This is a genomic window from Telluria antibiotica, from assembly GCF_011682055.1.
Taxonomy (GTDB): Bacteria; Pseudomonadota; Gammaproteobacteria; order Burkholderiales; family Burkholderiaceae_D; genus Telluria; species Telluria antibiotica.
Genome location: NZ_JAAQOM010000012.1, coordinates 55,713 through 171,055, shown reverse-complemented (window position 1 = coordinate 171,055; position 115,343 = coordinate 55,713). Strand labels below are relative to the sequence as shown.

93 protein-coding genes and 1 pseudogene (2 of these 94 cut by a window edge) are annotated in these 115,343 nt (G+C 66.4%); 32 read left to right on the top strand and 62 right to left on the bottom strand.

Features of this window, described 5'->3' with window-relative positions; translation table 11 throughout:
* A protein-coding gene (locus HAV22_RS19920; protein ID WP_166861505.1) for a hypothetical protein crosses the window boundary here: on the bottom strand, window positions 1-118 show its start. The gene continues 791 nt to the left of window position 1, outside the view; 118 of the gene's 909 nt are visible here — the first part of the coding sequence; its start codon is at window positions 116-118; the stop codon falls past the left edge of the window.
* Between the two features lie 168 nt (window positions 119-286).
* On the opposite strand from HAV22_RS19920, the gene HAV22_RS19915 reads away from it, so the two are divergent.
* Both HAV22_RS19915 and HAV22_RS19910 read left to right on the top strand, forming a co-directional pair.
* A complete protein-coding gene (locus tag HAV22_RS19915; protein ID WP_166861594.1) occupies window positions 287-1,213 on the top strand; it encodes a LysR substrate-binding domain-containing protein in 927 nt (308 codons plus the stop codon).
* A 121-nt stretch (window positions 1,214-1,334) separates the two neighbouring features.
* The gene (locus tag HAV22_RS19910; RefSeq protein WP_166861504.1) at window positions 1,335-2,618 is read left to right on the top strand and encodes a Glu/Leu/Phe/Val family dehydrogenase; all 1,284 of its coding nucleotides are present in this window, start codon (window positions 1,335-1,337) and stop codon (window positions 2,616-2,618) included.
* 65 nt (window positions 2,619-2,683) lie between these two features.
* On the opposite strand, the gene HAV22_RS19905 is transcribed toward HAV22_RS19910, so the two are convergent.
* Both HAV22_RS19905 and HAV22_RS19900 read right to left on the bottom strand, forming a co-directional pair.
* Window positions 2,684-4,300, bottom strand: coding sequence for an endo-1,4-beta-xylanase (locus tag HAV22_RS19905; RefSeq protein ID WP_166861503.1), 1,617 nt, complete (start codon window positions 4,298-4,300; stop codon window positions 2,684-2,686).
* Window positions 4,301-4,410: 110 nt separating this feature from the next.
* Window positions 4,411-4,887, bottom strand: coding sequence for a cupin domain-containing protein (locus HAV22_RS19900; RefSeq protein ID WP_166861502.1), 477 nt, complete (start codon window positions 4,885-4,887; stop codon window positions 4,411-4,413).
* Window positions 4,888-5,084: 197 nt separating this feature from the next.
* Between HAV22_RS19900 and HAV22_RS19895 the strand changes: the two genes are divergently transcribed.
* Window positions 5,085-5,402 (top strand): hypothetical protein, encoded by a 318-nt coding sequence (locus tag HAV22_RS19895; RefSeq protein ID WP_166861501.1) that lies wholly within the window; start codon window positions 5,085-5,087, stop codon window positions 5,400-5,402.
* Window positions 5,403-5,404: 2 nt separating this feature from the next.
* Window positions 5,405-6,094: a Shedu immune nuclease family protein gene (locus tag HAV22_RS19890; protein WP_166861500.1), complete on the top strand. Its 690-nt coding sequence runs from the start codon at window positions 5,405-5,407 to the stop codon at window positions 6,092-6,094.
* A gap of 90 nt (window positions 6,095-6,184) precedes the next feature.
* Here the strand turns inward: HAV22_RS19890 and HAV22_RS19885 are convergent, their stop codons facing one another.
* Window positions 6,185-7,504: a homoserine dehydrogenase gene (locus tag HAV22_RS19885; protein ID WP_166861499.1), complete on the bottom strand. Its 1,320-nt coding sequence runs from the start codon at window positions 7,502-7,504 to the stop codon at window positions 6,185-6,187.
* A 28-nt stretch (window positions 7,505-7,532) separates the two neighbouring features.
* On the bottom strand, window positions 7,533-8,759 hold the full coding sequence (locus HAV22_RS19880) for a pyridoxal phosphate-dependent aminotransferase (protein ID WP_166861498.1): 1,227 nt from the start codon (window positions 8,757-8,759) through the stop codon (window positions 7,533-7,535).
* A 187-nt stretch (window positions 8,760-8,946) separates the two neighbouring features.
* Between HAV22_RS19880 and HAV22_RS19875 the strand changes: the two genes are divergently transcribed.
* The 10 genes from HAV22_RS19875 to HAV22_RS19830 all read left to right on the top strand — a co-directional run bounded on the left by HAV22_RS19875 (window position 8,947) and on the right by HAV22_RS19830 (window position 19,245).
* Complete coding sequence (locus HAV22_RS19875; protein WP_166861497.1) at window positions 8,947-9,345, top strand: Mth938-like domain-containing protein; 399 nt, start codon at window positions 8,947-8,949, stop codon at window positions 9,343-9,345.
* Window positions 9,342-11,009, top strand: coding sequence for a glycosyltransferase family 39 protein (locus HAV22_RS19870; protein ID WP_166861496.1), 1,668 nt, complete (start codon window positions 9,342-9,344; stop codon window positions 11,007-11,009). The genes HAV22_RS19875 and HAV22_RS19870 overlap by 4 nt, the downstream gene beginning before the upstream one ends.
* Window positions 11,010-11,018: 9 nt before the next feature.
* Entirely contained in the window at window positions 11,019-11,393 is a 375-nt protein-coding gene (locus HAV22_RS19865; protein WP_166861495.1) for a DMT family transporter, read from the top strand.
* 124 nt (window positions 11,394-11,517) lie between these two features.
* Complete coding sequence (locus tag HAV22_RS19860; protein WP_166861494.1) at window positions 11,518-12,657, top strand: DegT/DnrJ/EryC1/StrS family aminotransferase; 1,140 nt, start codon at window positions 11,518-11,520, stop codon at window positions 12,655-12,657.
* 14 nt (window positions 12,658-12,671) lie between these two features.
* Window positions 12,672-13,655, top strand: a complete 984-nt coding sequence (locus tag HAV22_RS19855; protein ID WP_166861593.1) for a glycosyltransferase — start codon at window positions 12,672-12,674, stop codon at window positions 13,653-13,655.
* A 70-nt stretch (window positions 13,656-13,725) separates the two neighbouring features.
* Window positions 13,726-14,643 (top strand): formyltransferase, encoded by a 918-nt coding sequence (locus tag HAV22_RS19850; RefSeq protein ID WP_166861493.1) that lies wholly within the window; start codon window positions 13,726-13,728, stop codon window positions 14,641-14,643.
* Entirely contained in the window at window positions 14,640-15,680 is a 1,041-nt protein-coding gene (locus HAV22_RS19845; RefSeq protein ID WP_166861492.1) for a bifunctional UDP-4-keto-pentose/UDP-xylose synthase, read from the top strand. Before HAV22_RS19850 ends, HAV22_RS19845 begins: the two co-directional genes overlap by 4 nt.
* 13 nt (window positions 15,681-15,693) lie before the next feature.
* Window positions 15,694-16,641 carry a polysaccharide deacetylase family protein gene (locus tag HAV22_RS19840; RefSeq protein ID WP_229421325.1) on the top strand — a complete coding sequence of 316 codons (948 nt, stop codon included), beginning with the start codon at window positions 15,694-15,696 and terminating at the stop codon, window positions 16,639-16,641.
* Window positions 16,642-16,744: 103 nt separating this feature from the next.
* A complete protein-coding gene (locus tag HAV22_RS19835; RefSeq protein WP_166861591.1) occupies window positions 16,745-17,188 on the top strand; it encodes a peroxiredoxin in 444 nt (147 codons plus the stop codon).
* A 221-nt stretch (window positions 17,189-17,409) separates the two neighbouring features.
* Window positions 17,410-19,245, top strand: coding sequence for a PhoH family protein (locus HAV22_RS19830; RefSeq protein ID WP_166861491.1), 1,836 nt, complete (start codon window positions 17,410-17,412; stop codon window positions 19,243-19,245).
* A gap of 87 nt (window positions 19,246-19,332) precedes the next feature.
* Here HAV22_RS19830 and HAV22_RS19825 read toward each other — a convergent pair whose 3' ends face one another.
* From HAV22_RS19825 to HAV22_RS19805, 5 genes are all read right to left on the bottom strand, one after another.
* Complete coding sequence (locus tag HAV22_RS19825; RefSeq protein WP_166861490.1) at window positions 19,333-20,133, bottom strand: FecR family protein; 801 nt, start codon at window positions 20,131-20,133, stop codon at window positions 19,333-19,335.
* The gene (locus HAV22_RS19820; RefSeq protein WP_166861489.1) at window positions 20,099-24,088 is read right to left on the bottom strand and encodes a two-partner secretion domain-containing protein; all 3,990 of its coding nucleotides are present in this window, start codon (window positions 24,086-24,088) and stop codon (window positions 20,099-20,101) included. The genes HAV22_RS19825 and HAV22_RS19820 overlap by 35 nt, the downstream gene beginning before the upstream one ends.
* 10 nt (window positions 24,089-24,098) lie before the next feature.
* Complete coding sequence (locus tag HAV22_RS19815) at window positions 24,099-25,703, bottom strand: ShlB/FhaC/HecB family hemolysin secretion/activation protein (protein WP_166861488.1); 1,605 nt, start codon at window positions 25,701-25,703, stop codon at window positions 24,099-24,101.
* A gap of 169 nt (window positions 25,704-25,872) precedes the next feature.
* Complete coding sequence (locus tag HAV22_RS19810; protein WP_166861487.1) at window positions 25,873-28,128, bottom strand: CHASE2 domain-containing protein; 2,256 nt, start codon at window positions 28,126-28,128, stop codon at window positions 25,873-25,875.
* Window positions 28,129-28,131: 3 nt separating this feature from the next.
* Window positions 28,132-29,754, bottom strand: a complete 1,623-nt coding sequence (locus HAV22_RS19805; RefSeq protein ID WP_166861486.1) for an HD domain-containing phosphohydrolase — start codon at window positions 29,752-29,754, stop codon at window positions 28,132-28,134.
* 230 nt (window positions 29,755-29,984) lie between these two features.
* On the opposite strand from HAV22_RS19805, the gene HAV22_RS19800 reads away from it, so the two are divergent.
* From HAV22_RS19800 to HAV22_RS19790, 3 genes are read left to right on the top strand one after another with little or no spacing between them, the layout of a single operon-like run.
* Window positions 29,985-30,890, top strand: coding sequence for an MBL fold metallo-hydrolase (locus HAV22_RS19800; RefSeq protein ID WP_166861485.1), 906 nt, complete (start codon window positions 29,985-29,987; stop codon window positions 30,888-30,890).
* Window positions 30,887-33,268, top strand: coding sequence for a GspE/PulE family protein (locus HAV22_RS19795; RefSeq protein ID WP_166861484.1), 2,382 nt, complete (start codon window positions 30,887-30,889; stop codon window positions 33,266-33,268). The genes HAV22_RS19800 and HAV22_RS19795 overlap by 4 nt, the downstream gene beginning before the upstream one ends.
* A gap of 34 nt (window positions 33,269-33,302) precedes the next feature.
* Window positions 33,303-33,557 (top strand): hypothetical protein, encoded by a 255-nt coding sequence (locus HAV22_RS19790; RefSeq protein WP_166861483.1) that lies wholly within the window; start codon window positions 33,303-33,305, stop codon window positions 33,555-33,557.
* Window positions 33,558-33,629: 72 nt separating this feature from the next.
* Here HAV22_RS19790 and pulA read toward each other — a convergent pair whose 3' ends face one another.
* The 8 genes from pulA to rpsF form a co-directional block, all read right to left on the bottom strand.
* On the bottom strand, window positions 33,630-36,728 hold the full coding sequence (gene pulA, locus HAV22_RS19785; RefSeq protein ID WP_229421324.1) for a pullulanase-type alpha-1,6-glucosidase: 3,099 nt from the start codon (window positions 36,726-36,728) through the stop codon (window positions 33,630-33,632).
* A gap of 1,087 nt (window positions 36,729-37,815) precedes the next feature.
* Window positions 37,816-38,826 (bottom strand): inorganic phosphate transporter, encoded by a 1,011-nt coding sequence (locus HAV22_RS19780; RefSeq protein WP_166861481.1) that lies wholly within the window; start codon window positions 38,824-38,826, stop codon window positions 37,816-37,818.
* 21 nt (window positions 38,827-38,847) lie between these two features.
* Window positions 38,848-39,474 carry a DUF47 domain-containing protein gene (locus HAV22_RS19775; RefSeq protein ID WP_056440441.1) on the bottom strand — a complete coding sequence of 209 codons (627 nt, stop codon included), beginning with the start codon at window positions 39,472-39,474 and terminating at the stop codon, window positions 38,848-38,850.
* Between the two features lie 93 nt (window positions 39,475-39,567).
* Window positions 39,568-40,953, bottom strand: coding sequence for a replicative DNA helicase (locus HAV22_RS19770; RefSeq protein WP_166861480.1), 1,386 nt, complete (start codon window positions 40,951-40,953; stop codon window positions 39,568-39,570).
* A gap of 110 nt (window positions 40,954-41,063) precedes the next feature.
* Entirely contained in the window at window positions 41,064-41,516 is a 453-nt protein-coding gene (rplI, locus tag HAV22_RS19765) for a 50S ribosomal protein L9 (RefSeq protein ID WP_091656281.1), read from the bottom strand.
* Between the two features lie 46 nt (window positions 41,517-41,562).
* Window positions 41,563-41,853, bottom strand: a complete 291-nt coding sequence (gene rpsR / locus HAV22_RS19760; protein WP_020656854.1) for a 30S ribosomal protein S18 — start codon at window positions 41,851-41,853, stop codon at window positions 41,563-41,565.
* A gap of 57 nt (window positions 41,854-41,910) precedes the next feature.
* Window positions 41,911-42,201: a primosomal replication protein N gene (gene priB, locus HAV22_RS19755; RefSeq protein WP_166861479.1), complete on the bottom strand. Its 291-nt coding sequence runs from the start codon at window positions 42,199-42,201 to the stop codon at window positions 41,911-41,913.
* 27 nt (window positions 42,202-42,228) lie between these two features.
* On the bottom strand, window positions 42,229-42,612 hold the full coding sequence (gene rpsF, locus HAV22_RS19750; protein ID WP_105378247.1) for a 30S ribosomal protein S6: 384 nt from the start codon (window positions 42,610-42,612) through the stop codon (window positions 42,229-42,231).
* A gap of 248 nt (window positions 42,613-42,860) precedes the next feature.
* On the opposite strand from rpsF, the gene lexA reads away from it, so the two are divergent.
* Together lexA and HAV22_RS19740 are read left to right on the top strand one after the other, a co-directional pair.
* Window positions 42,861-43,517: a transcriptional repressor LexA gene (gene lexA / locus HAV22_RS19745; protein WP_166861478.1), complete on the top strand. Its 657-nt coding sequence runs from the start codon at window positions 42,861-42,863 to the stop codon at window positions 43,515-43,517.
* Between the two features lie 554 nt (window positions 43,518-44,071).
* A complete protein-coding gene (locus HAV22_RS19740) occupies window positions 44,072-44,389 on the top strand; it encodes a hypothetical protein (RefSeq protein ID WP_166861477.1) in 318 nt (105 codons plus the stop codon).
* A 16-nt stretch (window positions 44,390-44,405) separates the two neighbouring features.
* Here the strand turns inward: HAV22_RS19740 and HAV22_RS19735 are convergent, their stop codons facing one another.
* From HAV22_RS19735 to HAV22_RS19645, 19 genes are all read right to left on the bottom strand, one after another.
* Window positions 44,406-45,206 carry a tetratricopeptide repeat protein gene (locus HAV22_RS19735; protein WP_208296283.1) on the bottom strand — a complete coding sequence of 267 codons (801 nt, stop codon included), beginning with the start codon at window positions 45,204-45,206 and terminating at the stop codon, window positions 44,406-44,408.
* Between the two features lie 120 nt (window positions 45,207-45,326).
* Window positions 45,327-46,565, bottom strand: coding sequence for a cystathionine gamma-synthase family protein (locus HAV22_RS19730; RefSeq protein ID WP_166861476.1), 1,239 nt, complete (start codon window positions 46,563-46,565; stop codon window positions 45,327-45,329).
* 134 nt (window positions 46,566-46,699) lie between these two features.
* A complete protein-coding gene (purF, locus tag HAV22_RS19725) occupies window positions 46,700-48,223 on the bottom strand; it encodes an amidophosphoribosyltransferase (RefSeq protein ID WP_166861475.1) in 1,524 nt (507 codons plus the stop codon).
* A 29-nt stretch (window positions 48,224-48,252) separates the two neighbouring features.
* Window positions 48,253-48,741, bottom strand: a complete 489-nt coding sequence (locus HAV22_RS19720) for a CvpA family protein (protein ID WP_166861474.1) — start codon at window positions 48,739-48,741, stop codon at window positions 48,253-48,255.
* Window positions 48,742-48,784: 43 nt separating this feature from the next.
* Window positions 48,785-49,729, bottom strand: a complete 945-nt coding sequence (locus HAV22_RS19715; protein WP_166861473.1) for an SPOR domain-containing protein — start codon at window positions 49,727-49,729, stop codon at window positions 48,785-48,787.
* An 11-nt stretch (window positions 49,730-49,740) separates the two neighbouring features.
* On the bottom strand, window positions 49,741-51,039 hold the full coding sequence (gene folC, locus HAV22_RS19710) for a bifunctional tetrahydrofolate synthase/dihydrofolate synthase (RefSeq protein ID WP_166861472.1): 1,299 nt from the start codon (window positions 51,037-51,039) through the stop codon (window positions 49,741-49,743).
* Between the two features lie 64 nt (window positions 51,040-51,103).
* Window positions 51,104-51,976: an acetyl-CoA carboxylase, carboxyltransferase subunit beta gene (gene accD / locus HAV22_RS19705; protein ID WP_166861471.1), complete on the bottom strand. Its 873-nt coding sequence runs from the start codon at window positions 51,974-51,976 to the stop codon at window positions 51,104-51,106.
* A gap of 308 nt (window positions 51,977-52,284) precedes the next feature.
* Window positions 52,285-53,085, bottom strand: a complete 801-nt coding sequence (gene trpA, locus HAV22_RS19700; RefSeq protein ID WP_166861470.1) for a tryptophan synthase subunit alpha — start codon at window positions 53,083-53,085, stop codon at window positions 52,285-52,287.
* 43 nt (window positions 53,086-53,128) lie between these two features.
* Window positions 53,129-54,373 (bottom strand): tryptophan synthase subunit beta, encoded by a 1,245-nt coding sequence (gene trpB, locus HAV22_RS19695; RefSeq protein WP_166861469.1) that lies wholly within the window; start codon window positions 54,371-54,373, stop codon window positions 53,129-53,131.
* On the bottom strand, window positions 54,354-55,049 hold the full coding sequence (locus tag HAV22_RS19690) for a phosphoribosylanthranilate isomerase (protein WP_166861468.1): 696 nt from the start codon (window positions 55,047-55,049) through the stop codon (window positions 54,354-54,356). The genes trpB and HAV22_RS19690 overlap by 20 nt, the downstream gene beginning before the upstream one ends.
* Window positions 55,050-55,185: 136 nt before the next feature.
* Window positions 55,186-55,986 (bottom strand): tRNA pseudouridine(38-40) synthase TruA, encoded by an 801-nt coding sequence (truA, locus tag HAV22_RS19685; protein ID WP_166861467.1) that lies wholly within the window; start codon window positions 55,984-55,986, stop codon window positions 55,186-55,188.
* Window positions 55,987-55,998: 12 nt separating this feature from the next.
* Complete coding sequence (locus tag HAV22_RS19680; RefSeq protein WP_166861466.1) at window positions 55,999-59,034, bottom strand: motility hub landmark protein FimV; 3,036 nt, start codon at window positions 59,032-59,034, stop codon at window positions 55,999-56,001.
* Between the two features lie 269 nt (window positions 59,035-59,303).
* Window positions 59,304-60,428, bottom strand: a complete 1,125-nt coding sequence (asd, locus tag HAV22_RS19675; RefSeq protein ID WP_166861465.1) for an aspartate-semialdehyde dehydrogenase — start codon at window positions 60,426-60,428, stop codon at window positions 59,304-59,306.
* Between the two features lie 100 nt (window positions 60,429-60,528).
* Window positions 60,529-61,599, bottom strand: coding sequence for a 3-isopropylmalate dehydrogenase (gene leuB / locus HAV22_RS19670; protein ID WP_166861464.1), 1,071 nt, complete (start codon window positions 61,597-61,599; stop codon window positions 60,529-60,531).
* A gap of 13 nt (window positions 61,600-61,612) precedes the next feature.
* A complete protein-coding gene (leuD, locus tag HAV22_RS19665) occupies window positions 61,613-62,260 on the bottom strand; it encodes a 3-isopropylmalate dehydratase small subunit (protein ID WP_166861463.1) in 648 nt (215 codons plus the stop codon).
* 12 nt (window positions 62,261-62,272) lie between these two features.
* Complete coding sequence (locus HAV22_RS19660) at window positions 62,273-62,395, bottom strand: entericidin A/B family lipoprotein (protein ID WP_081983893.1); 123 nt, start codon at window positions 62,393-62,395, stop codon at window positions 62,273-62,275.
* Between the two features lie 86 nt (window positions 62,396-62,481).
* Window positions 62,482-63,882 carry a 3-isopropylmalate dehydratase large subunit gene (gene leuC, locus HAV22_RS19655; protein WP_166861462.1) on the bottom strand — a complete coding sequence of 467 codons (1,401 nt, stop codon included), beginning with the start codon at window positions 63,880-63,882 and terminating at the stop codon, window positions 62,482-62,484.
* A gap of 241 nt (window positions 63,883-64,123) precedes the next feature.
* Window positions 64,124-66,016: a chemotaxis protein CheA gene (locus tag HAV22_RS19650; RefSeq protein ID WP_166861461.1), complete on the bottom strand. Its 1,893-nt coding sequence runs from the start codon at window positions 66,014-66,016 to the stop codon at window positions 64,124-64,126.
* On the bottom strand, window positions 66,016-66,876 hold the full coding sequence (locus HAV22_RS19645; RefSeq protein WP_166861460.1) for a protein phosphatase CheZ: 861 nt from the start codon (window positions 66,874-66,876) through the stop codon (window positions 66,016-66,018). Before HAV22_RS19645 ends, HAV22_RS19650 begins: the two co-directional genes overlap by 1 nt.
* A 368-nt stretch (window positions 66,877-67,244) precedes the next feature.
* On the opposite strand from HAV22_RS19645, the gene HAV22_RS19640 reads away from it, so the two are divergent.
* The 3 genes from HAV22_RS19640 to HAV22_RS19630 all read left to right on the top strand — a co-directional run bounded on the left by HAV22_RS19640 (window position 67,245) and on the right by HAV22_RS19630 (window position 69,680).
* Window positions 67,245-67,709, top strand: coding sequence for a universal stress protein (locus tag HAV22_RS19640; protein ID WP_166861459.1), 465 nt, complete (start codon window positions 67,245-67,247; stop codon window positions 67,707-67,709).
* 104 nt (window positions 67,710-67,813) lie between these two features.
* Window positions 67,814-68,458, top strand: coding sequence for a response regulator (locus HAV22_RS19635; RefSeq protein ID WP_166861458.1), 645 nt, complete (start codon window positions 67,814-67,816; stop codon window positions 68,456-68,458).
* A 427-nt stretch (window positions 68,459-68,885) separates the two neighbouring features.
* On the top strand, window positions 68,886-69,680 hold the full coding sequence (locus HAV22_RS19630) for a Crp/Fnr family transcriptional regulator (protein WP_166861590.1): 795 nt from the start codon (window positions 68,886-68,888) through the stop codon (window positions 69,678-69,680).
* A gap of 89 nt (window positions 69,681-69,769) precedes the next feature.
* On the opposite strand, the gene HAV22_RS19625 is transcribed toward HAV22_RS19630, so the two are convergent.
* The 6 genes from HAV22_RS19625 to HAV22_RS19600 are packed head-to-tail and all read right to left on the bottom strand — an operon-like array spanning window position 69,770 to window position 78,493.
* The gene (locus HAV22_RS19625) at window positions 69,770-70,873 is read right to left on the bottom strand and encodes a glycine zipper 2TM domain-containing protein (protein WP_166861457.1); all 1,104 of its coding nucleotides are present in this window, start codon (window positions 70,871-70,873) and stop codon (window positions 69,770-69,772) included.
* Between the two features lie 38 nt (window positions 70,874-70,911).
* Window positions 70,912-71,601 (bottom strand): ligase-associated DNA damage response endonuclease PdeM, encoded by a 690-nt coding sequence (gene pdeM, locus HAV22_RS19620; RefSeq protein WP_166861456.1) that lies wholly within the window; start codon window positions 71,599-71,601, stop codon window positions 70,912-70,914.
* Window positions 71,598-74,084 (bottom strand): ligase-associated DNA damage response DEXH box helicase, encoded by a 2,487-nt coding sequence (locus HAV22_RS19615; RefSeq protein ID WP_166861455.1) that lies wholly within the window; start codon window positions 74,082-74,084, stop codon window positions 71,598-71,600. Before HAV22_RS19615 ends, pdeM begins: the two co-directional genes overlap by 4 nt.
* Window positions 74,081-75,712 (bottom strand): ATP-dependent DNA ligase, encoded by a 1,632-nt coding sequence (locus tag HAV22_RS19610; protein ID WP_166861454.1) that lies wholly within the window; start codon window positions 75,710-75,712, stop codon window positions 74,081-74,083. Before HAV22_RS19610 ends, HAV22_RS19615 begins: the two co-directional genes overlap by 4 nt.
* Entirely contained in the window at window positions 75,705-76,763 is a 1,059-nt protein-coding gene (locus tag HAV22_RS19605) for a ligase-associated DNA damage response exonuclease (protein ID WP_166861453.1), read from the bottom strand. The genes HAV22_RS19610 and HAV22_RS19605 overlap by 8 nt, the downstream gene beginning before the upstream one ends.
* A 17-nt stretch (window positions 76,764-76,780) precedes the next feature.
* Window positions 76,781-78,493 (bottom strand): RecQ family ATP-dependent DNA helicase, encoded by a 1,713-nt coding sequence (locus HAV22_RS19600; RefSeq protein ID WP_166861452.1) that lies wholly within the window; start codon window positions 78,491-78,493, stop codon window positions 76,781-76,783.
* 527 nt (window positions 78,494-79,020) lie between these two features.
* Between HAV22_RS19600 and HAV22_RS19595 the strand changes: the two genes are divergently transcribed.
* Entirely contained in the window at window positions 79,021-79,464 is a 444-nt protein-coding gene (locus HAV22_RS19595) for a response regulator (RefSeq protein ID WP_166861451.1), read from the top strand.
* 68 nt (window positions 79,465-79,532) lie between these two features.
* On the opposite strand, the gene ahpF is transcribed toward HAV22_RS19595, so the two are convergent.
* From ahpF to HAV22_RS19545, 10 genes and pseudogenes are all read right to left on the bottom strand, one after another.
* Window positions 79,533-81,110 carry an alkyl hydroperoxide reductase subunit F gene (gene ahpF / locus HAV22_RS19590; RefSeq protein ID WP_166861450.1) on the bottom strand — a complete coding sequence of 526 codons (1,578 nt, stop codon included), beginning with the start codon at window positions 81,108-81,110 and terminating at the stop codon, window positions 79,533-79,535.
* Window positions 81,111-81,366: 256 nt separating this feature from the next.
* On the bottom strand, window positions 81,367-81,930 hold the full coding sequence (ahpC, locus tag HAV22_RS19585) for an alkyl hydroperoxide reductase subunit C (protein ID WP_166861448.1): 564 nt from the start codon (window positions 81,928-81,930) through the stop codon (window positions 81,367-81,369).
* A gap of 184 nt (window positions 81,931-82,114) precedes the next feature.
* The gene (locus HAV22_RS19580; RefSeq protein ID WP_166861447.1) at window positions 82,115-83,329 is read right to left on the bottom strand and encodes a hybrid sensor histidine kinase/response regulator; all 1,215 of its coding nucleotides are present in this window, start codon (window positions 83,327-83,329) and stop codon (window positions 82,115-82,117) included.
* Window positions 83,326-83,955 (bottom strand): chemotaxis protein CheB, encoded by a 630-nt coding sequence (locus HAV22_RS19575; protein ID WP_166861446.1) that lies wholly within the window; start codon window positions 83,953-83,955, stop codon window positions 83,326-83,328. The genes HAV22_RS19580 and HAV22_RS19575 overlap by 4 nt, the downstream gene beginning before the upstream one ends.
* Window positions 83,952-84,782 (bottom strand): CheR family methyltransferase, encoded by an 831-nt coding sequence (locus tag HAV22_RS19570; protein ID WP_166861444.1) that lies wholly within the window; start codon window positions 84,780-84,782, stop codon window positions 83,952-83,954. Before HAV22_RS19570 ends, HAV22_RS19575 begins: the two co-directional genes overlap by 4 nt.
* 8 nt (window positions 84,783-84,790) lie before the next feature.
* Complete coding sequence (locus tag HAV22_RS19565) at window positions 84,791-88,264, bottom strand: response regulator (protein ID WP_166861442.1); 3,474 nt, start codon at window positions 88,262-88,264, stop codon at window positions 84,791-84,793.
* 236 nt (window positions 88,265-88,500) lie between these two features.
* Window positions 88,501-91,032, bottom strand: a pseudogene (locus HAV22_RS19560) (excinuclease ABC subunit UvrA).
* An 84-nt stretch (window positions 91,033-91,116) separates the two neighbouring features.
* Window positions 91,117-92,040, bottom strand: a complete 924-nt coding sequence (locus tag HAV22_RS19555) for an ABC transporter permease (RefSeq protein ID WP_166861440.1) — start codon at window positions 92,038-92,040, stop codon at window positions 91,117-91,119.
* Entirely contained in the window at window positions 92,037-93,134 is a 1,098-nt protein-coding gene (locus HAV22_RS19550; protein WP_166861438.1) for an ABC transporter permease, read from the bottom strand. The genes HAV22_RS19555 and HAV22_RS19550 overlap by 4 nt, the downstream gene beginning before the upstream one ends.
* Window positions 93,121-94,674, bottom strand: coding sequence for an ABC transporter ATP-binding protein (locus HAV22_RS19545; RefSeq protein WP_166861436.1), 1,554 nt, complete (start codon window positions 94,672-94,674; stop codon window positions 93,121-93,123). The genes HAV22_RS19550 and HAV22_RS19545 overlap by 14 nt, the downstream gene beginning before the upstream one ends.
* A 229-nt stretch (window positions 94,675-94,903) precedes the next feature.
* Here HAV22_RS19545 and HAV22_RS19540 point away from each other — a divergent pair, with 229 nt between their 5' ends.
* From HAV22_RS19540 to HAV22_RS19525, 4 genes are all read left to right on the top strand, one after another.
* A complete protein-coding gene (locus HAV22_RS19540; protein WP_166861435.1) occupies window positions 94,904-95,617 on the top strand; it encodes a GntR family transcriptional regulator in 714 nt (237 codons plus the stop codon).
* Between the two features lie 105 nt (window positions 95,618-95,722).
* Complete coding sequence (locus HAV22_RS19535) at window positions 95,723-96,568, top strand: outer envelope protein (RefSeq protein WP_166861433.1); 846 nt, start codon at window positions 95,723-95,725, stop codon at window positions 96,566-96,568.
* Between the two features lie 31 nt (window positions 96,569-96,599).
* Window positions 96,600-97,670 carry a BMP family ABC transporter substrate-binding protein gene (locus HAV22_RS19530; protein WP_166861431.1) on the top strand — a complete coding sequence of 357 codons (1,071 nt, stop codon included), beginning with the start codon at window positions 96,600-96,602 and terminating at the stop codon, window positions 97,668-97,670.
* On the top strand, window positions 97,667-98,149 hold the full coding sequence (locus HAV22_RS19525; RefSeq protein WP_166861429.1) for a nucleoside deaminase: 483 nt from the start codon (window positions 97,667-97,669) through the stop codon (window positions 98,147-98,149). Before HAV22_RS19530 ends, HAV22_RS19525 begins: the two co-directional genes overlap by 4 nt.
* On the opposite strand, the gene HAV22_RS31835 is transcribed toward HAV22_RS19525, so the two are convergent.
* From HAV22_RS31835 to HAV22_RS19510, 3 genes are all read right to left on the bottom strand, one after another.
* Window positions 98,097-99,350, bottom strand: coding sequence for a glycosyltransferase (locus tag HAV22_RS31835; RefSeq protein WP_371869694.1), 1,254 nt, complete (start codon window positions 99,348-99,350; stop codon window positions 98,097-98,099). The two genes, HAV22_RS19525 and HAV22_RS31835, sit on opposite strands and share 53 nt — an antisense overlap.
* A 78-nt stretch (window positions 99,351-99,428) precedes the next feature.
* Window positions 99,429-99,893: a cyanophycin metabolism-associated DUF1854 family protein gene (locus HAV22_RS19515; protein ID WP_166861427.1), complete on the bottom strand. Its 465-nt coding sequence runs from the start codon at window positions 99,891-99,893 to the stop codon at window positions 99,429-99,431.
* A 3-nt stretch (window positions 99,894-99,896) separates the two neighbouring features.
* Window positions 99,897-102,185: a cyanophycin metabolism-associated ABC transporter gene (locus HAV22_RS19510; RefSeq protein WP_166861424.1), complete on the bottom strand. Its 2,289-nt coding sequence runs from the start codon at window positions 102,183-102,185 to the stop codon at window positions 99,897-99,899.
* A 320-nt stretch (window positions 102,186-102,505) separates the two neighbouring features.
* Between HAV22_RS19510 and HAV22_RS19505 the strand changes: the two genes are divergently transcribed.
* From HAV22_RS19505 to HAV22_RS19485, 5 genes are all read left to right on the top strand, one after another.
* Window positions 102,506-104,683: a cyanophycin synthetase gene (locus tag HAV22_RS19505; RefSeq protein WP_166861422.1), complete on the top strand. Its 2,178-nt coding sequence runs from the start codon at window positions 102,506-102,508 to the stop codon at window positions 104,681-104,683.
* Between the two features lie 80 nt (window positions 104,684-104,763).
* On the top strand, window positions 104,764-107,334 hold the full coding sequence (gene cphA, locus HAV22_RS19500; protein ID WP_166861420.1) for a cyanophycin synthetase: 2,571 nt from the start codon (window positions 104,764-104,766) through the stop codon (window positions 107,332-107,334).
* Between the two features lie 223 nt (window positions 107,335-107,557).
* Window positions 107,558-107,932 (top strand): hypothetical protein, encoded by a 375-nt coding sequence (locus HAV22_RS19495; RefSeq protein ID WP_166861418.1) that lies wholly within the window; start codon window positions 107,558-107,560, stop codon window positions 107,930-107,932.
* Between the two features lie 80 nt (window positions 107,933-108,012).
* A complete protein-coding gene (locus HAV22_RS19490; protein WP_166861416.1) occupies window positions 108,013-108,228 on the top strand; it encodes a hypothetical protein in 216 nt (71 codons plus the stop codon).
* Between the two features lie 138 nt (window positions 108,229-108,366).
* Window positions 108,367-108,513, top strand: a complete 147-nt coding sequence (locus HAV22_RS19485) for a hypothetical protein (RefSeq protein ID WP_166861414.1) — start codon at window positions 108,367-108,369, stop codon at window positions 108,511-108,513.
* 72 nt (window positions 108,514-108,585) lie between these two features.
* On the opposite strand, the gene HAV22_RS19480 is transcribed toward HAV22_RS19485, so the two are convergent.
* The 6 genes from HAV22_RS19480 to HAV22_RS19455 all read right to left on the bottom strand — a co-directional run.
* Entirely contained in the window at window positions 108,586-108,954 is a 369-nt protein-coding gene (locus HAV22_RS19480) for a hypothetical protein (protein WP_166861412.1), read from the bottom strand.
* A complete protein-coding gene (locus HAV22_RS19475) occupies window positions 108,951-109,796 on the bottom strand; it encodes a hypothetical protein (RefSeq protein ID WP_166861410.1) in 846 nt (281 codons plus the stop codon). Before HAV22_RS19475 ends, HAV22_RS19480 begins: the two co-directional genes overlap by 4 nt.
* Before the next feature lie 78 nt (window positions 109,797-109,874).
* Window positions 109,875-110,507 (bottom strand): response regulator, encoded by a 633-nt coding sequence (locus HAV22_RS19470; protein ID WP_166861408.1) that lies wholly within the window; start codon window positions 110,505-110,507, stop codon window positions 109,875-109,877.
* A gap of 43 nt (window positions 110,508-110,550) precedes the next feature.
* Window positions 110,551-112,185 carry a methyl-accepting chemotaxis protein gene (locus tag HAV22_RS31695; RefSeq protein WP_166861406.1) on the bottom strand — a complete coding sequence of 545 codons (1,635 nt, stop codon included), beginning with the start codon at window positions 112,183-112,185 and terminating at the stop codon, window positions 110,551-110,553.
* 40 nt (window positions 112,186-112,225) lie between these two features.
* Window positions 112,226-114,400: a putative bifunctional diguanylate cyclase/phosphodiesterase gene (locus tag HAV22_RS19460; RefSeq protein ID WP_166861405.1), complete on the bottom strand. Its 2,175-nt coding sequence runs from the start codon at window positions 114,398-114,400 to the stop codon at window positions 112,226-112,228.
* Between the two features lie 138 nt (window positions 114,401-114,538).
* A protein-coding gene (locus HAV22_RS19455; protein ID WP_166861403.1) for a response regulator crosses the window boundary here: on the bottom strand, window positions 114,539-115,343 show its 3' portion. The gene runs 797 nt beyond the window's last position; the window shows 805 of its 1,602 coding nt (coding positions 798-1,602); its start codon lies beyond the right edge, outside the window — the gene reads right to left on this strand; its stop codon occupies window positions 114,539-114,541.

The window sequence follows — 115,343 nt, the reverse complement described above, 5'->3', positions numbered from 1 at the left end:
CCCAGTCGCTGACGTGGACGGCGGCCGCGTCGTCGCAGCCGATGCGCCAGGTGCCGGGCGCCAGCTGCAGCGACGCGCCGCGATGGCGTCCGCTCAGAATACGAATGTGCTTGTTCATGGTTCCACTCCTGGCTCGGTGCCGAAGCAAAGTGCGTCGGTCCATGAGTCGTACTGTATCGGCCGGGGACCCGCGGCCCGCGCCGCAAACCGAACTTGTATCGCGCTTTCCGAACGGCGCCCCGGCGGCGTTACAATGCCGCGACGATTCAACCGCACGGGGCTCGACATGGAAACCAAATGGCTGGAAGACTTCATTTCACTGGTCGAGACCAAGAACTTCAGCCGCTCGGCCCAGCTGCGGCACGTGACGCAGCCGGCGTTCTCGCGTCGCATCCGCTCGCTGGAAAACTGGCTCGGCACAGACCTGATCGACCGCACCACGTTCCCCACGCGCGTCACGCCGGCCGGCATGGTGTTCTACGAGCAGGCGCTGGAAATGCTCGCGCAGATCAACGGCGTGCGCGACCTGCTGCGCCACAACCGCGCGGCCGCCGAACAGACGCTGGACCTCGCGGTGCCGCATACCTTGTCGCTGACGTTCGTGCCGAAGTGGCTGGCCGCGCTGGAACGCGACTTCGCGTCGATCAACAGCCGCCTCATCGCCCTCAACGTCCATGACGCCGTGCTGCAACTGGTCGAAGGCGGCTGCGACCTGCTGCTGTGCTACCACCACCCGCGCCAGCCGGTGCAGCTCGACCCCGGCCGCTACGACATGCTGCTGATGGGCCGCGAAGCGCTGTGCGCCTATGCCCGCTGCGGCGCCGACGGGCAACCGGCCTACCGCCTGCCCGGCCGCAAGGATGCCCCGCTGCCGTTCCTGTCGTACACGGCGAACGCGTACCTGGGACGGATGGTCGACCTGATCCTCGCCGACGCGCACCCGGGGCCGCACCTCGAAAAACGCTACGAGACCGACATGGCGGAAGGCCTCAAGATGATGGCGCTGGACGGCCACGGCGTCGCGTTCCTGCCCGAGTCGGCGGTCGTGCGCGAGGTCGAGCAGGGGCAGCTCGCGCGCGCCAGCGACGCGGGCACGTGGGAAATCGAGATGGAAATCCGGCTGTATCGCGAGCGTCCTTCCGACGCACGTCCCGGCAAGCCACTCGTCGCCAACTTGTGGGAATTCCTCGCCGCGCACCCTGCGGTGGCGTGATGCTTTTTGCGCATACCTGCATGCGCAAGCAGCATTGGCAATGATCCCGTAGCCCATCCTATGATTCGTTCGCCGCGCATCAGCCTGCGCCCGAACCATCACCGACTATCGGAGACATTGCATGACCAGCCACGCCCTCCCCTCCTACCTGAATCCCGACGACCTCGGCCCGTGGGGCCAGTACCTGCAGCAGGTCGACCGCGTCACGCCGCACCTGGGCAACCTGGCGCGCTGGGTCGAAACGCTGAAGCGTCCGAAGCGCATCCTCACCGTCGACGTCCCCATCGAGCGCGACGACGGCACCGTCGCCCACTACGAGGGCTATCGCGTCCAGCACAACCTGTCGCGCGGCCCCGGCAAGGGTGGCGTCCGTTTCCACCAGGACGTCACGCTGTCAGAAGTGATGGCGCTGTCCGCGTGGATGTCGGTCAAGAACGCGGCCGTCAACGTGCCGTACGGCGGTGCCAAGGGCGGCATCCGCGTCGATCCGTCCACCCTGTCGAAAGGCGAGCTGCAGCGCCTCACGCGCCGCTACACGAGCGAGATCAGCATGCTGATCGGCCCGACGAAGGACATTCCGGCGCCGGACGTCAATACCAACGAGCAGGTCATGGCCTGGATGATGGATTCGTACGCCATGATCGAAGGGAATCTGTCGACGGGCGTCGTGACGGGCAAGCCGATCTCGCTCGGCGGCTCGCTGGGCCGCCGTGAAGCGACGGGCCGCGGCGTGTTCGTCGTCGGCCAGGAAGCGGCACAGCGGCGCGGCGTCGCGATCGCCGGGGCCAAGGTCGCAATCCAGGGCTTCGGCAACGTGGGCGGCATCGCGGCCACGATCTTCGCCGATGCGGGCGCCAGGATCGTCGCCGTGCAGGACCACACGGGCACTGTCGTGCGCGAAGGCGGCCTCGATGTCGCGCAACTGCATGCGCACGTCGCCGAAGCGGGCGGCGTGAAAGGCTTCCCCGGCGCCGACGCGACGCTGGAACGCGACGTGTTCTGGGACATCGAATCGGACATCCTGATCCCGGCCGCGCTCGAGCGCCAGATCACGGCGGACGTCGCGCAGCGCCTGCGTACGAAGATCATCCTGGAAGGCGCGAACGGCCCGACGACGCCGGAAGCGGACGACATCCTCGTCGACAAGGACGTGCTGGTCGTACCGGACGTGCTGGCCAACGCGGGCGGCGTGACGGTGTCGTACTTCGAATGGGTGCAGGATTTCTCGAGCTTCTTCTGGACCGAGGACGAGATCAACGCGCGCCTCACGCGCATCATGCAGAACGCGTTCGACGCCGTGTGGACGGTCGCGCAGGAGAAGAAGGTGTCGCTGCGCACGGCCACGTTCATCGTCGCGTGCACGCGCATCCTGCAGGCGCGCGAGGTGCGCGGCCTGTATCCGTAAGGCCGGATGACGGCGCCCCGGGATCGCATCTCGTGCGCTCCCGCGGGCTGCCGCATTGTTGACGCTCAGTTCCCCACCAGGGCGTCCTTGAAGCCCTGCAGCGCGGGCTTCGGCGCGAAATTCCCGTCGAACAGCAGCGGCCAGTCGGGCGATCCGGGCTGGTTGATCCAGCTGTCCGTATCCCACACGCCCCACACGGTGATGCCGGCCCGCTGCGCCGCCGGCACCGCGCGCAGGTAGGCGGCGACGATGTCGTGATAGCGCTGCTGCTGGCGCAGCGCGGCATCCGCCGTGAAGCTCGTGTAGGCGCTCTTCATGCTCACGTCCAGTTCCGAAATCTTGACCTTCAGGCCGCGGTCCGCCACGGCCTTCAGCGACGACTCGATGGCGGTGATGGTCGGCCAGTCGATCGTCACGTGCATCTGGAAGCCGACGCCCGTGATGGGCACGCCGCGCGAGCGCATGCCGTCGATCAGCGCGAGCAGGTTCGTCGTCTTCTGCCCGCCCGCTTCGATGTTGTAGTCGTTGTAGAACAGGTCGACCTGCGGATCGACGGCGCGGGCGTTGACGAACGCCTGGTCGATGAACGCCTGGCCCATCTTCTGGCTGAACAGGCTGCTGCGCAGGATGTTGTCCACCGTCGGCTGGCCATCGTCAGCGAGCGCCTCGTTGACGACGTCCCAGCTTACCACCTGGCCCTTGAAGTGCGACACGATGGTCTGCACGTGGGTCTTCAGCATGGCGGCGAAGTCGCCGGTGTAGTTCGTCATGAAGCTCGGCACCTGGTAATCGGCGTGCCAGATGAGCGTGTGCCCGTGCACGTCGATGCCGTTGGTGTGGGCGAACGCGACGAATGCGTCGGCCTGGTCGAACGTGAACGTGGTCTCCTGTGGATGCAGGTAACCCATCTTCATGATGTTCCCCGCCGTCATCTGGTTAAAGTTGGGGAAGACGACGGCCTGCTGCTGCGCGCTCGTGCCGCTGTTGATGATGCTGTTGTTCTCGAAGCCCGCGTTCACGGCGACGCCGATCGGGAAGGCCGCCAGCGATTTAAGCCCCATGCCGGCCGTCTGCGTGGCGAAGTTCGCCGTCAGCGACTTGTTGCCGTCCATGGTGATCGTCAGCGGATTCGTGCTGCCGGTAGTGGCGCCGCTCCAGCCGGTAAAGCTGGAACCCTGGGCCGGCGTCGCCGTGATGGTGACGGTGCTGCCCGCCTGGTAGCTGTAGCTGCCCGGCGCCGGGCTCGTCGTGCCACCGATCCCCGCATCGATCGCGAGCGTGTAGTTGGCGGCGCCGGTCGTGTTGGTACCGTTGACCTGCAGCTGCGCCCCGCCCTGCTTCGCCACGTAGCGGATATAGTAGTTGCCGTTGATGCGCGCGGGCATGATGTTCGACGCCACGTTGGCGTACGACACGCCGTTGATCGTGAACGTGTCCGCGAGCCTCGACGAGACGCTGTCGATGGTGCCGGAGGTGACCAGGCAGACGTTCGCGGGGCCGCTCAGGACGGTCGGCAATGCCACCGGCTTCGGGTTGTTGCACGTCGCGCCCGACGTGCCGCCGCCCGCCGTCTTCTGCGCCGCGGCTGCCGCGTCGGCACCGCCGCAGGCGGCGATCAGGCCCAACAGGCCAACCAGAACCAGATATTGCAACCACTTCCCGATGCTTCGTACCGTTTCCATACACTCCCCTTCGCTGGACGCGCTCGGCCATGCCGACGGCGCGAGCGAATGCTACGCGCCCGCGTCGCCGCGTACGTTATGAAAATCGTCAGGCAGTTTTTCGAAATTGATCAGCGAGCGTTCTCGGACGGCACGGACGTCGATTGGACCGGCGCAGGCGACGTGAATTCCGGATGGGCGAGCGTGAGCGGCTGGTTCACGGTGCCCGTGTAAAGCACGAACAGCTTGACCGGTTTGTCGCCCAGGGCGCGGCCGTTGTGCAGGGTCTGCACGACTTCCGGCAGCGTGTCGCCCACATGCAGCTGGCGCGTCGCGCCATTGCCCTGGGTGACTTCCAGCGTCCCCTCCAGCACATAGGCAAACGACGGCACGGAATGCTCGTGCCAGCCCGTCTGGCCGCCCGCCGCGATCTCGACGATCAGCGCCGTGACCTCGGCCTGCCCCGCCGGATAGACGAGCGGCTTGCCGTCCCAGCTGGTCGAGGTTTTCAATAACGGCGTCACTTTGACGGAAGCGGAATTGTCGAGCGCGCAGGCCGGATGTGCCCACGCCAGCATCGCGGCCAGGGCAAGAAGTCGATGTTTCATGGATGAGGATGGAGGTGGCGTATTTACTCGCGGAGTTTATCAAATAACCACGGTTGCCTCCAAGCATTCCCTCAGCCAGGTGTTTGCGCTACGGCGGTAGTCAGCGTTGGTTTCGAGCAATGGTAAGCAGTGAGGCCACAAAAATGAGCATATAATCGTCGTTACTGACGCAGCACGAGCAGCCACCGGAGTGAACCATGGCAACGAAATTGACCAGGCAACCTGCCGAACTTCAAGGGCCAAGGGAAACCTGTATCAAAAACACGTCCATCGCCGATCAGGCCATGCAAGCGTGGAGCCGGATTCCGTCCAATACGAAAGTTGAAATCCTCCAGGCTGTCGAGCAGCCGTGCACTGTACGCGACGCCAGCCTGAAGACCGTAAAAGTTGGCGAGCAAACTTTGATAGTAAAAAAGATGTCCTCCGGGTTCAGGGTGTTATACGAGCCAGGTATCGATAGCAATACGATCGTGTCCGTGTTGACGCCTCGTGAAGTGGGTCTGCTGAAAGGTTGATCTTGGCGAGCAGCGGATCGACGAAGACGAACACTGTCGCGGCCAACACCTTCCACACGTTTAATTTTGACGCTACAACACTTCCGCAATGGAAGGCCGATCTTGCGGCGTTCAGCACGCTGATCTCGGCAGGGGCCGCGCCCGATGGCGTCGGCGAAACTGCGTTACTGAAATGGTTTGGTGCGTCGGCAGAGCGGATTGCCCTGCTGGCGTATGTCATCCACGGCATCGTTCCCACCCACGTCGCGCGTGAGCTCACCATCGGCGACTTCCGCGCCGACTTCGGCTGGGCCGAGGTCGACCCGGCGGTCGATGCCACCGTCGGGTTGATCGAACTGGAAAACTGCGAGCCCCACACGCTGTTCGAGAAGAAGAAACGCAAGGCGCCGTACCTCGGGGCGCGCTTCCTGGGCGGGTTTGGCCAGCTTGTCGATTGGTGCGCATTCGGGCAGGCACAGGCCAGGGCGGATGCGGCCATCTCCCTGATCCTCGGGCCTCAGCACGCAAACGCATCGTACGTGTTCGCACTCGTGGCCGGTGACCGGCGCTTCGCCAATGACGCGTTATCGCAGACCCGGTTGCAGTGGTGGCGCGAGAACATGCAAGTCGGTCATGGCACGACGACCATGACGTTCGATCTGCTGCTGCAGTCCGGGCAGCGCAAACTGCAAATCCTGAGCAGCGCCAAATAGCGGTAAATGACAAAGAGACGAAGCCGCCCACCGTTCGCACGATGGGCGGCTTCGTCACGGGCTGCCGGGCGCGCTGGCCCGGCTTGAGGATCAGCCCAGGCTCTCCAGGCGGATGCGCACCACCTTGCCCACGGTCGTCGCGAGGCTCTCGATCTTGGCGATCGCCGCGTTGACGTATTTTTCGCGGGTCTGGTGCGTGATGATGACGATGTCCGTGCGCGCCTTCTCGCCCGGCTCCTTCTGCAGCACGGCGTCGATCGAGATGCCGGCGTCCGCGAGGATGCGGGTCAGGTCGGCCATCACGCCCAGCTGGTCCTGCACGGTCACGCGCAGGTAGTAGCTGGTGCGGATCTCTTCCATCGGCAGGATCGGCACGTCGGCCAGTTCCGTCGGCTGGAACGCCAGATGCGGCACGCGCGAGTACGGGTCGGCCGTCGCCAGGCGCGTCACGTCGACGAGGTCGGCGATGACGGCGGACGCGGTCGGCTCGGCGCCGGCACCCTTGCCGTAATACAGCGTCGCGCCGACGGCGTCGGCCTGCACCAGGACGGCGTTCATCGCGCCTTCGACGTTGGCGATCAGGCGCGCGCCCGGCACGAGGGTCGGGTGCACGCGCAGCTCGATGCCGTCCTTGCCGTCGACCGTCGTGCGGCGCGTGATGCCCAGGAGCTTGATGCGATAGCCCAGCTGCTCGGCATAGCGCAGGTCGACGGCCTGCAGCTGGCTGATGCCCTCGATGTGGGCGCTGCCGAACTGCATCGGGATGCCGAACGCGATGGCGGACATGATCGTCAGCTTGTGCGCCGCGTCCACGCCTTCGATGTCGAACGTGGGGTCGGCTTCCGCGTAGCCCAGTTCCTGCGCCTGCTTCAGGACGGTGCCGAAGTCGAGGCCCTTGTCGCGCATCTCGGACAGGATGAAGTTCGTCGTGCCGTTGATGATGCCGGCCACCGACTCGATGCGGTTCGCGGACAGGCCTTCGCGCAGCGCCTTGATGATGGGGATGCCACCGGCGACGGCCGCTTCGAACGCGACCATCACGCCCTTGGCCTGCGCGGCTTCGAAGATCTCGTTGCCGTGCAGCGCCAGCAGCGCCTTGTTCGCGGTGACGACGTGCTTGCCGTTGGCGATCGCCTGCAGCACCAGTTCGCGCGCCAGGTCGTAGCCGCCGATCAGTTCGACGACGATGTCGATGTCCGGGTTGTTCACGACGGCGAACGGGTCGGCCACGACTTCGACGTCGCTGCCGACGATACGCCTGGCGCGTTCGAGGTTGCGCACGGAAACCATGGCGACTTCGATGCCGCGGCCTGCGCGGCGGCGGATTTCTTCCTGGTTGCGTTCGAGGACGTGGTAGGTGCCTGCACCGACGGTGCCGAGGCCGAGCAAGCCTGCTTTGATGGGTTTCATATGATTTACTGTCTGCTGTCTGTCGTTCTCAGCGCGCGTGGCGGCGCCGGTAGCCGTCGAGGAAGCGCGCGATACGGGTGCACGCGTCCGTCAGGTCGTCGGAATTGGGGAGGAAGACCAGGCGGAAATGGTCCGGCGTCTTCCAGTTGAAGCCGGTGCCTTGCACCAGCAGGACTTTTTCCTCGGACAGCAGCTCACAGATAAATTGCTGGTCATCGGCGATCGGGTAGATCTTCGGGTCGAGGCGCGGGAACATGTACAGCGCAGCTTTTGGCTTGACGCAGGTAACGCCCGGGATATCGGTCAGGAGTTGGTGAGCCAGGTCGCGCTGGCGTGCGAGGCGGCCGCCGGGGGCCACGAGGTGCGCAATGCTCTGGTGGCCGCCGAGGGCAGTCTGGATCGCGAACTGGCCCGGCGCATTCGCGCACAGGCGCATCGACGCGAGCATGTTCAGGCCTTCGATATAGTCCTTCGCATGGCGTTTTTCGCCCGAGAGGACCATCCAGCCGGCACGGTAGCCGCACGAGCGGTAGTTCTTCGACAGGCCGTTCAGCGTGACGAACAGGACGTCGTCGGCCAGCGAGGCGATCGACGTGTGCTCTTCGCCGTCGTACAAGGTCTTGTCGTAGATTTCGTCGGCGTAGATGATCAGCTGGTGCTGGCGCGCCAGTTCGACGATTTCCAGCAGCACGTCGCGCGAATACAGCGCGCCAGTCGGGTTGTTCGGGTTGATGACGACGATCGCGCGCGTGTTCGGCGTGATCTTCTTGCGCATGTCGTCGATGTCGGGCAGCCAGCCGGCCTGTTCGTCGCAGACATAGTGCACCGGGTTGCCGCCGGCCAGGCTGACGGCCGCCGTCCACAGCGGATAGTCGGGCGCGGGCACGAGCACTTCGTCGCCGCTGTTCAAGAGGCCCTGCATGCCCATCACGATCAGTTCGGAGGCGCCGTTGCCCAGGTAGATGTCGTCGATGGTGACGCCGCGGATGTTCTTTTCCTGGGTGTAGTGCATGATCGCTTTGCGCGGTGCAAACATGCCCTTGGAATCCGTGTAGCCGGCCGAGCCGTGCATATTGCGGATCATGTCCTGAACGATCTCGTCCGGCGGATCGAAGCCGAACACGGCCAGGTTGCCGATGTTCAGCTTGATGATCTTGTGGCCATCTTCTTCCATCTGGCGCGCGATCTGCAGCGCCGGACCACGGATCTCGTAGCAGACGTCGTCGAGCTTGTTGGATTTCAGAATCGGTCGCAAAATATCACCTTGGAAATAATGGCTGCGGAAAAATGCCTGTTATGCAGCCTGAGCGGTAGCGCGTTGTTGCAATGCGAAAAACTTCATTCTGCCCAAACGGCCCGGATTAAGCAACCCGCCATTGCTGGCATGTCATGGAAAACAGTTACAATACGCGCCCTGTGCCTGTCACTCCCGGCTCTCCATCATGAAGCTCCATTCCAGCAGCACCGAAAAATACCAGACGGTCACCGGCTACGACCGGTCCGGCGTCGAGATCAACGCGCAGCGCTTCGACTACAGCGTGCTCGTGATGCCCGAAGTGACGCCGCGCGCATGGCCCGTCTCGCGCTTCGAAGACTTGAAAACGGAACATTTCGAAGCCATCGCCGCGGACAAGCCCGACGTCGTCATCCTCGGCACGGGCGAGCGCCAGCGTTTCGTCCATCCGCGCCTCGTGGCGAGCCTGTCGGCCTTGCGCATCGGCGTCGAGAGCATGGACAGCCATGCCGCCTGCCGCACCTACAACATCCTGATGGGCGAAGGCCGCAAGGTCACGCTCGCCCTGATCATCGACACCCAAGACGAGGGCGCGAAGGCCGAATGAACGACCTGCACCGCAACAAGACCTTCACCTGGACCCTGCTGATCGCGTTTGCCATCGTCCTGCTGTACGTACTGGGCGCGCGCACGCTCGTGCCGCCCGACGAAGGCCGCTACGCCGAGATGGCGCGCGAGATGTTCGCCAGCGGCGACTGGGTCACGACGCGCCTGAACGGCATCAAGTATTTCGAAAAACCCCCGCTGCAGACGTGGATGAACGCCCTGTCGTTCACCCTGTTCGGCCTCGGCGACTGGCAGGCGCGCCTGTGGACGGGCCTGTGCGGCCTGTTCGGCGTCGTGCTGACCGGCTACGCGGGCACGCGCGTGTTCGGCGCGCGCATCGGCTTCTACGCCGCGCTCGTGCTGGGTTCCTCGTTCTACTGGGTCGCGTGCAGCCAGATCGATTCGCTCGACATGGGCCTGTCCGGCATGATGACCCTCGCGCTGTGCGCCCTCCTCGTCGCCCAGCGCGACGGCGCGTCGGACGCGGAGCGGCGCAACTGGATGCTTGCGTGCTGGGCCGGCATGGCGCTGTCGGTGCTGGCCAAGGGCCTCATCGGCCTGATGCTGCCGGGCGGCGTGCTCGTCGTCTACACGCTCGTCTCGCGCGACTGGGCCATCTGGAAGCGCCTGCACCTCGTCAAGGGGCTGATCCTGTTCTTCGCCATCGCGACGCCGTGGTTCGTGCTGGTCGGGATGAAGAATCCGGAACAGCCGCACTTCTTCTTCATCCACGAACACTTCGACCGCTTCCTGAAAAAGGAACACCACCGCGAAGCGGCATGGTGGGTCTTCTTCGCCCTGCTGGCCGCCGGCAGCGTGCCGTGGCTCGGCGTGCTCGTGCAAAGCCTGGTCGCGGGCGCGCGCCGCAACGGCGAGACGGGTACCTTCCGTCCGCGCCTGATGCTGCTCGTGTGGGTCGCGTTCATCGTCCTGTTCTTCACGAAGTCGAATTCCAAGCTGCCCGGCTACATCCTGCCCGTGTTCCCCGGCGTCGCGCTGCTCGTCGCGCACTACCTGGACGGCGGCACGCGCCGCGGCCGCATGGTCACGGCCGGCATCACGGCGCTGATGGGCATCGCGCTGCTCGTCACCGTCCCGTTCATGCAGAAGCTGGCCAAGCATGCGGGCGAGAACGTGCTGTACGCGGCGTACCAGCCGTGGGTGCTGGCGGCCGGCCTCGTGCTGCTGATCGGCGGCTGCCTCGCCACGCTGTACGCGCGCCAGATGCTGCGCGACCTGTTCGTCGTCGTGCTGGCCGTCGCCGGGTTCGCCGGCACGGAGCTGATGCTCGTCGGCTTCGAGCCGATCGGCCAGGTGCGCGCCGGCGTCAACCTGCTGCCGGCGTTGAAGGCCGCGGGTGCCGCCAATCCGGCCGTGAACGTCTATTCGGTCGGCATCTACGAACAGTCGCTGACGTTCTACCTGCGCCGCCCCGTCGTCCTCGTCGACTACCGCGACGAATTCGACTTCGGCCTGCAGCAGCAGCCGGAACTCGCGATCGCGGACATTCCCGCGTTCGTCGCGAAGTGGCGCGCCGACGCGGCGGCCGGCCGCCGCGCGGTGGCGATCACCCGCCCCGAGATCGCGGCCGAGCTGAAACGCCAGGGCGTCCCCCTGCGCATCGTCGCGGCGGATGCGCGCCGCACCGTCATCGCGACTCTTTGATCACGTCCCATGAACCTGACCACGTTTGCCTTCATCATTTCCGGCGTCCTGCTGAACGCCTGTGCCCAGATCCTGCTGAAAGCGGGCACGAACGCCCTCGGCGGCGCCATCCATCTCACCATGTCCACATGGTTCCAGACCCTCGTCAAGGTCTTCACCACCTTGCCCGTGCTGGGCGGCCTCGCGTGCTACGGCATCTCGCTCATCGTGTGGATCATCGGCCTGTCGCGCACGGACGTGACGATCGCGTACCCGATGTTGTCGCTGGGCTATGTCGTGTCGGCGTTCGGCGCGTGGATGTTCCTGGGCGAGGCCGTATCGCCGCAGCGCCTCGCCGCCATCGGCGTCATCATCGTCGGCGTCGTGTTGCTGGCGAGAACGTAATACGGCGGCGCGCAATGCGCTGCTACAATGCGGGCTTTGCCCGCGTTAACAATTGAACACGCTGGCAGGCCGCACGACGGCTTGTCGCGAACGACGTCCTTACCGAGAGAATAACGAGCCTCCCATGACTGCCGAGCTGCCCTTCCTGCCCTTTTCCCGGCCCACCATCGACGAAGACACCATCACCGCCGTCGGCGAGGTGCTGCGCTCCGGCTGGATCACGACCGGACCGAAGAACCAGGCATTCGAGGCGCTGCTGTCCGAGTATTTCGGCGGCCGTCCCGTGCGCACCTTCAATTCGGGTACCTGCACGATGGAGATCGCACTGCGCATCGCGGGCGTGGGCGCCGGCGACGAAGTGATCACGACGCCGATCTCGTGGCCCGCCACCGCCAACGTGATCATCGAAGTGGGCGCGACCCCGGTCTTCGCCGACATCGATCCCGTCACGCGCAACATGGACCTGGACAAGCTGGAAGCCGCGATCACGCCGCGTACGAAGGCGATCATCCCCGTCTACCTGTCCGGCCTCCCGATGGACATGGACCGGCTGTACGCCATCGCCGACAAGCACAAGCTGCGCGTCGTCGAGGACGCCGCGCAAGCCATCGGCTCGCAGTGGAACGGCAAGCGCATCGGCTCGTTCGGCGACTTCGCCTCGTTCAGCTTCCAGGCCAACAAGAACATCACGACGGGCGAAGGCGGCTGCCTCGTGCTGAACAACCTCGAAGAGGCGCGCCTGGCCGAGAAATACCGGCTGCAGGGCGTGACGCGCAGCGGCGTGGACGGCATCGACGTCGACGTCCTGGGCGGCAAATACAATATGAGCGACATCATGGCCACCATCGGCCTGGGCCAGATGAAGAACCTGGAGAAGCTCACGGCGCACCGCGCCGCGCTGGCGCGCCACTACTTCGACTGCTTCGGTCCCGCCTTCGAAGCGCAGACCGGCGCGCAGTTGCCGATCCAGGCCTTCGGCACGAGCAACTGGCACCTGTTCCAGATCATCCTGCCGGACAACGGCCCCGGCACCCGCGCCGACTTCATGACGCGCATGCAGAAGGAACACAACGTCGGCACCGGCTACCACTACGCGCCGATCCACCTGTTCACCCTCTACCGCGAGCGCGGCTTCAAGGAGGGGATGTTCCCCGTCGCCGAAAAGATCGGCCGCCTGACCGTCACGCTGCCGATGTTCAATGCGATGACCATCGCGGACGTCGAGCGGGCCGTGGGCGCAGTCAAAGCGGTGCTGGCCAAATGACGGGGGTATCGATGATGAAGCCGGAAATCTCCGTCGTCATTCCGGTCTATAACGAGGAAGCGGGCCTCGCGAACCTGTTCGCGCGCCTGTACCCGGCGATGGACGAACTGGGCCTGCCGTACGAAGTCATCTTCGTCAACGACGGCAGCCGCGACAACTCCGTCGCGATCCTCGCGGAACAGTACCGCAAGCGTCCGGACGTGACGCGCGTCGTCCTCTTCAACGGCAACTACGGCCAGCACATGGCGATCCTCGCGGGCTTCGAGCAGACGCACGGCCAGATCGTGATCACCCTGGACGCCGACCTGCAGAACCCGCCGGAAGAGATCCACAAGCTGATCGCCAAGATGCGCGAGGGCTACGACTACGTGGGCTCGATCCGCCGCAAGCGCCAGGATTCCGCGTGGCGCACGGTGGCGTCGAAGGCGATGAACCGCGTGCGCGAGCGCATCACGAACATCCACATCACGGACCAGGGCAACATGCTGCGCGCCTACGGCCGCAACGTGATCGACCTCGTGAACCAGTGCGGCGAAGTGAACACCTTCGTGCCGGCGCTCGCGTACAAGTTCGCGCGCAAGCCGACGGAGATCGTCGTCGAACACGAGGAACGCGCGGCCGGCGAATCGAAGTATTCGCTGTACAGCCTCATTCGCCTGAACTTCGACCTGATGACCGGCTTCTCGCTCGTGCCGCTGCAGATGTTCTCGCTGCTGGGCATGACCTTGGCGCTGCTGTCCGCGCTGCTGGTGATCGTGCTCGTCGTGCGCAGATTCCTGCTCGGCGCCGAGGCCGAGGGCGTGTTCACCTTGTTCGCGATCGCGTTCTTCTTCATGGGCGTGATCCTGTTCGGCATCGGCCTCGTGGGCGAGTACGTGGGCCGCATCTACCAGCAGGTGCGCGCGCGGCCGCGCTACGTCGTCGCCACGATCCTGCAAGGCGTGCCGCCCGACATGGCGGAAGTGAACGCGCTCGAGAAGCGCCAGGTCGGTCGCTGATTTCCCCATGCCGCCGGGCCTTGCCGGCCCAGGCGGCGCAACACCATCACGCCGTCACGGCCCAAAGAACATGACCCAACCCCGCAAACGCGCAGTCGTCTTCGCCTACCACAACGTGGGCGTGCGCTGCCTGAAGGTGCTGCTGGCCGGCGGCGTCGACGTCGCCCTCGTCATCACGCACCAGGACAGCGCCACGGAAAACATCTGGTTCGAATCCGTCCTCTCGCTGTGCGAGACGGAAGGCATCCCGTACCTCACGCCCGACGACGCGAAAGGCGCCGACCTGCTGGCCGCCATCCAGGCCGTCCAGCCGGACCTGATGTTCAGCTTTTATTTCCGCCACATGCTGCCGCAGGCGATCCTCGACGTCGCGCCCGCGTACAACATGCACGGCTCGCTGCTGCCCGCCTACCGCGGTCGCGCCCCCACCAACTGGGCCGTGCTGCACGGCGCGAAGGAAACGGGTGCCACGCTGCACGAGATGACGGTGAAGCCGGACGCCGGCGCCATCGTCGCGCAGCAGGCCGTCCCGATCCTGCCGGACGACACGGCGTTCGAAGTGTTCGGCAAGGTGACGGTCGCGGCGGAGCTGGCGCTGTACAACGTGCTGCCAGGCCTGCTCGCGGGCACGGCGCCGCGCATCCCGAACGACCTGACGCAGGGCGGCTACTTCGGCGGCCGCAAGCCGGAAGACGGCCGCATCGACTGGAGCAAGCCCGCGCAAGACGTCTACAACCTGCACCGCGCCGTCGCGCCGCCGTACCCCGGCGCCTTCACGGACGTGGGCCCGCGCCGCTACGTGATCGAACGCGCCCGCCTCTTCAACGGTAATGTGCATGGCCTCCCGCCGGGACTGGCCGTCGTGGATAATGCCATCCTCGGCGTCTGCGGCGACGGCCGCGCGCTCGTCATCCACAGCCTGCTGGCCGACGGCCTGCACATCTCCCCTGCCGAACTGCGGGCACAACTCCAGGAAAACCCAACATGAAAAAAGTCCTCATCCTCGGCGTCAACGGTTTCATCGGCCACCACCTGTCCAAGCGCATCCTCGAGACGACCGATTGGGAAGTGTATGGCATGGACATGTCGTCCGACCGCATCGCGCACCTGCTGGACAATTCGCGGATGCACTTCTTCGAAGGCGACATCACGATCAACACGGAATGGGTCGAGTACCACGTCAAGAAGTGCGACGTGATCCTGCCGCTGGTCGCCATCGCGACGCCGTCGACGTACGTGAAGGAGCCGCTGCGCGTCTTCGAACTGGACTTCGAGGCGAACCTGCCGATCGTCCGTTCGGCCGCCAAGTACAAGAAGCACCTGATCTTCCCGTCGACGTCGGAAGTCTACGGCATGAGCCGCGACGCGGAATTCGATCCGGAGAACTCGGAACTGGTCTACGGCCCGATCAACAAGCCGCGCTGGATCTACGCCTGCGCCAAGCAGCTGATGGACCGCGTGATCTGGGGCTACGGCATGGAAGGCCTGAATTTCACCTTGTTCCGCCCGTTCAACTGGATCGGCGCCGGCCTCGACTCCATCCACACGCCGAAGGAAGGCAGCTCGCGCGTGCTGACGCAATTCTTCGGCCACATCGTGCGCGGCGAGACGATCCAGCTCGTCGACGGCGGCCACCAGAAGCGCGCGTTCACGTACGTCGACGACGGCATCTCGGCGCTGATGAAGATCATCGAGAACAAGGACGGCAAAGCGACCGGCCAGATCTACAACATCGGCAACCCGGTCAACAACTACTCGATCCGCGAACTGGCCGACATGATGATGAAGCTCGCGGCGGAATACCCCGAATACGCGGCCGGCGCGCAGAAGGTGAAGATCGTCGAGACCAGCTCGGGCGCCTACTACGGCACCGGCTACCAGGACGTGCAGAACCGCGTGCCGAAGATCGAGAACACGAAGAACGACCTGGGCTGGGCGCCGACCGTGTCGATGGCGGACGCACTGCGCCACATCTTCGACGCCTACCGCGGCCAGGTCGCGGCTGCGCAAGCCCTCGTCGATTAAAGAAGGACACGCCTTGGCACCGCTGCTCGTCCTCAAGATCGACGTCGACACCTACCGCGGCACGCGCGAAGGCGTGCCGAACCTCGTGCGCATGCTGACCGCGCACGGGGCCGGCGCGACGTTCCTGTTTTCGCTGGGGCCCGACCACACGGGATGGGCGATGCGGCGCGCGCTGCGCCCGGGCTTCTTCCAGAAAGTGTCGCGCACCTCGGTCGTGGAGCACTACGGCTTCAAGACGCTGATGTACGGCGTGCTGCTGCCCGGCCCCGACATCGGCGCGAAAGGGGCGGCCGAGATGCGCGCCGCGCGCGACGCCGGCTTCGAATGCGGCATCCACACGTGGGACCACGTCTGGTGGCAGGACAACGTGCGCGGCCGCGACGCCGCGTGGACCGACCGCATCATGCAGAAGAGCGAGCAGCGCTACGCGCAAGTGTTCGGCGAGGCGCCGCACACGTTCGGCGCGGCCGGCTGGCAGATGAACGCGCACGCGTTCGCCCGTCACGATGCCGTCGGCTACCGCTACGCGTCGGACAGCCGCGCGCAACTGCGCGACGACGGCTCGCTGGCCGACCCGCACGCGGGCCCGTACCGCTACCGGGGCCTGGCGCACATCCAGATGCCGACCACGCTGCCGACGCTGGACGAACTGCTGGGCCGCGAGATCGACGGCACCGTCATCGACGAACACAATATCGCCGCGCACATCCTGAAGCTGACGGCGAATCCGCAGCGCGACCACGTGTACACCTTGCACGCGGAGCTTGAAGGACAGAAACTCGCCCCCATATTCGAGCAGCTATTGTCAGGTTGGAAAGCCCAAGGTTACCAACTTGCCTCGATGGCGGACTATTATGAGAAGATAAAACAGGAAGCGCAGCCGCTGCCCGAGCATCCGGTCCAGTGGGGCGAATTGCCGGGGCGATCAGGCGAGCTGGTCATCCTCGATACGCTGAAGTAAGACGCGGCGCCAGGCCGCGAGACAGGAGAAAACCGTGGCCGAAAGCCCAACCGCAGCACCCGCATCCGCACCAGGCGCCGCCGCGCCCGCGGTCGACGACGTGATCGCCAACTTCAGCGCGCCGATGACGGGCGAGCAGACCTTCGAGCTGAACGGCCGCCCCGCCCGCTACACGGTGCTGTACTTCTATCCCAAGGACAATACGCCCGGCTGCACGACGGAAGCGATGAACTTCCGCGACCGCTACGACGAGTTCAACGCGCTGGACACGGCGATCTACGGCATCAGCCGCGATTCGCTGCGCTCGCACGAAGGCTTCAAGACGAAGCTGGGACTGCCGTTCGACCTCATCTCCGATCCGGACGAAACCGTGTGCAACCGGTTCGACGTCATGAAGATGAAGAATATGTACGGTAAAAAAGTGCGGGGGGTCGAGCGCAGTACGTTTGTCATTGACGCTGACGGTAAGTTGGTGAAAGAATGGCGTGGCGTGAAAGTCAATGATCACGTCCAAGAAGTGCTGGATTTCCTAAACGGCCAGCCTTGATAAGCGGGCTGGCGATGGTTTCGACAAACCTTTAGCCGAGCGTTCGCCTATTTTGAGTCACTGTTTTACCTCACCGCATCATTCCAATCTGGCTGCCGGCCAGGGCCCCCGTCCGGGCCCGGCGGCGCCTCGCAGCTTCCCCCAGTTGCATCTGTCCGCCCGGCGGCGCGCCAGCGCCGCGCGGAGCGTTTTTCCGACTTTTTTTCTGGATTGAGAACCTGATGCCACTGCCTAAACTCCCCACCAAGCCGGCAACCATCCTGCTGGCCAAAGATTACCCCAGGGCCGAACCGGGCAAATCGCCTGTCCGCGCAGCCGCGAAGGCGGAGAACGACCCGGTCGAAGACCTGATCAGTGGCCCGGCCGTGCCGGCGCCCAAGACGACGAAGGCACGCAAGTCGAAGGCCGCGCTGCTGGCCGAAGCGCCCGCGCGCGAAGAGAAGCCGGCAGCAGCAGCCGCGCCGGCCGCTGCGCCCGTCACCGCACGCGCCGAAAAGCCTGCAAGGCCGGGCAAGATCGCGGGCAAGGCCGCGAAGCCGGGCACCGCCGCCAAGCTGCGCGAGTCGGACATGAACGAACCGCATCCGGCCAAGCACAAGCCGGTGGAAGTCAACGTCAAGTCGCCGGCGAGCCGCAAGGCCGACACGGCGGGTGCCACGAAGGTGTTCGTGCTCGATACGAACGTGCTGATGCACGACCCGACGTCGCTGTTCCGCTTCGAGGAGCACGACGTCTACCTGCCGATGATGACCCTGGAAGAACTCGACAACCACAAGAAGGGCATGTCGGAAGTCGCGCGCAACGCGCGCCAGGTCTCGCGCACCTTGGATGCCCTGATTGCGAACGTCGACGACGAGGCCATCGAGAACGGCATCCCGCTCGCGAAGCTGGGCAACAAGGATGCGAAGGGCCGCCTGCACTTCCAGACGCGCCTGAACGGCGCCGCGCTGCCCGAGGGCCTCCCGTCCGGCAAGGCCGACAACCAGATCCTCGGTGTCGTGCGCGCGCTGGAAGCGGAGCAGCCGGGCCGCGCCATCGTGCTGGTGTCGAAGGACATCAACATGCGCATCAAGGCGCGCGCGCTGGGCCTCGCCGCCGAAGATTACTTCAACGACCATGTGCTGGAAGACACCGACCTGCTGTACTCGGGCATCGTCCAGCTGCCGGACGACTTCTGGACGAAGCACGGCAAGGGCGTGGAGTCGTGGCAGGAGATCAAGGGCGGCTACTCGTCCACGTTCTACCGCGTGACGGGTCCGCTGATTCCCTCGCTGCTCGTGAACCAGTTCGTGTTCCTGGAACCGCAGAACGGCGAGGCGCCGCTGTACGCCCAGGTCAAGCAGATCAACGGCAAGACCGCGGTGCTGCAGACCCTGCGCGACTACTCCAGCAACAAGAACAACGTCTGGGGCATCACGGCGCGCAACCGCGAGCAGAACTTCGCGCTGAACCTCCTGATGAACCCGGACATCGACTTCATCACCCTGCTCGGCCAGGCCGGCACGGGCAAGACGCTGCTGGCGCTGGCCGCGGGCCTCGCACAGGTGCTGGAGACGAAGGTCTACAACGAGATCATCGTCACGCGCGTGACGGTGCCCGTCGGCGAAGACATCGGCTTCCTGCCCGGTACGGAAGAAGAAAAGATGTCGCCGTGGATGGGCGCGTTCGACGACAACCTGGAAGTGCTGATGAAGTCCGACGGCGACGCCGGCGACTGGGGCCGCGCGGCGACGCAAGACCTGATCCGCTCGCGCATCAAGATCAAGTCGCTGAACTTCATGCGCGGCCGCACGTTCGTGAACAAGTTCCTCATCATCGACGAGGCGCAGAACCTGACGCCGAAGCAGATGAAGACGCTCGTCACGCGCGCGGGCCCCGGCACGAAGATCCTCTGCCTCGGCAACATCGCGCAGATCGACACGCCGTACCTGACGGAAGGCTCGAGCGGCCTGACGTACGTCGTCGACCGCTTCAAGGGCTGGAGCCACGGCGGCCACGTGACCCTCGCGCGCGGCGAGCGTTCGCGCCTGGCCGACCACGCGAGCGACGTGCTGTAACGCCGCTGAGCCGAAGATAACCGGAACGACGCTAACAAAAAGCCTGTGCACCGCGAGGTGCACAGGCTTTTTTTCGCTCGTCGCCGCTCAGCGCACGATGCAGTCCGTGCCACCCTGCTGCGCCGCCGCGCCCTGCGACGCGACCGGTCCGGGGACGTTGGCCGCGAACGACGGCGGCGGCGCGAATTTCAGGCCCGGATTCTGCGGCACGACGATGGGTGGCTGGTGCAGGTTCGGCACGAAGCCGAACTGCCCGGCCGGGAAGTTTTGCGCACCGCCCGCGTTCGTCACGACGATCATCCCCTCCTGCACGGCCACGTGCAGGCCGGGCGCCAGCGGGGGCACGGGAGCGGCCGATGACGGCGCGGGCGACGGCACGGACGATGGCGCGGACGGCACGCCGGCCGCACCGTCGACCCACTGCGCGATGAACGTCGTGCCGCGGATGCCGATGGTGGCGGTCGGTGTCTTCAGCGAGAACTTTTCCTTGTTGCGCTTGCCCAGCAGGCCCGTGATCGAGCGCAGTCCGCCCTTCAGGAGGCTGAACGCGGCGCTGTCGCCGTCCGGCTTGTCCGCGTCGTACGCATAGTTCTCGATCCTGAAGGTCGTGCCCGGGCGCAGCGTGATCTCGCCGTGGTCGACGAAGCGGATCTGCGCGTACGTGTTCCGCTCCGTGACGAGCGTGTCGCCGTTTTCGACCTCGGACTGCGCGGCCAGCACCTTGACGGTGCCGTCGGCCTTGCGGTCCATCAACGGCCCGCTCAGGTGCGCGACGACGCCCACGACCTGCCCCGCCCACGCGGCGCCCGTTGCCAGCAGCAGCGCGCCGCAGACGAGCGCGCGGGCCAGCGCCTCAATTGCAGTACAGTTTCGCCGCAGGTTTTTCATTCTTGACTCCCGTATGTTCCGCTTGCGCCGCGGTCGCGACGCGTTCGCCGACCTTCCCGTCTGTCGTGCCGCCGTCGCCCGCGCCGGAAGCCGTGACGGCCGGGGCGGGGGTGGCCGTGTTGATGAGTTGGACCGTCGTCTGCACGGCCTGCGCCACCGGCGCGGCCGTGTCCTTGCCGGCAGTGCTGCCGCTGAACGTGACGCAGGTGGCGTCGCCCGGATGCGTCGTGCAGAACGCCGCCGTCGGCAGCACGGCCTCGCAGCCGGCCGTACTCGGCGCGGCGGCGCACGCCGCAAGGCTGGGCAGGCGCACGTCGCAGCCTTGCAGGCCCGGACTGCCGATGCACTGGGTCAGCGTCGGTAGTACGACGTCGCAGCCCGGCAACTTCGTGTTGCCCTGGCATTGCGTCAGCGTGGGCAGGATGCCGGTGCACGAGGGGTCGTGCGGAGTCGCGAGGCAGGCCGTGAAGCCCAGCGCCAGCACCTGCGCGCAGCCTGCGAGCGTCGGCGTGGCCTTGCACACGTCCAGCGGCGGCAGGATGCCGGCGCAGCCCGCGCCGGTCGGATTTGCGACGCACGCGTCGAACGCGGCGGCCGCCAGCACGGCCTTGCAGCCATAGACACCGGCGTCCGCGCGGCATTTATCCAGCGGCGGCAGGATCGTCCCGCAGCCCGGCGCAGCCGGATCGGCCATGCACGCGGTGATGGCGTCGTGTGCCTGGACCACGGGCGCGCAGCCGGCCGTCGCGGGATTCGCCGCGCACATATCGTAAGTCGGCAGGATCTCGCCGCAGCGCGCGCCGGCCGGATCGGTCACGCACGCCTGGACGGCGGCCGCCAGCACGGGCGCGCAGCCCGGGGCCGCGCGGTTGGCGAGGCATGCGTCCAGCGTCGGGGGCGCAACCGGCGCGCCGTTCACCAGCAGCTTGTCGGGGCTGGACACGGCGACGCTGTCGGCCGCGATCTGGGTCGAACCGCCCGTCATGCTGACGCTGCCGGTGTCCGTCGCGACGCGCGCACCGGGCGTGATCGTCAATGCGCCTCCATTGTCCGCGAGCAGGCGCACGTTGCCGCTCGTCGTCGTCACGCGGCCGTTGATGGTGAGGGGGCTGTGGGTCGTCAGGCTGATGTCGCCGCTCGCCGTGCGCACTTCGCCGCTGGCGGCCTTCACGGCGTCGCCGCTCTCGTACACGGGCACCGTCATGCCGCCGATGCTGTCGATCGAAATGGCACCCGTGTTGCCGGCGCCATCCTGCACGGCGCGCACGACCGTCAGGGGCCCCATGTTGGCGACGTTGATCGGCTGGCCGCCCGCGCCCTGGTTATACGCCAGCAGCGTGCCGGCTTGCGTCTTGAGCGGATTGTCCGCCGTGCCGATGCCGGCGCTGGACGTCAGCGACAACGTGCCCACGCGCAGCAGGCCATTGCCGTAGATACCGGCCGCATCCACTGTGGCGACGGCACCGCCAAGGCCCGCGTCGAACGTCACGGCGCCACCGCTGACGAATTGCATGCTGGCGTTGGGCGCGACGACGCCGGACAGGCCGTCGACCGTGCCGAAGCGGAGGTCGCCCGCCGTCGTCACGTGGAACAGGTCGGCGTCCGTGGTGCCCGCGAGCATACCGATCTTGTTGGCGCCCGTGAGGACGACCTGGCCGCCGCGCACCACGAGGGCGTTCGCGCCGACGGCGCCGTCACCCGTCTCGTAGATGCCCGCCGTGGACCCGAGCGCCAGCGTGCCGGACGTGGTCAGCGGCGCCTTCACGTTCAATACGCCGGCGCCCGCGTCGAGCCGGAAAACCATGGACGTGCCCGCGCCCGCGAGCGCGATGGGGCCGACGACGTCGATGCCGCCCGTGCTTTGCGCCAGGCCGCCGACGGTGAAATCCGTCGCCTTGACGTAACCCAGTGCGGCCTGGTCGAGCACGAAACCGTCACCGCCGCCGAGGCTCACGTGCGCGGCCTGGCTGTTCGGCATCAGGCCCACGGCGGGCGCCGTCACGGCCGCGGCCACCGTCAGGCGGTCGCCCTGCAGCAGAATGGACTTCGATGCCGTCAGCGCCGCTTCGACGTCGACGATGCCGCCGACGGCATATTGGTTGATGGTGAACTGGCTGGCCGCGCTCGCGGACAGGTCCACCGGGGCGCGCACGCGGATGTCGCCGGCATTCGCCAGCACGACGTCCGACGCGGCGTTCAGCGCGCCGTCGACCGTCACGGCAGCCTGGTGGCCGCCGTCGCCCACCTGGATCGTGGCGAGGTTCTTGCTCAGGCGCTGCAGCGCGTCCGCGTCGAGCACGAGGGTGCCGGCGCTGTCCTTGTCCGTGCCGATGCTGATCGCGCGGTACGGGTCGGCCGACAGCAGCGACAGCGTCGGCAGCTGGCCGTTGCCCACGATATTGCCCGCCAGGGTGATCTGGTTCGCGCCGATGCCGATGTGGTTGCCCGTCTTGAGGGTGCCGCCGGCGCCGAGCAGGAACGCATTCCCTGCGCGGAAATCGAGGTCGCCGCCGGCGCTCACCTGCGCATTGACGTAGATGTTGTTGCCCGCTTGCGCACGCACGCTGCCCGCCGCGTCCAGCGCGTCCGTGACAGTGAGGTCGTGCTGCGCCTGCAACAGGACGTCCGTGCCGGCCGCCGTCAGCGTGCCAGGTGCCACGCGCGTGACACTCCCCATTGCGGACTGCGCGCCCGCGACGACGTCGCCCGCGCCGGCCGTGCCGCCCGCGACGACTTCGATGTCGTACGGCGCGAGCTGCCACGTGCCGTTCCTGCCTTTGTCGCCGGACGCGTCGACCGCGATACCGTCGACGTCGACTGCGTAGCCCGACGTGTTCACCTTGCCGCCCTGGGCGGTGCCGCGTGCGGACACCGTGCCGTGGGCCTTCGTGTCGCTGTCGGCCGCCAGTGCCACCTTGCCGCCGTTGCCGGCGTTGCCGTCGGCATGGATGGAGGAGCCGGATTCGACGTTCGTGGTCTGCGCATGCTTGCCGTCGGGCTGGCCATCGTCGCCGACGAGCACCGTGCCGCCATTGCGGCCGCTGGCGTCGATGCCCGCGCCCTTGACGACGGCCACCTGTTCGCCCAGCACCTTGACCGTGCCGCCATCCGCCGTATTGCCGCCGCCGGCGCTGGTGACGCTGGCGGCATCGAGCGTGACGGCACCGCTGGCCTTCAGCACGATGCGGCCGTTTTCGCCCATCGCGGCGCTGTCCGCGTTCGCGGTGCCGCGCTGGTTGACGAGGGCCCCGTAGATGCCGATGCGGCCGCCCTGGGCGATCACCTGGCCCAGGTTCAGCGCCTGGTTCCCTGGAGCCGATATCTCGACCCGCAGGTCGGGGTCGGACGAGTCCACGAGCTGCACGCTGTTGCCGGCCGCGAGGACCACGTCGCCCTTCGGCGTCGTGATGACACCCGCGTTTTCCACGTCCGGCGCGATCAGGAAGACCTGGCCGCCCTTCGGCGTCGTGATCGAGCCTTCGTTGCGCACGGTGCCGGCGATCGCGCCAGCGCCGGCCTGGAAGGTCTTGTTCCCGGCGATGAAATCGGCGTCGGTGATGTTCAGCGACGACGCCACGAGGCCGTTCACGTCCACGCGCGATCCCTGCCCGAACAGGATGCCGTTCGGATTGATCAGGAAGACCTTGCCGTTGCTTTGCAGCGCACCGAGGATTTTCGTCGGGTCCTGGCCCAGCACGCGGTTCAGCACCGCGCTGTCGGCGCTCTGCTGGATGAACTGGGTGGTCTCGCCGGCGTCGATCGAAAAGGTCTGCCAGTTGATGATGGTGCCCGGCGTGTTCGTGATCGTGAACACGGTGCCCTGCTGCGAAAAGGTCGCCTGGCCCGCCGCCACCTTGGGCAACGTGGGTGCGGCGCCGGCCGCGCCGCACCAGCATGCCGCCACCAGCAGCGCGCCGAGGCGGCGCCGGGTCGAAACGAGTGTCGATGAAATCATGGAGTCGTCCTCAATACGCCAGCGCCACGCGCACGTGGAGCTTGTTCCTGCTGGTCGCGTTCACGTCGCCCGCGTGCATGCCGTGGCCGTAGTCGAGCTGTACGCTGGCCGAGCCGCCCAGCGCGAAGCGCAGGCCCAGGCCCGTGCTGGAGATCGCGGCGTGGTGCAGCTCGCCCGGCAGTGCGTGGTTGCGCTCGCCCCACGCGGTGTCGTAGAAGCCGAGCAGGCGGCATTGCCAGCCCGCGCGGCCGCACAGGTCGGGCGTGTACAGTTCCACGTTCGCCACGACGCCCGTGTCCGTCGCGAGGTCGCGTTCGCCGAAGCCGCGCACGGTCGTCGCGCCGCCCGCGCCGAACTGCTCGCCCGGCACGAGCGCGTCGTGCGTCCACTGGCCGTTCAGCAGGACGCGCGTCTGCCAGTCGCCCGGAAGCAGGTTCGCGAACGACGCCGCGAAGCGCACCATGCGGTAGCCGGCCTTTGCGCCGCTGCGCACGGCCGCGAAGTCCGCGGCACCGCCGCGCGAGCCGCCCGCCACGTTCTGCAGCAGCGCGACAGTAAAGTCGGCCTGGCCGTCCGCCGTCGCCCGGGTGCCCGCGTAGCCGATGCTCACGGGGCGCACGGTGACGTCGTTGCCGAAGTCCTGGGTGCCGAACATGACGCTGTTGCGGTAGGCCTTGACGTCGATGCCGTACACCAGCCGGCCCTCCAGGTTGCCCCGCTTCGCGAGCACCTGGTTGTAGCGCGCGCCATAGACCGTGCCCTTGCCGCTCACGGCGAGGTTGAACAGGCCCGCGTTGATGGCGCCCGAATCGACGTCGGAATAGCTCGCGAACAGGTCGAGCGAATCGCCCAGGGCGTATAGCGGGACGTGGTAGCCGGCGGCCCACACGGCCACGCGGTCCGGGCGCTCGGCCGTCGTCGTGTACTGCAAGGTGCCCACGTGGTCGCGGCCCCACAGGTCGGCATGCTGCAGCAGCACGCCTGCGTGGGTCTTGCCGGTGGACTCGGTGCCCGTGTTGTCGACGTTGAGCATGACCTTCCACGGCCGCTCGTCCGTGACCTGGACCCGCGCATCGACGGCTTCCTGGCCGCCCTCGCCTTCCGCGCCGGCCAGCGTCAGCTTGATCTTCTTGGCGGGGTTCTCGTTGACGAGCTTGAGGTTGCGCGACACGGCCGCCAGGTTCGGCGTGGCGCCGGGAACGATCGTCGGCAGGCTGGCGCGCACGTTCGCTTCGGAGAACCAGCGGTTGCCCGTCACCTCGACCTGGCGCACGGTCGTCTGCACGACGTTCAGGCGCACGGCGCCGCCGTTCAATTCCTGTTCCGGCAACTGCACGGTGACCATGTCGTAGCCGCGCGCGCGGTAGAGCGCCTCGAGGGCTTCCAGCGCGCGCTGGACGTCGCCGAAATCGCGTCCGGCGCCCGTGTACGGCGCGACGGCGGCCTGCACGTCGGCGGCCGGCAGCACCGTGTTGCCGCTCACGTCGAAGCGGCTGATCTCGAACCGGATCGGATCGTCGGCCCAGGCGGCGCCGGCGGCGGCGGCCAGCGCGGCGCCCGCGACCAGGCGTGCCAGGCGTGCCAGGCGTGCGAAGGGTAATCTCGTGTTTTGCATGACGAATTCGTTATTGTTCTGCCCAAGGAAGCCAGGGCGTGCGGCATGACGCATTTCCGCGAGTGTACCCAATTTTCATTGCCTCACAGAAAAATTGTTACGTACTCGACGCCTTCCCGACAGCATCGTTAATACCCCGACAATGGGACGTTGTGCGCCCGACACAGCGTCACTTCGTCTCGAACGTCGTCACCCCGTCCCAGCCGGCGCCGGGCGGGGCGTCGCGCCAGCGCGCGATGCGCTCGAGGTAGAGCAGGTACAGGGCCCGCCGGGGATGCGCCGCCCGCAGCGCGGCGACGGCGTGTTCCGCGCCATCCCAGTCCTGCGCACGCACGCGGGCCAGCGCCGCGTCCCATGCGGCCAGTTCCGCCAGCACGGCGGCGTCCAGGTCGGCCGGCCGGCCCAGCGGTTCGTAGATGGCGACCGGCGCGTGCTTGCCCTTCACGCGCACGAGGTCCAGCTCGCGGTAGACGAAATCCGGCGCCGCCAGCCGCGTCGCTTCGCCCACAACGACGCCGACGCCATACACCTTCGTGATGCCTTCCAGGCGCGACGCGAGGTTCACGGCATCGCCCATCACCGTGTACGCGCGGCGGATCGCGGACCCCATGTCGCCCACGTGCATCAGGCCGGAATTGACGCCGATGCCGATGGCGAGCGGCGGCCAGCCGCGCTGGCGGAACTCGGCGTCCAGCCGGGCGGCGCTGGCCTGCATCAGCAACGCGGTCGCGACGGCGCGGCTGGCGTGGTCGGCAAACGCAACGGGCGCGCCCCAGAACGCCATCACGGCGTCGCCGATGTACTTGTCGAGCGTGCCCTGGTGGCTGGCGCGGATGTCTTCCGACATCGCCGTCAGATAGCGGTTGATGTACTCGCGCAGCGCCTTCGGCGCGAGGCCTTCCGAGATCGTCGTGAAGCCGCGCACGTCGACGAACATGACGGACAGCTCGCGGCTCTCGCCTTCCATCGTGTAGGCTTGCGGATTCTCGGCCATCTGCGCGACCAGTTCCGGCGCCACGTATTCGCCGAAGCGCGACACGAGCGCGCGGCCCTTGCGGTACTCGAACAGATAGCCCCACGCGACGTTCACGACGAACAGCAGCGCGACGAGCAGCAGGCAGATGACCATGTCGACCGCCCAGTCCATCTCGCGGTACAGGAAGCCGTTGAAGCCGACGACGGCCGCGAACACGGCGCCGGACGCCAGCACGGCGGGCAGCGGCGCCAGCGCCGGCAGCAGCAGCGCGAGCAGCGTGCCGGCGACGAGCACCTGGAAGAATTCGATCGCCGTCGCGTAGTCCGGGCGCGACTTGAAGCGCCCGTCCAGGATCGACTTGATCACGTTGGCGTGCACTTCCACGCCCGGATAGTCGCCGTTGACGGGCGTCGAGCGCAGGTCCTGCAGGCCGGGCGCCGTCGTGCCGACGAGGACGATGGCATCCTTCAGCACGGGCGCGGGCACCCTGCCCTGCAGCACGTCGACGGCCGCCACGTAGCGGAACGTCCCGCCCTGCGGGCCGCCCGGGCCGCGGAACTGCACGACCGTCGTCAGGCCGTCGCCGACGGGGATCGCGCGGCGCCCTTGCGGCGACGTGAGGACGATGGCATCGGCGCCAGCGGCGCCAGCCTGGCCGGAGACGGCTTCGTCGCCGAAGTCCGGACGGATCGCGGTCGCGCCCAGGTAGACGGCCGCCGTCGCGAGGCCCAGCGACGGATAGTAGCCGGTGCCGATCCGCTGCAGCAGCGGCACGGTGCGCACGACGCCGTCCGCGTCCGGCGCGACGGTGAAGCTGCCGGCGCCGCGTGCCGCGGCCTGCAGTCGCGCGATGTTCGCTTCGTAACCGGGCGCGCGGTAGGCGTCGAGCTGGCGCCCGCCCAGGTCGGCGACGGTGAACGCGGGTGGCGGCAGCACGCCCTTGGCCAGGATCGGCGATACGTTATAGCCCAACACGACGGGCCGCCCGGCCAGCGCCTGCGCGAAGCGGCCGTCGTAGTCGAGTTCCGGGCGCAGCGCCGCCAGCTTCGCTGCCATCTCCGGCACGTCGTGGAGTTCGCGGCGCGCGAGCCGTTCCAGCACGGCGTAGCCGGAACTCGTGTCCGGCTCGGGGAACGACACGTCGAAGCCGATCGCGCGCACGCCGTAGCGGCCCGCGAGCTGGTCGACGAGATGCGCCATCACGTCGCGGCTCCACGGGAAGCGCCCGACGGCGGCAAGGCTCTTCGGGTCGATATCGACGATGACGATGCGCCGATCGGGCGCCGGCCCTTCCAGGCGCATGCGCAAGTCGGCGACGAGGGTGTCCTGGCGCTCGATGGCGTGGCTGTGCCACGTGCCGTTCGTGTACAGGGCCGCGGCGAGCGTGAGCACGAGGCCCAGCGCCCAGCGCGCGCCGTAGCGGCTCCGTGCCTTGTGCAAGCGGCCCATGCGTTACGGCCGGTAGCCCGGGATCGCCGCCTCGTCGACGGCGTCGATCTGCGATGGATCGAGGTTCTTGCGGGCGAACTTCAGGTAGACCTTCTGGCGCACGAAGATGTCGAACAGGTCGGGGTCGATGTGGCCGTTGAGGGCGAACTTGCCGAGGATGTGCAGCGACTCCGACAGCGTCTTGCCTTTCTTGTACGGGCGGTCGCGCGCCGTCAGCGCCTCGAAAATGTCGGCGATGGCCATCACGCGCGCCTGCACGGACATCTGCTCGCGCGTGAGGCCGCGCGGATAACCCTTGCCGTCCATGCGCTCGTGGTGGCCGCCCGCATATTCGGGGATGTTCTTCAGGTGTTTCGGCCACGGCAGCGATTCGAGCATGCGGATCGTCACGACGATGTGGTTGTTGATGATCTTGCGTTCGTCGTCGTTGAGCGTACCGAAGCGCACCGTCAGGTTGCGCACCTCGTCCTCGTCGAGGAAATCGGCTTGCACGCCGTCCGGCCCCGTCCAGCGGTACGCGGCGATGCGGCGCACGCGGTCCTGGTCGGCCTCCGACATGCCTTCGCTGCCCACGTTCGCGCCGCGCAGGAACTCGCGGTCCGCGCGCAGGCGCGCCTGTTCGGCGGCCAGCGCGGCGGCGATGGCCGCGCTGGCCGCGCCCTCTTCGCACTGGGCCCGCAGCGCGCGGATCTCGGCGTCGCGCAGCAGCACCTCGAAGCGCGTGTCGATCATGTGGATGCGGTCGAAGATCGTCTCCAGCTTGGTCGCCTTGTCGACGACGTGCACGGGCGTCGTGATCTTGCCGCAATCGTGCAGCAGCCCGGCCAGCCACAGCTCGCGGCGGTCGGCATCCGTCATGCGGAAGTCCGCCATCGGGCCGCGCTCGGTCTCGTGCACGGCCTCCGCCAGCAGCATCGTCAGCTCGGGCACGAACTGGCAATGGCGCCCCGTGTACGGCGATTTCTCGTCGATGCCGATGTTGATCAGGTTGACGAGGGCTTCCAGCAGCCGCTCCATCTGCACCACGAGCTGCTGGTTCGTGAGGGCCACGGCCGCCTGCGCCGCCAGCGCCTCGATGAAGCGCTGGTCCGTGTCGGAGAAGGTGCGGATGGCGCCCGTCTCGCGGTCGCGCGCATTGATCAGCTGGAGCACGCCGACGAGTTCCCCCTCGTGGTCCGTCATCGGCACCGTCAGGTTCGATTGCGAGCGGTAGCCGAACGTCTCGTCGAACGTCAGCATGCCGGAAAAATTGAAGACGTCCGCGCGATACACGTCGGCGATGTTCACCGACCGGTGGAAGTTGGCCGCATAGGCCGCGACGGATGCGAGGTTCTTCTCGCCGGCGTCGTCGACCAGTGGAATGGGCGGCAGGTCGATCGGATTGCCGCTCGTGCCGCCCTGGCGGATGCCCAGCGTGTCGTTCAACCAGATGTGGAAGCACAGGCTGCGCCCGTCGGCGCTCGGCCGGTACAGCGTGCCGCCGTCGGCGTTCGTCATGCTCTTCGCGACCTCGAGGATGCGGTCGAGGAAGATGTCGATGTCGTCGTGGCCGTCGCCCAGGGCGACGCTGACCTCCGTGAGCAGGTCGAGGCGCTCCACGATGTCGGTCCGGGTGAGCTCTTGCATGATCATTGTCCGCGGGTCCGGGTATGTTTGCAAAGAAACAAGGATTTCCGGACCGAAATTTTTAACAGTGTAGCTGTGTTACGCCGCGCTGTACACACGCTGCGGCGAAAATGCAAAATTCGGATAATCGGTTACAGATTGCCGCTATGATCTGACATATATTGCAACGGTGCGGGCGCAACCGGGGCGAACAACGCAGACGACGAGGCTGCGCAGCAAGGAGCGATGTCATGAAATTCAGATTCTGGGGCGTACGCGGATCGATCCCGTCCCCCGGGCCGCAGACGGTGCGCTACGGCGGCAACACGACGTGCATCGAAGTGCGCGGCGACGACGGCACCCTCGTCGTGCTCGACGCCGGCACCGGCATCTACGCGCTCGCCCAGGACTTGATGCGCCGGCGCGCGCAAGACGGCGCGGAAGTGGACGCCAACATCTTCGTCACGCACAGCCACTGGGACCACATCCACGGCCTGCCCCTGTTCACGCCGCTGTTCGTGAGCGGCACGCGCGTGTGCCTGCACGGCGCGCGCGACGACGCGACGGGCCGCGGCATCGAGCACGTGATGGGCGTGCAGCTGCAGGACAGCTACTTCCCCGTCAGCGAGGAACGCATGAACGCCACGATCGAATACCGCACGCTGGCAGCCGGCGTGCCGCATGCCGTCGGCGACATCGTCGTGCACAACGTCACGATGAACCACCCCGTCACCAACTTCGGCTACCGCGTCGAATGCGGCGGCCGCGCACTGTTCTTCACGGGCGACCACGAGCCGTTCTTCAACCCGCACGCCCCCGGCAGCGCGGAGCACGCGGCCGCGCAGCGCGAGATCGCGCGGCGCGAGCGGGAGATCGAGCTGGCGGTGGAAGGCGTCGACGCGCTCGTCGCCGACTGCTCGTACACGGTGGAAGAATACCCGTCCAAGCAGGGCTGGGGCCACGGCACGTTCGACGCCGCGATCGCGCTGGCGCTGAAGACGGGCGTGCGCAGCCTGTACTGCACCCACCACGAGCCCACCCGTTCCGACGCCAGCCTGGAAGCCGTGTTCGGGGAGGCGCTGGCACGCTGGCAGGACCGGTTGGGCGGTCTCACCGTGGCGCTGGCGTACGAAGGCCTGGAAGTCGAGCTGACATGAGTGCCGATTTCGTGGAACGGCGCCAGGGCGACCGGCGCCAGCATGACGAGACGGGGCGGCGCCTGGACGTCCAGCGCCGCGTGCAGGCCATCACGACGCGGATCCACGCGACCCGCAACCTGGACCAGATCATGCTCGACCTGGGCCGCGACTTCTGCGAGCTGTTCGACTGCGACCGCTTCACCTTGTACGTCGTGACGCCCGAGCAGGACGCCCTCGTCGCCAAGGTCAAGACGGGCCTCACGTCGATCCGCCACCTGCAACTGCCGATCGGGCCCGGCTCGATCGCCGGCTTCGTCGCGCTGTCGCGCCAGACCGCCAACATCGCCGACGTGTACGACGAGGCCGAGCTGCGCCGCCTCGGCTCCAACGTGCGCTTCCAGCGCGGCGTCGACCAGCGCACGGGCTACCGCACGCGCGAGATGCTCGTCGCGCCGCTGCTCGACACGGAAGGCGCGCTGCTGGGCGTCATCCAGTTCATCAACCACCGCGCGGGCGGCCCGTTCCCGGCCGCGTACCACGAGGGCCTGAAGCAGTTGTGCGAGACCCTGGCCGTCGCGCTGGGCCAGCGCCTGCGCGCGCCGCTGCCGCGCGGCCGCTACGACGCCCTCGTCACGCGCAACCTCCTCACGCAGCAGGAACTGGAACAGGCCACACGCCTCGCGCGCGAGCGCGACGCCGACATCGAGGACGTGCTGCTGGGCGACTTCCACCTGAAGCCGGCCCAGCTCGGGCAGGCGCTGTCCGACCATGCCGGCGTACCTTACGAACCGTTCCGCGCCGAACGCGTGAAACCCGTCGAGCTGCTGCGCAACCTGAAGCCGCAGTACGCGCTGGAACAGGGCTGGCTGCCGCTGGAGGACGGCCCCGACGGCCTCGTGCTGATGGCGCTGGACCCGGAACGCGTGGCCGCCAGCCGTATCGCCGCCCAGGTGTTCAGCCGGCCGCGCATTGCCTGGCGCGTGACGACGCGCCACGACCTGCGCCTCACCGTCGCCCAGTTCTTCGGCGGCACCGTCGCCGAGGATACGAGCGTGGGCGAACTGCTGTCGCACCTCGACGAAGACGTCGCTTCCGATGCGGAAGGCGACAACGCGGGCGCCGACGTCTCGGCCGCCGTCGAGAACGAACTCGTCAAGCTCCTGAACCGGATCATCGTCGACGCCTACCGCCAGGGCGCGTCCGACATCCACATCGAGCCGCAGCCGGGCCGCGGCAAGACCGGCGTACGGTTCCGCAAGGACGGCGTGCTGGTGCCGTACATCGAGATTCCGTCCAGCTACCGCAACGCCCTCGTCGCGCGCGTGAAGATCATGTGCGACCTCGACATCTCGGAACGGCGCAAGCCGCAGGACGGCAAGATCCGCTTCCGCAAATACGGGCCGCTCGACATCGAGCTGCGCGTCGCGACGATTCCGTCCAGCGGCGGCGTCGAAGACATCGTCATGCGCATCCTGCAGGCCGGCGAGCCGATCCCGCTCGACAAGCTGGGCGTCCTGCCGCACAACCTGGAACGCCTGAAGGCGACGGTGTCCAAGCCCTACGGCCTGTTCTTCGTGTGCGGCCCAACGGGCTCCGGCAAGACGACCACGTTGCACTCGATCCTCGCGCACCTGAACACGCCGGAGACGAAGATCTGGACGGCGGAAGACCCCGTCGAGATCACGCAGAAGGGCCTGCGCCAGGTGCAGGTCAACCGCAAGGCGGGCCTCGACTTCGCGTCCGTCATGCGCGCCTTCCTGCGCGCCGATCCGGACGTGATCATGGTCGGCGAGATGCGCGACCGCGAGACCGTCAGCACGGGCATCGAAGCATCGCTGACGGGCCACCTCGTGTTCTCGACCTTGCACACGAACAGCGCGCCGGAATCCGTCGTGCGCCTGCTCGACATGGGCATGGACCCCTTCAATTTTGCCGACGCGCTGCTGGGCATCCTCGCACAGCGCTTGGCGCGGCGCCTGTGCACGGCGTGCCGCCAGCCCTACCAGCCGGACGGCGCCGAGCTGGAGGCGCTGCTCGACGAGTATTGCGAGGAATTGCGCGGCCAGGCGGCCTACGCGGCCGACCCGGCCGCCGCGCGCGCCGCCGTGCTGGCCGGCTGGCGCGCGCGCCACGGCGGCGCCGACGGCCGCTTCACGTTGTACCGCGCGGTGGGCTGCGCCGAGTGCACCAAGGGCTATCGCGGGCGCGTCGGCCTGCATGAATTGATGATCGGCAGTGAGCGCGTCAAGCGCCTGCTGACCGAGCACGCGCGCGTGGCCGAGCTGCTGGCGGCCGCGCTCGAGGACGGGATGCTGACCCTGAAAATGGACGGCATCGAGAAGATCCTGGACGGCGTCACCGACATCAAGATGGTGCGTGCCGTCTGCATCAAATAACCACCGACCATTCCAGATCAAGGAGAGAAGCACAATGAACCGCATCGTCCCGTCCGCGCTGGCCGCGGCCGCCATCGCCCTGCTGTCCGGCTGCGCGGCCGACGCCACGCAATCGCAGCAGCCGGCCGACAAATACCTCGACGCCAGCTATACCCCGACCGGGACTCTCATCCCGCGCAAGGCGTCGAAAGGCGCAGGGGACAACGTGACGATCGTCGACAAGCAGGCCCTCGAGAACGACCGCAACAACAATAACGGCACCAACAACTGGGCCGGCGCCGGCCACTGACGCACGCCCGACGCGACAAGGGCCGGGCGTTTGCGCGCCCGGCCCTTTTTTCATGCCCCGTCCGCGCCGCGGTCAGTCGTTGGCGTTCTGGACGAACACGGCCGCCGTGCGGGCCGGGATCGCGAACGTGCCGCCGGCCGGATCGAAGGCGGACGCCCTCACGACGTCGTCGCTGCCGTTGCGCTGGGCGCGGTGCAGCTGCAGCTTGCGGCCCTTCAGTTCCGGGATCGCGATCGTCTTTTGCACCTTGTCGACGTTGAACACGACGACGACGGCCTTGTACTTTGCGCCCGGATAGCGCGTGCCGTCGATCGAGAGCGCGACGATGCCCGGCACCTGGTCGGGGCCCACGTTGTAGAACTTCAGGCGGTCGATCACGTCCTGCGCCGTGCGCAGGCGGAACAGCGTGGTGTCGGAGCGGATCGCGAGGAAGTCCTCGAACGCGCCCTTCGCCGCCAGGATCGCGCGCGTATCGGGCTTGACCAGCGGGTTGGTCAGAATGGGCGACATGAGCCACCAGTTGTCCTGGTTCGACCCGGCCATCGGCAGGCCCACGCCGAAGTTGTTGGACGCGTAGCTGTAATCCAGCTTGTTGAACCAGTCGCCTGCGTTGTAGCTGTCGCGGTCGAGCGATTTCGAACGCAGGATCTCCTGGCCCGCATGGAAGAACGGCACGCCCTGCGCCAGCAGGTTGACGGCGGCACCCAGCGTCTGCACGCGCACGCGATCGGACAGCGACGTCCCTTGCGGCAGCTTGTACGCGTTCACGTCGAACAGCGTCTGGTTGTCGTGCGCCTCGACGTAGTTGATCGTCTCGGCCGGATTCGCCGCGAAGCCGGCCTGCTGGCCGAAGTAATCGATCTGCGCGTTCGTGCGCAGGCTGCCGAAGCGGTCCGTGAAGCGGTAGTCGCGCAACGTGCCGGACAGCGCCACGCGCACGAGGTCCGCGAGGCGCAGCGCGTCGTCGCGGGTCTGCGTCGATTGCGAATTCGGGTCGAGGTAGACGCCGTTGATGAAGCCCTGCTGGCTGACGAGCCACTGGCCACCGTCGCAGCAGCCGCCGCCGCGCACGGCATCGCGGATGCGGTCGTTGAACGAACCGATGCCCGTGCCCGCCATATTCGCCTGGCGCGCCTGCACGAAGCGTGCGTCGTTGGCGACGGAACCGAAGTTCCACGCTTCGCCATACAGGTAGATGTCGCGGCCGGCGGCCTGGTTCACGCTTGCCTGCAGGCGCTTCAGCAGGTCCAGCGGCGTGAAGCCCATGATGTCGAAGCGGAAGCTGTCGACCTTGTACTGGCGGGCCCACAGCGACACGGAGTCGATCATCAGCTTGCCCATCATGGCGTTTTCCTGCGCGGTGTCGGCGCAGCAGCTGTCGTTCAGGATGTGGCCATCGCTGCCCAGGCGGTAGTAATACGTCGGCACGATGCGGTCGAGGACGGACAGCGGCCCTTGCTGCGACTGGCTCGTGTGGTTGTACACGACGTCCATCGTCACGCGCAGGCCCGCTTCGTGCAGCGCCTGCACCATCGCGCGGAACTCGCGCACGCGCACGGCGCCGTCGTCGGCATCCGTCGCGTAACTGCCTTCCGGCGCATCGTAGTGGACCGGGTCATAGCCCCAGTTGAAGCAGTCCGTATCCGCCACGGCGGCAACCGCGGCCTGCTGCGCCGTCGAATCGGCGGCGGCATCCGGAATGGACGGCGTCACGCAGCCCTTCTCGTTGACGCTGGCGAAGTCGAAGCTGGGCAGCAGGTGCACGTGCGTCATGCCTACCTTCTGCAGCGATTTCAGGTGGCGCATGCCGTGCGAGTCGCCGTCCGTGAACGCCAGGTATTTGCCGCGGTGGGCGGCGGGCACGGTCGTGTCGGAGGCGGAAAAGTCGCGGATGTGCAGTTCGTACAGCGCGATGTCGGTGGGCGCGTCGAGCTTCGGGATGCGCTGGTCGTCCCAGCCGGCGGGCTTCATCTGCACGCTGTCGAGGTTCGCGGCGAAGCTGCGGGCGCTGTTGGCGGACAGGCTCACGGAATACGGATCCGTCACCGTGTTCGTCACGATCTTGTTGTCCGCCCAGCGCGACAGCACCTGCACCGTGTATGTGTAGTAGGCGCGGTTCGCGAGCGTCGGGTCGTTGGCCGTGGTGCTCCACACGCCGCTGGCCGCGTCGCGCGTCAGCGGGACCGTCGCCGGCGTCGCCGCGTTGGCGGTCGCGTACAGGTTCAGCGCGACGGATTTCGCCGTCGGCGCCCACACGCGGAACGTCGCGCGGCCGGCGCGGTCGAACGACACGCCCAGCTGCGCCTGCGCGGCTTTTGCCGCATACAGGTCGTCCAGCAGGCCGGCCGTCTGCAGCGACGTCACCTGCACGAGGTTGCCGCCGCCGTCGTACTGGGCGATGGCGAACTGGCCGCTGACCATCGCCGCGACCTTGGCCGCGTCGGCGTCAAGCAGCCGCAGGCCCGTGGCGCCGGCCAGGTGCGGGTACTTCTGACGGAGCGCGTCCGGCAGCGCGGCCACCGTCAGCTCGAACGCGCTTTCCGCGCCGGACAGGCCGATGGCGCCGCCCGGCGTCGGCGCGAGGCCGCCGTTCGCGGCGTAGAACAGTTTGTAGGTGCCGTTCGCATCCGCGCCCGGCCATGCCAGCGTCGTCGCGGACAGCCAGTGCGCCTTGGCGAGCGCCAGGTTGCCGTAGCTGAGCGCGGGCTGGTTCGCGTAGACGGTGCAGTCGCCCTCCAGCATCCAGACCTCCTGCCCTTTCGTCGCGACGTCGGCGTTCAAGTCCGCGTGCTGGTCGGCGCCGCAGTTCTTCGTGCCGCTGCCGTCCGTGACGAGGAACCAGATTGCGCTCTTGCCGGCAGCGAGCGGGATGTCGACGTAGCCGCCGAAGCCGTCGCTGCTGGCGAACATAAAGCGATCGGTGATCCAGGCGGAGCTGGGTTTCTGCGGGCCGTCCCACGAATACACGCCCCACTGCGCCGCATCGTTCTGGACGCGGTGGAAGTGCATGCGGATGCTGCCCGGCGCGACGGGCGTGGCGGCTGCCGAGGTGGCGAGCGCCAGCATCCGGTTGCCCGATGGCGCGCCCGGCTGCGCCGTGTCGCCGGCACCGCAACCGGCCAGCAGCAGGCCGGCGCAGGCGGCTGTGACGACGCCTCGCCATGAAGTCAAACTACTTTTCGATTTCATATTGTCCCCTCTTCGTTCTTATTCTGACCGACGGGCGTGACCCGGACGGCAACGCTGGCCGGCGATCGGCTGTAATATTACTACGGACGTTAGTAAAAATGAAAAGGAAACCGTGCACTGTGGCGCGAGCGCAAATTCGGGGTCAGAGCAAAAGAAATCGGAAATTCGGGGTCAGAGCACTTTCACAAGAAAGAACGCAAAGGCATTTCCGTCGACATAGCCGCGCTCAAATCGCGAAGATTCCCTCGGCAACGGAAAACTGTCGCTTCCACACAGCCATGGCACAAATGCTCTGACCCCGAATTTTCGGAATGATGTGCTCTGACCCCGAACCCGCGGCGGAATCGGGTAGGAGGGGGAGTCGCCTCCGCCGTCCTCCCACAACACCGGACGTACGGATCACGTATCCGGCGTTTCCTGACAACCGGGTTGCCCCAGCGAGCTTGGTTTCGTGCGTCGTGTCGCCTGTCGGTCTGCTGACACCGCCATCATATGCGCGGGACTTCCGGCCCCACCTTTTGCTGTCGGCTCTCCATCCGGAGACTTGCTGCCCTGCCCGCTCAGAGATCACGCGTGACTGTCCGCTCATGTCAGGTTCAGCCCTTCGCCACTCCGGTTCCGAGCGGCTACTATGGCCTCTGCTGACTCCCGTCAATCCATCCCGGCACCTTGCGGTGCCAGTAGCACATGGCAGATTGGCGGGTCTCCCAGGGTAATTCGCGCGACCTTCCTGCTTATGCCTGTCGGATTTACGTCGTAGCGTTCCGTGCAAGTATAGGGCTTTAGTGATATCGGCCACCTCACCCCGCTACGCCGCCTGTTATCCGCTTCCTGTTCGTCAGGCCAGCATTTTGCCTGCGGCTTCCTTCAGATTCCGCCTTACGACGGACACCCTTGCCGTTCAGCTAGCACTTCCCCTTGCCGGGTGTGCGGATGACTTTCACCTCCAAGTCATCCGACACGCCACCACAGCGGGTCGGATAGCGCCAGTCACGGCGCTGCGCGCCATGCCTGGCGCACCGAAAAAAAGGCAGCCGGATGGCTGCCTTCGGGATGCTGCGCGGTGCGCTTACAGGATGTGGGTACCGACCCACCACGCGATCGCGGCCATGAACGCCGACGCGGGAATCGTGAAGACCCAGGCCCACACGATGTTGCCGGCCACGCCCCAGCGCACGGCCGATGCCTTCTGCGCCGAGCCGACGCCGACGATGGCGCCCGTGATCGTGTGCGTCGTCGACACCGGCACGCCGATCGCGCTTGCGATGAACAGCGTGATGGCGCCGCCCGATTCCGCGCAGAAGCCGCCGACGGGCTTGAGCTTCGTGATCTTCTGACCCATCGTGCGCACGATGCGCCAGCCGCCGAACAGGGTGCCCATCGAGATCGCCGTGTAGCAGGAAATGATGACCCACAGCGGCGGCGCCGCGTCGCCGGCCTTCGACACGCCGGCCACGATCAAGAGCATCCAGATGATGCCGATGGTCTTCTGCGCGTCGTTGCCGCCGTGGCCCAGGCTGTAGGCCGCGGCCGAGAACAGCTGCAGGCGGCGGAACCACGTGTCGACCTTGCGCGGCGGAGTGCGCACGAAGATCCACGACACGGCCAGCATCACGAGCGAGCCCAGGATGAAGCCCAGCAGCGGCGACAGGATGATCCACTGCACGGTCTTGAGCAGGCCGCCACCGACCAGCGCGCCGGTGCCGCTCTTGGCGACCGCGGCGCCCACCAGGCCGCCGATCAGCGCATGCGACGACGACGACGGGATGCCGTAGTACCAGGTGATCACGTTCCAGATGATGGCGCCGACGAGCGCGCCGAACACGACGTAGTGGTCGACGATGTGCGGATCGACGGTGCCCTTGCCCACCGTCGACGCCACGTGCAGGCCGACGGTGAAGATGGCGACGAAGTTGAACATCGCGGACATCGCGACCGCGGTCTGCGGACGCAGGACGCCGGTCGACACCACCGTCGCGATCGCGTTGGCGGCGTCGTGGAAGCCGTTCATGAAGTCGAAGACCAGCGCTAAAAAGATGAGCAGGCCCAGCACGTAAATGCTGATGTGAAGAGAGTCCATTTGTTCTTGTTGTTCCGGTCGTTACGCGTTTTCGACGATGATGCCTTCGATGATGTTGGCAACGTCTTCGCAGCGGTCGGTCACGGTCTCGAGGATCTCGTAGATGGCCTTCATCTTGATCAGGTTGCGCACGTCCGGTTCGTCGCGGAACAGTTTCGACATCGCGGCACGCATCACGTGGTCGGCGTCCGATTCCAGGCGGTCGATCTCTTCGCAGATGGCGACCATCTTCTGGGCGTTATCCATGTTGTGCAGCATGCCGACGGCCTGCTGGACCTTTTCGCAGCACGCGAGGCACAGCTCGGCCAGCCGCTTCGCTTCCGGCGTGACGGCGTGCAGGTCGTACAGCGAAATGGTCTGCGCGGCGTCTTCCATCATGTCGAGGATGTCGTCCATGCGGGTGATCAGCTTGTGGATGTCGTCGCGGTCGAGCGGCGTGATGAACGTCTTGTGCAGCAGGTCGACGCACGCATAGGTGACCTTGTCCGCCTGTTTTTCGATGCTCTCCACGGCGTGCGTGCGGTTTTCCAGGTCGTCGAAGTTGGTCATCAGGCCGACCATCTCTTGTGCACCCTTCACGCACAACGCGGCGTGCTGGTTGAACAGGTCGAAAAATTTGCCCTCCGTGGGCATCAGGCGTCCAAACATAGGTTCTCCGTTGGGTAATTCTCTTGGGACTTCTCGAAAGTCGCGGCGCCCGTCCTCATGGAGCGGGCGCCGCGATCCTTGACTGCTATCGGCTTAATCGCCCTGGTAAATACCGAGGTTGCCGCTGTAATTGCCGAACTTGGTGTACATGCCCATCCAGGTCACGCGAATGGCGCCGATCGGGCCGTTACGCTGTTTGCCGATAATGATTTCGGCGGTACCTTTGTCGGGCGAGTCCGGGTTGTAAACTTCGTCACGATACAGGAAGATGATCACGTCCGCATCCTGTTCGATAGCGCCCGATTCGCGCAGGTCGGACATCACGGGGCGCTTGTTCGGGCGCTGTTCCAGTGAGCGGTTCAGCTGGGACAGCGCGATCACGGGGCACCCCAGTTCCTTCGCCAGGCCCTTCAGGCTTCGCGAGATCTCCGAGATCTCGGACGCCCGGTTGTCGCCCGGCTTGGAACCCTGCATCAGTTGCAGGTAGTCGACGATGATCAGACCGAGCTTGCCGCACTGGCGCGCCAGGCGGCGCGCGCGCGCGCGCATCTCGATCGGGTTCAAAGCGGGCGTCTCGTCGATGAAGATCTGCGCGTCGTTCATCTTCTGGATCGCATGCGTCAGGCGCGGCCAGTCCTCGTCCAACAGCTTGCCGGTACGCAGGCGGTGCTGGTCGAGCTGGCCGATGGAGCCGAGCATACGCATCGCCAGCTGCACGCCGCCCATCTCCATCGAGAAGATCGCGACCGGCAGGCCGGCGTCGACGGCCACGCTCTCGCCGATGTTGACGGAGAAGGCCGTCTTGCCCATCGACGGACGGCCTGCGACGATGACGAGGTCGCCCGGCTGCAGGCCGGACGTCATCTTGTCGAGGTCGATGAAGCCCGTCGGGACGCCCGTGATCTCGCCCTGGTTGTCGCGGCTGTACAGCTCGTCGACGCGCTCGACCACCTGGGTCAGCAGTGGCTGCACGGGCAGCCAGCCTTGCGCGCCGCGGGCGCCCTGCTCGGCGATCGCGAAGATGCGCGATTCGGCCTCGTCGAGGATCTGCTTGACTTCGGCGCCTTGCGGATTGAATGCCTTGCCGGAGACTTCGTCGGCAACGGTGATGAGCTGGCGCAGCACGCCGCGATCGCGCACGATCTCGGCATAACGGCGGATGTTGGCAGCGGATGGCGTATTCTGCGCCATCGCATTCAGGTACTGGAGGCCGCCCACGTCCTCGGCCTTGCCGAGCTGGACGAGCGCCTCGTACACGGTGATCACGTCGGCAGGCTTGCCGGCATTGATCAGGCGGACCATCTGTTCGAAGATGATCCGGTGGTCGTAGCGGTAAAAATCCTCCGCGTGCATGAAGTCGGCAATGCGGTCCCACGCCGCATTGTCGCGCAGAAGGCCGCCGATGACGGACTGTTCTGCTTCGATGGAATGCGGGGGGATGCGGAGCGACTCGATCTGCGGGTCTGCTGGGGTGTTCATGGCCGGCATTATACCCGTATCCGATCAGGCGCTGAAATCATTGGTGAGTTTCCAAAAATAAAAAAGCCGGGGCGTCCCCGGCTTTTCTCATTCTGGCAACAGAACGTTTCTTAGGCAGCTTCGCCCACGACAGCGATGGTGATTTCCACCACGACGTCGGTGTGCAGAGCGACCGACACCGGGTGCTCGCCCGTGGTCTTCAGCGGACCGGTCGGCATGCGCACTTGTGCCTTCTCGACGGCGAAACCTTGCTTGGTCAGGGCTTCGGCGATGTCGAAGTTGGTCACGGAACCGAACAGACGGCCGTCGACGCCTGCTTTCTGAGCGATGGTGACGGTCATGCCGTTCAGCTTGTCGCCTTGGGCTTGAGCGGCGGCCAGCTTCTCGGCAGCTGCTTTTTCCAGTTCGGCGCGCTTGACTTCGAACTCGGCCACGGCAGCTTGCGTTGCGCGGCGGGCCATTTTTTGCGGGATCAGGAAGTTACGTGCGTAACCGTCCTTGACCTTGACGACGTCGCCCAGGTTGCCGACGTTGACGACTTTTTCCAGCAGGATAACTTGCATTTTATTCTCCAGTAATCTGACTATGCTTTGATGTCGCGACCGACGATTAAGCGTTGTGCAGGTCGGTGTACGGCAGCAGAGCCAGGTAACGGGCGCGCTTGATGGCGGTGTCCACTTGACGCTGGTAGTGAGCCTTGGTGCCGGTCAGGCGTGCCGGCATGATCTTGCCGTTTTCCTGGACGAAATCCTTCAGGGTGTCGACGTCTTTGTAGTCAACCTGTTCCACGCCTGCAGCGGTGAAGCGGCAGAATTTCTTGCGCTTGAACAGCGGGTTCTGCTGTTTACGCTTCTCTTTGAGCTTAGCTTTGTTTTTGTCGAACTTTTTACCGAATGCCATTTTGAGGCTCCTGTATCTATCTATAAACGTGCCCGCAACTTCGCAGTTTCTTACTGCTTATGCGGCACTGAAATCAATGATGTGAAACACCAAGCTTTTGCTGTGACGGCTTTTCCTGGCCAGGAATCCCGTGAAGCGGTACATCGCGCCCAACTCGGCGTTGGCAAATCGTCCCGAAATCTCGCCCGCGGCAACCGCGGGAATCTCGAAATCGACCTGCCTGTCCATCCTCGCTTCCGTCTGCGTCGATCCGTGTTGCAGGACGCCGCCCACGATGGGGATGCCGGCCGGTGTGTAGCGCAAGGTGTCGCGTTCCAGAATGCTTGCGACCAGCGACAGCTCGTTCACTTACTGCTCGGTGCTCCCGCGAGAGATTTAGGCTGCAGCGGCCGGAGCGGCGGCCTGCTCGGCGCGGTGGCTCTTGGCTGCGTCTTCGCGCTGGACCGACTTCATCATCGGCGACGGTGCGGTTTCAGCTTTCTTCATCTTCACGGTCAGGTGACGCAGCACGGCATCATTGAATTTGAATGCGGTTTCCAGCTCGACCAGGGTCTCGTTGTCGCACTCGATGTTCAAGCAGATGTAGTGTGCCTTCGGCAGCTTCTGGATCTGGTAAGCCATTTGACGACGGCCCCAATCTTCGACGCGGTGGATGTTGCCGCCGCGCGAGGTGACCGTGGTCTTGTAGCGTTCGATCATCGCCGGGACCTGCTCGCTCTGGTCCGGGTGGACGATAAACACGATTTCATAATGACGCATGAAACACTCCTTAAGGACGTTTAAACAAATGCCCACCTCGGCGTCAAGACGAGTGTGGGAAGGGAAGCCCGACATTATAACCGTAAAAACGTCAAGTGCACCACCTTTGTCGCGCTGCGTGCCGCAGCGCGAAAGGCTCGGGACGCGCGCTGCGTGCCGCACCGCGAAAAAAACTTTGAAATCCCCTTGCGCGCGGCGCAATACTGTACAAAAATACAGTCTCATCCCGCACCGCAACCAAGACGAACATGCTAAAGCTCACCGCACGGCAAGAACAGATTCTCAACCTGATCAAGGAAGCCATCGACAACACGGGCTTCCCGCCGACTCGCGCCGAAATCGCCCAGGAGCTTGGCTTCCGCTCGGCCAACGCGGCCGAGGAACACCTGCAGGCACTGGCCCGTAAAGGCGCGATCGAAATCTCCCCGGGCACGTCGCGCGGCATCCGCCTCGTCGGCCAGTCCGCACCGGAGTCGAAGTCGGCCATCCCGTCCTTCGTGCCGGCCATCCCGCCGAACCTGATGTCGCTGCCGCTCGTCGGCCGCGTGGCTGCCGGTTCGCCCATCCTCGCCCAGGAACACGTCGAAGCGACCTACTCCGTCGATCCGGCGATGTTCTCGAGCAAGCCCGACTTCCTGCTGAAAGTCCGTGGCTGGTCGATGCGCGACGCAGGCATCTGCGACGGCGACTTCCTCGCGGTCAAGAAAGTCGACAGCGCCAAGAACGGCCAGATCGTCGTCGCCCGCATCGGCGACGAAGTGACGGTCAAGCGTTACCGCAAGACGGGGGCCACGATCGAACTGCTGCCGGAAAATCCGGACTTTTCCGTCATCACCGTCGATCCGGGTGCCGACGAGTTTGCGCTGGAAGGGCTGGCGGTCGGCTTGTTGCGGTCCTGGCACTGAGTTTTCGACACCTTTACTCTTTCGCCATCATGGCGATGCGCAGGCCCGCGTGATGCGGGCCTTGTCGTTTCAGGAGAGTTTTGGTGATTAAACAACGCGGCTTTTTCGTTAGAATCCCGATGCGCCGGACTGCGGCGCCGTGACCATCGAGGAGCCGTTTGCCGCACCATCCTGACATTCATCCACCCCGCGCGCCCGCGCTGGCAGCGGGCGTCGCGCGCCCGCAGGGAAGGCTGGCAATTGCCATATCGGTGTCTGCGGCGGCGCATCTGCTGTGGTTGGGCCTGGCCCATCCGTGGCCCGTTCCCCGGTCGCCTTCACCCGACTACGATGCTGCGCAGCTCAGACTGACGCTCGCCAGGCCCGGGCCACGCGTGGCGGTGCCCGCCGCCGCCCCACCGCCCGCGCCTGGCGCAGTGCAGCCAGTGCGACACCCGGCGCGGACATTATCTGCGCGACCGCCGCAGTCCAGGCTTACCGTCAACCCGGTGCTCCCGGTGACGCCAACGGAAACGCCCGCGGCACCTCGGCCCGAACCCGCGTCTGCAGCACCGATGGAGACGCCTCGTCCCGCCCGCGAGGACATCGTTGCGGCCGCCGCGCGCGACGCGGCCGTGATCGCACGCGAACTTAACCATGCACCCGGTGCGACCCAACGCTTCCGCTCGCGCACGCAGGAGGAGCTCGACCGCCGGTTCGACGCCGCTCACGCGGCAGGCGGCAGTTGGTTCCGGTCTGCACACGTCGAAGAGATCACGACGGCGGCCGACGGCAACATGCGCGTATACCGCATCGTCACGCCGGTGGGCTCGTTCTGCCGCACGTATCCGGCAAACGGCAGCCCTCCCATGAACACGACGTGCCCGCGCTAGCTGCCCGCCCGCCGCGTCACTTATCGTCCGGATCGCGCGGCGGCGCGTTCTTGACCATCTCGTTGTGTTCCTTGACGTACGCCTCGGTACCCGCGCGCCACGCGTCGAAATCCGCGATGACAAGCTTGCCGGCCACCTTCGTATCTTCCGCAAGGCGGTCGCCCACGTCTTTCAGGTGCGCCGCAGCCTTGTCGGACTCGTCCTTCGTGAGCAGCTTGGCGATGTCGTCCGGGATGCGCTTGGTCAGCGGCAGCGACGCGTTCAGGTGTTTCACCCAGCGGTTGTGGCAAGCCTCCCAGTCCTTCATCTTGCCGCTGTAATAATCGATTTCCTCGTTGACCTTCGACATCGCGGGGAAGCGCGGCGCCGGGCAGCGGTATTCGGTCGTGCGCAGGTCGGACCCGTCGTACTTCGCGATCCAGTAGTCGAGGTCGGCGCGGCGCGCCTCGCGCTGCTTCATCAGCTCCAGCGACGCGATGGCGACGGAATTGCCCTTCGCGGCGGCCTTCTGGAACCATTGCGCGGCCTTGTCCATGTCGATGGCACCGGCCTCGCCATAGAAATACATTTCGCCCAGGTGCTGCTGGGCCATCACGTTGCCGGCGTTCGCCAGCTTCGTGTACTTCTGCAGGGCGTCCGGATACGCCTTCTTGGCGAACAGCGCGTCCGCTTCGGCGAGTTCGGCGGCGGCATTGGCGGACGGCGCGGCGGCGGCCCCTTTCGCGGCGCCGGCCTTTGCCTGGGATTTGGCGGCGGGCTCCGCGGCGAGTGCGCTCGCGCCGCACAGCAGTGCGGCGCACAACAGGACAGTCTTCATGGGCATGCGGTCCTAGAATAGAGAGATGGCAACACGACGATCATAACCGCTGCGCCGCGGGCACTCAACGGGGACGGCCTGCCGCCCTCCCCGGCTTTACGGGGTTTTACGACAGCAGCTTTACGACAGCGCGTTGCCGAAGTCGGCCAGCAGGTCGGCCGTGTCTTCGATGCCCACCGACACGCGGATCAGCGATTCCGCGATGCCCATGCTGGCGCGGCGCTCCGGCCCCATCTCGAAGAAGATCGTGTGCGCGACGGGGATCACGAGCGTGCGCGTGTCGCCCAGGTTGCTGGCCGGGATGCCGACCCTCAGGCGGTTCAGGTAGTCGAAGCAATCGATGCCCTCTTTCAGCTCGAAGCTGAACAGCGAGCCGTACGCACGGAACTGCTCGGACGCCAGCTGGTGCTGCGGGTGCGACGGCAGGCCCGGGTAGTGGACGGCGGCGACGCGCTCGTCCGCTTCCAGCATCTGCGCCAGCGCGAGCGCGTTGGCGCATGTGCGTTCCATGCGCAGCGCGAGCGTCTCCGCGCCGACGGCGATGTGGTGCGCTGCTTCCGGCGCCAGCGACGCGCCGAAGTCGCGCAGCCCTTTTGCGCGCAGCTGGGCCATGCCCTGCGCCGCCGGCGGCTGGCGGCGGAAGTTGTCGGCGATGTTCGGGTAGGTGCTCCAGTCGAAGACACCCGTGTCCGTCAGCGCGCCGCCCAGCGCCATGCCGTGGCCGCCGATCGACTTCGTCAGCGCGTTCACGACGAGGCCCGCGCCGACGATCTTCGGGCGGAACAGGTAAGGCGTCGTCATCGTGTTGTCGACGACGTACAGGATGCCGCGCGCGCGGCACAGTTCACCGATGCGCGCCAGGTCGGCGATCTGCGTGCGCGGATTCGCGATCGTCTCGACGAACACCATGCGCGTGGTCGGCTTCAGTGCGGCTTCCACGTTGGCGACGCCGGTCGCGTCCACGAACGACACCTCGGTGCCCTGCGACGCCACCGTGTTCCACAGGCTGTTGGTATTCCCGAACAGGAACGACGACGATACGACGTGATCGCCCGCGCGCAGCAGCGCCTGCGCGAGCGCGCCGATCGCGGCCATGCCCGTCGCAAAGCACAGCGTGGCGACGCCGTCTTCCATCTTGGTGATCTTGTCTTCCAGCGCGGAGACGGTCGGGTTACCCTGGCGGCCGTAGCGGAAGCCCGGTTCCTTGCCCTGGAAGACGGACGCCAGCTGGCGCGCGTCCGTGTAGCCGAAGGCGACCGACGTGTGGACCGGCTTGTGCAGCGAATAATGCTCGATCGGCTTGCGACGGTCGTTGTGCAGGATGGTGGTGGTAAAGCCGTAGGATGGTTTGTCGCTCATGATCATTCAATGATGGGCCATAACTATGTAGGGTGGGCTCCCCGAGCCCACGCGAACGCTCGCTGGGTGCCGGCGTCTGCGTGGGCACAGCGTGCCCACCCTACGTGAAGGCGAAGCGAGCGTCAAACTCCAGCTTATTCCGCCGCGACGGGCGGATTCAAATTCAGCTGCGTCCGCACGAGGTCATCCGACGACTTGCCGGACGATTTGTGGCGCACGTTCTCGAGCTGGTCGAGATACGCTGGCGAGATGTCGCCCGTGATATAGACGCCGTCGAAGCACGATGCTTCCACGTTCGTCAGCGCCGGGTTCACGTCCGAGATCGACTTGCGCAGGGCATCGAGGTCCTGGTAGACGAGGCGGTCGGCGGTGATCTCGCGGCACACTTCCTCGACGGTGCGGCCGTGCGCAATCAGCTCGTCGCGCGTCGGCATGTCGATGCCGTACACGTTCGGGTACAGCACCGGCGGCGCGGCCGACGCGAAGAAGACCTTGCGGGCGCCCGATTCGCGCGCCATCTGCACGATCTCGCGGCTCGTCGTGCCGCGCACGATGGAGTCGTCGACGAGCAGCACGTTCTTGTCCTTGAATTCCGACGCGATCGCATTCAGCTTCTGGCGCACGGATTTGCGGCGCATCGTCTGGCCAGGCATGATGAACGTACGGCCGATGTAGCGGTTCTTGATGAAGCCTTCGCGGTATTCCACACCCAGCTTCAGCGCGAGCTGGATGGCGGCCGGACGCGACGAATCGGGAATCGGCATCACGACGTCGATCTCTTCGACCGGGATCTCCTTGCGGATCTTCTCGGCCAGGTATTCGCCCATGCGCAGGCGCGTCGCGTACACGGAGGCGCCGTCGATCACGGAGTCAGGACGGGCGAGGTACACGTATTCGAACGCGCACGGGTTCAGCGACGGGTTCTCGGCGCACTGGCGCGTGTGCAGCTGGCTGTCGGCGTCGACCCAGACGGCTTCGCCCGGCGCGATGTCGCGCACGAAGCGGAAGCCCAGGCCTTCCAGCGCGACGGACTCGCTGGCCAGCAGGTATTCGGGGCCGTTCTCCGTCTCGTTGATGCCGAGGCACAGCGGACGGATGCCGAACGGATCGCGGAACGCGAGCAGGCCGTGGCCGGCGATCTGGGCGATGACGGCATACGCGCCGCGCACGCGGCGGTGCACTTGGGCGACGGCCTTGAACACGGCGTCCGGCGCGAGCGTGAAGCCGTCGGCGGCCTGCGCGATCTCGTGCGCGAGCACGTTCAGCAGCACTTCCGAATCGGAGTTCGTGTTGACGTGGCGGCGGTCGTTGCGGAACAGTTCTTCCTTCAGCTGTTCCTGGTTCGTGAGGTTGCCGTTGTGCGCCAGGGTAATGCCGAACGGGGCGTTCACGTAGAACGGCTGCGCTTCCTCTTCGCTGGACGAGCCGGCCGTCGGGTAGCGGCAGTGGCCGATGCCGGAATTGCCCTGCAGCGAACGCATGTTGCGCGTGCGGAAGACGTCACGCACGAGGCCGTTGGCCTTGTACATCGAGAACATGCTGCTGTGATTGGTTGCAATGCCCGCCGCATCCTGACCGCGATGCTGCAACAGCAGCAAAGCATCATATAACAGCTGGTTGACGGGGGCTTGCGAGACGACGCCGACGATGCCACACATGGTGTGCTCCTAATACCGTGAAGAGATGTTCAAAACTGTACGTGCTGCGCGAAGGCAGCGGGCAAGAAAGGCTTGACCGTGCGCGCTCCGGTTTCCGCCAAGGGCGAGAGCAGCGCGTCTTTCCAGAAAGCCTGCTGGGGAATGGATGTCATCCCGCACAATATGACGCCGGCCAGCACGATTACAATGCCCCGCCCCAATCCGAACAGGCCGCCGAGGCCGCGGTCGGCCAGGCTCAGTCCGGAGGCCTCGATCAGTGCGCTGATCGCGAGGGCCAACAGGCCCATCAGCACGCGCACACCGAGGAACAATGCAATGAAGGCAACGATCAGCCGCAAGGCTTCACCCGGAATCACGGATGGTAGCATGGGCGCGAGCTTCGCACCGAAGGCGTTGGCGACGATGAAGGCCGCCACCCAGCCGGCCAGCGACAGGATTTCCTTGACGAGGCCGCGCATGGTGCTGATGACAACCGACGCGACCAGAATGAACAACACCACGTAGTCGAAAATCGTCACGGCGCGGCTTCTACGTTCATGGTCGGCATCGGGCAGGCAGGCGTCAGACCGGTGTCATGGCGCCGGACATGCCCAGGCGGCCCAGTTTGGCGCGGACTTTTTCGGCGTCTTCCTTGTTCAGGGGGCCGACCCGCACCCGGATCAGTTCGCCGGACGGCGTCGTCGTCTTCTGCGTGTACGACGAAATGCCCGCTTCGCGCAGCTTGGCCTGCACTTCGGCCGCCTTTTCCGCGCTCGACATGGCCGCGACCTGCAGCACGTATTTCTGCGGACCGGACTCGGCAGAGCGCTCCTTCTCGGCGGCCTTCTCGGCCTGCTTGCCTTCCAGGATCGCCAGCGCGCGCGCCGTGTCGTCATGCGGCTTCGCGGGCTTCTCGTCCGCTTTCGGCTTGACGGGGGCCTTGTCTTTTTCCGCTGGGCGCGGCTCGGGCTTCGCTTCCTTGTGCTCGGCCTTGGGTGCGTCCTTGTGCTCGGGCTTAGGCGTTTCCTTGTGTTCGGGCTTGGCGGGCTCGGGCTTCGCAGGTTCGGGCTTGTGCTCGACCTTCGGCGCGGTCACCGCGTCCGGCTTGGCGGCCGGGGCCTTGGCGGCCGTCGCCGCATCGATCACTTCCTCGCCCTTGTCGACGCTGTCCGCGGCGGATACAGCCTTCTCGGCAGCGGGCACGGGCAGCGGCGCGGCCTTGTCCTTCGCGGGGATCTGGATGGCGATGTCGCCGGCGATCGGCTTGGGTTCGGAATCGAGCAGCATCGGCAGGCCGACGGCGGCCGCGAGCGCCAGCGCGATGGCGCCGACGAGGCGGCGGCGGGCCCGCTTCTTTTCGGGGAGCATGGGGTCGTTGCCGGGACGGCGGGTCGCGCCGCCACCGGCGTTGCTGGCGCGCTTGGCGCGGGCGCGTTCGCCGATCGCGGCGTCGTCGTCCTTGCTGTAGAAGCGGCCACTGTCCTCGGCGAGGCGGTCCTGCTTGCTTTTACGGGAGAACAAACCCATGCGGTGTCACGTCAATGAAGAGAGGATTTACGGGCCGCCATCACGCCTGCTACGGTGTAGAACGAACCAAAGACCACTATTCTATCATCCTGTCCGGCCCTGCTTGTTGCATCTGCGAATGCTTCGGCCGGATTCGCGAACGTTTTGACGGAGAATTCGTCGTCTTTCGCGCCCGCCGGCCTCAACGCATCGAGCTTCGCGGCCAGCGCGGCCGGGTCGGCCGAGCGGGGCGACGGCAGCGCCGCCACGCACCAGTGGTCGATGTTGGGCGCCATGTGCGCGACGACGGCATCGATGTCCTTGTCCTGCATGATGCCGAACACGGCGTACGTGAAGCGGTGGAACCCCATGTTCGACAGGTTCTGCGCGAGCGTCGCCGCCGCGTGCGGGTTGTGCGCGACGTCGAGGATCGTCGTCGGGCGGCCCGGCAGCACCTGGAAGCGGCCCGGCAGCTCGACGAGCGCGAGGCCCGTGCGCGCATCCTGCGCCCCCACCGGCAACACGTTGCGCAACGCTTCCAGTGCAGCGAGCGCGGCCGATGCGTTCAGCAGCTGGTTGGCGCCGCGCAGCGCCGGATACGCGAGCGAATTGCGGCGCTGGTTGCGGCCGCCGTAGGCCCACTGCTGCTTGTCGCCCTGGTAGTTGAAGTCGCGACCCAGCAGCCACAGGTCGGCGCCGATGTTTTCCGCGTGGTCGATCAGCGATTGCGGCGGCTGCGGGTCGCTGCAGATCGCCGGCTTGCCGGGGCGGAAGATGCCGGCCTTCTCGAAGCCGATCTCCTCGCGCGTATCGCCCAGATAATCCTTGTGGTCGATGTCGATGCTCGTGACGATGGACACGTCGGCATCGATCACGTTGACGGCATCCAGGCGGCCGCCGAGGCCCACCTCGAGGATCGCCACGTCGACGCCGGACGTAGCCAGCAGGTGCATGATGGCGAGCGTCGTGAATTCGAAATACGTGAGGTCGATGTCGCCGCGGCGCGCCTCCACTTCATCGAACGCCGCGATCAGAGAGGCGTCGCTGGCCATCTCGCCGTTGATGCGGGCGCGCTCGTTGAAGTCGAGGAAGTGCGGCTTGATGTACAGGCCGACCTTGTAGCCGCTCTGCAGCAGCATCGCTTCCAGCATGGCGCACGTGGAGCCTTTGCCGTTGGTGCCGGCGACCATGATCACGGGGCAGGAAAAGGCCAGGCCCATGCGCTCCTTGACGGTGCGGACGCGGTCCAGTCCCATGTCGATGTGGGTTTCGGCGTGGCGCGACTCGAGCAGCGCCAGCCAGTCGGGCAAGGTGGTCGGGAGATTGGGCATGGGAGGCTTCAAAATGCGAACGGCCGGCGCCGCAAAGCGGAAGCCGGCCGTTCGTGATGAACGATCAGGCGATGACGTCGGCCGGCTGGCTTTGCAGCAGCGCGAGCAGGTGCGCGAGTTCCTCGCGCATCTTGCGGCGGTCGACGATCATGTCGATGGCGCCTTTCTGCACCAGGAACTCGGAACGCTGGAAGCCTTCCGGCAGCTTTTCGCGCACCGTGTTCTCGATGACGCGCGGGCCGGCGAAACCGATCAGCGCCTTCGGTTCGGCGATGACGACGTCGCCCATGAACGCGAACGAGGCCGACACGCCGCCCGTCGTCGGGTCGGTCAGGATGCTGATGAACGGCAGTTTTTTCTCGGACAGCTTGGTCAGCATGGCGGTGGTCTTGGCCATCTGCATCAGCGACAGCAGGCCTTCCTGCATGCGCGCGCCGCCGCTGGCGGTAATGCAGATGAACGGCACCTTCTGCTCGAGCGCCACCTGGGCGCCACGGGCAAAGCGCTCGCCGAGGACGGAGCCCATCGTGCCCGCCATGAATTCGTAGGCGAAGCACGCGACGACGACCGGCAGGCTCATGATCGAACCGCCCTGCACGACGAGGGAATCGGTCTCGCCGGTGGCTTCCATCGCGTCTTTCAGACGGTCAGGATATTTCTTGCTGTCTTTGAACTTGAGGGTGTCGACCGGCAGCACGTCCTGGCCGATCTCGTAGCGGCCGCCTTCATCGAGCAGCGCGTCGAGGCGGTCGCGGGCGCGGATGCGCATGTGGTGGCTGCACTTCGGGCAAACATGCAGGTTCGACTCGAGGTCGGAGCGATACAGGACCGACTCGCACGACGGGCACTTGACCCACAGGCCCTCGGGCATCGTCTGGCGTTTGGCGGCATCGGAGCGCTGGATCCGGGGGGGCAGCAGCTTTTCCAACCAACTCATGTTCTCTCCTTTGCGGCAATTCTGGAATTGGGCGTAGTGTAATCGCTCGAATACAGATTGTCGAATTCTTGCCGTTAATAACTTGCTTTTTAGGCAATCTTGTGCTTGGCGAAATTCGGGGTCAGAGCATCGTTTCACTACGATTCGGGGTCAGAGCGAATTTCCTTCGGCAGCAAAAAGAGGACTCCGATCCATTGTTCCTGCCGCGGCGCGTGTCGTGCTCGCTCTGGCAGGACCAACTTGATTGGTCGCCGGTAAATTGCCAAGAAAAGCGCTCTGACCCCGAATTTGTGCTCTGACCCCGAATTTTAGCGCGCGTCCAGCGCTTCCCGGATCCCGGCGACGAAGGCGCGCACGGCCGCCGGCCCCTGCTCCTTCGGCGTGTTTTCCAGCTCCTGGATGATTCGGCTGCCGATCACGACCGCATCCGCCACGGCCGCCACCGACTTGGCGGTCGCGGCGTCGCGGATGCCGAAGCCCACGCCGATCGGCAGCTTGACGTGCTCGCGGATCGCGGCGACGCGCTTCGCGACGTCGGCCGTGTCGATGCCGCCCGCGCCCGTCACGCCCTTCAGCGACACGTAGTACGAGAAGCCGCTGCCATGGCGCGCCACCTGCTTCACGCGCTCGACCGTGGACGTTGGCGCGAGCAGGAAGATCAGGTCGAGGCCGTTCGCCTTCATCTCGGCGGCGAACGCTTCGCATTCTTCCGGCGGATAGTCGACGACGATGGCGCCGTCGGCACCGGCCGCCTTGGCGCGGCGGACGAATTCGCTCTGGCCCATGCGCTCGATCGGGTTCGCGTAACCCATCAGGACGACGGGCGTGTGCTCGTTCGTCTTGCGGAATTCCGCGATCTGCGCGAACACGTCGGTCATGCTGACGCCGAACGTCAGCGCGCGTTCGCAGGCACGCTGGATGACGGGGCCTTCCGCCATCGGGTCCGAGAACGGCACGCCCAGTTCGAGGACGTCGGCGCCGCCTGCGACGAGGGCGTGCAGCAGCGGGACGGTCAGTTCCGGCGCAGGGTCGCCGGCGGTGATGAAGGTGACGAGGCCGGTCTTGCCCTGCTCTTTCAGGGCGGCGAAGGTTTGTGCGATACGGGACATGCTCTGATTCCTTGTTCTGTGGTTGGCAAAGGTTGAATGGGGCTCAGCCGAAGTTGAGTCCCGCCCGTTGCGCCACGGTGTGCATGTCCTTGTCGCCGCGGCCCGACAGGTTCACCAGGATGATCTGGTCCTTCGGCAGCGTGGGCGCCAGCTTGGCGGCGTAGGCGATCGCGTGCGACGATTCCAGCGCCGGGATGATGCCCTCGATGCGGCAGCAGTCGTGGAAGGCGGCCAGCGCCTCGTCGTCCGTGATCGACACGTATTGCGCGCGCTGGCTGTCCTTCAACCACGCGTGTTCCGGACCGACGCCCGGATAATCGAGGCCGGCCGACACGGAATGCGTCTCGATGATCTGTCCGTGCTCGTCCTGCAGCAGATACGTGCGGTTGCCGTGCAGGACGCCGGGAAAGCCCGCCGTCAGCGACGCCGCGTGCTTGCCGGAGTCGAGGCCCTCGCCCGCCGCCTCGACGCCCACGAGCTTCACGCCCGCCTCGTCGATGTACGGATAAAAGATGCCCATCGCGTTCGAGCCGCCGCCGATGCAGGCGACGACGTAGTCCGGCTGGCGGCCCGTCATCTGCGGCATCTGCACGCGGCATTCCTCGCCGATCACGGACTGGAAGTCGCGCACCATCATCGGATACGGGTGCGGACCGGCGACCGTGCCGATGATGTAGAACGTGTTCTCGATGTTCGTGACCCAGTCGCGCATCGCTTCGTTCAGCGCGTCCTTCAGGGTCTTCGAGCCCGATTCCACCGGGACGACCGTCGCGCCCAGCAGCTTCATGCGGTAGACGTTCTGCGCCTGGCGCTTGACGTCCTCGCTGCCCATATAGATCACGCATTCGAGGCCGAAGCGGGCGCAGATCGTCGCGGTCGCGACGCCGTGCTGGCCTGCGCCCGTCTCGGCGATGATGCGCGGCTTGCCCATGCGTTTCGCGAGCAGCGCCTGGCCGATCACGTTGTTGATCTTGTGGGCGCCCGTGTGGTTCAGGTCTTCGCGCTTGAAGAAGATCTGCGCGCCGCCGCCTTGCTCGGACCAGCGCTTGGCGTGGTAGACGGGCGAAGGACGGCCGACGAAGTGCGCCAGCTCGTAGCGGTATTCTTCGAGGAACTCGGGGTCCTGGCTGTAGCGCGCGTACGCGTCGTTCAGCTCGGCCAGCGCGTGGCTGAGCGTCTCGGCGACGAACGAGCCGCCGTACGGGCCGAAGTGGCCGGTGGTGTCCGGCAGTTGGTAGTCGGGGGTCTTGAACAGCGCCCGGGCGCCGCTAACTTGATTGGCTTTCATGGTGTTCCTGGCTCAAAAGGGTGGCATCGCCTGCCCGCGCCGCGTCGATGAACGCGGCAATCTTGCGGGCATCCTTGATTCCCTTCGACGCCTCGACACCGCTACTGATGTCGACCGCGAAGGGGCGTACTTGCGCCACCGCGCCAGTCACGTTGTGTACGCTCAAGCCACCACTCAAAACGACCCGAGGCGCGAGCTCTTTTGGAATTAGAGACCAATCGAAAACCTTTCCTGCGCCGCCGTAGGCATCGACGTAGGTGTCGAGCAGGAGACCCGAGAACCAGGGCGATGCGGCGCGGTATTGAGCTTCCGATTCTAGCAAATCGGCGCCCGTCGTGTCAGGTTTTACGCGATACGCCCGCGTGAACGGCCGCTGCACGGCGGCCGCCAGCGCGGCGCACTCCTCGGGCGTTTCGTCGCCGTGGAATTGCAACAGCGATACCGGCCCTGCCGCGACGACGTCGCTCACCTCGTCCACCGTCGCGTTGACGAACAGGGCGACGGCGTTCACGTACGGCGGCAGTTCACGGGCCAGCTCGGCGTAGCGCGCCGCGGTGACGTAGCGCGGGCTCTTCGGATAGAACACGAAGCCGAGGGCGTCGGCGCCGGCGTCGATGGCGGCGTGTAGGTCTTGTTCGCGGGTGATGCCGCAGATCTTGATTCGGGTGCGGGGCATGATGGCTCGACGATGGAACGTGCTGGATCGGCCGCCGTAGGCTGGGCTCCCCTGCGCCCACGCGAAAGCCGGCATGACGCAAACTTACGCGTGGGCACGGGGTGCCCACCCTACGGCAGGTAGTCAGTCGAGTATTTTACAGCCAAGGCAGCGGAGCGGCTGGCTCCTGCGGCAATCCCCACTTCGGATCGTAGTCGATCGCGGCAAGGTACAGCCCATCCGGCATGAACGTGGGCGCCGCCGCGTCGCGCGAGCGCGCGTCCAGCACCTCGGCCATCCAGCCCGGCTCGTTGCGCCCCGTGCCCACGTAGATCAGCGACCCCATGATGTTGCGCACCATGTGGTGCAGGAACGCCGAGGCGCGCACCGTGAACACGATGATGTCGCCCATCCGTTCGATCTTCACTTCGTGCATCTGCTTGACGGGCGAATTCGCCTGGCAGCCGGATGCGCGGAAGCTCGTGAAATCGTGCGTGCCGATCAGATGCGTGGCGGCCTCGCGCATGCGCTCGACGTCGAGCGGGCGGAACACCCAGCCGGCGCGCCCGGCCAGCAGCGCGGACGGGTTGGCATGGTTGTACAGCACGTAGTGATAGGTGCGCGAGCGGGCCGAGAAGCGCGCGTGGAAATCCTGCCCGTCGGCGTCCGGTGCAACGACGTGGGCCCAGCGCACGACGATGGATTCGGGCAGGAAGGCGTTCGTGCCGCGCACCCACGATTGCGGCGCGCGTTCGAGGTCCGTATCGAAATGGACGACCTGCTCGATCGCGTGGACGCCGGCGTCCGTGCGGCCGGCGCATGTCGTCGCGAGCGGCGTGCAGGCAAATTTCTCGAGTGCGATCTCCAGCCGATCCTGGACCGTGTCGCGCGAAGGTTGTTTCTGGTATCCGTTCCAGCCGGTGCCCACGTACTGGACACCCAAAGCGATGCGTGCCAAAGACCCGTTACCTCACGCCAGCGTCGCGCGCATCGAGTTGGCCCGTGCCGCCTGCTCCGGATTGCCGCCGCGGATGACTTCCTCCAGCAGCTCGCGCGCCCCTTCCTTGTCGCCGATTTCCTGGTAGGCGATGGCCAGGTCGAGCTTCGTCTCCATCTCCATGTGCGCGGGCGACAGAGCGCCCGCAGGCGCGGTATCGGCCGCCGGCGCGGCGAACTCGGGCTCGGACAGCGACTGCACTTCCGGCAGCGGCAGGCTGCCGTCGGCCGGCAGGTCGAGGTCGAAGCCGCCCATGTCGAACTGCGGCACCACCGGTTCGGTCACCGGTTCGATGACGATGCGGTCCGGCTCGGCGAACGTTGCCTCCGCCGGCGCCGGCGTGGCCGGGATGTCGAACAGGTGGGCGTCCAGCGCGGCCGTCGGGATCGACGCCGGGCTTTCCGCATGCGGCGTCTCGGGCAGGCCGAAGTCCATCGCGTCGAGGTCGAACAGCGGGTCCCTCGCCTCGGACGCAGCCGACGCTGCCGGCTCGGCGGGCAGGCTGGCCTGCAGTTCCGTCGGCAGGTCTGGCAGATCGAATTCGCGGGCCAGGCTGGCCATCTCGATGTCGGCAGCGGCGGGCGGCACGGCTGTAGGCACGGCGGTAGGCGCCAGCAGGTCGTGGTCCGTGTGCGCTTCCAGTTCCGGCACGGGGTTCGGCGCCGGTGCGGCAAAATCCATGTCGAACGCGAAGTCCAGCGGGTCGTGTGCGGCCTTGTCCAGCGCAACAGCGGGTTCCACCGCCTCTACCGGCTCGACCGGTGCAGGTGCAGGCGCGGCGGGTTTCTCGAAGGCGCTCATGTCGAAGTCGAAGTCGGGCACGTCGTTCGCTTGCGCGGCTTGCGCTGCGGGGGCCGGCGCGGGGGCCGCCTCGACGGGCTCGAATGCCAGGCCGCCCAGGTCGAAGTCGAGCACGTGGTCGTCTTCCATCGGGACCGGCGTTGGCGACGGCGCATTGGTCACGGGTGCCGGTGCCGGCTGCGCGGTCGCCATGGCGTCGGCGAAGTGCTGGCCGAAGTCCATCGCGGCGGCCGGCTGCGTGGCGAACGGATCGGCCTCGTGCGCGGCGGACGCGCGGAAGGCGTCGTCGTCCAGTTCCTTCGACAGCATGGCCTGCTGGCCCAGTTCCTCGGTGCTGTGCACCGGGACGGCCGGCGCGGCGCTGTGCGCGTACAGCGGATTCATGGGGTCGATCGACAGGCCCAGTGCGGCGGCCTGCGCCCATTCGTCGCCCTGGCCGCGCGTCGTCGCATACAGCTCGGTCGCCTGCGTCTCGAACGCGCGCAGGTCCTTGCGGGCCGCGTAGATCTCGAGCAGCTTCAGGCGCACGGGCGCGCGCTCCGGATGCGTGCGCAAGGCTTCCTTCAGGATTTCCTCGGCCTGCGCATCGCGGCCATAGGCGATGTACACGTCGGCTTCCGCGACCGGATCGACTTCGTTCGTGTCGAGCTGGCTGGCGGACGGCGCGAAGCTGGAATTGAAGACGCTGTTGTTCGTGTCGACGCTCTGCCCGCCCGTCTCGGCGAACATCGAGTGCGCCGGTTCGGTCGGCACGCCGAGGACCGAAGGCTCGGCCACCGTCTTGACGACCAGCTTCTTGCGGCGCTGGGCGACGAGCAGGCCACCCAGCAGCAGTGCGGCCGCGGCCCCGCCGACGAGCGGCAGGTTGTTCATGATGAAGTCCATCAGGCCCGGTTCCGGCGGCGCTGCGGCCGGCTTGACGGCAGGCTTGATGGTCGGCAGTTTCGTCGGTGCCGCCGGGGCGTGCGTCGCAGCGGCCGTCGGCGCCTGCGGTTGCGCGGCTGGCGCGGCAGGCGGTGCGGACGCGTTCTTCGCCGCCTCGGCGCCGGCCTTGTTCTTGACCGTGGCCAGCTTCTCGAGATCGCTCACGTTGCGTTCGAGTTCGCGCACGCGCGACTGCGCATCGGCCAGTTCCTTCTCCTTGGCGATGCGGTCCTCGGCGCTCATCGTCGTGCTCTTGCCGGCCGGCTTGGCCGGCGCGGCCTTGGACAGGCGCAGCTTGTCCTGGGCTTCGTTGGCGGCGGTCGGGCGTTCCTCGACCTTCGCGGTGATCTTGCCGGCCGCGCCCTGCCCCGCTTCCGGGGCCTTGGCAGGTTCGGACGCGCCGACCTGGCCCGCCAGCTTGTTGCGGTAGGCGTTGAAGTCGGCCGCGTGGGCGACGACGACGCCATGCGCCTCGGCGGCATCCGCGCCGCGCACGGCGTCGCCTGCGGGCACGGTCAGGATGCGGCCGGACTTCAGCCGGTTCATGTTGTTGCCGATGAATGCATCCGGGTTCGCGCGGTACAGCGCGACGAGCATCATGTCGAGCGACACGTCGACGGGCTTGACCTGGGCGGCGATACGGCCCAGGTTGTCGCCCGGCTTGACGCGGTATTTCGACGCTGCGCTCTCGTCACCCTCCGCGGCCGCGCGCTCGCTGCGGCGCGGCGGGTGGCCGGCAATGCGGTCCGGTTCCTGTGCGCGTGCCGTGTCCATGGTCGACGGTGCGGCGGCCTGCGGACGGGCGGCCGGCGCGGCGCGGGTCTCGCTCGGCGCGACCTGGGCCGATTGCGTGGCGCGCAGCTCGGCAGGGTCGAGCAGGAACGTGTATTCGCGCACGAGGCGGCCGTTATTCCACGACAGTTCCAGCAGCATGTCGACGAACGGCTCGTTCAGCGGCTGCGTGGAGCTGACGCGGATGAACTGGCGGCCGCCGCGCTGCTCGACGGTAAAGCGCAGCGACAGCAGGGCCGGATTGAAATCGATGTTCGCGGCCTTGAATGCCTCGGGCGACGCGAGCTTGGCCGACAGGCCGGACGCCTCCTCGCCGGACACCGCCGTCAATTCGATCTCGGCGCGCAGCGGTTGGCCGAGCGCGGACAACACCGTGAGCTTGCCGAGGCCCGCCGCGTGGGCCGCGGACGTCAGGACCAGCGCACTTGCGACCGCCGCGGTGAGTTTCTTCAGCGCGGACGACTTCATCGGGAGGCGGTGAGTGACATGCATAGATTCGAAAGCGGTGTGGGTTGACGGGGGCGCACGGCTTGCCCGGAGGTCCCAGCAACATATCATCATGCACTGTGGCATGCAAGTTCTGCAGGGAGAAACATTCAGCGGGTCTGAGATATGTAGACGGTGTATTCAGACTTGTGATGTTTTTTGGATGATCCCGTGTCAGTTCGACAGCACGAAAGGATAATCCATCGCAGGCGGCCCAACAATGAAAAAGGCGGCCCGCGGCCGCCTCTTTCCCGCGCCCGCAGGCGCAGCTTACATCACTTGTCCAGGACGATGCGCAGCATACGGCGCAGCGGCTCGGCGGCGCCCCACAGCAGCTGGTCGCCGACGGTGAACGCGGAGATGTATTCCGGGCCCATCGACATCTTGCGCACGCGGCCGACCGGGATCGTCAGGCTGCCCGTGACGGCGGCCGGGGTCAGGTCGCGCACGGACGCTTCGCGCGTGTTCGGCACGAACTTCACCCACTGGTTGTCGTTCGCGATGATGTCGTTGATCTCGTCCAGCGGGACGTCCTTCTTCAGCTTGATGGTCAGCGCCTGCGAGTGGCAGCGCATCGCGCCGATGCGGACGCACAGGCCGTCGACCGGGATGACACTGCCAGCAGCGGCGTTGCGGCCGAGGATCTTGTTCGTCTCGGCGCCGCCCTTCCACTCTTCCTTCGACTGGCCGTTGCCCAGGTCCTTGTCGATCCAGGGGATCAGGTTGCCGGCCAGCGGCACGCCGAACTGCTTCGTTTCTTCTGCCGACAGGCCGTGCTGCGTCGCGAGCACGCCGCGGTCGATTTCCAGGATCGCCGATGCCGGGTTGTCCAGCAGGTGCTTGACGGACGAGTTGATCGTGCCGAACTGGGTCAGCAGTTCGCGCATGTGCTGCGCGCCGCCGCCCGATGCGGCCTGGTACGTCATCGACGTCATCCAGTCGACGAGGTCGTGCTTGAACAGGCCGCCCAGGCCCATCAGCATGCACGACACGGTGCAGTTACCGCCGATGAAGTTCTTCACGCCGCGCGTCATCGCGTCCTTGACGACGTTCAGGTTCACGGGGTCGAGCACGATGACGGCGTCGTCGTTCATGCGCAGCGTGGACGCGGCGTCGATCCAGTAGCCGTTCCAGCCGCTGGCGCGCAGTTTCGGGAACACTTCGGTCGTGTAGTCGCCGCCCTGGCACGAGATGATGATCTCGCATTTCGACAGTTCGGCGATGTCGGTTGCGCTCTTCAGCGTGGTTTCGTTCTTGGCCATTGCAGGCGCAGCGCCACCCGGATTCGAGGTGGTGAAGAACACCGGCTCGATGTGGGCGAAATCGCCCTCGTCCTGCATGCGCTGCATGAGGACCGAACCGACCATGCCGCGCCAACCAACCAGACCTACTAATTTCATGATTAATCCCTCGTTTGAATTTACTCCGCCCCGTTCGGCGTATTCCTTAGTTCACGCAATTGGTGGGCACGGGGTGCCCACCTTTGAACGTAACGTTATTTCAATCTAACGCGTTGACGACCGCGTCACCCATCTGCTCGGTGCCGACGCGTGTCGTGCCTTCTTCGTAGATGTCCGGCGTGCGCAGGCCCTGCGCGAGCACCTTCTTGACGGCGTTCTCGATGCGATCGGCCTGTTCGGCCTTGCCCAGCGAGAAGCGCAGCATCATGGCGGCGGACAGGATCGTCGCCAGCGGATTCGCGACGCCCTTGCCTGCGATGTCCGGTGCCGAACCGTGCGACGGCTCGTACAGGCCCTTGTTGTTCGCATCGAGAGAAGCCGACGGCAGCATGCCGATCGAGCCGGTCAGCATCGCGGCCGCATCCGACAGGATGTCGCCGAACATGTTGCCGGTGACGATCACGTCGAACTTCTTCGGCGCGCGCACGAGCTGCATCGCGGCGTTATCGACGTACATGTGTTCGAGCTCGACGTCCTGGTATTCCTTGTGCACGTCCGTGACGATGTCGCGCCAGAACTGGAACGTCTCCAGCACGTTGGCCTTGTCGACGCTCGTCACGCGGCGGTCGCGCTTGCGCGCGGCCTGGAACGCGACGTGGGCAATGCGGCGGATCTCCCCTTCCGCATAACGCATCGTGTCGAAGCCTTCGCGCTGGCCCGCGAACGGACCGTCCGGGCATTCGCGCACGCCGCGCGGCTTGCCGAAATAGATGTCGCCCGTCAGTTCGCGAATGATCAGGATATCCAGGCCCGACACCACTTCCGGCTTCAGGGTGGACGCGCCGGCCAGTTCCGGATACAGGATCGCGGGACGCAGGTTCGCGAACAGGCCCAGTTCCTTGCGCAGGCCGAGGATGGCCTGTTCCGGACGCAGCGCGCGCTCCAGCGCGTCGTACTTGTAATCGCCGACGGCGCCGAACAGCACGGCGTCCGCCGCTTTCGCGAGTGCCAGCGTACCCTGCGGCAGCGGATGACCATGGGCGGCATAGCCGGCGCCGCCGACTTCCGCGCTTTCCAGTTCAAACGATTCGCCCAGCGCGTTCAGCACCTTGACGGCTTGCGCGGTGATTTCGGGACCGATGCCGTCGCCCGGCAGAATGGCAATCTTCATGTCTTGTTCTCGTTCAGATGGTGTTGGCGAGCCACGGCTGCGCACGGAGGTGGCGCTCTTCGAAGGCGCGGATCTCGTCGGCGTGGCGCAAGGTGAGGCCGATGTCGTCCAGGCCGTTCAGCAGGCAGTATTTGCGGAAGTCGTCGATGGCGAATTCGAACGCGAGGCGGCCGTCCGGCGTGCCCACGGTCTGCTTCTCGAGGTCGACGACGAGCTTGTAGCCCGGGAAGGCCTTCACTTCGTTCATCAGCTGCTCGACTTTCGCTTCGTCCAGCACGATCGGCAGCAGGCCGCCCTTGAAGCAGTTGTTGAAGAAGATGTCGGCGAAGCTCGGCGCGATGATGGCGCGGAAGCCGTATTGCTGCAGGGCCCACGGCGCGTGCTCGCGCGACGAGCCGCAGCCGAAGTTCTTGCGGGTCAGGAGGATCGACGCGCCCGCGTAGCGCGGCTGGTTCAGCACGAAGTCCGGATTGACCGGGCGCTTCGAATTGTCCATGCCCGGTTCGCCGTGGTCGAGGTAACGCCATTCGTCGAACAGGTTCGGGCCGAAGCCGGTGCGGCGGATCGACTTGAGGAACTGCTTCGGAATGATGGCGTCGGTGTCGACGTTGGCCCGGTCCAGCGGGACCACCACTCCTTCGTGTACGGTGAATTTATCCATGGTTCCTAATCCTTACTTGCCGCCTGCGCCCGTGATGACCTGGCCGACTTTCTGCACGTCCTTGCCGACGCCGGAGATGGTGTTGCAGCCAGCTGCAGCGATTGCGATGAGTGCGAGAACAATGATCTTTTTCATATGGTCGTAGGATGGGCACCCCGTGCCCACCAATGTATGCGATTACGAAACGCATGGTGGGCACGGGGTGCCCACCCTACTGTTTATCAGATTTTACGAACATCCACGAAATGGCCCGCGATGCCGGCTGCCGCGGCCATCGCCGGCGACACCAGGTGCGTACGGCCGCCCTGGCCCTGGCGGCCTTCGAAGTTGCGGTTCGACGTCGACGCACAGCGCTCGCCCGGTTCGAGGCGGTCGGCGTTCATCGCCAGGCACATCGAGCAGCCCGGTTCGCGCCATTCGAAGCCGGCGGCCTTGAAGATCGCATCGAGGCCTTCGCGCTCCGCCTGTTCCTTCACGAGACCGGAACCCGGCACGACCATGGCCAGCTTCACGTTCGACGCGCGCTGGCGGCCGCGCACGACGACGGCGGCGGCGCGCAGGTCTTCGATGCGCGAGTTGGTGCAGGAACCGATGAACACCTTGTCGATGCGGATGTCTTCCATCGCGGTGTTCGGCTTCAGGTCCATGTAGACGAGCGCCTTTTCCATCGCGTCGCGCTTGACGGGGTCTTTTTCCTTGTCCGGATCGGGCACGCGGCCGTCGATCGTCGTGACCTGCTCGGGCGACGTGCCCCAGGTCACCTGCGGACGGATGTCCTGGGCATTCAGCTGGACGACGAAGTCGAACTTCGCGCCCGGATCGGTGTGCAGGGTGCGCCAGTAAGCGACGGCCTGTTCCCACTGCGGGCCGACGGGCGCGAACGGACGGCCCTTGACGTAGTCGATCGTGGTGTCGTCGACGGCGACCATGCCGGCGCGCGCGCCCGCTTCGATCGCCATGTTGCAGACGGTCATGCGGCCTTCCATCGACAGCGCGCGGATCGTCGAGCCGCCGAATTCGATGGCGTAGCCCGTGCCGCCGGCTGTGCCGATCTTGCCGATGACGGCAAGCACGATGTCCTTCGCGGTCACGCCGGCCGGCAGGTCGCCGTCGACCTGCACCAGCATCGATTTCGATTTCTTCGCGAGCAGCGTCTGCGTGGCCATCACGTGCTCGACTTCCGACGTGCCGATGCCGTGCGCCAGCGCGCCGAACGCGCCGTGCGTGGACGTGTGCGAGTCGCCGCAGACGACCGTCATGCCCGGCAGCGTGGCGCCCTGCTCCGGCCCGATCACGTGCACGATGCCCTGGCGCTTGTCGTTCATGTTGAAGTACGTGACGCCGAAGGACTTGGTGTTATTGTCCAGCGTCTCGACCTGCAGGCGCGACGTGGGGTCGGCAATGCCGTGCGAGCGGTCGGTGGTCGGCACGTTGTGGTCGGCTACGGCAAGATTGGCCGAAGTGCGCCATAGCGGGCGACCGGCTTCGCGCAGGCCTTCGAACGCCTGCGGGCTGGTGACTTCGTGGACCAGGTGACGGTCGATATACAGCACGGTGGTGCCATCCGCATCGGCACGCACGACATGCGAATCCCAAAGTTTGTCGTAGAGCGTTTTTAACATGTCAAATCCAGTGAAACGACCGCTTATGCGGGCATGGTCTTTGATTATGCCATATTTGTGCAATGCGGAAGCAATGCCCTGCGAGCATGATTATTCCAATGAACTCGTCGTTACAAAAATTTTGTTTGGACGACCATCCCGACATGCAAATAAAAAAAGCCTGCGCATTTCCTGCGCAGGCTTTTCGTAGCTTTGTAGCAAGCGAAAAGCGGATATCCGCTTTTCGCGCCGTCGGCGTCGTTTATGCTGCGAGGCGGACCGTGGTGCGGCAGCCATCCATCAGGAACGACAGCCCCACGACCAGCACGAGCGAGCCTTCGGCCGAGCGCGCCGTACCCGTGATGCCGTCGACGTTCAGCGCCGTCATCGGCTTGATCACGAGGTCGGCCGTGCCGTCGACGGCTTCCACCGCGATGATGTACGGCTGCGGGGCGTTGATGACGATCCCCACGCGCTCCACGCATTCCTCGTAGCCGAGCGACAGCGCCAGCGAACGCACCGGCAGCGGACGGCCCTGGTCCTTCAGCACCGGGGCACCGCCGACCTGCATGAAGGTTTCCGGCAGTTCGACGACGCGCTCGACGACGGCCATCGGCAGCGCCAGCTGCGCGCCCGACGTCGACACGAGCATGGTCGGCACGATCGACAGTTCGATCGGCAGGCGGATCGAGAACTTCGTGCCACGGCCCAGGTTCGAGTCGATGCGGATCGCGCCGCGGTTCTTCTCGACGGCCGTCTTGACCACGTCCATGCCCACGCCGCGGCCCGAGACCGACGACGCCACTTCCTTCGTCGAGAAGCCCGGCAGGAACACGAGCTGGTACGCTTCGTCGTCGCTGGTGGCCTGGTTGTCGCCGATCAGCCCCTTTTCGAGCGCCTTCTTGCGCAGCTTGGCCGGGTCCATGCCGCGCCCGTCGTCCTGCAGCACGATCATGACGCTGTTCGCTTCCTGCCATGCTTTCAGCAGGATAAAGGCCTTGGCCGGCTTGCCGTTGGCGACGCGGTCTTCCGGACCCTCGACGCCGTGGTCCAGCGCGTTGCGCAGCATGTGCACGAGCGGGTCGTACAGGCTGTCCACGACGACGCGGTCGACTTCCGTCTCGGCGCCTTCGATGGTCAGCTCGACGTCCTTGCCGAGGTCCTTCGCGAGCTCGCGCACGAGGCGCGGGAATTTCTGGAACAGGCGGCCGACCGGCTGCATGCGGGTCGCCAGGGTGGCGCGCTGCAGCTCGGCCGAGTAACGCGATGCGCGCTCCAGCGTTTCCGTCAACGTGGCCATCAAGGTGGCGGCCTGCCCTTCGAACTTGAACTGCGACAGGCGCTCCAGCAGCACGGCGGCCTGGTTCGCGGCCTGCACGGATTCACCCGCGACTTCCAGCAGCGCGTCCAGCTTGACCGCGTCGATACGGATGCTCTCGTCCTTGGCGGGACCGGTTGCGGCCGGCTTGGCTTCGTTGCGCCGCTCGACACCGTCCCAGCCCGGCTTGCCGGCGGCGGCAGCTTCGGCCGGCGCGGCCTGCGCGGGTGCTGCGACCGCCTCCGCCGCGGCTGGCGCGGCGGCCGGTGCAGCGCTCGGGGTGTACGTGCCCGGCGGGACGACGGCCATGTACATCGCTTCCCAGTCGAGACCGTCGGCGCCTGGCGCGGCGGCCGGGGCGGCGACGGGCGCTGCCACCGGTGCCGGCGCGGCGGCCGGAGCCGGCGTCGGCGCGGCCGGAGCCGGTGCCGCCTTCGGCGCAGGCGCGGCGTCCTTGCCGGCGATCGCTTCCTTGAGCATGCGCTCGAGGTCGGCCGGCATCTGCGGCAGCTGGTCCGGCGTGGCACCGTTGTTCAGGTCGCTCAGCTGGTCGGCCACGAAGCCGGACGCCTGCAGCGACGCTTCGATCGCGGCGGGCGTGACGGGGGCCGCGCCGGTGCGCAGCGCGTCGAACAGGTTTTCCGTCAGGTGGCAGGCGGCGACGAGCGCAGGCAGCCCCATGAAACCCGCGCCACCCTTGATGGTGTGGAACGAGCGGAACACCGCGTTCAGCGTTTCCTTGTTGTTGGGATCGCGTTCGAGGTGCAGCAGATGCTCTTCAACATTCGCTGCAAGATCCATCGCCTCGACGACGAAATCCTTGAGCATTTCATCCATTAGAATCCCAGATCGGCAAGAAGGTCATCGACACTGTCCTGGTCGAGCGCCACGGTCGGCACCGACGGACCCGACATCAGCGGCTGCGGCTGTTCCTGTGCGGCCTGTTTCTGCGCCAGCTTTTCCTTGACGTCGGGCGGCGCGCTGTCCTTCAGCAACTGGGTCAGCTCGTTCTCGACCGTCTTGGTGATGATGACCACTTTCTTGATCAGCTGGCCGGTGATGTCCTGGAAGTCCTGGGCCATCATGATCTCGAGCAGGCGTGCCTTCTCGGCTTCCGTTGCTGCCGACACCATCTGGGCGAACTGGCGGGAGTCGCCGGCCAGCGCCTTGAACTGTTCGATCGAGAGCTTGCCCGAGAACAGGTCGTCCCAGCGGTTTTCCATGTCCTTGGCCTGCTTCGACAGCAGGTCCTGGGCGGGCATGCCGTCGTCCAGCGTGTTCAAGACCTTGTTGGCCGCCTGTTCCGTCAGGGTGGCGACGTACTCCAGGCGGTCCTGCGCGTCCATGATCTGGGACGATGCCTCGGTCAAGGCCTTGTCGTAGCCCAGCTCGCGCAGCGAGTCGTGCAGCAGGCGCACGATGCCGCCGAGGCGCTCGTACATGCCTTTTTCATGCTCTTCCCCGACCGGCTGCTCGGCCGCCGCGGCGACGGGCGTAGCGGGTGCCGGCACGACGGCCGGCGCCGGCGCGTTGGTGGCCGCGACCTGGTCGAACAAGGCCTCCAGGTCGTCCGTGTCGCCGCTGTCGCCGCCGGCAGCGGGCTCGGGGGCGGGAGATGGAGCGGCTGCGGGTGCGCTGGCACGCTGCGCTGCCACTTCCTCGAATAGTGCGTCGAAATCGTCAGCGGCGTCGGTCATAGTCCCTGCTTCTCCATAATTTAAATGTCGCGATGTCTTTGCTGTGTGCGGTACGGCTGCCGTCATTACACTGACGGTAAGAATTTCCGACGAGTGTATCAGTGTGGTTGCCGTAGGTAAATCTTCTGAAATGCCCGCGTTGCTGAATAGTGGGTAATCTTGGCCTGTCGACAATCTTTTACAGCCATTTTTGAATAATTTCGCAAAGTATCTGTTGTATTTTTTTATCGCGATGGAATTTGTGACAAGCGGTATTTGCCCGCGACTGGCCGAGCATATCACTGAGCAAGATCAACCATTTACGTTCTGCCAAGAAGGCCAACGCGAACTACAATGGGAGTGTAGCGTGACGTGAGGGAGGACTCACCATGTACCAGAAGATTCTGATCACCACCGACGGCTCGACGGTATCGCAACATACCGCCTGCGCCGGGGTCAAGTTCGCTCAACAGATGGGCGCGGAAGTACTCGCCCTGTTCGTCGCGCCCGAGTACCAGTACCCTGTGTATGTCGAGATCGTGCCTCCCGCCTACCCCAGCGAGGAGGAATACGTCGAGCAGATGCAGCGCCTGGGTCTGGAATACATGGGGTCGGTCATGCGCTCGGCGGAAGGTTGCGGTCTCAAGCATGCGTGCATGACGGCGTTTTCCGACGCGGCGGCGCTGAAGATCGTCGACGTGGCGGAACAGCAACACTGTGACCTGATCTTCATGGGCTCGCACGGCCGCAGTGGCTGGGGACAGTTGCTTCTCGGCAGCGTAACCAACAAGGTGCTGTCCCATACGACCAAACCCGTGCTCGTGCACCGCCTGATCCGGGAGCCCGGCACCTGAGTCATACCGGGAGTCGCCGCGTCGTGCAAAAAAAGGCAACGGCAGTGTTGCCGCTGTGATATCTTTTTACCTTCTATTTTACAATTGATCCATACGGATACTTTATGATTCGCATTGTCATCGCCGACGACCACACGATCATGCGCGAGGGTCTCAAGCGTATTCTCGACGGCGCACTCGACATCGAGATCGTCGGCGAGGCCACCAACGGCTTCGAAGTGCTGTCGCTGGTGCGCCAGGGCGGCTTCGATCTCCTGCTGCTCGACCTGTCCATGCCGGGCCGCAGCGGCGTCGACCTGATCCGCCAGGTGCGCAGCGAGGCGCCCAAGCTCGCGATCCTGATCCTGACGATGCACGAGGAAGAGCAGTACGCCGTACGCGCCATCCGCGCCGGCGCCCAGGGCTACCTGACGAAGGAAAGCGCGGGCACGCAGCTCGTCGGCGCGATCCGCAAGGTGGCGGGCGGCCGGCCGTACATCAGCACGGAAGTCGCCGAACAACTGGCGCTGAACATCATGGCCCCGAACGAACAGCTGCTGCACAAGCAGCTCTCCGACCGCGAATTCGAGGTATTCTCCCTTCTCGTGGGCGGCAAATCGATTACCGAGATCGCCAACAACCTGCACCTGTCCGTCAAGACGGTCAGCACGCACAAGACGCGCATCATGCAGAAAATGGGCATGACATCGCTGTCGGAAATGGTCCAGTACGCGGTCGCGCACCGGCTGCTGGCGCCGATGAAAGCCTGACGGGGCCGCACGAAACAGCGCACGAAACAGATTTGACATTCGACGACATTATTTGTGCCCTGTCCCGGCGACTTTCTTCGCCATGCAGGGCGGTTCGCTCCCGTTGTCCTACCCCGCCTTCACCCGCTTTCTCTCTCGGTGCGCCATCAGCAGTAAGAAAATTCCTACACACTGACGCGCCCTCCTACTGCACATTCAGCCGTTGCTGATATTAATGCCGGACTCGTGTTGGCATACTGACTTCAGCGTTTCGACTTGCCTACGGTCCATATCCGTATCCAGCCTTCAGCGCGATGCCAGGCACCGCAACGGCACGACCGGACCGCAGCTTGCTTCTTTGAAATCCTAAACCCTGGAGATGAGTATGCAGTCCCCGCTAACTTCAGAACAACGCAATGCCGCACCGTCGACCCTGCACTCGTCACAGATGGAAGCGGGACGCCAACGCCAGGGCCGTCTCTGGTCGAACCTGAAAGAGGTCTGCGACCTGCTCCACATCCCGGCCGCCGTATCGATGAACACGGAGGAGCTGCTGTTCCAGCACGTGCAGTTCAAAACCGGCCAGCGCGTACACACGATCGGCCAGGCGTTCGACACGCTGTACATCGTCAACTCGGGCTTCCTGAAGACGGTGCTGATCGACGAATTCGGCAATGAACAAGTCCTGAGCTTCCCGATGAAGGGCGACATGCTCGGCGTCGACGGCATCCACACGCGCCACTACGCATCGGAAGCCGTCGCCCTGTCCGACTGCGACCTGATCCTCGTGCCGTTCAAGAAACTGACGGCGCTCGGCCGCGTGCACGCCGAGCTCGAGAACCTGATGTACGGCGTGATGAGCCGCGAACTGGTGCGCGAGCAGGCCATGATCGGCATGCTGGGCGCCCTGTCGGCGGAAGCGCGCGTGGCCCGGTTCCTGATCTCGCTGGCGGAACGCTTCGCCGCGATGGGGTATTCGAGCAAGCTGTTCAACCTGCGCATGACCCGCCACGAAATCGGCAGCTATCTCGGCCTGACGCTCGAGACGGTCAGCCGCACGCTGTCCGCGTTCAATGAAATCGGCCTCATTACGGTCGACCAGCGCACCATCGGCATCAAGGATCCGGACGCACTCAAGACGCTGCGCCGCCTGCCGCCGTCGCGCTCGCGTGCCAAGCAGAACGCCAAGCACAAGGCCGACGCGGATTCCTCGGGCGACGGCCAGGTCCTCGCCACGGTCTGATTGCCCGGCGGCCGCGCCCGCCATCTGCAAGTCGAACGAAAAAAAAGCCGGTTCCTCGCGGAAGCCGGCTTTCTGTCTTGCACGCCCGCTCAGTCGCGGATCAGCACGCCGTCGGCAACCTTCACCCGGTCGCCGACGCGGAAGCCCGGGTTGTTTTCGTAAGGAATGGTCTGCGTGGCACCGTTCGGATAGCGCACGACGACTTCGTAGCGCTGGCTCGTGCGCGCGTTGCGCTCGATCTCGCGGCCCGCGAGGGCGCCGCCCACGGCACCGGCGACGGTGGCCGCCGTGCGTCCGCTGCCGCTGCCGACCTGGTTGCCCAGCAGGCCCCCGACGACGGCGCCCGCGCCCGTGCCCAGGTAGCTGCCGTCGCCGCTGACCTGCACCACGTTGACGGCTTCCACCGTCGCGCAATTCGTGCAGTAGCGCGCCACGCGCGGCTGCGTGCCCGGCGGATTGATGCCCTGGCCACTGCCGCCCGCCATCAGCGGTTGGCCCAGCGTCGCCGTCGAATAGCGGCCGTTGGCGCGGATCGTGGCCGTCACGGCGGCGTCCGGCGCGATACGGTCATCGCGGCGGATCGTGTACAGGCCGCTGTACTCGCCCGGGCGCACTTCGGGCAGGAAGAAGATGCCGCGCGTGCCGGCGATCTGCACCTCGACCTTCGCGTTCGGCGTACCGCGTACCGTGAATTTCAACTCGTTGCCCGGCCCCAGGTCGTCGCTGCCGCGCACGTCGAAGCGCTCCACGTGCGGCATGTTCGATGCCGTGCGGTCGATGGCGTCGTCGCGGCCGGGACCGCGCACGAGCGATTCCGCCAGCAACCGGGTCGTGACCATATTGTTCACGCGCAGGTTGGCGGTGACGGCGCTGGCCGGATTGATGCGGTCATGCGTGCCGATCGTGTACGTGCCCTGGTAAGTGCCCGGCGACGTTTCCGTCAAGGTCAGGTTGCGCGTGGCGCCGTCGATGCGCAAGGTGGCGTAGCCGCCCGGCGTGCCGTACAGGTCGAAGTTGAGTTCCGTGCCCGGTTCCAGGCGCCGCACTTCGTCCACGTTGAAGCCGTCGATGCGCGGTGCCAGCCGGGCCGCGCGCGGATGCTCTTGCGCGTGCACGGGCACCGAAACTGGAAGCGAGACGAGAGGCAGCGCGGCCACGACGGCCGCAGCCAAGGTCTGTCGGGTTGTTGCCATGGGGTCCTCCGGCGAATCTTGTTGTCGATATGATCAGCTTACGCCGCGCTCCCGCCGGGTTCGGTGCGTTGCCGAACGCTGTGCACGGCTTCCCCGGAGGACACAAAGATGCGATCGCCGGGCTCGGGACGCATGACGTGCCCGCCGGTAAAAGATCCGAACGAAGGAAGAATCATCCTACGAGGCCCTACCACGAAACACGGCAGGCGCAATGCGTCGAAACGTGTCGCCAAGACATACACCGGGTGGACGTGGCCGGCCAGCACGTAACCTGGCGCGTCCAGGTCGGGGTGGTGGCAGAAGGACATCGGGCCGACCGTGTACGGCTCGTCGACGAGGTCGATGCCGAGCACGGCGGCCGGGTCGCCCGCGTGCTTGTCGTGGTTGCCCCGCACGAGCGTCAGCACGAGATCGCAGCGGCGCCGGCGCCACGCGAGCATCGCGGCCTGCGTGCCTGCCGCGTGCGCCGCGCGCGCGTGCAGGAAGTCGCCGAGGAATAGCACGTGGTGCGCGCCCGTCGCATCGATCAGGGCGTCCAGCGCATCGAGGTTTTCGCTCGTCGTCCCGCGCGGCACGGGGATGCCGAACGAGCGGAACGCGGCCGCCTTGCCGAAATGGATGTCGGCGATCGCGAGCATCCGTTCGCGCGGCCAGTACACGGCCTTCTGCGGCAGGAGCACGAGCTGCTCGCCGCCGACGTCGACGGTGACGCTGCTCACGCTGCTCATACCTCCGCCGCCTTTTCCAGCTCGCGCACCATGCGCGCGACGCGGTCCGCCAGCTTCTCCGTGCTGACCTTTTCACGGAAACGCTCGACCATCAGCGGAAAGCCGAACGGCGTGGCGCGCTTCACTTCGCAAAACGCGACGCGGCGCGCATGCAACTCGACCAGCGTGTCGCGCAGCCGCGTCAGCTCCAGTTCCTGCTCCAGCACTTCGCGCTCGGCCTGCGTGAGCAGCAGGTTGCCGCTGTCGTGCTTGCGGAAGACTTCGAAGAACAGCGACGACGACGCCTGCACCTGGCGCATCGACTTGTGCTGGCCCGGATAGCCCTGGAAGATCAGCCCCGCGATGCGCGCCACTTCGCGGAAGCGCTGCTGCGACAGCTGCGTCGCATTCAGGCTGTCCAGCACGTCCTCGAGCAGATGCGACGTGTCGAACAAGCCGACGTCCTCCCCCGTCGCTCCCGCGAACACGGTGGCCCAGTCGACGGCTTCGGGCGACAGCAGCTCGAACCCGTAGTCGTTGACGGCGACGGAAAACGTGCTGGGCATGATGCGCCCCACGCGGAACGCGAACAGCGACGCGAGCCCCGTATGCACGGCCCGCCCCGCGAACGGGTACATGAACAGGTGATAGCCTTCGCGGCTCTTCATGCTTTCCACGACCATCACGTCGCTGTCGGGCAGCGCCGACCAGCGCGCCTGGATCTCCAGCAGCGGCTGCAGCGCGCGCATTTCCGGCCCGTCGTAGATGCCCTCCCTGGCCAGCTTGAGTTCTTCCAGCGCCGCATGCGCGAGCTCGGACGACAGCGGCATCTTGGTACCCATCCAGCGGCTGACGGCGCCGCGCGTCGAGTCCGAACGCTTCACATACGCCGTCATCTCGTGCACGCGCACGAGTTCCAGGATGCGGCCCGAGAACAGGAAGCGGTCGCCCGGCTTCATGCGACCGATGAACGATTCCTCGACGCTGCCGATCCGCCCGCCGCTCACGTATTTCACCTGCATCTGCGCGTCCGACACGATGGTGCCGATGCCCATGCGGTGGCGTCGCCCGATCTTGACGTCGGGCACGCGATAGACGCCCTCCTCGTCCGGCAGCACGCGCTTGTATTCCGGATAGACCGTGAGGCTCTGGCCGCCGCGCGCGACGAAGTCCAGCGCCCACTGCCACTCCTCCGGCGTCAGGTGACGATACGACCACGCGCTTTTCACTTCCTCGTAAAAGTCCTCGGCGCGGAAGCCACCGCCCAGCGCGACGGTGACGAGGTGCTGCACGAGCACGTCGAACGGCTTGTTCGGCACCAGCCGCGCCTCGATGCGGCGCGTGGCGACGGCGCGCTTGGCACCGGCCGCCTCCAGCAATTCCAGGCTGTTCGTCGGCACGAGCGTCACGCGCGAGATGCGGCCCGGCGCGTGCCCGCTGCGCCCCGCCCGCTGCAGCAGGCGCGCGATGCCCTTGGCGCTGCCGACCTGCAGCACGCGCTCGACGGGCAGGAAATCCACGCCGAGATCCAGGCTCGCCGTGCACACGACGGCCTTCAAGTCGCCACGCTTGAGGCCCGTCTCGACCCATTCGCGCACCTCGCGGTCGAGCGAACCGTGGTGCAGCGCGACGAGGCCGGCCCAGTCGGGACGCGCTTCGATGATGTTCTGGTACCACAGCTCCGATTGCGAGCGCGTGTTCGTGAAGACCAGCGTGGCCTCGTGCTGGTCGATCTCGGCGATGACGGCCGGCAGCATCTGCAGGCCCAGGTGCCCGGCCCACGGAAAGCGCGCGACGCCGTCCGGCACGAGGCAGTCGACGACGATCTGTTTTTTCAAATCGCCCTCGACGAGGACGCCCCCGTCCGGATCGCCCAGCAGCACGCCGCGCGCTTCCGCCAGGTTGCCCATCGTGGCCGACAAACCCCACACGACGAGGCCCGGATTCCAGCGCTTGAGCCGCGCGAGCGCCAACTGCACCTGCACGCCGCGCTTGCTGCCCATCAGCTCGTGCCACTCGTCGATGATGATCATGTCGAGGTGCTTGAACTGGTCGCGCGCGGCCGCGTGCGACAGCAGCAGCGACAGGCTTTCCGGCGTCGTGATCAAGGCGCCCGGCAGCGACTTCGACTGGCGCGCGCGCTCGGCCGCGCCCGTGTCGCCCGTGCGCGCGCCGATGCTCCACGTGCCGATGACGTCCGGGCTCGCGGCGCCCAGTTCCGCCGCCGAGGTTTCGAGCGAACGCTGCGTGTCCGCGGCGAGCGCGCGCATCGGCGTGATCCACAGCACGCGCAGGCCAGTGTTGGCGCGCCTGCTGCGATTCGCCCCGCGCAGCATCGCGGCAAACCAAACAGCGTACGTCTTGCCCGCGCCCGTGTTGGCATGCAAGAGGCCCGATTCGCCGGCCACCGCCGCCTTCCACACGGCGCGCTGGAACGGGAAGACCTTCCAGCCACGCGCCGCGAACCAGGCGTCGATGGCCGCTTCCGCCTGCGTCTTGCTCATGGCGTGACGGCTCCCAGCAAGCCTTTCAACGTGTCGAGCGTATCGGCTTCCTCGACCGTCTTGTCGTCGCGCCGGCGCAGGATGCGCGGAAAGCGCACGGCGATGCCGGCCTTGTGGCGCGTGGACAGCGCGATGCCCTCGAAGCCGATCTCGAACACCATCGTCGGGCGCACCGAGCGCACGGGCCCGAACTTCTCGATCGTTGTCTTGCGCACGGTGTTGTCGACCTGCGCGATCTCCGCATCCGTCAGGCCGGAGTAGGCTTTCGCGAACGGCACGAGCTTGCGCGCCTCGCCCTCGCCGTCCCACACGGCGAACGTGTAATCCGTGTACAGCGACGCGCGCCGGCCGCTGCCCGCCTGCGCATAGATCAGCACCGCGTCGACGGCGTACGGATCGATCTTCCACTTCCACCATGTGCCCACGTCTTTCGTGCGGCCCACGCCGTATTGTGCGTTCCGTGCTTTCAGCATCATGCCTTCGACCCCACGCGCCCGCGATTCCGCGCGCAGCTTGCCGAGGTCATCCCAGCTGTCGGCCGTCACGAGCGGCGAGATGCGCAGCCGCGGCTGCGCGGCGCCCGTGACGAGCGTCTCCAGCAATGCACGGCGTTCGTGCTGCGGCAGCGTGCGCGTGTCGACGCCGTCCAGTTCCAGCAGGTCGTACGCGAGCAGCACGGCGGGAAGCTCGGCCAGCAGTTTCGCGGACAAGGTCTTGCGGCCGATGCGCTTCTGCAGGTCGGCGAACGGCGCCGGTGCGTCGCCCGTCGTCCAGATCAGCACTTCGCCGTCGACGACCGTCCCTTCCGGCAGCGATAAACCCGCCAATTCGGGAAAGCGTTCCGTGATCAGGTCTTCGCCGCGCGACCAGAGGTAGTTCTGGCCGCCGCGCCGCACGAGTTGCGCGCGGATGCCGTCGTACTTCCACTCGACCTGCCAGTCGTGCATGTCGCCTAACGCAGCGGGGTCGCCCTGCAACTGGTGCGCGAGGAAGAACGGATAAGGCTGGCCGCCGCGCAGCCGGTTCTCGTCGGGGGACTCCCCGGCGATCAGTTGCAGGAAGCCCGCCGCCGTCGGCTTCACGCGGCCGTCCGTCCAGCCCATCAGGCGCTGCGCGATCAGCTTGGAGTCGACGGCGGCGATCGAGGCCAGCGCGCGCGTGACGAGCAGCTTCGACACGCCGACGCGAAACCCGCCGCCGATCAGCTTCACGAACAGGAAGCGTTCGCGCCACGTGAGTTCGTCCCAGTACGAGAACAGCGCCGCGCGGATCGTGCCCGGATCGGCGCCGCGCAACGGGCCGATGCGCTCTTCCATCCACGTTGCCAGGCCCACGTCGCTGTGGCGCTTCGGCGGCGGCAGGATGTGGGCGATGGTCTCCGCCATGTCGCCGACGGCGGCGTACGATTCGTCGAACAGCCAGTCGTCCAGGCCTGCGTATTCGATCGCGTACTGGCGCATCAATTTGCTCGGCACGGCCTGGCGCGGCTTGCCGCCGGCGAGGAAGTACACGGCCCACGCGGCGTTTTCCGGCGCGGCGCTGGCGAAGTAATTCTGCAGCGCCTCGAGCTTGCGGTTGGTGGCGGTCGTTTCGTCGAGTTCCGCGTACAGGCGGGCGAATTCACGCATCGTTCGCCTCCTGCGCTGCCTCCGGCGGCGCCTGCGGTTCGCCCGGCGTGGCAGTCACGGCTTCGTCGTCCTCCTCGCCATACTCCGTGTCGAACGCTTTCGCATCGAGGCCGATCTGGCACAACCAGCGCACCATCACGGGAATCGAGCCGTGCGTGACGATCACCTGGTGCGCGCCCGTCGCGTGGATCGCCTCCATCAGGCCGGGCCAGTCCGCGTGGTCGGACAGCACGAAGCCGCGGTCGACGCCGCGCCGCCGGCGCGCGCCGCGCAGCAGCATCCAGCCGCTGGCGAAGGCGTCGCTGTAGTCGCCGAAGCGGCGCGTCCACGGCGAGCCCGATGCGGACGGTGGCGCCAGCACGAGCGCCTTCTTCAAGTCCGCCTTCTCCGTCTCGCTGACCATCTGCGTGTGCGGCAGCGCCACCCCGCCCTCGCGGTAGACGCGGTTCAACGGCTCGACGGCGCCGTGGCACACGATGGGGCCGATGGACGGATCGAGCCCGCTGAGCAGCCGCTGCGCCTTGCCGAACGCGTAGGCGTAGAGGATGCTCGTGCGTCCTTCGTCCGCGTTGCGGCGCCACCAGCGGTTGATGTCGTCGAACACGTCCTGCTGCGGGTCCCAGCGGTAGATCGGCAGGCCGAATGTGGATTCCGTGATGAACGTGTGGCAGCGCACGGCCTCGAACGGCGCGCAGGTGGCGTCCGGCTCGACCTTGTAGTCGCCCGACGCGACCCACACCTCCCCGCCAAACGCCATGCGGATCTGGGCGGACCCCAGCACGTGCCCAGCCGGGTGCAGCGAGATCGTCACGCCGTTGTGGACGATGCGTTCGCCGTAGGCCAACCCCTCGATGTTGATGTCCTGGCCGAGGCGCGACTTCAGGATGCCCACGCTCTGCGCGGACGCGAGGTAGTGCTTGTGGCCCCAGCGCGCGTGGTCGCCGTGCGCATGGGTGATGACAGCCCGGTCCACCGGCCGCCACGGGTCGATGTAGAACTGGCCCGGCACACAATACAGGCCTTCCTTGCGTACGACGACCATGTCTCCCATGCGGCTGGCGTCCCTCCTCAGGCAGGTGTCACGTAATCGGCGACGAAGGCGCGCTGCTCGCCGTCCGGGAATTCGATGTTGACCTGGTCCCCGGTGGCCGAGAGCACGATGCCCTCGCCATACTTGGGCACCGTCACGCGCGCGCCCACGTCGAACGCGGGCGCGGGCGGAGCATCCGCGTCGGGTTCGCGATCGAATTCGTCGTCGCGGATTTCTATCTCTTCCGTCAGCACGGCGGCCGGCGGATTCAGGCAGTTGTCGCAGCGGCAGCACTTCTCGAAGCCTTCGACTTCGTCGCCGAAATAGTCGAGCAGGAGCTTCCAGCGGCAGAAACCGCTCACCGCATACGATACCATCTGTTCCAGCGCTTCCTTGTCGCGCTCCTGCTTCTGGCGGTAGACCTCGGCCAGCGCCGCGAACAGTTTATCGCTGGGTTGCGCGCTGCCGGGGAGGTAGGCGAGCTTGCGGTTCTGGCGCAGCAGCTTCGCATCCTTCAGCAGCTTCAGGCAGACTTTCACGTGCGGCCCCGCGAGATCGCCCACGACGTCCTCGACGCGCTCCGGCGTTGCCGTCTCGTTCTCGGCCAGGTCGCGCACGGCGTCGTGCACGGCGCGGATCTCGTCCGCCGTCGGGTAGTGCTTCACGAGGAAGAACTGCTGCACGCGCTTGTCGTCCTGCAGGAACAGCAGGGTGCAGCTGGCGTCGCGGCCGTCGCGGCCCGCGCGGCCCGATTCCTGGTAATACGCTTCCAGGTTCGCGGGGATCTGCAGGTGGATCACGAAGCGCGTATCCGGCTTGTCGATGCCCATGCCGAACGCGTTCGTCGCCACCATCACGCGCCGCTCGTCGCTCATGAACAAGTCCTGGTTCGCGCGCCGCTCGCTGGCTGCCAGCTTGCCGTGGTACAGCGTGACGGATTCTCCGGCGTCCAGCAGCACCTGGTACATCTCCTCGGCCGCCTTGACGGTGGCCGCGTAGACGATGCCCGTCCCCTTTGTTTCGCGCACGAGGCGCAGCGCTTCCTGCAGTTTTTCGTCAGGGTTCGTCACCTGCACGACGGCATATTGCAGGTTCGGGCGGTAGATGCCCGTGTTGATGACGTTCATCCGCGGCCGGTTCAGTTGGCGGCCGATGTCGTCGACCACGTCTTCCGTCGCCGTCGCCGTCAACGCCAGCACGGGCGGGCGGCCCAGCGCATCGATCGCGCCGGCCATCTCGAGGTAGGCCGGGCGGAAATCGTGGCCCCATTGCGAGATACAGTGGGCTTCGTCGACGACGACGAGCGCGATCTTCACGCCCGCCAGCACGTCGACGAATTCCGGCATCGTGAGGCGCTCGGGCGTGCAGAACACGATCTCGCAGCGGGCCTCGCGGATCGCGGCCAGCGCCGCCCTCTCCTCGTCCGCCGACAGGCTGCTGTTGACCTGCTCGGCGCGGATGCCGAGTTCCTCGAGTTTCTCCAGCTGGTCCTTCATCAGCGAAATCAGCGGCGAGACGACGACCGTCATGCCGCTGAGGATGCGCGCGGGGATCTGGTAGCACAGCGATTTACCGCTGCCGGTGGGCATGATCGCCAGCGTGTCCTTGCCGTCGAGGACGCTGTCGATCACGCGTTGCTGGCCGTCGCGCAGGTGCTCGATGCCGAATACATTCTGCAGCAGGCGACGGATGGTATTGCGGCGTACCGCGAGGGCACCCTTGTGCAGGAGCTTGGGGTCGTGTGTGGTCATGATGGACGACTGTAAGCCTGAGCACGGCCACACGCCATAGGACGCAACCTACAGCGACCGTAGGATCGCTACGACGGGCTACCACGACGGCTCATACACGGTGACGAGGCTTATTCCTACAGCGCCACGGATTGGCAGCCGATAGTTTCCAGAATGCACACGATCTAAGATGAGATCAACATTTCCCAGCATTCGGCACCTGGAGGTTCATCATGATCCGCTTCTTCCCCACGGCCTGGACCGCAGCCTACGTCGCCCTCACGAGCATGGCGACGTGGCTGCTGTGTGAAACGGACGCGCTCGGCGGCTTCGCGCCGCTGTTCTTCCATTGATGCCGCCGCGCTCTCATCCCGACGCCCGCCGGGCGCGCGTGCGCTGCGTACGCCCCGGCCGACTCTCTCTTTGCGCGACGCGCGCCGGCGCCGCCGTCGTGTCGGCGCGTCCGCACACCCGTTTTCATCATTGTTACAAATTAGCAGTTGAACAACACGGGAGGAGCACCACACCTGAGGCAGGAGGACTCATCCATGAAGTACGCCCTGTTATACGACGATGACGCGGCCGCACGCCGCCACAGTGCCACCCTGCTCAAATCGCTCGGCTACGTCGTCGCCGAGACGACGACGGCCCAGGCCGCGCTGAACGCCATGCAGGCGCTGCACTTCGACGTGGTCCTCACGGCAAAGTCGCACGCGAGCGGAGAACGCCGCGCGCTGCCGGGCGAAATGTCCCGCCTCGGCCCCGATACGGCCACGATCCTGCTGGTCGACGAGGACGAGCCCTTCCCCCCGCAGTACGACGAGTTCAGCGCCACCGTCACGAAACCCGTCACCGTCCGCTCACTGCGCCACGTGCTCGAATTCGGGCTGGACGGCACGGGCGCGCGGCCGGTGCCGGCCGCCGTCCGCTACGAACGGCGCGACGGGCAGCGGCGGCGGCATGCACGCACCGCGGCCGCCACCCGGCGATAAAAAAGGCAGCGCCCTCGCGGAAACGCTGCCTCTGCAACAGCCCGGACGAACGCCGGGCCAGACTCCCGTTACGCCGCCTCGACGGCCACCGGCATCCGGATCAGATAGTCGAATGCGGACAGTGCCGCCTTCGCCCCCTCGCCCGCCGCGATGACGATCTGCTTGAACGGCGTCGTCGTCGCATCGCCCGCGGCGAACACGCCCGGGACGTTCGTGCGGCCGTGCGCATCCACGACGATCTCGCCGAAGCGCGACAGCTCCACCGTGCCCTTCAGGAACTCCGTGTTCGGCACGAGGCCGATCTGGACGAACACGCCGGCCAGTTGCACCAGGCGTTCCTCGCCGCTCAAGCGATCCTTGAACTTGATGCCGTTGACCTTGCTGCCGTCGCCGGTGATCTCCGTCGTCTGCGCGTTCACGTGGATCGTCACGTTCGGCAGGCTTTCCACTTTGTTGACGAGCACCGCGTCCGCCTTCAGCTGCGGCGCGAATTCCAGCAGGGTCACGTGCTCGACGATGCCCGCGAGGTCGATCGCCGCTTCCACGCCCGAGTTGCCGCCGCCGATCACCGCGACGCGCTTGCCCTTGTACAGCGGGCCGTCGCAATGCGGGCAGTAGTTCACGCCGGCGTTCTTGTATTCCTGTTCGCCCGGCACGTTGACGTTCCTCCAGCGCGCGCCCGTCGACAGGATCACGGTGCTCGACTTCAGCGAACCGCCGTTCGTGAACTGCACTTCGACCAGTTCGCCCGGCGCGCCCGGCGGGATGATCTTCGCGGCCGTGTTCTGCGTCAGCACCTCGACGCCATAGTGGCGCACCTGGGCTTCCAGCGCGGCGGCGAATTTCGGGCCGTCCGTTTCCAGCACGGAGATGTAGTTCTCGATCGACATCGTGTCGTTCACCTGGCCGCCGAAGCGCTCCGTCGCGATGCCCGTGCGGATGCCCTTGCGTGCCGCGTACACGGCCGCCGCCGCACCCGACGGACCACCGCCGACGATCAGCACGTCGTACGGATCCTTCGCGTCCAGTTTCGCCGCGTCGCGGGCGCCGGCGCCCTTGTCCAGCTTGGCGACGATCTCTTCGATCATCATGCGGCCCGAGCCGAACAGCTCGCCGTTCAGGAACACCATCGGCACGGCCATCACCTTGCGCGACTCGACTTCGGCCTGGAACGCGCCGCCCTCGATCACGGTCGTCTTCACCCGCGGGTTCAGGATGGCCATCAGCGACAGCGCCTGCACGACGTCCGGGCAGTTATGGCACGTGAGCGACATGTACATCTCGAAGTCGTAGTCGCCGTCCAGTGCCTTGATCGCATCGATCGTCTCGGCCTCGACTTTCGGCGGATGACCGCCCGTCCACAGCAGGGCCAGCACGAGCGACGTGAACTCGTGGCCCAGCGGCAGGCCGGCGAAGCGCAGGTTCATGTCGGTGCCGGCGCGCTTCAAGCTGAACGACGGCTTGCGTTGGTCGTTACCGTCGGTGCGCAGGGTGATCTTGTCGGCGCGCAGGCTTTGGATGGTCTGCAGCAGGTCGAGCATCTGCTTCGACGTGTCGCTGTCGTCCAGCGAGGCAACGAGCTCGAATGGCTGCTGGACGCGTTGCAGGTAGCCGGCGAGTTGGTTTTTCAGTTCTTGTTCGAGCATGATCGTATCCTTTCGTTCAGTCGTGTTCAGGCCGATGCGGTCCGTCACGGACGCATCCATCCAATCTAAATAGTGAATCTGGAAGGCAGATCGACTAGCGAGATCGCCTGTTTATCTATGCGGACCCATTCCGGTTGGGCTCGTGGGAGGGGGCGGTCCCGACCGCCCCTCGCGGTCCAGACCGTTCGGTGGGCACAGGGTGCCCACCCTACTACTGCCGTAGGGTGGGCGGCCTCCGCCCACCAAACGTTCCTTCTTAGATCTTGCCAACCAGGTCCAGCGACGGCTTCAGCGTTGCGGCGCCTTCGGTCCACTTGGCCGGGCAGACTTCGCCCGGGTGCGATGCGACGTACTGGGCTGCCTTCACCTTGCGCAGCAGTTCCGACGCGTCGCGGCCGATGCCGTTGTCGTGCACTTCCATGACCTTGATCTGGCCTTCCGGGTTGATCACGAACGTGCCGCGCAGGGCCAGGCCTTCTTCTTCGATCATGACTTCGAAGTTACGCGACAGCAGGCCGGTCGGGTCGCCGATCAGCGGGTAGTTGACCTTCTTGATCGCGTCCGACGTGTCGTGCCATGCCTTGTGGGCGAAGTGGGTGTCGGTCGACACGCCATAGACTTTCACGCCCATCTTGTCGAATTCCGGCTGGAAAGCAGCCAGGTCTTCCAGTTCGGTCGGGCAGACGAAGGTGAAGTCCGCCGGGTAGAACATCAGGACCGACCACGTGCCTTTGAAGTCGGCTTCGGTCAGGTCGATGAACTTGCCTGCGTGGTAAGCGGTTGCTTTGAACGGCTTGATTTCGGTGTTGATGATGGACATGCAGTACTCCTCTTTCGGGGTTAAAAAAGCTTAGGTGTGCACTATACCTTGCGCACGGATCGAAGTGAAATTGATTGAACAGATTTTATCAATTGATTTTAGCTATCGCGTGGGGTGGGCACCCCGTGCCCACGCGAACACCCGCTCTGTGCGAACGTTACGCGTGGGCACAGGGGTGCCCACCCTACAACGCGACCGCAGGCTGCGTGGCCATCTCCGTGCAGGGCAGGATGAGGCTGAAGGTGGCGCCCTCGCCCGGCGTGCTCTCGACCGTCAGCTGGCCGCCGTGCGACAGCGCGAGCTGGCGCGAGATGTACAGGCCCAGGCCGAGGCCCTTCGGCTCGCCGCTCTTCGCGCCCCGCTCGTACGGTTCGAAGATGCGTTCGAGAAAATCGGGCGCGATGCCCTTGCCGTGGTCGCGCACCGAGATGCGCGCGTTGCAGCCTTCCGTCCGGACGCTGACCTCCACGGCCCCGCCGCCGCCATAGCGCAGCGCATTCGTCAGCAGGTTGACGACGACCTGCTCGATGCGGAACTCGTCCCAGAAGCCTTCGACGGGGTCGTGCGGCACCAGCACGACATTGGCGCCGGCCGCCGCGGCCTGCAGCGACAGATCGTTGACGACGCGCTCCAGCAAGGCCATCAGCTCGACCTTCGCCGGGCGGATCGACAATGTCCCGCTCTTCATGCGCGACACGTCCAGCATGTCGTCGATGAGCCGGATCATCGCCTTGATCTGGCGCTCGTCGCGCTTGATCATGCTGCTCATCTGTTCCGGATTGAACGCGGGCAGATTGCCCCGTTTCAGCTGCAGGCTGCGCATCTGCGTTTCCAGGAACAGCGTGTTCAGTGGCGTACGCAGCTCGTGCGCGACGAGGGACATGAACTCGTCGCGCATGCGCAGCGAGCGCTGCAGCTCGGCCTGCGTGGCGTTCAGCTCGCGCAGCAGCACTTCCTGCTCGCGCCGCGCCGCTTCCAGCGCCTCCATCTGGCGCTGCATCTCGCGGCGCTGCTGGTCCAGCGTGACGAACACGTGCACCTTGCTGCGCACGGCGTCGGGGTCGAGCGGCTTGTACAGGAAATCGACGGCGCCCGTCTCGTAGCCCTTGAACGCATAGTTCAGCTCGCGGCCCGCGGCGGACACGAACACGATGGGGATGTTCCGGGTACGCGACGTCGAGCGCATCAGTTCGGCCAGTTCGAAGCCGTCCATGCCCGGCATCTGCACGTCCAGGATCGCGAGCGCGAACTCGTGTTCGAGCATCAGCGACAACGCCTCCTCGCCGGACTGGGCCTGGAACACGAGGCGTTGCTCGTCACGGATGAGGGCGTCGAGGGCGCGCAGGTTTTCCGGCAGGTCGTCGACGATCAGCAGTTTGCTAGGGTCGTGTGCGCTCATGGTTCATTCATCTCCAACATGGGCAACAGGGCGTGGATGCGCGCCAGCGGCAGGATCAGGTTCGGCTTGCTGCGGTGGATGGCGCTCACGGGCATCGTGGGCACCTGCGCGTCGGCCGGGTCCTGCACGATCGTGAAGCCGCCGCGCGCGCGGATGCGGGCCATGCCGTCGGCGCCGTCGTGGTTGGCGCCCGTCAGCAGGATGCCGGCCAGCCCGGGCCCGTACGCGTCCGCGCTCGATTCCATCAGCACGTCGATGGCGGGCCGCGCGAAGTGCACGGGCGGCTCGCAGCTGAGCGAGAACGTGCGGTCGCTCTCCACGGACAGGTGGTAGCCGGCCCCGGCGAAATACACGGTGCCGGGCACGATCTCTTCCTTGTCCACCGCCTCCTTCACGGGCAGCGGCAGGCGCTCGTCGAACAATTCCGCCAGGCGGCTCTCGCGGTCGCCCGGCAGGTGCAGGATGCAGAACACGGCCAGGCGGAACCTGGCAGGCAGCGCCGGCAGCAGCGCGACGAGCGCGTCCACGGCGCCGGCCGAGCCGCCGATGACGACGGCCTCGAAGTGCCGGCCGCGCAGGACGGCGCGCAGCGCATCGTCGGCGGCGTGGACGACGGCGGACGTCATGGCCCCACCTTGCGGAACACCCGTTCCCGCTTCGCGAGCGCTTCGAACCGCTGGGCATACGTGGAAAAATCGATGCTTTCCTTGCTGCCGAGGCCGAGGAAGCCGCGGTGGCACAGCGATTCATGGAACAGGCCCAGCACCCGGTTCTGCAGGCGCCGGTTAAAGTAGATCATCACGTTGCGGCAGCTGATGAAATGCGTCTCCGCGAACACGGCGTCCGTCGCCAGGCTGTGGTCGGCGAACGTGACGTGCTCCACGAGCGCGCGGTCGAACAGCGCACCGCCGTAGGCCGCCGTGTAATAGTCGGAAAACGCGCGCGTGCCGCCCGATTTCTGGTAGTTCTCCGTGTAGCGGCGCATCTTGTCGAGCGGCATCACACCGCGTCGCGCGGCCTCCAGCGAATCCGGATTGATGTCGGTCGCGTACATCTGCGTGCGCTCCAGCAGGCCCTCCTCGTGCAGCAGGATGGCAAGCGAATACACTTCCTCGCCCGTGCTGCAGCCGGCCACCCACACGTTCAGCGACGGATACGTCTTGAGGAACGGCACGATGAGCCGGCGTACAGCCAAATAATAATCCGGGTCGCGGAACATTTCCGTAACGGGGATGGTCAAAAATTGCAGCAGCTGCGTGAACGCGGCCGGGTCGTGCATGACGCGCGCCTGCAAGGCCGAGACGGTATCGCAATCCATCACGCGCATGGCGGCGAACACGCGGCGTTTTTGCGAGGCGCCCGTGTAGTCGCGGAAATCGTAGTTGTACTTGAGGAAGACAGCTTCGATCAGCATCCGCAACTCGATGTCGACGTCGCCCGGCGGATTGTGCATGGGCTTCTTCAAATGCGCTCCAGCGTCGGCATCCACACGCGCAGCAGCGAGTACAGCCGGGTCAGGTCGATCGGCTTGGCCAGGTAATCGTTGGCGCCCGCCGCCAGGCATTGCTCCTGGTCGTCCTTCATCGCCTTCGCCGTGATCGCGATGATGGGCAGGCGCGCGAAACGCTTGTCCTGGCGGATACGGCGGGTCGCTTCCAGGCCGTCCATGCCGGGCATCATCACGTCCATCAGCACGAGGTCGATGGCATCGTTCTCGTCGAGCTTGGCGATGGCCTCGAAGCCGTTGCGGCCCACTTCCACCTTCGCGCCCCGTTGCTCGAGCGCGCTCGTCAGTGCGAACACGTTGCGCACGTCGTCGTCCACGAGCAGGATCGTGCGCCCTTCGAACACGCGGTCGCGCCCGCGCACCGTCTTCAGCATCGACTGGCGCTCCGACGACAGTTCCGACTCGACCTTGTGCAGGAACAGCGTCACCTCGTCCAGCAGACGCTCCGGCGAACGCGCGCCCTTGATGATGATCGAGCGCGAGTACTTCAACAGCTCCGCTTCCTCGTCGCGCGTGAGGTTGCGGCCCGTGTACACGATGACGGGCGGGAACGAGCACAGTTCTTCGAGAGACATACGCTTGAGCAACTCATTGCCCTGCATATCGGGCAGCTTCAAGTCGATGATCATGCAATCGAAAATCTGCGTGCGCAACAAGTCCAGCGCTTCCGTGCCCGAGCCGACGGCCGCGATCTCGACGTCGGCATCGGCAATCAATTGCACGACGCTGTCGCGCTGGCGCTCGTCGTCCTCGACAAGCAGCACGCGCTTGATGGTCTGCGACGACTTGTCCTTCAGCTTGCGGAACACGTCTTCCAGCTGCTCGCGCGACGTGGGCTTCAGCGCGTAACCGATCGCGCCCAGGTGCAGCGCCTCGCCGCCGTTGTCCTGGCTGGACACGACGTGGACGGGGATATGCCGCGTGGCCGGGTTGTCCTTCAGCTGTTGCAGCACGGACAGGCCCGAGCGGTCCGGCAGGCGGATGTCGAGCAGGATGGCGTCCGGCGTCTCGCCCGTCGCCAGCTCCAGCCCTTCCTGCGCCGTCAGCGCGACGAGGCAGCGGAATTCCATGTCGTGCGCGAGGCCGTACAGGATGCGCGCAAATTCGGGCTCGTCCTCGATGACGAGCACCGTGCGCACGCCGGCGGCGGGCTCCGCGCGGTCGTCCGTGAATTCGGGCTGGGGCACGCCCTGCGGCGGCCCGACGGCCGGTGCCGGTGCGGGTGCCGCGACGGGCGCCGGCGCCTGGGCGGGCGGCAGCGCGGGCGGCGTCGCGGCGACGGTGCCGTTGCGCGGCAGGCTGAGGAGGAAACAGCTGCCCTCGCCCGGCGTACTCGTCAGCGTGAGCGTGCCGCCCAGCAAGCCGGTCAGGTCGCGCGAGATCGACAGGCCCAGGCCCGTGCCGCCGTATTTGCGCGCGGTGGACCCGTCGGCCTGGTGGAAGGCGTCGAAGATCTTGCTCTGCTGCTCCGGCGTGATGCCGATGCCGGAATCCTGGACGGCGAACTGGAACCAGCCGTCCGCGTTCGCGCTCACGTTCAGCGTGACCTTGCCGGCATCCGTGAACTTGACCGCATTCGACAACAGGTTCTTGAGGATCTGTTCCAGGCGCTGGCGGTCCGTGTGGATGCTGGCGGGGACATCCGGCTCGACGTGCACGCGGAAATCCAGCTTCTTCTGGCGCGCCAACGGTTCGAACACGCGGCCGAGGCCTTCGATGGCGCGGCGCAGCGGCACGTCTTCAGGTACGAGCTCCAGCTTGCCGGCCTCGACCTTGGAAATGTCCAGGATGTCGTTGATGAGGTTGAGCAGGTCATTGCCCGCCGAATAAATCGTCTGGGCAAAGCGCACCTGTTCTTCGTTCAAATTGCCGGACGCATTGTCGGCCAGCAGTTTCGCGAGGATCAGCGAGCTGTTCAGTGGCGTGCGCAATTCGTGCGACATGTTCGCGAGGAATTCCGACTTGTACCGGCTCGCCCGCTCCAGCTCGAGCGCCCGCTCGCGCAATTGCTCCTGGGCTTGCACGAGCGCGCTGTTCTTGGTGTCGAGGTTCGCGGCCTGCTCGGCCAGCTGTTCGTTCGTCTGCTCCAGCTCGGCCTGCTGGTTTTCCAGCGCCGACTGCGATTCCTCCAGCGCCCGCGACTGCTCTTCCAGTTCCTCGTTCGCCGTACGCAGTTCTTCCTGCTGCACCTGCAGCTCCTCGTTCAGCGCCTGCTGCTCTTCCAGCGCCGCTTGCAGGCGCTGGCGATGCACGACGTTGGCGACCGCGGCGCCGACGGACGCGGCGATCGTTTCCATGAACTGGACGTCGCGCCCGCGCACGTCGTGCAGGAAGCCGATTTCGATGATGCCCTTGATCTTGCCGAAGTTCGACACGGGCGCGATGAGAAGTGCCCGGGGCGCGGCCTCGCCCAACGCCGAACCGACCTTGATGTAATCGGGCGGCAAATCGTTCAACGTGATGATGCGGTTCTCGCTGGCAGCCTGCGCAGCCAGCGACTCGCCCGGCTGCACGATGCGGCCGCGCTCGGTCTCGTCGTGCGCGAAGCCATACGTGCCGATGCGGGTCAGCGTGCCGTCGTCATTGCGGAAATACATCGCGCCGACGACGCCCTCGACGTAGCGCGCCACGTAGCTCAGCACGACCTCGGCCAGCGGTTCCAGGCTCACGATGCCCGTCGTCTTCGCGATCAGGTCCGTCTGGCCCGAACGCAGCCAGGCCTGCTGGCGCAGCTGGTCGTTGTGCTCCGCTTCGTCATTCAAAATGCTGTCGTACGACTTCGACAGCGTCACCAACTCGCGCCGGCCGAACAGCGCGAGCAGCCCGGCCACGATGAGGCTGAACGCGAGGAACGCGGCGACGGACCACGCGATCACGGAGCGCGACGTCGCGTTGCGCGCCTGCAGGATGCGTTGTTCTTCCTGGATGAAGTCGAGGAACTCGCGTCGTACCTGGTCCGTCAGCAGCTTGCCGCGGCCGCTCTTGATGCTCTGGACGATGTCGACGAAATCGCTGCTCTTGCCGCGCCGCGCGATCATGTCCTCGGCAAAGGCCTGCCACTGGCCCTGCGCCGCGCGCACGCGTGCGATGCGTTCGACCTGCGCGGGATTGTCGTCGACGAGGCGGGACAGGTTCGCGAGCTCGGCATCCATGCGCGGCTTGGCCGACAGATAGGGCGCGAGGAAGTCGTCGTCGCCGGACAGCAGGTAGCCACGCATGCCCGCCTCCATGTCGGACGACAGCCGGTTCACTTCGTTGGCACGGCCGATCACGTGCTCGGAACGCTCGACCCAGCTCAGGACGTTGATGAGGTAGGCGATGATGCCGACGAACACGATCGCGCTGAGCACACCCATGCCCAACGGCATGGCGACGTTGCGCGACAGGATGCGGCGGAACTGGTCACTATCGATGGTCGAACCAGGCATGCTGTGTCGTTACTCTTATGAAAAAAATATCCCAAGTGTAACGCAAGCACGCAAACCGGCGCGCTCGCTTGAACGTGCATTTTTATTAAGTCGCCGAGATTGCGCGGCGTTACAGTGTACTTACACGGAACTTCAAAGGAATTGCATGAGTCGTAGGGTGGGCACCCTGTGCCCACGCGAACGCCAGCATGACGCGAACGTTACGCGTGGGCACGGGGTGCCCACCCTACAAAGCGTCACAGGAACGGGGACAAATAAGCTGCCGTCCGGCTCGCCTTCACCGCGGCGACCTCCGCCGGCGGGCCGGCCGCGACGACCGTCCCGCCCGCCTCGCCGGCACCGGGGCCGATGTCGATCACCCAGTCGCACGTCGCGACGACCCGCATCGTGTGTTCGACCATGATGACGGTGTTGCCCGCGTCCACGAGGCGGTCCAGCTGGGCCAGCAGGCGGTCGGCGTCGAACGGGTGCAGGCCCGTCGTCGGCTCGTCCAGCACGTATAAGGTGCCGCCGCGGCCGGCGCGCTGCAGCTCCGTGGCCAGCTTGATACGCTGGGCTTCGCCGCCGGACAGCTCCGTCGCGCTCTGCCCCAGGCGCAAATAACCGAGCCCCACTTCGCGCAGCACCGACAACGGCCGCGCGACGCTCTCCTCGTCCGCGAAGAACGCATACGCCTCGTCGACCGTCATGCCCAGCACGTCGGCGATGTTGCGGTCGTTGTAGCGCACGGCGAGCGTGTCGGCGTTGTAGCGCGCGCCGCCGCACGTGGGGCAAGGCGCGTACACGCTGGGCAGGAACAGCAGCTCGACCATGACGAAACCTTCGCCCGCGCAATGCTCGCAGCGGCCCTTCGCCACATTGAACGAGAAGCGCCCGGCGTCGTAGCGGCGCTTCTTCGCGGCCGGCGTGGCCGCGAACAGTTTTCTCACCTGATCGAACAGGCCCGTGTACGTGGCGAGGTTCGAGCGGGGCGTGCGGCCGATCGGCTTCTGGTCCACGCGCACGAGGCGGCGGATGCCGTGCAGCGCCCCCGCGATGTGGCCGACGGTCGGGATGTCGGCCTCGCGCTCGAGATCCATCGCATCATCGCCCTCCTCGTCGGCCGCGCCCTGGCCCAGCGCCGCGCCGACGAGGTCGACGAGCACCTGGCTGACGAGCGTCGACTTGCCCGAGCCGGAGACGCCGGTCACGCCCGTCATCACGCCGAGCGGGAACGCGACGGCGAGGCCGTGCAGGTTGTTGCGCGTGACGTTCTCCAGCCGCAGCCAGCCGGTCGGCTCGCGCGGCGTGCGCGCAGCCGGGCGCACGGCGTCTTGCGCATCCGTGAACAGATAGCGCCGCGTATGCGAGCCCGCCACGGCACGCAAACCGTCGGGCGGGCCGCTATAAAGAATCTGCCCGCCCTTCTCACCGGCCTGCGGCCCCACGTCGACGATCCAGTCCGCGTGGCGGATCACGTCCAGCGCATGCTCGACGACGAACAGGGAGTTACCCGCAGCCTTCAAGCGCGCGAGCGCGTCCAGCAGCGCTTCCGTGTCGGCCGGATGCAGGCCGGCCGACGGTTCATCCAGCACCTACACGACGCCGAACAGGTTGGAACGCACCTGCGTGGCGAGGCGCAGGCGCTGCAGCTCGCCCGGCGACAACGTGGGCGTACTGCGCTCCAGCGCCAGGTAGCCGAGGCCCAGCGCCAGCATCGTGTCGAGGCGCGCGCACAGGTCCGCGGCGATGCGCTGCGTGACGATCAGCTGCTCCGGATGTTTATCGGCACGCGCCTTGCCCTTGGGCGCCGTACCGTCCGCGTAGGGCCGCAGCAGCGCTGCGAGCCGTTCGAGGGGGACGCGCGACAAGGTCATGATGTCCATGCCGGCAAACGTCACGGACAACGCTTCCCGGCGCAGGCGGCGGCCCTGGCACAGCGGGCATTCCGTGCTCACCATGTAGCGTGCGACGCGCTTCTTCATCGACGCGCTTTCCGTGTTCGCGAACGTCTGCAGCACGTAGCGGCGCGCGCCGCTGAACGTGCCCTGGTAGCTGGGCGTCTCCTTGCGCTTCAGCGCGCGGCGCGTCTCCGCCGGCGTGAGCCCGGCATACACGGGCACGGTGGGCGTCTCGTCCGTGAACAGGATCCAGTCGCGGTCCTTCTTCGGCAAATCGCGCCACGGCGTGTCGACGTCGTAGCCCATGGTGACGAGGATGTCGCGCAGGTTCTGGCCGTGCCACGCGGGCGGCCACGCGGCGACAGCGCGCTCGCGGATCGTCAGGCTGTCGTCCGGCACCATCGACGCCTCCGTCGCGTCGTACACGCGGCCAAGGCCCGAGCACTGCGGGCACGCACCTTCTGCCGTGTTCGGGGAGAACGATTCGGCGTACAGCAGCTCCTGGCCGGACGGATAGTCGCCGGCGCGCGAATACAGCATGCGCAGCGAATTCGACAGGGTGGACACGCTGCCGACGGACGACCGCGTCGTCGGCGTGCCCCGCTGCTGCTGCAGCGCGACGGCGGGCGGCAGGCCGTCGATGTCGTCCACTTCCGGCACGGGCATCTGGTGGAACAGGCGCCGCGCGTATGGCGAGACGGATTCCAGGTAGCGCCGCTGCGCCTCCGCGTACAGCGTGCCGAATGCGAGCGACGACTTGCCCGAGCCGGAGACGCCCGTGAACACGACGAGGGCGTCGCGCGGGATGTCGAGGTCGACGTTTTTCAGGTTGTGCTCGCGCGCGCCGCGTACGCGCACGTGGCCGGCTTTCGGTGGGGAGTCGCGCATACCTGCTCCAGAGGGGTCACGATGCGGCGATTTCAACACACCCGCATGCGCCCGTCGGTGCGGTCGGGCACAGTGACGGGCGGGCTAGTCGGCCTTGAAGTTCTGGCCCAGCGACTGGGGCTTGTTCAGCAGGATCGTGCGCGGATCGCGGCAGATGACGACCAGCACGACGATCGTGGCCAGGTAGGGCAGCATCGACAGGAACTCGGACGGGATCGGTACGCCGAGCCCCTGGCCGTGGAATTGCAGCACCGTCACACCGCCGAACAGATAGGCCCCGAGCACCACGCCGCGCGGCTTCCACGTCGCGAACACGACCTGCGCCAGTGCGATCCAGCCGCGGCCGGCCGTCATGCCCTCGACCCACATCGGCGTCAGCGCCAACGACAGGTAGGCGCCGCCGAGTCCCGCCAGCGCGCCGCCCGCCAGCACGGTCGCGTAGCGCAGCTTCACCACCGGCATGCCGATCGCATGGGCGCTGTGCGGCGCCTCGCCGACGGCACGGATCAGCAGGCCCAGGCGCGTTCTCGCCAGCATCCAGCCCGTCAGCAGCACGAGCGCAAGCGACGCATACACCATCGCATCGAACGAGAACAGCAACGGTCCGACGAACGGCAGGTCGGACAGCACGGGCACGTGCAGCCGGGGCAGCGGCGCCACGGTCTGGCCGACGAGGTCGCGCCCGACGAACGCCGAGAGGCCGATCCCGAACAGGGTCAGGGCGAGGCCCGTCGCGACCTGGTTCGTCTGCAGCGTGAGCACGAGCACGCCGAACAGCAGCGCCATCGCCATCCCCGCGAGGAGCGCGGCGGCAAGGCCCAGGGCGGCGGAACCCGTGTGCAGGGTCACCGAAAACCCGGCGACGGCGCCCACGAGCATGATGCCCTCCAGACCCAGGTTGAGGACGCCGGAACGTTCCGCCACGAGCTCTCCGGTCGAGGCGAGGACGAGGGGCGTCGCGGCGCCCGCCGTGCTGGCGAGGAAGGCGACGAGGTAATCGGAATTCATGCGGTCTCCTTCGCGACGACGGGCACGGCCACGAGCGCGGGCGCACGGGGCTTGATGCGGTAATGGATGAACAGGTCGGCCGCGAGCAGGTAGAACAGCAGCAGGCCCTGGAACAGGCCGGTGATGGCGGACGGCAACTGGAGCTCGATCTGCGCCGTCTCGCCACCGATGTACAGCAGCGACATCAGCAGGGACGCCAGCAGCACGCCGACCGGATGCAGGCGGCCCACGTACGCGACGATGATGGCGGCGAAGCCGTAGCCGGGCGACACCGACGCCTGCAGCTGGCCCAGCGGCCCCGCCACCTCGCCCACGCCCGCCACGCCGGCCAGCGCGCCGCTCGTCAGGAACGCGATCCACACGTTCTTCGGCTCGGAAAACCCGGCGTACAGCGCGGCGGCCGGCGCCATGCCGGACACCTGCATGCGATAGCCCGCGAAGCTGTGGCGGCAAAAGAACCACGCGCCCGCCACGGCAAAGAGCGACAGCAGGAACGCGGCATTCACGCGCAGGCCTTCCTTCAGCAGCGGCAGCATGGCGGCGTCGCCGAACATCTTCGATTGCGGGAAGTTGTAGCCGGCTGGATCGCGCACGGGGCCGTGCACGAGATAGCCGAGGAACAGGTACGCGACGTACACGAGCATCAGCGACACGAGGATCTCGCTGGTATTGAACCGCGTGCGGAGCAATGCAGGCACGGCTGCCCACGCGGCGCCGCCGATGGCGCCTGCGACGATCATCAGCGGCACCAGCCACGGTCCCTCGGCGCCGTCGAAATACAATGCGACGCAGCCGGCGGCGACGGCCCCCATCGTCAGCTGGCCGTCCGCGCCGATGTTGTGGACGTTGGCGCGAAAGCCGATGGCGAGGCCGATGCCGCACAGGATCAGCGGCGTGGCCTTGAGCAGCAGTTCGCCGATGCCGTACCAGGACGTGAGCGGCTGGATAAAATACACGTAGAACGCGTGCAGCGGCGCCTGCCCGAGGAACAGGAACAGCAGCGAGCCCGAGACGAGCATCGCGGCGGCGGCAATGAGCGGCGACGACAGCATCATCGCGCGCGAGGGTTCGGGACGGGCTTCAAGCCGGGACATGGGTCTCTCCTTCAACAGCAAAATCGCCGCCCATCCAGCGGCCGATTCGATCGACGGTGGTGGCGGACGTCGCGACGGCGGGCGACAGGCGGCCCTTCGCCAGCACGGCGATGCGGTCGCACATCATGAACAATTCGTCGAGTTCTTCCGACACCACGAGGACGGCCACGCCCGCGTCGCGCAGTTCGACGATGGCCTGGCGGATCAGCATGGCGGCACCGACGTCGACGCCCCACGTGGGCTGGGCGACGACCATCACTTTAGGTGCCAGGCGGATCTCGCGCCCGACGATGAATTTCTGCAGATTGCCGCCCGAGAGGCTCGCGGCCGCGGACGACGTGCCGCCGCACTTGACCTTGAAGCGCTCGATGACGGCGGCCGCGAATGCACGCACGGCGCCGCGCCGGATCACGCCGCCCGGCGCCATGCCGGCGGCGGGATTCAGGTAGCCGGTCAGCAGCGCATTGTCGGCCAGCGACAGCGCGGGCACGGCACCGCGACCCAATCTCTCTTCCGGGACGAAGCCGAGTCCCAGCCGGCGGCGCGCGGCGGCATCGAGGCGGCCGACGTTCTTCCCGAGCAGCCGGATCGACGCCGCGTCCGGCGCCAGCCGCTCGCCGGAGATGGCTTTCAGCAGCTCCTGCTGGCCGTTGCCCGAGACGCCGGCCAGCCCGACGATCTCGCCGGCGCGCACGGCCAGGGAGACACCGCGCAGCGTGGTGCCGAACGGGTCCGCGCTCGGCAGGTCGAGCGCGGCCAGCGCCAGCGCCACCTCGCCCGGCGTGCGCGGGGCCAGGGTGCAGGTGGGCAGGTCGCCGCCGATCATCAGTTCGGCCAGCGAGTGCGCCGACTCTTCGCGCGGGACGGCGGTGCCGGCCACGCGGCCCGCGCGCAGCACGGTGGCGCGGTCGCACAGGGCCTGGATCTCGTCCAGCTTGTGGCTGATGTAAAGGATGCTGACGCCCTCGTCGCGCAGGCGGCGCAGCGACACGAACAGTGTCTGCACCGCGTCCGGCGTGAGCACCGACGTGGGCTCGTCCATGATCAGCAGGCGCGGCGATTGCAGCAGGCAGCGCACGATCTCCACGCGCTGGCGTTCGCCGACCGACATGCTGTGCACGAGCCGGTCCGGATCGAGCGGCAGGCCGTATTGCTCCGAGACGGCGCGGATGCGCGGCGCGAGCGCGGCCGGCGGCGTCCTCCCGTCCAGCGCGAGTGCGATGTTCTCGGCGACCGTCAGGGTCTCGAACAGCGCGAAGTGCTGGAACACCATGCCGATGCCCAAGCGGCGCGCGGCCGACGGCGAATCGATGCGTACCTGCCGGCCCTCCCACATGATCTCGCCGGCGTCCGGCTTCGTGACGCCGTAGATCATCTTCATGAGGGTGCTCTTGCCGGCCCCGTTCTCGCCCAGCACGGCGTGGATCTCGCCGGGCATGACCGTCAGGTTCACGTCCGCGTTGGCCACGACGGACGGATAGATCTTCGAGACCCCGAGCAGCCGCAGGCGCGGTTCGCTGCGTTCGTGGGGATCGCCCATTCTGACTCCAATCGTTGTATACAAAACGTGGTTGTCGTTTGCAAGTTGCGTGCCCACCGCCCTGCGGGCACAGGGCGCACGATTTGTATACAAACCGCACCGACGCGGGTCACCGTCTCACCGAAAACGCGCACGTGCCTGCCGCCGGTGCGGCGGATGGGTACGGACGCGCGTGTGCACGATTCCTGCTTCCAGTGTCGCCAATCGCATCCCAGACATGGAGACAAGCATGACCGACATCGCCGCCCCTTCCGCACCGGCGCGCAAGCGCGGGCTCACGGCCGTCGACGAGCGCATCTACCGCGCTGTCGTGAGCGCCGTGATGAGCCACCGCCTGCCGCCCGGCACCCGCCTGGGTGAAGCGGATTTCTGCGCGCTGTACGACGTGAGCCGCACCACCGTGCGCAAGGCCCTGCAGCGGCTCGCGCACGACCACATCATCGAGCTGCGCCCCAACCGCGGCGCCGTCGTGGCGTCGCCCACGCCCAAGGAGGCGCGCGACGTATTCGCGGCGCGGCGCGCGCTGGAGCGTGAAATCGTGCCGCTGGTCGTGCGCCGCGCGACGCCCTCGTCCCTGCAAGCGATCCGCGCGGCCATCGATGCCGAAGAGGCGGCGCGCCATGGTGCCGACCGCGCCGCGTGGATCCGGCTGGGCGGGGAATTCCACCTGCTGCTGGCGGAACTGGCCGGCAACGCCGTGCTGCAGCGCTTCATGGCCGAACTGGTGTCGCGCTGCTCACTGATCATCGCGCTGTACGAAAACCCGGGAACGCCGATGTGCGGCAACCACGACCATCACGACCTGCTCACGCTGATCGAGAACGGCGACGCCGACAAGGCCGTCGACCTGATCGAACACCACCTGCTCGAGATCGAGGCCCGCCTGCACCTGGGCGACCAGGATCGCAAGGTCAACCTCGCGGAAGCGCTGGGCGAGCGCTGAACGGCCTGGCCCGCAACTTGCATATGGATGAGGTCGAGATTGCATCCGATCCCGTTCGCGATCGGATGCAATCGCAATGCCCCCCCACCATAACAAGGAAACCGAATGAAGACGTCCGCCTGCCTCGCCCTCCTCGCCGCCTTCTGCACCACCGCCGCCCACGCCGCCGACTGGAGCGACACGTCGCTCAGCTGGCGCTACGGCACCAAGTTCTCCGAACCGTACAACGGCGAAGACATCACGAAGCACGTCATCAACTTCTCCAACGTCAGCGGCTACAAGTACGGCAAGAACTTCTTCAGCGTCGACTTCCTGTTCTCCGACTCGCACGATCCGTCCGCCGTGGGCGCATCGAGCGGCGCGCACGAAGCCTACGCGGTGTACCGCCACACGCTCGACCTGGGCAAGGTGACGGGTGCGAACCTCGCCTTCGGTCCCGTGCGCGGCGTCGGCGTCACCGGCGGCTTCGACGTCAACAGCAAGACGGACGCCGGCTACAACTCCAAGAAGCGCATGCTGGTGCTGGGTCCCACGCTGATGTTCGACGTGCCGGGCTTCCTCGACGTCAGCCTGCTCGCCCTGCGCGAGAGCAACGCACCATTCAACGGCTTCACGAGCACGTCCACCCCGCGCTACACGTACAAGACGCACGCGATGCTGACGGCCGCGTGGGGCATCCCGTTCACGCTGGGCGTGCCGTTGTCGTTCGAGGGCTACGCCAACTACATCGGCACGAAGGGCCGCAACGAGTTCGGCGGCCCGACGGCCGTCGAGATCAACGTCGACGCGCAGGTCATGTACGACCTGAGCCCCGCCATCGGCGCGGCGAAGAACACGCTGAAACTGGGCCTCGAATACCAGTACTGGAAGAACAAGTTCGGCAACCCGACCGACATCGCGAAGGGCGCCACCGCGAAGACGCCGATGGTCCGCGCCGAGTACCACTTCTGATCCATCCATCCTTCACTGAAAAAGGAACACCATGAACCGTCGCACACTGCTCGCCGCTGCCCTCCTGTCTTCCCTCGTCGCCCTGAATGCGTACGCGGCCGATCCGCTGAAAGTGGCCTTCGTCTACGTCGGCCCCGTCGGCGACGCGGGCTGGACCTATGCCCACGAACAGGGCCGCCTGGCCATGGAAAAGGCGCTTGGCGGCAAGGTGGTCACCACCTATGTCGAGAACGTGCCGGAAGGCGCGGACGCCGAGCGCGTCATCCGCAAGCTCGCCGCCGACGGCAACAAGCTCGTCTTCACGACGTCGTTCGGCTTCATGAACCCGACGGAGAAGGTTGCAAAGGCATTCCCGAACGTCGTGTTCGAACACGCAACCGGCTACAAGCTCGCGAAGAACCTGGGCGTGTACGAGACGCGCCAGTACGAAGGCACGTACCTGCAGGGCGTCATCGCCGCGAAGATGAGCAAGTCGGGTACCATCGGCTTCGTCGGCTCCTACCCCGTGCCCGAGGTGATCCGCAACATCAACGCGTACACGCTGGGCGCGCAAAGCGTGAACCCCGCGATCAAGACGAAGGTCGTGTGGATCAACAGCTGGTACGACCCGGCCAAGGAGCGCCAGGCCGCCGAGACCCTGATCGCGCAGGGCGCCGACGTGCTCACGCAGAACACGGATTCGCCGGCCACGCTGCAGGTGGCGCAGGAAAAGGGCAAGTACGCGTTCGGCTGGGATTCCGACATGGCGAAGTTCGCCCCGAAAGCCCACCTGACGGCAACGACGAATTCGTGGGGCGACTTCTACACCCGCACCGCGCAGTCCGTGATCGCGGGCACGTGGAAGAGCGCGGAAGTGCGCGGCGGTCTCTCGGAAGGCATGGTCAAGATGTCGCCGCTGAACGCCGTGATCCCGGCCGACACGGCCAAGCTGTTCGACGCGAAGAAGGCGGCCCTGGTCGGCGGCGAGATCAAGCCGTTCCACGGACCGATCAAGGACCAGTCGGGCGCCCTCAAGGTGGCGGCGGGCAAGGAGCTGTCGCTGGCCGACCTGAAAGGGATGAACTGGTACGTGCAGGGTGTGGAGGGCACGATTCCAAAATGAGCGAACCGACCCCGCAGGATCAGGCGTACCTGACCCGCGTGTTCGCGCTGGCGCAGCGTTCGCGCGACGAAGGCCACCACCCGTTCGCGGCCATGGTCGTCGGCGCGGACGGCACCGTCATCGCCGAGGCGATGAATGATTCGTCCACGGACCGCACGGCGCACGCGGAGATGAACGCCCTGCGCGCTGCCTCGCGCCGGTTCGGCCCTGCCGAACTGGCCGGCGCCACGCTGTACAGCAACGCGGAGCCGTGCGCGATGTGCGCGGGCGGCACGTACTGGAGCGGCGTCGGGCGCGTCGTCTACGGCATGTCGGAAACGAGCCTGCTGGCGCTGACGGGCAGCGATCCTGAGAACCCGACGCTGTCCCTGCCCTGCCGCGACGTGTTCGCGCGCGGGCAGCGGGCGACGGAGGTGATCGGGCCGCTCAGGGAAGACGAGGCGAAGGAAGCACATCGGGACTTCTGGAACGCGACGTAAGCGCGTCGCACATCCTGTCGATTCCGGTCCCCGGCTGGAATCGCCCCGCCACGTCCCGCGTCCGTTCGTCCAGACCGGGCGCGGCCAGCAGACCGCCCAGCGCACGCACGAGCCGTCGTTCGTTCAGCCGCGCAGCGGGCAGGCTCCCGCCGACGCCGAGCGCCGTCACGCGCGCGCCATTGTCGAACTGGTCGTGCGCCAGCGGTACGACGAGCTGCGGCGTGCCCGCGCGTAAGGCTTCCGCCGTCGTGCCGATGCCGCCATGGTGGATGAGCGCCGCCGCATGCGGGAGGAGTGTCCGCAGCGGCACGTAGTCCTGCCACAGCATCGTACCCGGCAAGTCGGCCGGCACCTGGTCGCGGTGCGGCGTGAGGAAGACAGCGCGGCGGCCCAGTTGCTGCGCCGCCGCGCGCGCATGGCGGAAGTACGCGGCTGCCTGTGCGTTGCCCGTGCCGTGCGTGAACACGAGCGGCGGCGGGCCGGCGTGCAGGAACGCTTGCAAGTCGGCAGAGAGCGTTGTATCCGCGTTAGGATCGAACAAAGGAAAATCGCCGCGCACCAGCGGTTGCGGCCAGTCCGGCTGCGTGGGCGCGAACCAGTCGGGGAACAAGGTCAGCGACAGATCCGGCACGGTGGCGATCCAGTCCATCAGCGACGGCACCGGTTGCAATGCATGCGCTGCTCGGGCCGCGTTCACGTCCGCCAGCGCGACGGGATCGATGAAGCGCCGTCCGACCCAGCGCCAGAACGCGCGCCGCGCCGCCAGCGGCACCCACGCCGGCACGCGCCACGGCCCGATCATCAGCGGATCATGCACCGTCATGAGGTTCGCGGGCGCCAGGTACGCGGCCGCGATCTTCACGCCGGGATGCACGGCGCGGCACAGGTCCGCCTCCGGCAAGGCCAGCGGATGCACGAGCAGCACGCAACGCTCATCCGCCGGCAGCCCTTCGACAAACGGCACGATGCGCGCCATCGCGGGCCGCGTGGCGCGCCAGACGACGCCGAAGCCGCGCGTCGGATGCCACAGGTCCGGGTCGTGCAGCACGGCCTCGTCGACGGGCAGGCCCGTGAACGGCAGCCCCGCCGCGCGGACCCACGGGCCGTGCTGCTCGGGCGCGAGGAAGCTGACGCGGTGGCCGCGTGCGCGCAGGCCCAGCGCCAGCGCGATGAACGGGAACAGGTCGCCGGCCGAGCCGATGGTGACGACGGTGTAATGGGTGGGTGCGATGACGGCCTCCGTGCAAGGTTGCCGTGACTGTACGCGAGACCGCGCGACTCAGAGAAACCGGTCGAGTATCTTCCTGCTGCCCCTGTCGATCGCAAACATGTCGCGAATGAGGAAGTGGATACCGTGGCTATCCGCGATCAGCAGCGAATACGCACCGAGCCGGCGGATGTCTTCCTCACCTTTCAGCACGAATTCCGTGTCGCCGCGGTCCGTCGCGACGGTCCACGTGCACGGCGTCGCGAAGCTGGACACGGCCTTGATCGCCCGGATTTCCGGCATGAATTCGCGGCCGTCCAGTTCTTCCGTCACGAGCGCGCGGATCTCGGCCGGCATCGTCTCGAGGTCGTCGATCCAGCCGACTTCCTTGCCGCCGTCGCGCACGAGCGAGATGCCTTTCATGGGCGCCTGCACGGGGAACGAGCGCACGGGCGCGACGCCGACGAATTCCTCGCCCTCGGCGTTGGTCAATATCAGCTTGCCGAACGCATCCCGGCGGAGTGTAAAAGTGGTCATCGTTCAGTCGTCCTTGCTGCCGTCGTCGTCCGGGTCCTGGTCGACGTTGCGCGCCTGCGCCTCGTACAGGCGGTAGTACGCGCCTTCGCGCGCCATCAGTTCGTCGTGGTTGCCCTCTTCCACCACCTGGCCGCGGTCCAGCACGATGAGGCGGTCGGCCCGGTGCAACGTGGACAGGCGGTGCGCGATGGCGATCGTCGTGCGGCCCTGCACGAGGTTGTCGAGCGCCTTCTGGATTTCTTTTTCCGTCTCCGAGTCGACGGACGAGGTCGCCTCGTCGAGGATCAGGATCGGCGGGTCGATGAGCAGGGCCCGCGCGATCGAGATCCGCTGGCGCTCGCCGCCGGACAGGCCCTGGCCACGCTCGCCGACCATCGAATCGTAGCCCTGCGGCAGGCGCAGGATGAATTCGTGGGCGTGCGCGGCGCGGGCGGCGGCGATGATCTCTTCGCGCGTCGCGTCCGGCTTGCCGTAGGCGATGTTCTCCGCGATGGTACCGAAGAACAGGAACGGTTCCTGCAGCACGAGGCCGATGTGGCGGCGGTAGTCCGCGACGGCGAAGCTGCGGATGTCGCGGCCGTCCAGCAGGATCGCGCCTTCCGCGACGTCGTAGAAGCGGCAGATCAGGTTCACCAGCGTACTCTTGCCCGAGCCCGAGTGCCCCACGAGGCCCACCATCTCGCCGGCCTTGATGTTCAGCGAGATGCCGCGGTTGACGGCGCGGTTGCCATAGCGGAAGCCCACTTCGCGCAGCGCGATATTGCCCTCGACCTTGTCCAGCTTGACCGGGTTGACGGGGTCCGGCACGCTCGACACGTGGTCGAGGATGTCGAAGATGCGCTTCGCCGCGGACGCGGATTTCTGCGTGACGGACACGATGCGGCTCATCGAATCGAGTCGGACGTAGAACCTGCCGCTGTACGCGATGAACGCCGACAGCACGCCCACGGTGATCTCCTGCTGGCTCACCTGCCAGATGCCGAAGCACCAGATGATGAGCAGGCCCAGCTCCGTCAGCAGTGACACGGTCGGCGAGAACAGCGACCACACCTTGTTCAATTTGTCGTTGACGGCCAGGTTGTGCTTGTTCGCCTCGCGGAAGCGCGATGCTTCCCGGTGCTCCTGCGCGAACGCCTTCACCACGCGGATGCCGGGGATCGTGTCGGCCAGCACGTTGGTCACTTCGCCCCACACGCGGTCGATCTTTTCGAAGCCCGTGCGCAGCTTGTCGCGCACGACGTGGATCATCCACGCGATGAACGGCAGCGGCACGAGCGTGATCAACGCGAGCTTGGCATTGATGCTGAACAGGATCACGCCCGTCATGATGATCATGAGGACGTCGGACAGGAAGTCCAGCAGGTGCAGCGACAGGAATACGCAGATGCGGTCGGAGCCGCTGCCGATGCGGCTCATCAGGTCGCCCGTGCGCTTGCCGCCGAAGAATTCCAGAGACAATCTCAGCAGGTGTTCATAGGTTTCGGAACGCATGTCGGCGCCCATGCGCTCGGACACGAGGGCGAGGATGTACGTGCGGCCCCAGCCGAGCGCCCACGCGAGCATGCTCGATGCGAACAGGCCCCCCATGTACATGTAGACGAGGTGCGTATCGATGTGCTTGCCGTTCTGATAAGGAATCAGCACGTTGTCCATCAGCGGCATCGTCAGGTAAGGCGGAATCATGTGTGCGCCGGTACTTGCCAACATGAGCAAGAATCCGAGCAGCAATTGGCCTTGGTACGGCCGCGCGAAGCGCCACAGGCGGAACAAGGTCCACGTCGACGGCGGGGTGTGCAGCACCTTCGTGCAGATGGGGCACTCTTCCTGGTCCGGTTCGAGCGGCGCCTTGCAGCTGGGGCAGGTATGCTGCTCGGGCGGCTGCACGGCGATGCCGCTGACGTGGCTTTCCACCTGGTCGTGGAACTGGTCGACGACGCGGATGGCTTGCAGGTTCTGGCCCAGGGTGAAGCGCCAGGCGGCCAGCAGACCGTTGGCATCGACGAGTTCGAGGTGGCCGACGCCCGCGTGGTCGTAGTGCCGCATTGTCAAACCGGCACGATACGGCCAGTCGCGCCACATCGTGTCGCCGGGTGCGCGGGTGAGCAGGCGATAATTCGTGACGACGAGGATACCCTTGGTGAAGCGTAATTTCGCATCGAGGTCAACCTCGACGCTGTTTAAAACGTTTTCCCCTGGCGCAAGCTTTTTCGCGACGTCCGCCTGCCAGTGCTCAGGCAGGAAACCGGCAACGGGTGCCGGCGGAACGGAGTGAACAAGTTGTTGAGTTGTCATGTGATGCCGCCGGTGAAGGCGAAGTTGGTACCAAAGGCTGGCAGATCTGTACGATGGAACGTTGCGGGTGGTAATGCCGTTGACACGCGCGCGGACTGAAAGGCAGCGTACTGGCGTGTACGGTATTCTATCGGAGGGGCCAGACTGGCAGAAATCGGTACGGCACGGTAAGCTTCGTTCCGGCAAGTATACAACATGTGCATTGTGGAAAGAGGAGAAGTGGTCGCCGCGATCCGGCAACCGCGTTGAAGACCAACGATGTGCAAACATAGGCAACGCCACGCGATGAGAGAGCGGTCATCGCGTGGCTGGATATTTTCATGACATATAAGAAAGACATTGCAATTCTTCGTGTAAGCCACCTCCGTGGCCCGAACATCTGGACCTACCGCCCTGTCATCGAAACATGGCTCGACCTCGGCGAACTCGAAGAATGTCCTTCGAACACCCTTCCCGGCCTGTATGAACGCCTGACCGCCTGGCTGCCGGGACTGATCGAACACCGCTGCGGCGTTGGCGAACGGGGCGGCTTCCTGGAGCGCCTGCGCGACGGTACGTGGGCCGGCCACATCCTTGAACACGTTGTCCTCGAATTGCAGAACCTGGCCGGCATGAAGACCGGTTTCGGTAAAACCCGCTCCACAGCGGACCGCGGTATCTACAAGATGGCATTCCGCACGCGCCACGGGACCGTCGGCCGTGCCGCGCTGGAGGCAGGCCATGCGCTGCTGATGGCCGCCATCAACGACACCCCGTTCGACCTGCAGGCCAAGGTCGCGGAACTGACGGAACTCGTCGACCGCTACTGCCTCGGCCCGTCCACGGGCCACATCGTCGACGCGGCCACCGACCGCCGCATCCCGTCGATCCGCCTCACGGAAGGCAACCTCGTGCAACTGGGCCACGGCGCCGCGCAGCGCCGCATCTGGACGGCCGAGACGGACCGCACGAGCGCGATCGGCGAATCCATCGCCAGCGACAAGGACCTGACGAAGACCCTGCTCGCTTCCTGCGGCGTGCCGGTGCCCGAGGGCTCGATCGCGCGCAGCGCGCAGGCCGCGTGGGAAGAAGCGCAGGACATCGGCCTGCCGGTCGCCGTGAAACCCGTCGACGGCAACCACGGCCGCGGCGTATCGCTGAACCTGATGTCGGAAGCGGACGTGCACGCCGCCTACGCCATCGCGGCCGAGGAAGGCGATTCCAGCGCCGTGCTCGTCGAGCGCTTCATTCCCGGCAACGAACACCGCCTGCTCGTCGTGGGCTCGAAAGTCGTCGCGGCCGCCAAGGGCGAATCGCTGTGGGTCGTCGGCGACGGCGTGTCCACGGTCACGCAGCTGTGCGACAGCCAGATCAACATCGACCCGCGCCGCGGCGACTCGGAAGAATTCCCGCTCGGCCTCGTCACGCCGCACGACAGCGAAATCCAGCTGGACCTGAAACGCCAGGGCCTCACGCCCGATTCGGTCCCGCAAGCGGGCCAGAAAGTGCTGATCCAGCTGAACGGCAACGTCGCGGACGACGTCACGGACGACGTCCACCCGGACGTCGCGTACATGGCCGGCCTGGCCGCGCGCGTCGTCGGCCTGGACATCGCCGGCATCGACCTCGTGTGCGAAGACATCTCGCGTCCGCTCGAGGAACAACGCGGCGCCATCATCGAAGTCAATTCCAGCCCCGGCCTGCTCGCCCACATCAAGCCCGCGAACGGCCAGCCGCGCGACGTCGGCAAGGCCATCGTCGAGCACCTGTTCGCGGAAGGCGAGACGGGCCGCATCCCCGTCGTGGGTATCACCGGCAGCACGGACGCCGCGCTGGCCGCGCGCCTCGTCGGCACCGTGCTGAACCTGGCCGGCAAGCACGTGGGCGTGGCGAACCGAGAAGGCCTGTTCCTCGACGGCCGCCGCGTGACGGCGCAGGACGGCACGCGCTTCGACGCGGGCCAGCGCCTGCTGATCAACCGCACCGTGCAGGCCGCCGTGTTCGAATCGAACGCGCGCACGATCCTGTCGGAAGGCCTGCCGTACGACCGCTGCCAGGTCGGCATCGTGACGGACATGTGTGACGTCGCCGACGTGGCCGACCTGTACGTGCGCGACGACGATGCGCTGTACAACGTCGTGCGCAGCCAGGTGGACGTCGTGCTGTCCGACGGTGCGGCCGTGCTGAACGCGGCCGACACCCGCGTGACCGCCCTCGCCGACCTGTGCGACGGCGCCGTGCTGTTCTACGCGCAGGACGAAGCCAACGCCACCCTGCAGGCGCACCGCGCCGCGGGCGGGCGCGTCGCGTTCGTGCGCGGCGGGCACATCGTGCTGGCCCAGGGCGGCGAAGAGATGCCGCTGCTGGGCATGGACAAGGTCAAGCCCGCCACCGCCGCGCAACCGGACGCCCTGCTCGCGGCAGCGCTGGCCGGATGGGCGCTGGACGTCCCGACGGACCTGATCTGCGCCGGCCTGCGTACCTTCGACGCGGCCGCCAAACAGGGCAAGGCTCAATAACGATACGTGCCCGGTACGACCGGGCCTGCGCGCGCCAGCTGCCAGGAGCGGTGGCGCGCAAGACCCTAAAGGAAAGATCTATGGAAGTCACTCGCGTACGGGCCCTGCGCGGTCCCAACCTCTGGAGCCACCACACGTCGATCGAGGCGATCGTCGCCTGCACGCCGGAGGAGGAATCGGTCGGCACGCTGTCCGGCTTCGAGACGCGCCTGCGCGCCCTGTTCCCCGACATCGGCGCGCTGCAACCGACCGGCCATGACGACACGATCCCGCTCGCGCACGTGCTGGAAGTCGCCGCGCTCGCCCTGCAGGCGCAGGCCGGCTGCCCCGTCACGTTCAGCCGCACGACGGCCACCCTGGAGCGCGGCATCTACCAGGTCGTCGTCGAATACAGCGAGGAAGACGTCGGCCGCCTGGCCATGACCCTGGCCGAGCAGCTGTGCACGGCCGCCCGCAACGATGAGGCGTTCGACCTCGACGCCGCGCTGAAGCAGTTGCGCGACCTCGACGAAGACGTGCGCCTCGGCCCCTCGACGGGATCGATCGTGCACGCCGCCGTCGCGCGCGGCATCCCGTACCGCCGCCTGACCGAGGGCAGCCTCGTGCAGTTCGGCTGGGGCAGCCGCCAGCGCCGCATCCAGGCCGCCGAGATCGACGCCACCGGCGCCATCGCGGAATCGATCGCCCAGGACAAGGAACTGACGAAGACATTGTTGAACGCGGCCGGCGTGCCCGTGCCGCTGGGCCGCGCCGTGAGCGACCTGGATGATGCGTGGGCCGCCGCGCAGGAGATCGGCCTGCCGGTCGTGATCAAGCCGAAGGACGGCAACCAGGGCAAGGGCGTCACGGTGAACGTCACGACGCGCGAACAGCTGGATGCGGGCTTTGCCGCCGCATCCGAATTCCGCGACGACATCATGGTCGAAAAATACCTGCCGGGCCACGACTTCCGCCTGCTCGTCGTCGGCAACAAGCTCGTCGCCGCCGCGCGCCGCGACCCGCCGCACGTCGTGGGCGACGGCACGCACACGGTGCGCCAGCTCGTCGAGATCGTCAACAAGGACCCGCGCCGCGGCGACGGCCACGCGACGTCGCTGACGAAGATCCGCTTCGACGACATCGCCCTCGCCTCGCTGGCCAAGCAGGGCTACGACGCGGAATCCGTGCCGCCGAAAGGCCAGCGCGTCACCCTGCGCAACAACGCGAACCTGTCGACGGGCGGCTCCGCGACCGACGTCACGGACGACGTCCATCCGGAAGTGGCCGCGCGCGCGATCGCGGCCGCGCACATGGTCGGCCTCGACATCTGCGGCGTCGACCTCGTGTGCGACAGCGTGCTGAAACCCATCGAGGAACAAGGCGGCGGCATCGTCGAAGTGAACGCGGCGCCGGGCCTGCGCATGCACATCTCGCCGTCGTTCGGCAAGGGCCGCGCCGTCGGCGAAGCCATCATGGACACGCTGTACGCGCCGGGCGACGACGGCCGCATCCCCGTCGTCGCCGTGACGGGCACGAACGGCAAGACGACGACCGTGCGCCTGATCGCCCACCTGCTCACGAGCTCCGGCCTGCGCACGGGCATGACGAACACGGACGGCGTGTACATCCAGGGCCGCCGCATCGACAGCGGCGACTGCAGCGGCCCGCGCAGCGCGCGCAACGTGCTGCTGCACCCGGACGTCGACGCGGCCGTGTTCGAGACGGCGCGCGGCGGCATGCTGCGCGAAGGCCTCGCGTTCGACCGCTGCCAGGTCGGCGTCGTGACCAATATCGGGGCCGGCGACCACCTGGGCCTGAACTACATCACCACATTGGAAGACCTCGCGGTGCTGAAGCGCGTGATCATCCAGAACGTGGCGCCGAACGGCATGGCCGTGCTGAACGCGGCCGACCCGATCGTGGCCGCCATGGCCGACAACACGAAGGGCGACGTTACCTACTTCGCCGCGGACAGCTCGCTGCCCGTCATGCAGAAGCACCGCGCGCAGGGCCGCCGCATCGTCTACGTCGACCGCGGCCACCTCGTCGCGGCGCACGGCAAGAAGGAGGAGCGCGTGCCGCTCGCCGACGTGCCCATCACGCGCGGTGGGGTGGTCGGCTTCCAGGTCGAGAACGTGATGGCGTCCGTGGCGGCGGCATGGGCCGTCGGCATCTCGTGGGATGCGATCCGCCTGGGCCTCAAGACCTTCGTCGGCGAGAGCGACAACGCGCCCGGCCGCTTCAACGTGTTCGACTACCGCGGCGCGACCGTGATCGCCGACTACGGCCACAACCCGGACGCCATCCAGGCCCTCGTGGGCGCCGTCGAATCGATGCCGGCCAAGCGCCGCTCGGTCGTCATCTCGGGCGCCGGCGACCGTCGCGACGACGACATCCGCGACCAGACCCGCATCCTCGGCAAGGCGTTCGACGACGTGCTGCTGTACGAAGACCAGTGCCAGCGCGGCCGCTCGGAAGGCGAAGTCGTCGCGCTGCTGCGCGAGGGCCTCGCGGGTGCGCCGCGCACGACGTTCGTCGACGAGATCAAGGGCGAGTTCGTCGCCATCGACAAGGCGCTGGCGCGCCTGCAGCCGGGCGACCTGTCGCTGATCCTCATCGACCAGGTCGACGAGGCATTGGCGCACATCACCAGGCGCGTGCAGGAAGGCTGACCGACTGTTCTCGGTCTCCGGAATGGGCGCCGCGTGCGCCCATTTTGCTTTTGTTGGTGCTCCTCAGAAACCCCGACCGTCGTTCGCCGACAATGTCCGGTGGACCCGCGCACGCTACGTTAGCCAACGAACGCGCCCGGGACGGCAACTGTCATACCATGGATATCGTGGACATGCTTCCTGTCGGTGGTGTGATCACGCCATTCAAGCCAGCGGTGCAACCATGACGATCGACAAGGACACGCCACCCCAACCCGCCCCTGCCGGCGAGCCGCCACCGGACATGCCGTTCCGGCGCCTGCTCTACCGCTTCCTGTTCTTCGACTGGCTGTTCCGCGACGTCAGCGCCGCGCGCAACCTCTTCGAACGGCACGCCGCGCACCAGCACAACCGCAAGATGAGCCGCTACCTGCCCGTCTACCTGCGGCGCTGGTCGTTCCTCACGGCGTTCGATTTCGCGCTCGGCGTCCTGTTCGAGAAAGTCCTGCAGGCCGGGCTGCTGTCCGCCTGGTGCTTCACGTGGTCGTGCGTGACGTTCACGGGGATGGTCGTCATCACCGTCGCGTGGCTCATCCTGAATCATGCCCGCCTGTCGTGACCGCCTTTGTGTTTGACGCCCAGTAAGTTGCCACAGCACAATTACGCGACGATGGAGGTCTGCACTCACAGGAGACCGCCATGACTTACCGCTGGATCGACGACAAGGGCTTGCTGAAGAAAATGCTGGGCGAACGGCGCACGGACCGCTGGACGGCCGACAACGTGCAGGACGCGCTGCGCGCGCGGGGCGTGCACGCGGCCGCGCGCGCGATGGAGTACCGGCGCGTCCAACTGGACACGGCGTTGCGCATCCTCGCCGTGCCCGGCAGGCGCCGCCGTGGCCTGCTGCCTTGACTGCGCATCGAGGGCGAACGCGATAAAACGGTTCGCCCTGTCTTCATCGTGGATGTGAGCACGTGCGCGAGGATAGTTGTTGACAACGATCAGACCAGAAAATACGATCGACTCAAGAAAATGGAGTCGGGAGCTCCCATGGTCTACGTACTTGCCTTCGCGGCGCTCGTGATCGTCGCCCGCATCGCCGGGCCCATTCTCGCCCACAAGGATCACGACCGGGAGCTGCGCCAGGCGGAGTACGAGCACCGTACCGCCGTGTATGGCGATCCGGACGAACGATGATACCTCCGCAGGCTTGTCAATAAAGACCGGCCTGTCAACATTTCATGCAACCGCCATGATGGATTGCGTGCGCTACTGATCCATCAGCAGGTATTTCTTCACGACGCCATTCTTGTCGAACAGGATCGACAATTCCCGTTTATTGTCGGCGCTGCTGACGACGAGATTCACGTACGGCATGGAATCCACGGCTTTCGAATACCCGACCTGGTACAGCCACAATTCATACCCGTTGGCGAAGGGGGTGACGTTGGCGCGACCGAAGGCGGCCTCGATGTCGGCCTTGGTCGATTTGCCGATGACGATGACCCGTGCCGCCCCCTGCTGCGTCAACGTGGTGACGGTGCCATTGCCGGTGGCGGCGCAGCCCGCGAACGCGGCGGCGAGCACGAACGCCGCGATGCAGCGGCAGGCCCGCGTCATGATCGAATGTCCTGTCATGACCGTGCTCCGGCAGCAGGCGACGTCCGGACCGCGGCGGGCGCATCGTCGTCCATGAAGTCGAACTCCAGCAGCGTGTCGTCCGGCCAGCCCTGCTCGTACAACGACTTGAACTTGACCATGAACACCCGTTCGCGCAGGAACGTCCAGTCTTCCTGGTTCGGCATCATCGGGGCCGTCGGACCGTGCAGCATCGCGGCCGGCATGACCTTGCGCCGGCTTCCCGCAACGAGCGCCACGCTGAACACGGGCCGGTCGGCGAAATAAAACATATTGATCGGCATCGTGCGGCACGGATCCTCCATCTTCGTGATCATCATGTTGATGGGGTGGTGCACGTACGCCACCAGGTCGCCCACCATGGCCACCTTACACTCGAGCAGCAGGTCGCCCAGGCGCCGGGCATTGGGCGGCACGCCCTGGCTGCGGACGTCGGCCCGCCAGGCCAGGCTGCCGATCTTGCGGTTGAAGCGGACGACGGCCTTGTCGTCGGCGGCAGCGGCGTCACGCGGCAGCGTGAACGTCCCGTCCGGCGCCAGCGGCACGGGAATGCTCGTGTGATCGCCGGCAATGTGGAGAACGAGACCGTCCATCGACACGCCGGCATGGCGCGGGAAGACCTTGAACCGCAGCGACGCCGTCGGCGCGAGGCCGTGGTTCGCCACGAAGACATCCATCGCGGCCAACATGTCGCGGTACGGTTTTTCGTCGCGATCGCGCGCGGTGCCCTGCACCTCCACCTTCGGCACGGATTTGTCCGGGACGTCCCGCGCGAACGCCGCGATCGACACGCACAACCACGCCGCGCCCGCCAGCCATTGTCTCCAATACTCACACGCCATTCGAACGTATCCTTTTCGGAAATCGTTAAATGTACGGTAATCGTTGCATCGAGGACAACCTGAAGATTCTGCCAGGCCCTATTTCGCCAGTCCCCGCTCGACCGCATAACGCACGAGATCAGCATTGCTGCTGAAATTCATTTTCTGCATCAGCCGCGCCTTGTGGGTGCTGACGGTTTTGCTGCTGAGGCCGAGGTCGGCGGCGATCTCGTTGACGGTCTTCCCGGACGCCAGCAAGGCCAGGACGTGGAACTCGCGCGCGGACAACTTGTCGTGCGCCGCCTCGAGCTGCCCGTCGCCGGCGTCGAACACCAGCTGGTCTACGAGCGTCGGATCGATGAACTTGCCGCCCGCCGCCGTCTTGCGGATGGCCGCGATCAGCACCTCGGGCTCCGTGTCCTTGGTCAGGTAGCCGGCGGCGCCCGCCTTGAACGCCGCCCGCGCCACCTGCACTTCGTTGTGCATGGTGAGCACGAGGATGGGAAGATCCGCATCATGCGACCGGACTCGGGCAATCAGGTCGATGCCGCTCGGGCCGGGCATGTTCATGTCCAGCAGGACGAGATCGAAACGGTCCCGGACCAATGCGTCCAGCACCTGGTGGCCAGTGTTCGCTTCGCCCGCGACCTCGACGTCGTCGACTTGCGCCAGCAATTGCTTCAGCCCGCCGATGACGATCGCGTGATCGTCCGCTATCAATATCCGGATCATCCCTTCCTCGCCAAGCCGTGCATGGTCGAATCCTCCGCCGGCGCTAGGCCGGCAACTGTCTCAGCGCGATAGCCCTCGCCCGCTCGGCCCTGGCGCGCGCGGGCGCCGCCGCCACCGCCGGCAGCCCGTCCAGCTTGAACACGCTGACGGTGTCCGCCAGCTTGCGCGCCTGGTCCTGCATCGAGTCGGAGGCGGCCGCCGCCTCTTCCACCAGCGCGGCGTTCTGCTGGGTGGTCTGCTCCATCTGCGCGACCGCCTGCGTCACTTGTTCGATGCCGGCGCTCTGCTCCTGGCTGGCCGCGCTGATCTCGCCCACGATGTCGGTCACGCGCCGGATGCTGTCGACGACCTCGGTCATCGTCGCGCCCGCCTGTCCGACGAGGCGGCTGCCCGCATCGACCTTGTCGACCGAATCGTTGATCAGGGTCTTAATGTCCTTGGCGGCGACCGCGCTGCGCTGCGCCAGGTTGCGGACCTCCGTCGCAACCACGGCAAACCCGGCGCCGTTCGCACCGGCGCGCGCCGCTTCCACGGCCGCGTTCAGCGCGAGAATATTGGTCTGGAACGCGATGCCGTCGATGACGCCGATGATGTCGACGATCTTGCGGGCCGACTCGTTGATGGAACTCATCGTGCCGACGACTTCCTCCACCACGCTGCCACCCTGCCGCGCGACGTCGGATGCGGTCACGGCCAGCCGGTTGGCCCGCAGCGCGTTGTCGGCGTTTTGCCGCACTGTCGACGTCAGTTCCTCCATCGCCGACGCCGTCTCTTCCAGCGAGCCCGCCTGCTCTTCCGTGCGCGACGACAGGTCGACGTTGCCGGTGGCGATCTGCTGCGACGCCGACGCGATCGTGTCGGTGCTGCCCCTGACTTCCCTGACGATGTTCACGAGGCTCGCGTTCATGTCTCTCAATGCCCGCAGCAACTGGCCCGTTTCGTCGAGGCTCGCCACGTCGATCCGGCTGGTGAGATCGCCGCCGGCGACGGTCTGCGCGACCTGCACCGCTTCCTTCAACGGACGGACGATGCCGCGTGTGATCACGTACGCGAAGCCGCCGCCGACCAGGAAGGCCAGCACCGCCAGTGCCGTCAACAGGGTACGGGCCCGCCGATACGCCTCGTTCGCGTTTGCCACGCCGTGTTCGCTCTGCATGTTCGCCTGTTCGACGAGCGAGGCCAGGTCCTTCGTCCACTTGAACTGAAGCGGGCGCAACTCCTTGATCAGGACGTCGGTGGCCTCCTTCTGCCTGTTCTGCTTTGCGACGTCGATGGCCTTGGCAATGACGGGCCGGGCCGCGATGTCGTCGTCCCGGATCGCGGCCACGATGGGGCCGGCGCCGGATGCCAGGTCCTGCTGGCTTGCGAGCAGCTTCCCGAGCTTGTCGGCCGCGTCGGCATACGCCGCCTCCTGGCGCCGGACGCGCTGCAACTCGGGCTGCTTCTCGTCGAGCGTCTCCATCAGGGCCAGGTTGCGTAGCGCGATCATCCTGTCGTCGACCGTCATGCGCATGTCGCGAGCCAAGGTCAACACGGCATTGTCAACCGCGACGATCCGCTCCAGATGCGCGTGCACTTGCCCCATGCGATTGATGCCCAGCCATGCGGTCGCGGCCAGCAGGACGAGGACGACGGCGTAACCGATGCCCATCCGCGTCCCGATTTTCAGGTTTTTCATGTCAGTCTCCAATGTTGCACAGTACTTCGCCGCCGCACCGTCAGGATGCGGGCGACGCCGTTTGTTTATTCAGGAAATTTTCGAAGTCGGCAAGGGGCATCGGCCGGCCGAACAGATACCCTTGCGCGGCGCGGCAGCCGCGCTGCTTCAGGTAAGCCGCCTGCTGGGCGGTTTCCACCCCTTCCGCCACCGATCCCAGGTTCAGCGCGGCAGCGATCGACAACATGGCCTTGACCAGTTCGCTCTTCTCGGCCTGCCCGTCGATGCCGTCGACGAACGTACGATCGATCTTGATGCGGCTGACGGGGAAACGGTGGAGGTAGCTCAGCGCCGAATAGCCCGTCCCGAAATCGTCGATCGAAATGGACGCGCCCATCGCGTCCAGCGCGGCCAGCATCGACACGGTCCGTTCGCTGTCTTCCAGCAGCAGGTTCTCGGTGATTTCCAGGTCCAGCCACGCGGGCTTGCACCCGGTGTCCGCGAGAATGCGGGCCACCGCGTCGACCAGTTCGTTGCGCACGAATTGGCGCGGCGACAGGTTCACGGCAATCTTGAGAGGCCTGCTGCGCCGCGCGTTCCACCGCGCCACGGCCCCGCAGGCGACGGACAGCACCCACTCGCCGATCTCCACGATCAATCCGGATTCCTCGGCAATCCGAATGAAGTCGTCCGGCTCGATCAGCCCGAGGCCCGGACGGCGCCAGCGCAGCAGCGCCTCGGCCCCGATCAGCAGACCCGTCTGCAGGTCGATCTGCGGTTGGTAATACACCTCCAGCTCGCCGTTTTTCAGGGCTTTGCGCAGCGCAAGTTCCTTGTCCATCCGTTCGAGCGAACGTGCGGTGAACTCGCGCGCATAAAACTGGAAATTATTGCGCCCGGCGTGCTTGCCGTGGTACATCGCGGCATCGGCGAACTTGAGCAGCGACTCGACTTCGCCCCCGTCGACGGGAAAGAGGGCGATGCCGATGCTGCCGGTGACGAATAATTCACGGCCGTCGATCAGGAGCGGTTCAGCCAGGTACCGGAGAATCTTGTCGGCGACTGCCGCCGCGTCGTCCATCCCGCGCACGTCCGGCAGCAGGATCGCGAATTCGTCGCCGCCGAGCCGGGCCACCGTATCGAGCGTGCGGACGCAATCCTGGACGCGCTTCGCCACCGCGCACAGCAAGCGGTCGCCCATCGTGTGGCCCAGGCTGTCGTTGACGTTCTTGAAGTGGTCCAGATCGAGCAGCAGCAGGGCGAACTCATGGTCATGGTACCGGGCGTCGGCGATGGCCTGGGAGATCCGGTCGCCCAACAGCAGGCGGTTGGGCAGCGCCGTCAGGGGATCGTAGAAGGCCTGGAGATGCACCTGCCTGCGGTAGCGGCCGAGTTCCGTCACGTCGCGTCCGACCGCCAGCACGCGCGTGATCCGGCCCGCACCGTCGAACTGGGGACTCACGCGCACCCGGTCGCAGACCTCCTCGCCCGCCACCTGCCAGCACATGTCGACCTCGCGCACGTCGCCGCGCTCGAGCACGTCGCGCAGGACCTGCATGAACATCGAAGACCTTGGGCCTCCCGGCGATTCCGCGGGCGTCTTCCCCAACACGTCCGCCGGATCGCCGCCCAGCGCCGCGATCAACCGCGCGTTCGCATAGACACGGCGGCACGCCGCATCGTAGTGCGCAATGTTGACGGGCGCGTGTTCGACGAGCTCGCGCAACTCCGCCGAACATTGCAGCAATTCGTCTTCCAGGTCGTGTTGCGGCGCCAGGTCGCGGCCGAACACCAGCAAGCCGAGCAGGCTGCCGTCGGCGGCCGCTTCCGGAACGATGCGCAGCCGCGCCGCCGCACGCCCGCCGGCAGCGCCGATGAAGTCGAGTTCGGCGGGCTCGCCGGACGCCGCCACCTGGTCGAGCGCGCGTTGGTAGCGCGCCACGGCGGTCAAGGCCGGCGCGACCTCGCCGATACGCCGGCCCGTCACCGCGTCCGCACATCCGATGAGCCGGGCCCAGGCCGGGTTGGCGTACACGATACGGGTCGCGGGATCGTGGCGGGCCACCGCGTCCGGCAACTGCTCGACCAGGGCACGCATCTCGTCTTCGCGCGTGCGCCGCGTGCGTGCGTGCGTGCGTGCGCCGGGTTCCCGTTCCGTCCCGTCCAGGCACGCCACGTCAACCGCCTCCGCTGCGCGATCGTCCTGTTCGCCTGGTAGTGAGTCCTGCTGCGTCATTTCATCCCTCGTTTGATCCATGAAGAACCAGCCAAGGCATATCTTCCTATGCGCAACAACGGGGTGCCATCAGGCAATCTTGATTCTTGGGTCAGGCAGCGGTAAATACAGGGGTAGGGATCGCCCTACAGGACGCAATCAGTCGGGCTGGGCTTGCGCCTCGTGCGTGGACGGGGTGCCGAGCGGTACGCGGACCACCACGGTCGTCCCCCTGCCCCGCGCACTGTCGATATCGATCGCGCCGCCGACCATCAGCACGCGCTCCCGCATGCCGACGAGGCCCAGCGACGACTTGCCGACCTGGCCGGGCTCGAAGCCCACGCCGTCGTCCTGCACGGTCACCTGGCAATACGCATCGCTGCTGTCCAGGGTCACCGTCACTTCGCCGGCCTCGGCGTGGCGCGCCACGTTGGTCAGCGACTCCTGCACGATGCGGAAGATCGCGGTCTGGCTGTCGTCGTCGAGGACGATGTTCTCGTCCTCGACGAGCAGCGTGGCCGCGATGCCGGCATGGCGGCGGAACTCGTCGACCAGCCACTCCAGCGCCGGCTGGATGCCCATGTCGAGCGCGGCCGGGCGCAACGACGCGGCCACGTTGCGGACGACCTGGATATTCCGGTCGACGAGCTGCGTCATGCCTTTCGCGTGTTCCGTCAGCGCCGGGTTGTCCTGGCCAAACCGTACGCGCAACAGCGACACGCTCATGCGCAACGCCGTCAGGAACTGGCCGAGTTCGTCGTGCAGTTCGCGCGCGATGTGTTTGCGTTCTTCCTCGCGTGCAGTGTGCTGGCGCGCGGAGAGTTCGCGCAAATTCTGCTCGGCCTCTTTCAGCGCCGTCACGTCGCGTCCGATCGTCAGCACGCGCACCACCGTCCCGTCCACGTCGTATTCGGGCACGGCGTGAAACACGTAATGCCTGGGCTTGGCGCCGGGCTGTTGCCAG

Coding starts and splice junctions, on each gene's coding strand:
- HAV22_RS19915 (WP_166861594.1), top strand. CDS start 287: ATGGAAACCAAATGGCTGGAAGACTTCATTTCACTGGTCGAGACCAAG.
- HAV22_RS19910 (WP_166861504.1), top strand. CDS start 1,335: ATGACCAGCCACGCCCTCCCCTCCTACCTGAATCCCGACGACCTCGGC.
- HAV22_RS19905 (WP_166861503.1), bottom strand. CDS start 4,300: ATGGAAACGGTACGAAGCATCGGGAAGTGGTTGCAATATCTGGTTCTG.
- HAV22_RS19900 (WP_166861502.1), bottom strand. CDS start 4,887: ATGAAACATCGACTTCTTGCCCTGGCCGCGATGCTGGCGTGGGCACAT.
- HAV22_RS19895 (WP_166861501.1), top strand. CDS start 5,085: ATGGCAACGAAATTGACCAGGCAACCTGCCGAACTTCAAGGGCCAAGG.
- HAV22_RS19885 (WP_166861499.1), bottom strand. CDS start 7,504: ATGAAACCCATCAAAGCAGGCTTGCTCGGCCTCGGCACCGTCGGTGCA.
- HAV22_RS19875 (WP_166861497.1), top strand. CDS start 8,947: ATGAAGCTCCATTCCAGCAGCACCGAAAAATACCAGACGGTCACCGGC.
- HAV22_RS19870 (WP_166861496.1), top strand. CDS start 9,342: ATGAACGACCTGCACCGCAACAAGACCTTCACCTGGACCCTGCTGATC.
- HAV22_RS19865 (WP_166861495.1), top strand. CDS start 11,019: ATGAACCTGACCACGTTTGCCTTCATCATTTCCGGCGTCCTGCTGAAC.
- HAV22_RS19860 (WP_166861494.1), top strand. CDS start 11,518: ATGACTGCCGAGCTGCCCTTCCTGCCCTTTTCCCGGCCCACCATCGAC.
- HAV22_RS19855 (WP_166861593.1), top strand. CDS start 12,672: ATGAAGCCGGAAATCTCCGTCGTCATTCCGGTCTATAACGAGGAAGCG.
- HAV22_RS19850 (WP_166861493.1), top strand. CDS start 13,726: ATGACCCAACCCCGCAAACGCGCAGTCGTCTTCGCCTACCACAACGTG.
- HAV22_RS19845 (WP_166861492.1), top strand. CDS start 14,640: ATGAAAAAAGTCCTCATCCTCGGCGTCAACGGTTTCATCGGCCACCAC.
- HAV22_RS19830 (WP_166861491.1), top strand. CDS start 17,410: ATGCCACTGCCTAAACTCCCCACCAAGCCGGCAACCATCCTGCTGGCC.
- HAV22_RS19825 (WP_166861490.1), bottom strand. CDS start 20,133: ATGAAAAACCTGCGGCGAAACTGTACTGCAATTGAGGCGCTGGCCCGC.
- HAV22_RS19820 (WP_166861489.1), bottom strand. CDS start 24,088: ATGATTTCATCGACACTCGTTTCGACCCGGCGCCGCCTCGGCGCGCTG.
- HAV22_RS19815 (WP_166861488.1), bottom strand. CDS start 25,703: ATGCAAAACACGAGATTACCCTTCGCACGCCTGGCACGCCTGGCACGC.
- HAV22_RS19810 (WP_166861487.1), bottom strand. CDS start 28,128: ATGGGCCGCTTGCACAAGGCACGGAGCCGCTACGGCGCGCGCTGGGCG.
- HAV22_RS19805 (WP_166861486.1), bottom strand. CDS start 29,754: ATGCAAGAGCTCACCCGGACCGACATCGTGGAGCGCCTCGACCTGCTC.
- HAV22_RS19800 (WP_166861485.1), top strand. CDS start 29,985: ATGAAATTCAGATTCTGGGGCGTACGCGGATCGATCCCGTCCCCCGGG.
- HAV22_RS19795 (WP_166861484.1), top strand. CDS start 30,887: ATGAGTGCCGATTTCGTGGAACGGCGCCAGGGCGACCGGCGCCAGCAT.
- HAV22_RS19790 (WP_166861483.1), top strand. CDS start 33,303: ATGAACCGCATCGTCCCGTCCGCGCTGGCCGCGGCCGCCATCGCCCTG.
- HAV22_RS19780 (WP_166861481.1), bottom strand. CDS start 38,826: ATGGACTCTCTTCACATCAGCATTTACGTGCTGGGCCTGCTCATCTTT.
- HAV22_RS19775 (WP_056440441.1), bottom strand. CDS start 39,474: ATGTTTGGACGCCTGATGCCCACGGAGGGCAAATTTTTCGACCTGTTC.
- HAV22_RS19770 (WP_166861480.1), bottom strand. CDS start 40,953: ATGAACACCCCAGCAGACCCGCAGATCGAGTCGCTCCGCATCCCCCCG.
- rplI (WP_091656281.1), bottom strand. CDS start 41,516: ATGCAAGTTATCCTGCTGGAAAAAGTCGTCAACGTCGGCAACCTGGGC.
- rpsR (WP_020656854.1), bottom strand. CDS start 41,853: ATGGCATTCGGTAAAAAGTTCGACAAAAACAAAGCTAAGCTCAAAGAG.
- rpsF (WP_105378247.1), bottom strand. CDS start 42,612: ATGCGTCATTATGAAATCGTGTTTATCGTCCACCCGGACCAGAGCGAG.
- lexA (WP_166861478.1), top strand. CDS start 42,861: ATGCTAAAGCTCACCGCACGGCAAGAACAGATTCTCAACCTGATCAAG.
- HAV22_RS19740 (WP_166861477.1), top strand. CDS start 44,072: ATGGAGACGCCTCGTCCCGCCCGCGAGGACATCGTTGCGGCCGCCGCG.
- HAV22_RS19735 (WP_208296283.1), bottom strand. CDS start 45,206: ATGAAGACTGTCCTGTTGTGCGCCGCACTGCTGTGCGGCGCGAGCGCA.
- HAV22_RS19730 (WP_166861476.1), bottom strand. CDS start 46,565: ATGAGCGACAAACCATCCTACGGCTTTACCACCACCATCCTGCACAAC.
- purF (WP_166861475.1), bottom strand. CDS start 48,223: ATGTGTGGCATCGTCGGCGTCGTCTCGCAAGCCCCCGTCAACCAGCTG.
- HAV22_RS19715 (WP_166861473.1), bottom strand. CDS start 49,729: ATGGGTTTGTTCTCCCGTAAAAGCAAGCAGGACCGCCTCGCCGAGGAC.
- folC (WP_166861472.1), bottom strand. CDS start 51,039: ATGCCCAATCTCCCGACCACCTTGCCCGACTGGCTGGCGCTGCTCGAG.
- accD (WP_166861471.1), bottom strand. CDS start 51,976: ATGAGTTGGTTGGAAAAGCTGCTGCCCCCCCGGATCCAGCGCTCCGAT.
- trpA (WP_166861470.1), bottom strand. CDS start 53,085: ATGTCCCGTATCGCACAAACCTTCGCCGCCCTGAAAGAGCAGGGCAAG.
- trpB (WP_166861469.1), bottom strand. CDS start 54,373: ATGAAAGCCAATCAAGTTAGCGGCGCCCGGGCGCTGTTCAAGACCCCC.
- HAV22_RS19690 (WP_166861468.1), bottom strand. CDS start 55,049: ATGCCCCGCACCCGAATCAAGATCTGCGGCATCACCCGCGAACAAGAC.
- HAV22_RS19680 (WP_166861466.1), bottom strand. CDS start 59,034: ATGCATGTCACTCACCGCCTCCCGATGAAGTCGTCCGCGCTGAAGAAA.
- asd (WP_166861465.1), bottom strand. CDS start 60,428: ATGAAATTAGTAGGTCTGGTTGGTTGGCGCGGCATGGTCGGTTCGGTC.
- leuB (WP_166861464.1), bottom strand. CDS start 61,599: ATGAAGATTGCCATTCTGCCGGGCGACGGCATCGGTCCCGAAATCACC.
- leuD (WP_166861463.1), bottom strand. CDS start 62,260: ATGGATAAATTCACCGTACACGAAGGAGTGGTGGTCCCGCTGGACCGG.
- HAV22_RS19660 (WP_081983893.1), bottom strand. CDS start 62,395: ATGAAAAAGATCATTGTTCTCGCACTCATCGCAATCGCTGCAGCTGGC.
- leuC (WP_166861462.1), bottom strand. CDS start 63,882: ATGTTAAAAACGCTCTACGACAAACTTTGGGATTCGCATGTCGTGCGT.
- HAV22_RS19650 (WP_166861461.1), bottom strand. CDS start 66,016: ATGGATGAAATGCTCAAGGATTTCGTCGTCGAGGCGATGGATCTTGCA.
- HAV22_RS19645 (WP_166861460.1), bottom strand. CDS start 66,876: ATGACCGACGCCGCTGACGATTTCGACGCACTATTCGAGGAAGTGGCA.
- HAV22_RS19640 (WP_166861459.1), top strand. CDS start 67,245: ATGTACCAGAAGATTCTGATCACCACCGACGGCTCGACGGTATCGCAA.
- HAV22_RS19635 (WP_166861458.1), top strand. CDS start 67,814: ATGATTCGCATTGTCATCGCCGACGACCACACGATCATGCGCGAGGGT.
- HAV22_RS19630 (WP_166861590.1), top strand. CDS start 68,886: ATGGAAGCGGGACGCCAACGCCAGGGCCGTCTCTGGTCGAACCTGAAA.
- HAV22_RS19625 (WP_166861457.1), bottom strand. CDS start 70,873: ATGGCAACAACCCGACAGACCTTGGCTGCGGCCGTCGTGGCCGCGCTG.
- pdeM (WP_166861456.1), bottom strand. CDS start 71,601: ATGAGCAGCGTGAGCAGCGTCACCGTCGACGTCGGCGGCGAGCAGCTC.
- HAV22_RS19615 (WP_166861455.1), bottom strand. CDS start 74,084: ATGAGCAAGACGCAGGCGGAAGCGGCCATCGACGCCTGGTTCGCGGCG.
- HAV22_RS19610 (WP_166861454.1), bottom strand. CDS start 75,712: ATGCGTGAATTCGCCCGCCTGTACGCGGAACTCGACGAAACGACCGCC.
- HAV22_RS19605 (WP_166861453.1), bottom strand. CDS start 76,763: ATGGGAGACATGGTCGTCGTACGCAAGGAAGGCCTGTATTGTGTGCCG.
- HAV22_RS19600 (WP_166861452.1), bottom strand. CDS start 78,493: ATGACCACACACGACCCCAAGCTCCTGCACAAGGGTGCCCTCGCGGTA.
- HAV22_RS19595 (WP_166861451.1), top strand. CDS start 79,021: ATGAAGTACGCCCTGTTATACGACGATGACGCGGCCGCACGCCGCCAC.
- ahpF (WP_166861450.1), bottom strand. CDS start 81,110: ATGCTCGAACAAGAACTGAAAAACCAACTCGCCGGCTACCTGCAACGC.
- ahpC (WP_166861448.1), bottom strand. CDS start 81,930: ATGTCCATCATCAACACCGAAATCAAGCCGTTCAAAGCAACCGCTTAC.
- HAV22_RS19580 (WP_166861447.1), bottom strand. CDS start 83,329: ATGAGCGCACACGACCCTAGCAAACTGCTGATCGTCGACGACCTGCCG.
- HAV22_RS19575 (WP_166861446.1), bottom strand. CDS start 83,955: ATGACGTCCGCCGTCGTCCACGCCGCCGACGATGCGCTGCGCGCCGTC.
- HAV22_RS19570 (WP_166861444.1), bottom strand. CDS start 84,782: ATGCACAATCCGCCGGGCGACGTCGACATCGAGTTGCGGATGCTGATC.
- HAV22_RS19565 (WP_166861442.1), bottom strand. CDS start 88,264: ATGCCTGGTTCGACCATCGATAGTGACCAGTTCCGCCGCATCCTGTCG.
- HAV22_RS19555 (WP_166861440.1), bottom strand. CDS start 92,040: ATGAATTCCGATTACCTCGTCGCCTTCCTCGCCAGCACGGCGGGCGCC.
- HAV22_RS19550 (WP_166861438.1), bottom strand. CDS start 93,134: ATGTCCCGGCTTGAAGCCCGTCCCGAACCCTCGCGCGCGATGATGCTG.
- HAV22_RS19545 (WP_166861436.1), bottom strand. CDS start 94,674: ATGGGCGATCCCCACGAACGCAGCGAACCGCGCCTGCGGCTGCTCGGG.
- HAV22_RS19540 (WP_166861435.1), top strand. CDS start 94,904: ATGACCGACATCGCCGCCCCTTCCGCACCGGCGCGCAAGCGCGGGCTC.
- HAV22_RS19535 (WP_166861433.1), top strand. CDS start 95,723: ATGAAGACGTCCGCCTGCCTCGCCCTCCTCGCCGCCTTCTGCACCACC.
- HAV22_RS19530 (WP_166861431.1), top strand. CDS start 96,600: ATGAACCGTCGCACACTGCTCGCCGCTGCCCTCCTGTCTTCCCTCGTC.
- HAV22_RS19525 (WP_166861429.1), top strand. CDS start 97,667: ATGAGCGAACCGACCCCGCAGGATCAGGCGTACCTGACCCGCGTGTTC.
- HAV22_RS19515 (WP_166861427.1), bottom strand. CDS start 99,893: ATGACCACTTTTACACTCCGCCGGGATGCGTTCGGCAAGCTGATATTG.
- HAV22_RS19510 (WP_166861424.1), bottom strand. CDS start 102,185: ATGACAACTCAACAACTTGTTCACTCCGTTCCGCCGGCACCCGTTGCC.
- HAV22_RS19505 (WP_166861422.1), top strand. CDS start 102,506: ATGACATATAAGAAAGACATTGCAATTCTTCGTGTAAGCCACCTCCGT.
- cphA (WP_166861420.1), top strand. CDS start 104,764: ATGGAAGTCACTCGCGTACGGGCCCTGCGCGGTCCCAACCTCTGGAGC.
- HAV22_RS19495 (WP_166861418.1), top strand. CDS start 107,558: ATGACGATCGACAAGGACACGCCACCCCAACCCGCCCCTGCCGGCGAG.
- HAV22_RS19490 (WP_166861416.1), top strand. CDS start 108,013: ATGACTTACCGCTGGATCGACGACAAGGGCTTGCTGAAGAAAATGCTG.
- HAV22_RS19485 (WP_166861414.1), top strand. CDS start 108,367: ATGGTCTACGTACTTGCCTTCGCGGCGCTCGTGATCGTCGCCCGCATC.
- HAV22_RS19480 (WP_166861412.1), bottom strand. CDS start 108,954: ATGACAGGACATTCGATCATGACGCGGGCCTGCCGCTGCATCGCGGCG.
- HAV22_RS19475 (WP_166861410.1), bottom strand. CDS start 109,796: ATGGCGTGTGAGTATTGGAGACAATGGCTGGCGGGCGCGGCGTGGTTG.
- HAV22_RS19470 (WP_166861408.1), bottom strand. CDS start 110,507: ATGATCCGGATATTGATAGCGGACGATCACGCGATCGTCATCGGCGGG.
- HAV22_RS31695 (WP_166861406.1), bottom strand. CDS start 112,185: ATGAAAAACCTGAAAATCGGGACGCGGATGGGCATCGGTTACGCCGTC.
- HAV22_RS19460 (WP_166861405.1), bottom strand. CDS start 114,400: ATGACGCAGCAGGACTCACTACCAGGCGAACAGGACGATCGCGCAGCG.